Source organism: Pseudomonas aylmerensis, from assembly GCF_001702265.1.
Classification (GTDB): domain Bacteria; phylum Pseudomonadota; class Gammaproteobacteria; order Pseudomonadales; family Pseudomonadaceae; genus Aquipseudomonas; species Aquipseudomonas aylmerensis.
On record NZ_MAUE01000023.1, the window covers coordinates 1 to 115,343 of the forward strand.

The following is a 115,343-nucleotide window of genomic DNA, read 5'->3' on the forward strand; positions in this document are numbered from 1 at the left end:
TCATCAGCCGCAGAAATCCCAGGGGGCACAATGAGGTCATCAGCCGCAGACATCCCAGGGGGCACAATGAGTTCATCAGCCCCAGAAATTTCAGTGGTGACGATGAGTTCATCAGCCCCAGAAATCCCAGGGGACACAATGAGTTCATCAGCCCCAGAAATTCCAGGGGGCACAATGAGGTCGTCAGCCGCAGAAATGCCAGGGGCCACAATTAGTTCATCAGCCGCAGAAATGCCAGGGGCCACAATGAGTTCATCAGCCCCAGAAATCTCAGGGGCCACAATGAGTTCATCAGACCCAGAAATTCCAGGGTTCACAATGAGTTCATCAGCCCCGGAAATTCCAGAAGTCACAATGAGCCCAGCAGGCACATAAAGCTCTGTGGCCACGACAGACCAGCAACCCCTCCCTCCATCGCCATCACCGTCAAATCACATGCGCCCGTTGCAGCTCAGTCAGCGACTCGACCTTGAGCCGGGCCAGCAGTGGGTCGCGTCGGTCCCGTGGGTGCGGCAGCTCCACTGTCAGTTCCTGGCGGATGCTGCTCGGGCGGTTGTCCATCACCAGCACGCGGTCACTCAGGTACAGCGCCTCGTCCACATCATGGGTCACCAGCAGCAGTGCGATGGCATGGTGCGCGGCCAGTTGCAGCAGCAAGTCCTGCAGTTTCATGCGCGTGAATGCATCCACCGCACTGAACGGCTCATCCAGCAGCAACACCTGCGGACGTGAATACAGGCCGCGTGCGATGGCCACGCGTTGCGCCATGCCGCCGGACAGCGCCTTGGGCAGCGCCTGGGCGAACCCCTTGAGGCCGACTTCCTCGATCAACTGCGCGACCCAGGCCTTGTCGTAGTGGCTGTCGTCGCTGAAGCCGATGTTCTGTTCCACGGTGAGCCAGGGCATCAGCCGAGGTTCCTGGAACACGAACGCCACTTCGCCATCGGGGCTGCGCAGTTCGCCCTGGAAGTCCTTTTCCAACCCGGCCACGATGCGCAGCAAGGTGCTCTTGCCGCAACCGCTGGGGCCTAGCAGGCTCACGGCTTCCCTAGGTCGCAAGGCCAGGCGCACGTCTTTCAACACGGTGGTGCTGGCGAAGCTTTTACGCTCCACCCGAATCTCCAATAACGGCTGGCTCATGGTTGCGCTCCTTGGCCATTGAAAGTATCGCGCCAGGCCAGGCAGCGTTTTTCCAGCGCGGCGAGCAGGCCGTCGCTGACCTTGCCCAACAGTGCGAGCACGATGATTGCCGCCAGCACGATGTCCGGCCGCGAGGTTTCGCGCCCATCGCTGAGCAGGTAACCCAGGCCCTTGGTCGCCGCGATCAGCTCGGCCGCCACCAGAAACATCCACGCCAGGCTCAGGCCACTGCGCAAGCCAGTGAACAGGCCGGGCAGGGCGGCGGGCAGCAGGATGCGCCGCACCAGCCGGCGCCGACTGAAGCCGTACATTTGCCCGACCTCCACCAGCTTGCGGTCGATATCGCGGATCGCCGCCACCCCGTTGAGGTACACCGGGAAGAACGCACCAATCGCGATCAGCACGATTTTCGAGGTTTCATCGATGCCCAGCCACAGCAGCAACAGCGGCACCCAGGCCAGGCTCGGGATCGAGCGCAGGCCCGCGAAGGTCGGTTCCAGATAGGCCTCGGCCTCACGGCTGAGGCCGACCCAGGCGGCGAACACCAGGGCCAGGCTGGCGCCGATGGCAAAGCCCAGCAATACCCGGCCGAGGCTGGCGCTGATGTGCTTCCACAACGCGCCTTCGGCCAGGTCGGTGAGGGTCACGGCGATCTCGCTTGGCGCCGGCATCTGGTAGGAGGGCAGCCAGCCGACCCGCACGACCACTTCGAGGATCAACAGGATCGCCACCGGCAACACCAGCCCCTTGAGCCGGCGCGGCCAGGCGCTGCGCGGGTTGATCAGCGGCGCAGGCAGCGGCAGTGCTTGGGTTTTGCTGGTCATCACAGACCCCTTATGGCTTGGGCAGGGTTTGGCCGAACGAGGTATCGATCAACTGGTCGATCACCTGGTCGACATTCACGCCTTTGCGGACCAACTCTTCGGACACCAGGATCGGCGCAGCGGCCTTGGACGACTGCACATCCTTGCTGCTCAGCAGCGGGGTGCTGAGGTCGGTGCGCGACAGTTGCAGCTTGGCCACTTCCAACGGCAGGCCGGATTCGTCGGCGAGCAGCTTGGCGAATTCATCCGGGTGCTTCACTGCCCAGTCGCGGGCTTTTTCATAGGCGCCGAGTACTTTGGTGATGGTCTGTGGGTGCTCCTTGGCGAATTTTTCGGTGACGCTGACTACGCCGTAGCTGTTGAAGTCTTTGTTGCGGTAGAGCAGGCGCGAGCCGGCCTGGATTTCACTGGCGGCCATGTGCGGGTCGAGACCGGCCCAGGCATCGACGTCACCTTTTTCCAGCGCGGTGCGGCCATCCGGATGCTGCAGGTGGACCAACTCGACGTCGTCTTTTTTCAGCCCGGCCAATTGCAGGCTGCGCAGGGTGAACAGGTACGGGTCGGTGCCTTTGGTGGCCGCGATTTTCTTGCCTTTGAGGTCGGTCACGCTCTTGAACGGCGAGTCCTTGCGCACCACCAGGGCGGTCCACTCGGCGCGGCTGTAGACGTACACCGATTTGATCGGGCTGCCATTCGCGCGGCTCAACACTGCCGAGAGGCTGGCGGAGGAGGCGAAGTCCACGCCGCCGCTGTTGAGGTACTCCAGGGAACGGTTGCTGCCCTGGCTCAGGACCCAGCCGACTTTGCTCTTGGGCAGGGCCTGTTCCAGCCAACCGAAGTGTTTGAGCACCAGGCTGACGGGGGAGTAGTAGGCGTAGTCGAGGTTGACTTCGGCGGGGTCGGTCTCGGCGGCGAAGGCCGGCGATTGCAGGCACAGGGCGAGGGCACAGGCGCCGAGTAGACGGTGGGTCAAAGGTTTCATGGAACAGCTCCGGACAAGGCGTTGAGAGAAGGCTTTTCTTATATTCAGAAAACTGAGATGGCATGTTCCATCATGCTTTATAGGAATATGCAGTCTCTGTGCCATCTTGCGCGAGGCCGGATTTGCTGGGGTTTGGACAGGTCAGGCTGTTGGTGGGTGCAGCAGATTGTTGAACCACTGTTGGCAGGCGAACAGTTGGTATATTTCTAAAACATATAAATAAAGAGTTATTTATTCCTTTTAATGTTCGCCGTGATAGCGCATTTTGAGGGCCTGCGCATTCGTGCGGATTGACCCAACAGCCAAAAGGAAACCCGACATGACCATTAAAGCGATCAACGTGCGCAACCAGTTCAAGGGCGTGATCAAGGAGATCCTGCTGGGCGAAGTGGTGTCCGAAATCGACGTGCAAACCGCGTCGGGTATCGTCACTTCGGTGATCACCACCCGCTCGGTGCGCGATCTGGAATTGAAGGTCGGCAGTGAAGTGATTGCGTTTGTGAAGTCCACCGAAGTATCCATCGCCAAATTGTGAACCCCATACAAATGTGGGAGCGGGCTTGCTCGCGAAGGCAGTGTGTCAGTCAACCCATCGTTAACTGTCCCGGTGCATTCGCGAGCAAGCCCGCTCCCACATTTTTTTTGCGTACCGTCAACGTCGCGAATCAGCCCCGGCGGTGACGCAAGGCATGCTCCATGCGTTGCAGGCCTTCTTCGAGCATCGAGCGTGGGCAGCCGAAGTTCAGGCGCACGAACTGCTGGCTGTCGTCGCCGAATTCGATCCCTGCGCTCAGGCCGACCTTGGCGTGTTCGAGGAAGAACTGCTGCGGGTCGTCCAGGCCCAGGGCGCTGCAATCCAGCCAGGCCAGGTAGGTGCCCTGCGGGGCGTGCATGACGACGCCGGGCAGGCGCGTGTTGACCGCGTCGAGCAGGTAGTCGCGGTTGGCTTGCAGGTACCCGACCAGCGCCTCCAGCCAGTCGCCGCACTGGCTGTAGGCGGCGCGGGTGGCCTCCAGGCCCAGGGGGCTGACGCTGTCGACCATGCCGCAGCGCGCCTGGTTGAAGCGCTCGCGAATCTCGGCGTTCTGCACCACGGCAAAGCAGGTCTTCAGGCCGGCGACGTTATAGGCCTTGCTCGCCGACATCAGGGTGATGGTGCGCTGGGCGATCTCTGGGCTGAGGCTGGCGGTGGGGATGTGCCGGCGGCCGTCGAAGCACAGCTCGGCGTGAATCTCGTCGCTGATGATCAGCGCGCCGTGTTCCAGGCAGGCAGTGGCCACGGCCAGCAGTTCTTCGCGCGGGAAGACTTTGCCCATCGGGTTGTGCGGGTTGCTCAACAGCAGCGCGCCGGCCCCGTCGAGTGCCTGGCGCAGGGCTGGCAGCGGGGTCAGGTATTCACCGTTGATCAATTCGAACGGCACTTCGATACGCGGCAGGTTCCAGTGCCCCGGCGCCAAGCGGATCGGGCGATAGTTGGGGGTCTGCAGCACCACCGGCTGGCCGGGTTGCACGAAGGCGTGCAGCGCCATATTGAAGCCCGGTTCGACGCCGGGCAAAAACAGCAGTTCTTCCGGTTGCACGCGCCAGGCGTACTTGGCCCACAGGTCGGCGACAATGGCTTCGCGCACATCCGGACCGGCCACGCTGTAGCCGAGGATCTGCTGGTCGAGGCGCGCGCGCAGCGCCTGCAGCACCGCAGGTGGCGCGGCGATATCCATGTCGGCGATCCACATCGGCAAAACGTCGGACGGATAACGGTTCCACTTGGTGCTGCCGGTGCCGAGGCGGGGGTGGATCGTGTCGAAATCAAAGCTCATGGGAGGCTCGTGTCAGGGAGGCGGGCGCAAGAATGGCGCTGATTCTAGCGCCATTATTTTTATAGGCCAGAGCTGATTGCCTCGGACAGTTGCCGGTGGGCAAGTTCCAGCGCGCGGTTGACCGCTTCCGCGCCACGCACCATCGCGCCGAGGTAGATGAAATCCACCGTGTGGATACCCACCGTGGCGAGGATGGCGTGCATGTACGGCGTCAGGAAGTCCGGCTCATGGCCCTTGCGGGCATTGCCGGAACTGACCAGCACAAAGGTGCGGCGGTCCTTGAGCAAGCCGACTTTTTCGAACTGCGCATTCACCGTGAAGCTGCGCTGGATGCGCACCACATGGTCGATCCAGCTCTTGAGCGCCGCCGGCACGCTGAAATTATGCACGGGGGTGCAGATGACCAGCAGGTCGCAGGCCTCCAGCTCGACGATCAACTCCTCCGACCGCGCGGTGGCGCTGCCGCTCAAGCCGCCCGGGGTGGTGAGGGCGTTGGCGTATTCGCGGCTTAACGGTGGCAGGGCCTGGCCGCCATAGTCGCGCTCTGTCACTGCGGCGTCCGGTACCAGGTCGCGCAGCAGCGCACGGGCCAGCTTGAAGGTCTGGGCCGCCTTGCCATGCGGGCTGAAACTCAGCAACAGGGCGCGGGTCATTGGCTCAGGTCCTGGGAGAAATGCATGCCCAGCGGCAACAGACCCTGGCGGAAATAGAAACGCTGGGCCAGGGCCATGTGCATGCCGGTGTCCAGCACCAACCAGCGATAGCCACGGGCGCGGGTTTCTTCGCGGACCCGCTCGAGCAGTTGTTCGCCCAGGCGTCGACGCTGCAGGGCGGCGTCCACGACTAAATCATCGACGTAGATAAACCGGCCATACAGGGTGTTTTCCGTCAGCCGGTAGCCGGCCAGGCCAATCACCTTGCCGTGCTCGCGCGCGGCCAACAGGTGGTAGCCGTTTTGCCGTTGCCGTTGGACCTGCGCGGCGAAGGCGCTGGCGTCGGTCAGGTGAGGGCGCAGTTGCTGCATCAGCGCAAAACTGGCGATGCACTCGGCCTCGGTTTGCATCGCTACGAACTCGACAGACTCATGCATGGTTGAAGTGCTCCTGGCGCGCCTGGCTGGCGCAAGTGGCGGGGGCATTGTTGAGGCGAGAAGGCATGGGCAGTTCCTGGTGGCACGCAAGAGAGGCGCCATTTTCGCGGGTAGCCAGGCGAACCAACAGGGGCATGAATGGACAAGTGGCCTGGGACATGATCAGGCGTAGCGCCTGTGGGGCGGCGTTGAAGTGCAGTGCGCGGGGCGTGCGTGGCGGAGCCGGATCGCCGGTCGGGGAGGCCGGTCTTAGTCGTTTATCTGCACGATCCCTTCGCGTACCGCAAACATCACCAGGCTGGCGACATCATGGATGTGCAGGCGATGCATGATCTGCGAGCGATGTGCCTCGATCGTCTTGATGCTCAGCCGCAGGCCTTGGGCAATATTGCGCGTGGTTTCGCCGCGGGCGATCAACCGGAGTATCTCCAGTTGGCGCACGGTCAGTTTCGAGTGCGAGATGGGCTTGGTTTCTTCGCGAGTCTGCTTGACGGCCTGGCTGACCACCAACGACACAACCGGCACCGACAGGTACTGGCCGCCACTCTTGAGCGCCTCCAGCGCGAGTTCGAGCTCAAGCACGCTGGCACTTTTCAACAGATAGCCCTTGGTGCCGAGTTGCAGGCACTGCATCACGAAGCTGGAATCCTTGTGGGTCGAGATCATCAGGATGCGGCTGGCCGGCGCGCTGATCGACAGGCTCTTGAGCAGTTTCATGCAGGCAACCCGTTCGATATCCATGTCGAACACGATAATGTCCGGCTGCAGGCTCGAGGCGAGTTCGAGGGTGGTGCTTTCACTGTCGGCTTCCGCGATGACTTCGTAGGGCTCTTTTTGCTCCAGGAGTGCACGCAGGCCGGCACGTAACAGGGGATATATATTCGCTACAAGGATTCGACAACGCATAGGCTTCAGCCCAAATCGCAGAGACAAGAGGCAGCGTTGATCTCGCTGCTGTAATTTACTGTGTAGCGTCCGTGTCTACAGGGGTTAACGCGCAGGTCGCAGAGTGTGAAGACTTTTCAGCCGTGGCGCGCGTTATCGCCAAACTCCTGGATCAAGCGGGAGAATTTATTCAACGGTTCAACGGCTTGGGCCGAGCCCAGTTTGATCGCTTCCCTGGGCATGCCAAAGACCACGCAACTGGCTTCATCCTGGGCGATGGTCTGCGCGCCATTTTCACGCATTGCCAGCAGCCCGCGCGCGCCGTCGTCGCCCATGCCGGTCATGATCATGCCCAAGGCGCTGGGCGCGGCATGCCTGGCGATCGAACGAAACAGCACGTCTACCGAAGGTTTATGCCGGTTAACCGGCGGGCCGTCCACAACCTCGACCTGGTAGTGCGCACCGCTGCGCTTGAGTTGCATATGCAGGCCGCCGGGGGCCAACAATGCCAGGCCACTGTGCACCCGATCCAGATGCCTGGCCTCGCGCACTTCGATCTGGCAGAGCTTGTCCAGGCGCCGGGCAAAGTCGGCGGTGAATTTTTCCGGCATGTGTTGAACGATGACAATCCCCGGGCAGTCACGTGGCAATTGGCGCAAGACAAATTCGAGGGCTTGCGTGCCACCGGTGGAACAGCCGAGCGCGACGACTTTTTCGGTGGTGCGCAGCCGGTTGACCGGTGCAATCCGGCTGTCCTCGCCAGGCGCCGTCAACGTCGCGGGCAGGGCGCGTGGACGGGTCTTGGCGCCGTCCTCGATCTTGCGTATCAACTCGGCCGACAACGCTTCCAGGCTTTGCTTGAGCCCCAGCCGCGCCTTGGTGAATACGCCCACGGCGCCTGCCGACAGCGCCTCGACGGCGACGCTGTTGCCCTGCTCGGTCAGCGTCGAGCAGATGATGGTCGGCGTCGGACGTTCGCGCATGAGCTGGCGCAGGAAGGTCAGGCCGTCCATGCGCGGCATTTCGATGTCGAGGACCAGCACGTCCGGCCAGTCGCGGCGCATTTTCTCGATGGCGTAGAGCGGGTCGGCCGCCTGGCCGATGACCGTGATCCGTGGGTGGCTGGCCAGGCAACTGGTGAGCACCTGGCGCACCAGCGCCGAGTCGTCGACGATAAACACCTTGATCATCGCGGCAGGCTCCGTACCGGCGGCGACGGCAGGCCGTTGCGCAGGCACTCGATTGCCCCGCTGCGGCCGTTGACCTGCAGGCGCCGGTAATGGTCGCCGTTGAGGTCCCAGGCGTCGACCGACCAATTGCGCAGGCTGAACTGTTCCCGCGCAAAAGCGCTGTTGCCGGCGCCGACCCGGCGCCGTGGGTTGCCTTCGAAGCGCACCAGGCTGCCACCGCCGAAAATGCCTTTGCGGTACTCAGTAGGTTGCGTGCCGTGACGGGTCATGTCGGCGTGGATGCGCTTGAACACGGACTCGCCGTAACGGGTGTCCAGGCGTGTGCCTGCGCCCGGATCGTTGGGCAGCAGGAAGTGCGAGACCGCCAGCAGCCGTCGGTGTGGGTGCCACAGCACCACCGCGACGCAGCTGCCGAGCAAGGTGGTGACCACGCCGTCGTGGGTGCCGAAGAAGTAATCGCCGGGGTGCAGGAATATCGAAGGTTTCATAAAAGCTCGTAGACCGAAGGGCAGGTCAGGCGCATCGGCAGATCAAAGCCGTGGATGCTTTCCGCGTGCCCGATAAACAGCAGGCCGCCGACGCGCAGCTGGGTAATCAGGCGCCGGACAATCCGCTGTTTCTCTTCGTTGTTGAAATAGATCAGTACGTTGCGCAAAAAGATCACGTCGAAAGGCCCGAGTGCCTCTGGCAGCGGTTGCGTTAGGTTGATCTCACGCAGGGTGATGCGCTCGCGCAGCGCGGCCTGCACGCGAAATCGCCCGCTCATGTCGCCGACGCCGTTCAGGCAATAGCGCTTGAGCCAACCCTCGGGAAAATACTTGGCCTGGGCCATGTCATAGATGCCGTCGCGGGCCCGTGCGAGCATGCTTTGGCTCAGGTCGCTGGCGACGATGGACCAGTCCTGCGTGCGCGCGTTTTCGCTGGCAACCATTGCCAGGCTGTAAGGCTCTTCGCCGGAGGAACAGGCGGCACTCCAGATCTTCTGCGGTCCGCGCTGGCGGGCCAACCATTCGCCGAAGAAATCGAAGTGCGGATGCTCACGAAAAAAGTACGTTTCGTTGGTGGTGAGCAAATCCACCACCAGCCGCCGCTCCTTGATGAACAACGGGTTGTCGAGCAACTGCAAGTAATCGGCGTAGCTGCCCAGCCGATAGTGGCGCAGGCGCTTCATCAGGCGGCCGGCGACCAGCGGGCGTTTGTTGGGCGCCAACTGGATGCCCGACGCCTCGGCCATGAGTTTCTGCAAGCGGCGAAACTCGTGTTCGGCGAGTTTCGGCAGGGTTAAAAGTGCAGACATTCAAAGGCCGTTCGTGACGGCAAGGCTCAATTGCGCGATGTCATCCAGCGACAATACCTGGGCGATATCGAGAATGATCGTGAAACCTTGTTCATTGCGGGCCATGCCGGCGATGAAATCGGTGCGGATCCCGGCGCCGAACGGCGGCGGTTGGACCACCTGCTGCGGGTCGATGTCGAGCACCGCGTCGACGGCATCCACGACCAGGCCGATGGCCTGGGTGCTGTCGCTCAAGGCCAGTTCGATGATGACAATGCAGGTGCGGTTGCCCGCGCGGGTCAGCTCGAAGCCAAAGCGCGCAGCCAGGTCCAGCACCGGCACGACATTGCCGCGCAGGTTGATCACGCCATGGATAAACGCCGGCATCATCGGCACGGCCGTCACTTGTGCGTACTCGATGATCTCGCGCACCAGTTCGATTGGCAGCGCATAGTCCGCGTCACGCACGCGAAACGACAAGTGCTGGATGCTCAGGGGTTCGGCCAGTGAGTCGACGGTTTGAAAACGTTGGTTGGCAAGAGAAGTCATGGGCGCGGTGCTCAATTGAAACTGACGAACTGGCCTTCATCGACCGTCGTCCTGCCCTTGGACCAGCTTGGCGACGCGCTGGGGTAGTTGTCCTGGCTGCGCGGCAGGCCACGCTTGAGTGCGGGGCCGTCCTGTTCGAAGCGGAAGAAGCCGATCAGCTCCTGCAATTGTCCGGCCTGGGCGTTCATTTCTTCGGCGGTGGCGGCAAGCTCTTCCGAGGCGGCGGCGTTTTGCTGGGTGATTTGGTTCATCTGGCCCATGGCAATATTGATCTGCCCGGCGGCGCTGCTTTGTTCCTGCGAGGCGGCAGTGATTTCCTGCACCAGGTCCGAGGTTTTCTGGATGTTCGGGACGATTTCGTTCAACAGGCGGCCAGCCTGTTCGGCCAGGTGCACGCTGCTGGAGGCGACTTGACCGATCTCCTGGGCCGCCACCTGGCTGCGCTCGGCGAGCTTGCGCACTTCGGCGGCGACCACCGCGAAGCCTTTGCCGTGATCACCGGCGCGGGCCGCTTCGATGGCAGCGTTGAGCGCCAGCAGGTTGGTCTGGTAGGCGATGTCGTCAATGATGCTGATCTTGTCGGCAATCTGCTTCATCGCCAGCACCGTGTCGCTGACCGCGCCACCGCCTTGCACCGCGTCGTTGGCGGCTTTGCCGGCAATGCCGTCGGTGATTTTTGCGCTTTCAGTGTTCTGGGCGATCGACGCCGACATCTCCTCGACCGAGGCGCTGGTCTGCTCGACGCTGGCCGCCTGTTCGTTGGCGGCCTGGCTCAGTGACTGCGAGGTGGAGCTGACTTGTTCGGAGGCCGAGGAGAGTGAATCGGCGGAGCTGCGCACATCCCCGAGGATGCTGCGCAGGCGCTCGGTCATGTTTTGCATGGCAGCGAGCAACTGGCCGGTTTCATCGCGGCTGTCTGCCTGCAGGTCCTGGCTCAGGTCGCCGGCGGCCATGCGGTTGGCGGCGGCCACCGCACCGTTGAGCGGCTTGGTGATACTGCGCGTGACCAGCACGCCAATGACCACGCCAAACAGCGTGGCGGCGAGGACCAGCGCGATCATTTGCAGGCGCGAGCGGTCGGCGATATCGGAGATTTGCTGATTGGCCTCTTTGGCGCGCTCCTGTTTGTAGCGGCTGACTTCGCCGATCAGGCGGTCGATCTGCTCGCCGCTGACCACGGCCTTGGGCAGCAGGTCGGTGACGTCGCTGGTCTCCTGCAACTGGCTGGATTGCTGATGCAGGGTCAACACCTGGTGCACCAGGTTTTCGTAGTCCTTAAGCGGCGTTTCCAGCTGGTCGATCTGCGCCATGCCTTCCTTGGTGATAAAGCTGGCGCGTGCACTGTTGATCAGCGTGCGGGTTCTATCCAGCGCGGCCTTGGCCTGGTTCGCCGCCTGCTCACGCGCCGCGTGGTTGGTCGACAACAGGCTCTGGCGCATCGAGCGGCCGGCGACGATCAGCTGGATATTGGCTTCCTGCAGAGTGCTCAAGCCCGTGACGTCCAGCTCGTACATGCGGTCGGACAGGCCATTCACCTGTTCGAGGTTGCGGATGCCGATAAACCCGATGATCGCGGTCAACGCGACGACCACCAGGAAACCGGCGGTGAGTCGGATGCCTATCTTCATGTTGCGAACAAATTGCATGCGGTTTCTCCTGAAAAGGCTAGGCAAGGGGTTCTAAAAGGGATACGTCGAGGGCGGCAGGGGCCTGCAGCTGTCGGAACAGGCTGGGCACATCCAGGATCAGCGCCACTTGCCCGGAACCGAGGATGGTCGAGCCACTGATGCCGCGCAGGTGCTGGAACATCTGGCCGAGTGGCTTGATCACGGTTTGCAGCTCGCCCAACAGGTGGTCGACGATCAATCCGGCGTGCTGCCGGCCTTGGCTGACCACCACGATATTGCGGCGCCGGGCAGTGCTTGCGGGCAGCCCGAAGTGTTGATCCAGGGCTATGCACGGCAGCGGCGTGCCGCGCAGGTTGAGGTAGCCGTACTGGCTGGTGAGCGACGCGGCGCTGGCCTCCATGCATTCGGTGACCATGTCCAGCGGGATGACAAAACTGTCCTGGCCCACGCCCACGTGAAAGCCGTCAATGATCGCGAGGGTCAGCGGCAGGCGAATCCGGAAGGAGCAGCCCAGGCCTTGCTGCGACTCGATCTCGATGCTGCCGCGCAATTGCTCGATGGCGCTGCGCACCACGTCCATGCCAACGCCGCGCCCGGAGAGGTCGGACACCTGTTCGGCGGTGGAAAAGCCGGCTTCGAAAATCAGCCGGTGAATCGCGGCCTCGTTGAGCACCGCGTCGGCCTCGATCAGGCCTTTGCCGATGGCTTTTTCGCGAATCCGCGCGGTATTCAGGCCGCGCCCGTCGTCACTGATTTCCAGCACGATCATGCCGGAGTCATGGTAGGCGTTGAGCTGCAGGTTGCCCTCGGCAGGCTTGCCTGCTGCGAGGCGTTCGGCGGCCGACTCGATGCCATGGTCGATAGCATTGCGCACCAGGTGGGTGAGAGGGTCAGCGATCTTGTCGATCACGGTTTTGTCCAGCTCGGTGTCGCCGCCACGGATGCCCAGCTGGATGTGCTTGCCCAGTTGCTTGCTGACATCGCGGACCACGCGGTGGAAGCGATTGAAGGTTTCACCGACCTCGACCATGCGCAGTTTCAGCGCGCTCTCGCGGATCTGCTCGACGTGCTGGTGCACGGCCAAGGCGCTTTCAATACACGCATTGTCGCCAGTGCGTTTGGCCTGCATTTGCGCACCGGCGGTGCTGATGACCAGCTCGCCAACCAGGTTGATCAGTTCATCGAGCTTGTGCGCAGGGACCTTGACCATGCTGGTGTCTTGCGGACGGCGGTCGCGGGCCGGCGATTTTTTTTCGGCGGGCGCGGCCAGGGTGGGCGCAGGGTCAGTGCAGGGTTCGAGGGTGAGGGTGCAGAAGTCGACGATGAAGTCGAAGACGTCGGCGATCTCCTCGCGGCTCGCGGCGCTGCGCAGGGTCAAGGTAAAGCCCAGGTAACAGGCTTCGGGGTCGAAGCTGTCGAGGCCCGGCAGCCGATCGGTGCGGGTGTGCAGGGTGACGATTTCGCCCAGGCGGCTGAGGTAACGCAGGAAGGCTGCCGGGTCGAACCCGTTGCGCAACAGCGCCTCGCTGAAGTCGATCGACAGTTGCCAGAGTTGCGCATTGGCGCCGACAGTCGGCGCGGCCGGCACGCTGTCGACGACGGGCGTGTCGTCACTCAGGCCACGCGCCTGGGCGAGGGCGTCGAGCAACAGTGCCTGTTGGGCCAGGTCGGTGTGCATCTCGCCGGTGGCGGGGTCGACGGCTTCAAGCATCCCCCGCAGTTCGTCCATGCAGCGCAGCATCAACGAGGTGAGGTCTTCATTGAGCGTGCGCTGGCTGTCGCGCACTTGCATCAGCAGGCTTTCGAGGTGATGGGTGAGATTGACCAGCGGTGTCAGCGAGAAAATACCCGCCGAGCCCTTCAACGTGTGCACGGCGCGGAACAAGCCGTTGACCGCGTCACTGTCTTCGGGCGCGGTTTCCAGTTGAAGCAGGCTGTCTTCGGCATCCTTGAGCAAGTCCCGGCCTTCGCTCAGGAAGCCCTGGAGCAATTGGTTCCACTGTTCGCCAGTGAGCATGGTCAATCCTCGATCCGAGCGTTGGGAAACAGTGATTCCAGGCGCAGCAGTGCGAGGGTTTCGCGCACGGCTGGGGCGGCATCGACCACGGTGACCGGGCTGCCGCCCTGGCTGAGCGTGCGTTGGATCACCAGCAGCAATTGCAGGCCGGCGCTGTCGAAATCGCCGATACCGGCCAGGTCAAGCTGCCAGGCGTCGGCGTTGAGCGGCAACAGCGCGACAAAGGCATCACGCGCCTCGCTGACCTGATAAATGCTCAGGTCACCGTCGATACGAATGCGCGTCGGGCCGCCGAAAGCGGAAGGGGTCAGCGTGAACATGGGCTCAGCCCATCAACTTTTCGACGGCCGCCAACAGGGTCTGCGGCTGGAACGGCTTGACGATCCAGGCCCTCGCGCCGGCTGCCTGGCCTTCGGCTTTTTTCGACTGTTCGCTTTCGGTGGTGAGCATGATGATGGGCGTGAAGCGGTATTCGTTGCGCGCCTTGACCGCTTTCACCAGGCCGATGCCGTCGAGGTTCGGCATGTTCACGTCGCTGATGATCAGGTTGATCTTTTGCCCGGTCAGCTTGGTCAGTGCATCGCGCCCGTCGCAGGCCTCAAGGACCTGGTGGCCGGCGCCGGTGAGGGTCATCTTGACCAGTTGGCGCATGGACTGCGAGTCATCGACGATTAGTATGGTCTTGGCCATGTTCGGCTCCCTCGAAAGTGAAATTAACTGGAAAGTCGTCGCCTCAGAAAAATGTCACTTCGGCGCTGGAAGGGGTCTTGGGCTGGCCATGGCGTTCTTCATCAGTGGTAAAACGCTGACGTAGCCGGTCCAGCCAGGCAGGGGCGTCGTGCAGGCTCGGGTCGTTGGCGACGATGGCGTCGAGCAGGTCCTGCAGGTCACTCTGTACGTGTTCGAGCATCTGGTCGGTGCGGTCCTGGAACTGCAGGCTGACCATGATTGCCTGGATGTCGTGCTGGGTTTCGCGGGCATCGTGCTGCAGCGCGTGGGAGGCGTCGGACAACTGGTTGAGGTTGTCGCCCAGGCGACTCATCACGCCGCTCACCGACTGGCTGAGGAAATCCAGGTTGCTCTGTTCGCTGGTGCCCAGTTCGGCGGCCGCCTCGATGGTGGTCTGGATCGCGTGAGTGATCTCGCCGACCTTCTCATCCATGGCCAGGCCGGTCTCGGCCGACAGCGTGGAAAGCTTGCGCACCTCATCGGCGACCACCGAAAAACCGCGGCCGTACTCACCGGCCCGAGCCGCCTCGATAGCCGCATTCAGCGCCAGCAGGTTGGTTTGCTTGGCAATCTCCTGGACCCGTCGGGCCATGTGCTGCAACTGGCTGGCGTAGCTGTCCAGGTGGCTGATGGTGTCGAGCAGTGCATGCTGGCGCTGGCTGCTGGCGCGAAACGATTCGGTGACTTCGTGCAGGCGCTGGTTGGCATCGCGCAGGCTTTCGCCGACGCCGCCGTTGCCGAGCACGTCGTTGGAGTTGTCGAGGCTCTGTTCGAGGCGTTGGGCGATGTTGTGGAAACGCTGGAACAGCTCGCCGATATTGCTTTGCAGCAATGCCCGCGTTTGCCCCAGGCTGTCGCGCCAGCTCGGGGCGACGCCCTCGATCAGTTGCCAGTCGCCAGCGCTGGCGTGGGTCACAACCGAATCGACCGGCGTCTGGGAATGACTGGTAGCAGCGGCTCTGGCGGTTTTTCTCGGGCGCAGGGCGAGCAGGGCGAGGCTGCTAAGCAACAGTCCGGCGTGGGGTAACAGGTGGACGGGTACAACCAATCCGATGGTTGCCAATGCGAGGCCGAGCCAGGCCCCAAGGTAAATGCGCATCGCCAGCTTCCGTTGCAGGGTGTCAGATCGGCGGATGATAGCGATGGCGTAATGATGTCAGTATAAGGACAACCCTTAATCCGTAGGTTATGTCCTACAAAACCAAGCGGGCTTTGGGCGGGTAACAAGTCGACCGGTCGATCAGGTAAAAAGCGTTGCACCCAAGGGTTGCAAGAGCAGCGTCGATTGCGGGGTGCAGGCAGGGCAGGGAGTTTGGAGTAGGGTTTCGGCGTAAGGGTCGCTCACGCCGAGCCAGGCCTCCCTCACAGGCCTTGGCTGCCCCGGATCAGGTCATACGCTTTGCGCGCAATCGGGTTTGCCGTATTCGGCCGGATCCACAGGTAGTAGGTGACTTCCGGCAAGCGCGGCAATCCATCCGTTTCGCCGAGCACGCGCATGTCCGGCCCGAGCATCTCCATGCTCCGTGGCGTCACGCCCAGGCCCGCGCGAGTGGCGGCCTTGATGCCGATCAAGTTCGACGCCAGGTACGCCTGGCGCCAGGGGATGTTCGCCCCCTCCAGGGCCTCCAGCGCATAGCGCCGATAGATGCTCGGCTCATCGACAAGGATCAGCGGCAACGGCTCGCTCGGCGAATGAATGTACTGCGCTGAACAGATCCACCACACCGGCGAGGTGCGCAGGGCGAAGCCTTCCAGGTTGGGGTCGGAGCGGGTGGAAATCACCATGTCGACCTTGCCGCGGTGCAGGTCATCCATCAGGAACGGGCTGCGGCCCACATCGATTTCCAGGCGCAGACGCGGCGCGGAACGGGCGATATGGCTGAGGATCGGCGGCAGGATGGTGTCGGCGATATCGTGCGGCGAGCCAATGCGCAGCACGCCGCTCAGGCTGCTTTCGCGCAGCGAATTCAGCGCGTCGTCATTCAGCGACAGCATCTGCCGCGCATGCCGCAGCAGCTGCAGGCCCGGCTCGGTCAGCTGTTTCTGCCGGCCGCGCTTCTCGAACAGGCTGACCCCCACTTGCTGCTCCAGGCGCTGCATGTGCTGGGTCACGGACGATTGGGTGCGAGACAGGTGCGTGCCGGCTTCGGCGAAGCTGTGGTGGTCGACCACGGCGATAAAGGTGCGCAGGAGTTCAAGGTCGAGGGTCGACATGGCCGGTTCCAGGGGCGGTTTTACATCAAGGGTGTGAAGTTAAACATTACAGATATTTATGTATGCGTGAAGCAGATTTTTACCGCGCCCAGTAAAACATGGGTTATGCCGAAACTGCAGGTCGTGCTGATACGGCAAGTTATAACGATATGAGATATTTGCATTTCCGTTGCCCCTGCACACTCCCTAGCATGCCCCTCCATCAGGTCGGGGTACGCCGATCATTAGCCAGGGGGAAGTCCAATGATGTTGAAGAAATGGTTGCCGGTGGCCCTTGGGTCGATGATCGCCCTGGGCGGCAGTGTGGCGGCGCAGGCCGATGCGACCCTGGACAAGATCGAGCAGCGCCATGTGCTGGTGGTCGGCGTGCTGTTGTCCGGCGGACCGTTCGGCAGCATCGACCCGGCCACGCAACAGCCCAAGGGCTTGAACGTCGACCTGGCCAACGAGCTGGGGCGTCATCTCAAGGCCCAGGTGCAACTGGTGCCGGTGTTGCCGGCCAACCGCGTGCAGTTCCTGCAACAGGGCAAGGTCGACCTGCTGATCGCCAACATGGAGTGGACCGCCGAGCGCGGTGAAATCCTCGGGTTTGTCCCGACCCCGTTCTACCGTATCGGCGGCACCGCCGCAGTGCTCAAGGACAGCAAGATCACCCGTTGGGGAGACCTCAAGGACCAGCCCGTCTGCACCTCCCAGGGCAGCAGCTATGTGAAGCCGCTGACCGAGTTCGGCGCGCAGATCAAGGCGTTCAAGAGCTCCTCCGAATCGCTGCTGGCGCTGCGTGGCAACAACTGCGTGGCGGCGGTGCATGACTCCACGCTGATCAACCCGCTGATCAACGATAGCGCCGAATGGAAGGATTACCGCGCGATCAGCCCGGAACTCAACCCGGCACCGTCGGTGATCTGGACCCGTCGCGGCGAAAACGATACCCAGGCCAAGCTCGACCCGATCGTCAAGGAACTGCACCGCAGTGGCTGGCTGATCGACGCCCAGACCCGCAACCGCATCAGCCCGGCGTCGCCGGCCCTGGTGGAATTGCAAAACCAGTTCAAGGGCGCCTGAGCATGCAGATCAAAACCCTGGCCGCACTCGGCCTGGCCCTGTGCGCCGGCTTCGCACACGCCGACGCTACCCTCGACAAGATCCAGCAGCGCCACGCCATCAGCGTCGGTGTGATCCTCAGTGGGCCGCCGTTCGGCACCCTCGACCCGAAGACCGGCGAGCACCTGGGCTACAACGTCGAACTGGCCAAGGGCATTGGCCAGGCGCTGGGCGTCGAGACCCGGACAGTCTCGGTGCTGGCGCCCAACCGCGTGCAGTTCCTGCAGCAGGGCAAGGTCGACATCCTGATCGCCAATATGCAGTTCACCGAAGAGCGCGCCGAGATCCTCGACTACGTGCCGACGCCGTATGAAGAAGTCGGCGGCGCGGCCTTGATTCGCAAGGGCGCGGGCATCACCCAATGGGCCGACCTCAAGGACAAGCCGGTGTGCGTGTCCCAGGGCAGCAACTTCATCAAGCCACTGCAGGAGACCTACGGCGCCCAGATCAAGGCGTTCCGCAGCCAGTCCGAATCGCTGTTGTCGCTGCGCGGCAATGGCTGCGTGGCGGCGGTGCACGTCAGCCCGACCATGCACGCATTGCTCAGCGATGCCGAGTGGGCCGGTTATGAGATCCCGTTGCCGGGCGACGTGATCCCGTCCAAATCGGTGATCTGGATTCGCAAGGGCGAACACGACACCCAGGCCAAGCTCGATGCCATTGTGCGCGACTGGCACAAGAGCGGCTTCCTGATCGCCCTCGGCGAGCGTACCGGCATGGCGCCGTCCCAGGCCCTGCGCGACCTGCACGAGCACTACAGCCATGAGTGATGCGTTGTTCGCCACCTTGCAACAACTGCTCGGCGCGGCCCATGTACACAGCAGTGACGAGGCGGCGCAGTACCTCACCGACAAACAGGGGCGCTACACCGGGCAGGTGATTGCGGCGGTGCACCCGGCCAACACTGAAGAAGTGGCGGCGGTGGTGCGCGCCTGCGTGGCGTTGAAGGCGCCGATCGTAGTGCAGGGTGGCAACACCGGCCTGATGGCCGGTGCCACGCCGGATGCCAGCGGGCGTTCGGTGTTGCTGCTGCTCGACCGCATGAACCGCGTGCGCCAGGTCGATACCGACAATGACACCCTCACGGTGGAAGCTGGCTGCATCCTGCAACACGTGCAGGACGTGGCCCGCGCTGCCGGTCGCCTGTTCCCCCTGAGCCTCGGTGCCGAGGGCAGTTGCACGATTGGCGGCAACCTCGGCACGAATGCCGGCGGCACCGCCGTGCTGCGTTACGGCAACACCCGCGAGTTGACCCTGGGCCTGGAGGTGGTGACCGCCGAAGGCGAGATCTGGCACGGCCTGCGCGGTCTGCGCAAGGACAACACCGGCTACGACCTGCGCGATTTGTACATTGGCAGCGAGGGCACGCTCGGTATTATTACCGCGGCCACCCTGAAGCTGTTCCCGCAGCCCTTGGCCCAGGCCACCGCGTTGCTGGCCTTTGATCAACTGGCCCAGGCCGTGGCGTTCCTGTCCCACGCCCGCGCCGGTTTTGGCGCCAATCTCACGGCCTTCGAATTGCTCAGCGCCGATTGCCTGGCGTTGCTGCGCGAGCAGTTCCCGGACGGCCCGCAGCCGTTCAAGGGCGCGAGCCAGCCGTGGTTTGCCTTGATCGAACTCTCCGACAACCACGGCGAACAGCATGCCCGCGAAGCCTTTGAACGTGTGCTCGGTGAAGCCTTCGAGCAGGCCTTGATCGCAGACGCGCTGATTGCCGAAAGCCTGGCGCAAAGCGAAGCGCTGTGGCTGCTGCGCGAGAACATGAGCGAGGCGCAAAAGCGCGCCGGGCGCAATATGAAGCACGATATCTCGGTACCGATTTCCCAGGTGGTGGCTTTCGTCGCGCACACGGATGCCGTGCTCCAGCAGCATTTCCCCGGCGTGCGCAACTTCACCTTCGGCCACCTCGGCGACGGCAACCTGCATTACAACGTGGCGCATCCTCTCGATTCGACGGTGGAGGCGCACATGGCGCAGTACGCCGAGTTGAGCGCGATGGTGCACGACAGCGCCCACGCGCATGGCGGCTCGATCAGTGCCGAGCACGGCATCGGCCAGCGCAAGGTGGGCATGCTCGGTCGCTATAAAAGCGCGGTGGAACTGGACCTGATGCGCCGCATCAAGCAGGCGCTGGACCCGCACAACCTGCTCAATCCCGGCAAAGTCCTCGAGGTGCAGCCATGACCGTACGCCTGTCCCGGCGCGTGCAGCGAGTGTCGCTGTCCGCCAATGCCGCCGCCAAGTCCCGCGCCACCGAACTGCGGGAGGCCGGTCGTGACATCCTCGACCTCACCACCGGCGAGCCGGACTTCGACACCCCGGAGCACATCAAGCAGGCCGCCTATGCGGCCATCGCTGCGGGTGCCACCAAGTACACGCCGACGCCGGGCGTAAAGGCCTTGCGGGTGGCGGTGCAGCGCAAGCTGGCCGGAGAAAACCACCTGGATTATCCGCTGGCGTCGATTGTGATCGCCAACGGCGCCAAGCAGATCATCTTCAATGCTTTCGCCGCCACCCTGGATGACGGCGATGAAGTGCTGGTGCCGACGCCGTACTGGCCGTCATTTCCCGACAGCGTGCGCTTCAACGGGGGCGAGCCGGTCTTGATCGAGTGCGGCCTGGCGCAGGGCTGCAAGCTGCTGCCGGCCCAGTTGGAACAGCACATCAATACGCGCACGCGCTGGCTGATTCTCAACGGCCCGGGCAACCCCAGCGGCGCGGTGTACAGCACCACCGAGCTGCAGGCGTTGGCCGCGGTGCTGCGTCGCCATCCCCAGGTGCTGGTGCTGCTGGATGAACTGTATGAACACATCCGCTTCGACGGTCGCCCGGCCCAGAGCCTGTTGAACGTCGCACCGGACCTGCAGGACCGGTGCCTGCTGGTGGGCGGCGTGTCCAAGACCTACGCCATGACCGGCTGGCGCATCGGCTTTGGCGCGGGGCCGAAAACCCTCACCGACGCCATGGCGGTGGTGCAATCGCAATCGACCTCCGGTGCTTCTTCGGTTGGCCAGGCGGCGGCGTTGGCGGCGTACACCGGCGGGCTGGATTTTCTCGCCGAGCAGGTTGCGGCGTATCAATTGCGCCGGGACATCCTGGTCGCCGCGCTGGAAAACGTCGATGGTCTGCAAGTGCTGGAACCCCAGGGCGGCTTCTTCGTCTTCGTGCGTTGCGCCGGGCTGCTGGGGCGTTCTCGTCCCGATGGCCAGCGCATCGACAACGACGGCGACGTGGTCGCCTGGTTGCTGGAGGAGGGCGTGGCCGGGGTGGCAGGCAGCGCCTATGGGTTGTCGCCGTGGTTTCGCCTGTCGATTGCCACCGCGACCGAGAGTGTCGCCGAAGCAGGGCGGCGGATCGCGACCGCCTGCGGGAAGTTGCAATGATGGAGCTGTTCGTCCACTGGGCTGCCGGTATCGGCCTGAACTACAACTTTCTGCTGGATGCCTATCAGCGCGGCACGCTGGTGCAGGGCGCGCTGACCACGGGGCTGCTGTGCCTGTTCACCATTATCGGCAGCCTGCTCGCGGGTATCAGCCTGGCGGCGATGCTGACGTCCGGCAACCCGTGGCTGGCCAAGCCGGCGCGGGTGTTTATCGAGGTCACGCGCAACACGCCGACCCTGGTGCAGCTGTACTGCGCGTTCCTGGTGCTGAACATGCTGCTGACCCAGGCGGTCGGCGCGGCCAACCCGCTCACGCCGTTCGCCTGGGTGGTGATCGTCATCTCCCTGCACAAGGGCGCATTCCATGCCGAGGCCCTGCGCGCCGGCATCGAGGCGGTGCCCGCCGTGACCCTCGAAGCCGCCAGTTCGCTGGCCTTCAGCAGCCGTCAATTATTGTGGAATGTGCAGTTGCCGCTGGCCCTGCGTTTTGCCTTGCCGTCGCTGATCAACAACCTGATCGACCTGGTGAAGATGACCGCCGTGGCCTCGGCGATTGCGGTGGGTGACATCACCTACGCCGCGATCATGATCTGGACCCAGAGCGACAACGTGCTGGAACTGATGATCCTGATCCTGAGCTTCTTCGGCCTGCTGAGTTTAATCGTCAATTGTGTGGGGCGCTGGCTCGAAGCGCGCCTGAGGATGCCCGGCTATGGCCATTGATTCATTCCCGGTGCTGTCGGCCTTGCTGCAATGGTCGCCGGCGCTGGTTGCAGGCTTTGGCCAGAACATCCTTATCAGCCTGTTGGCGATTGGCATTGGTTCGGTGCTGGGCCTGTTGATCGGCGCGCTGGCGCTATCGCCATTGGCGGCTGTCGCGCGGCTGTGGGTGCAGGTATTTCGCAATGCGCCGTGGCTGGTACTGATCTATTTCACCACCTACGTGTTTCCGTTCGAGATTCATATCGGCAGCAGCTACGTGTCGTTTCCCGACTGGATCAAGGTCACGATAGGCCTGGCCCTGCCGGCCAGCGCCAACGTCGCGGAAATCTTTCGCGGCGCCATCGGCTCGATCCCCAGCACCCAGTGGGAAGCCGCGCGTTCGCTGGCGTTCACCCGTGGCCAGCTGTTCCGTTCGATCATCCTGCCGCAGTGCTTCAAGCGCATGTTGCCGCCGTGGATGAACCTCTACGCGGTGGTCACCATGGGCACCGCGCTGGCGTCGCTGGTGGGCGTGCATGACGTGATCGACACCGCGCAGATTGCCAGCAACACCGTGAACATGACCGGTTTTACCGTGGTGATCTACCTCAGCCTGCTGGTGCTGTTCTTCGCCTATTGCTACCCGATTTCCCGTCTCACCCAACACCTGGAGCGCCGCTATGCCTTCTATTGAACCCCTGGTGAGCCTGCGGGATGTCCACCTGTCGTTCGGCGCCAACCCCGTGCTCAAGGGTATTGACCTTGAGGTGCTGCGCGGCCAGGCGGTGTCGATCATCGGCCCGTCGGGCTCGGGCAAGTCCACGATCCTGCGCTGCATCACCGGGCTGTTGCAGCCCCAGCGCGGCAGCATCCGCGTGGGCCAGACCCAGGTCGACACGCTGGCCCAGGAGGCCCAGCGCATCGAGTTGCGCAAGCGCGTCGGTTTTGTGTTCCAGCAATACAACCTGTTCCCGCACTTGTCGGTGCTGGAGAACCTGGTGATCGCCCCGCGCAAGGTGCTCGGGCGCAATCGTGCCGATGCAGAAAAAGACGCGCGGGCGCTGTTGGCCAAGGTGCGCATGGAGCACAAGGCCGATGCCTATCCAGGCCAGCTCTCCGGCGGCCAGCAGCAGCGCGTGGCGATTGCCCGTGCCCTGGCGATGCGCCCGGAACTGATCCTGTTCGACGAAGTGACCTCGGCACTCGACCCGGAAACCGTCGGCGAAGTGCTGACGGTGATCCGCGAGCTGACCGAGGAGGGCATGACCTGCGTGTTGGTCACCCACGAAATGCGCTTCGCCGAAGAGATCAGCGACGTCGTGTACTTCACCGAAAACGGTGTGATTGTCGAGCATGGCAGCGCCGCGCAGATTTTCCAGAACCCGGCCAGCGAACGCACCCAGACGTTCCTGCGCCATGCCCTGGGCGACTCCGGGCGCCGTGGCCCGATCGCCCATGATCCGTACCTGTTGACCAATTTGAGCCGTTACAGCCTGTCAGTCTGATAAGAGGAAAACCGTCATGAGTAGCGAAAACCGTGCTGCTGTTATCGAAGCGTTCCTGCAGCAAATCCGCGTCATCAACCAGCGCGGCGTAGACCGCGCGGCCCTGGTGGAAATCGTCGGCCTGCTGGAAAACCTCGCCGAGCGGCGCGACCTGTTCAACTTCGATGAATTCCCCGCGCCGGTGCCGGGGCAGGGCAGTACCGCGTTCCGCTATCGCCTGAATGACGATGGCGACACCCCGACGCTGTACCTCAACTCGCTGTTGCCGGGCAAAAGCACAATCGCGCATAACCACGAGACGTGGGCAATCATCAGTGCGGTGGAAGGCCAGGAAATCAATTACGTCTACGCCCGCAGTGATGAAGGCCGTGAGCCGGGCTTCACTACCCTGACGCTTGAGAAAGAAGTGATCGTGCAACCGGGCACCTCGATTTCGTTCCTCGGTGAAGACCTGCACGGCATCAAGGTTGAAGGCGAGCAGGCGACGTTGCACTTCCACCTCTACGGCTTGCCGCTGGAGTCGCTGAACGGCCGGTATGGCGTGGAAGCGGACGGCCGCATCCTCAACTACAACGCCTCGCAGATGGCGCCTTCCATCAAGGCGTATTTGTAAGCACTCCTGAGGATCGTTCCCACGCTCTGCGTGGGAACGCAGGTTGTGACGCTCTGCGTCACGCCAGACACCGGGACGCAGAGCGTCCCAAACGACATTCCCACGCAGAGCGTGGGAATGATCAAAGGGCGGGGTTTTTATGATTGATCTGTACTACTGGCCCACCGGCAACGGCCTCAAGGTCGGGATCCTGCTCGAAGAGCTGGGCCTGGATTACCGCCTGGTGCCGGTGAATATCCGGGAAGGCCAGCAAAAGCACGCCGACTTCCAGCGCATCAGCGCCAACGGGCGTATCCCGGCGATTGTCGACCACCGTCCCGAGGTGCCGTTGAGCCTGTTCGAGTCCGGCGCGATCCTCAATTACCTGGCCGACAGCGCCGGGCAATTCCTGCCACCGGCCGGCACTGCCGAGCGGCAGAAGGTCCAGGAATGGCTGTTCTGGCAGGTCGGGCATATCACCCCGTATCTCAGCCAGTTGCAGCTGTTCAAGGAGAAGGCCCCCGAGCCGATTGCCTTCGCCCTCGACCTGTTGAACGCCGAAGCCACGCGCCTGTACCGGGTGCTAGAGCAGCGCCTGGCCGAAGTGCCGTATGTGGCCGGCGAGTACTCGGTGGCAGACATGGCGATTTTTCCGTGGATCCAGCCGTTGCGCCAGGGCCAGCAGTTGGCGGACTACCCGCATATCCAGGCCTGGCGCTTGCGCATCCAGGCGCGGCCGGCGGTGCAGCGTGCCTATGCCAAGGGGCGCGAAGTGGCACCGGGCGAACGTTCGTTGGCGTTGCAGTAACTCTTTTCTTACTTTGTTGGGACTTCCATGAGCCAGACCATCACCCCAAGTCAACTGCAGCAATGGCTGTTCGACGGGCAGGAAATCGCCGTATTCGACGTGCGCGAACACGGGCAATACGGCGAGGCCCACCTGTTCCATGGGGTGAACCTGCCCTATAGCCGCCTGGAGCTGGAGGTACGCCGCCTGGCGCCCAACCCGCAGGTGCGCCTGGTGATCTACGACCAGGATGGCGGTGAAGTCGCGGCACTGGCGGCGGCGCGGTTGCAGGCGCTGGGCTACCGCCGCGTGCATGTGCTTGAAGGTGGCGCCCAGGGTTGGCAGGCCGCCGGTTTGCAGCTGTTTGCCGGGGTGCATGTGCCGTCCAAGGCCTTTGGCGAGCTGGTCGAGGAGGCCAGCCACACGCCTCACGTCACCGCGCGGCAACTGGCCGAGTGGCAGGCGCGTGGCGAGCCGCTGGTGGTGCTCGACGGGCGGCCGTTCGAGGAGTACCGCAAGATGACCATTCCCGGTTCGATCTGCTGCCCCAACGGCGAACTCGGCTATCGCGTGCATGACCTGGTGCCGGATGACCGCACGCCGATCGTGGTCAACTGCGCCGGGCGTACGCGCAGCATTATCGGCGCGCAGACGCTGATCAACCTGGGCTTGAAAAACCCGATCTACGCCTTGGAAAACGGCACCCAGGGCTGGTACCTGGAAGACTTCCAGCTGGAGCATGGCAGCACCCGCCGCTACGCCGAGCAGGTCAACGGCGACCTGGCCTCCCAGCGCCAGGCTGCGAGGCAACTGGCTGAGCGGGCAGGGGTGACGGCGGTGTCGGCGGATCAGGTTCGCCAATGGGCCGATGACGCGCAACGCAGCCTGTTCCTGTGTGATGTGCGCACTGGCGAAGAGTTTGCCCTGGGCACGTTGCCCGGCGCGCAACACACGCCTGGCGGGCAGTTGATCCAGTCCACCGACCTGTACATCGGCGTGCGCCAGGCGCGCATTGTGCTGGTGGACAGCGATGGCGTGCGCGCACCGATTGTCGCCAGCTGGCTGCGGCAGTTGGGGCATGAGGCCTACGTGCTGAGCGGCGGTATCGACAGTGGCCTGGCCCTGCCGGTGTTGCAGCCGGTGGCGTATGAGCCGTTGCCGTTGATCAGCCCCGAGGCGCTGGCGGCGCAATTGAGTCAGGTAAACCTGGTCGATCTGCGCCCGAGCATGGTGTATCGCAAGGGGCATATTGCCGGTTCTACCTGGTCGATTCGTGCGCAGCTTAAAACCGATCAACGTCCGCTGGTGCTGGTGGCGGATGACCCTGCAGTGGCGGCCTTCGCAGCCCAAGGGCTGTCGGCTCGATTGCTCGACGGCGGCCTCACTGCCTGGGCAGCGGCTGGCCTGCCGGTCAACGAAGACCCGCAAAACCCGCCCGACGCGCAGTGCATCGACTTCCTGTTCTTCACCCACGATCGCCATAGCGGCAACAAGGACGCCGCCCGCCAGTACCTGGCCTGGGAAATCGGCCTGTTGGCGCAAATGAGTGAGGCGGAAATCGCCAGCCTCAAACCCTTGGCGCCGCCGTCACGCGTGCGCACGCGGTTGATCCACGCCGCACGTACCGAAAAGGGCCACGGCGGCCGCGCGGTCAATGTGCCGATCACGCGCCTGAGCACGGTGCTGTTCGACAACCTGGCGCAAATGCGCGACGCCCGTGCCCGCCGCGACAGCGAGCGCGTGCTGACCTACGGCGCGCGCGGCAACCCGACCTCCCACGCGCTGGAAGATCTGGTGAGCGAACTCGAAGGTGGCTACCGCACGCGTCTCTACGGCACGGGCCTGGCGGCAGCGGCCCAGGTGTTCCTGGCCTATCTGCGCCCCGGCGATCATGTGCTGATCACCGATGCGGTGTACTCGCCGGTGCGCAAACTGGCCTGCGAGTTTCTCCAGCCCTTCGGCATCGAGGTGAGTTACTTCTCGCCGGATGGCAAGGATTTGGAGGCGCAACTGCAAGCCAATACCCGGCTGGTCTACGCCGAAGTGCCGGGCTCGCTGCTGTATGAGCTGTGCGATTTGCCCGCGATTGCGGCGTTGTGCAAGCCGCGCAACATCCTGCTGGCCGTCGACAACACCTGGGGCTCAGGCTACCTATACCGGCCACTGGCATTGGGCGCGGACATTTCGATCATGGCCCTGACCAAATACCTCGGCGGGCACAGTGACGTGATGATGGGCAGCGTGTGCACCACCGAGGCCGCATGGCCGGCGCTGGGCAAGATGAGTGACACCTTCGGCAATTCGGTGAGTGCCGACGATGCCTACCTGATCCTGCGCGGTGCCCGTACCCTGGCGTCGCGCCTGGATGTGCATGAGCGCCAGGCCGTGGACATTGCCCTGTGGTTGCAGGCGCAGCCGCAGGTCAAGCGCGTGTTCCACCCGGCGCTGCCCGAGCATCCGGGGCATGCGCTGTGGCGTCGCGACTTCACCGGCAGCAATGGGTTGTTGTCGTTTGAGTTGGCCAGTGCCGATGCCGGCTACGTCGAACGCTTTATCGACGGCTTGCAGCTGTTTGGCCTGGGGGCTTCGTGGGGCGGCTATGAAAGCCTGGTCACCGTGGCCGACACCCAGGACCGCGACAGCGCAACCGACCGGGCGTTGAACCCGGTGGTGCGTTTGCATATTGGTCTGGAAGATGTGGCGGCGCTGATCGAGGACCTGCAGCGCGGGTTTGCGCTGGCAGGTTGAGGCCTGCGCGCTCCCACGCAAGGTGGGAGCGCGCAGCCGGTCAGTGCTTGACCGGCGTCGGCAGGGTCACGAGGTTGACGTAGCCGTCCCAGAATGTCTTCTGATCCACGCCGAACACCACCTTGGCCTTTTGCGTGCCTACCGGGGCGCCTTTCTTGTAGCCCAGTGCGCGGCCGTAGTCGGCGCCAAAGGTGGCGTCCACATCCACCCACAACTCGCGTGACTCGGTCACTATCTGCGGGTTGACCAGGTACAGCGCCGGGAGGCTGTCCCAGGTGAAGCTGTGGTAGCTGGGGTCCTTGTCGAACAACGGGCCGAACTCATGCTTGTACAGGTCGGCAATCGCGCCTTTCTGCGCAATCACGCGCTGGTACACCGACTTGTCGAAGGTGACCTTCTCGCACACGTCGTTGGGGAAAATCACGTGCTCGATGGGGGCGCGCAACACGATCTTCGCCGCCTCCGGGTCGAACCACCAGTTGAACTCCGCCGCCGGCGTGGTATTGCCCGGAATCTCCAGGGCACCGCCCATGTACACGATGCGCTTGATCAGCGGCACGATGTCCGGCGCCGAGCGGATCGCCAGGGCGACGTTGGTCAGCGGGCCGACCGCCAGGATCGTCACCTGATGCGGGTTGGCCCTTACGCTGTCGACGATGAATTGCGCGGCGGTTTCCTTGCGCAGCTGGGTGTGGGTCGCCAGGCCATCCGGTGGCGCGACCAGTTGGGAGGGCGAGGTCGGTCGCGGGTTCTTGAAGGCTCCCGGCCAACCCGAGCCGAACAGGGCTTTTTCCGCCTCGTAGGTGGCGTAGTCATGCAGCAGCGGGTAGGCGGCGCCGGTATACACGCCGACCTCTTTCTCCACTCCCATGCGCTCCACGGCCTTGAGGGCGTCGACCTGTTCCTGGTCGACCCAGGCGTTGCCGCTGACCAAGGTCATGCCCAACAGGTCGATGCGTTTTTGCGCATGCAATTGGGCGAGCATGATGAAGGCCTGGCCGTCATCGTTGAGCACATTGAAGTCAGTGTCGAAGATGACTTTTTCCGCTGCCTGTGCGGTGCCGGCACACAGGCCTACCGCGACAAGCAGGGCACAGCGTTTCAGAAAGCCTTGCATGGTGGTTCATCCGAAAGAGTGGGTGTGATCAACGGTTCACCAGTTTCGCCGGCAAGGCGATGACCAGGAAGCTGCTGAGAATCAGGCAGCCGGCGAAAAACCACAAGGCACCCGCGCTGCTGCCTGTGACGTCGATCGCCACCCCCATCAACGAGTTGCTCACCAGGCCGGCGATATTCGCCAGCGAGCAGGCCAGGGCGAAGCCGGTAGCCGCGGCGGTGCCTTTGAGAAAGGTCGCCGGCAGGCTGAAGAACACCGGCACCGCGCCGATGATCGCCGCCGAGGCAATCGCGAACAAGGCGACGGTGGCCGCGACGTTGTGGGTAAAGAACGTGCTGGTAGCCATCGCGGCGGCGCCGATGAAAAACGGCACGATGATGTGCCAGCGGCGTTCGCGGTGTTTGTCCGAACTGGCACCGATCAGCAACATGCCCAGCAGTGCAGCGACGCTTGGCAGCGCGGTGAGGATGCCGATATGGAAGGTGTCGGTGACCCCGGCGTTGCGGATGAAGGTCGGCATCCAGAAGCCCATGGCGTAGGCGCTGAGCAGGATCGAGAAGTCGATGCCGCCGAGCATCCACACTTTGAGGTTGAAGAAACCGTCACGGAAGCTGTACTTGCTGCCGTTGCTGTCGGCGTCGTCCTTGCGCAGCTCGGTTTCCAGCAGGGCCTTTTCTTCGTCCGACAGCCACTTGGCCTGTTGGTAGGTGTTGGGCAGTGCCCAGAACGTCAGTACGCCGAGCAGCACGCTGGGCACGGCTTCGATCAGGAACAGCCATTGCCAGCCGCGCAGGCCGGCCATGTGGTCGAAGTGGCCCATGATCCAGCCGGACAACGGCCCGCCGATCACGCTGGACAGCGGCAGGCCGATCATGAACAGCGCGATGATGCGCCCGCGCCGGTAGGTGGGGAACCAGGTGGTCAGGTAGTACAGCACGCCCGGCAGGAAGCCGGCTTCGGCGGCGCCGAGCAGAAAGCGCAGGATGTAGAACTGGGTGGTGGAGGTGACCAGCATGGTGCAGGCCGACAGCAGGCCCCAGGTGATCATGATGCGCGCGATCCAGATCTTCGCACCGACCCGTTCCAGCACCAGGTTGCTCGGGACTTCAAACAGGATATAGCCGACAAAGAACAGGCCGGCGCCAAGGCCGAACGCGGTTTCGCTGAACTGCAACTGGTCGAGCATCTGCAGTTTGGCGAAACCGATGTTGATCCGGTCGAGGTACGCGGCCAGATAACAGAAACACAGGAACGGGATCAGCTTCCAGGTGATCTTGTGGTAAAGCGTGTTGACCGGGTCGGCGACCGTGGTCGCGGGCGCTGCATTCGCAATGGGCATCGGGGTGTCTCCTGGCGGTGACTTATGGTTTTTATACAGCCGCTTTTCTTTCAGCACTTCGGAGTGCTGTAGAAGCGACTTCCAAAGGCAGTGTCAGAAGACTGAGGGAGCCTGGAGGCGATCACGTGTGGGAACCGGCTTGGGTGGGCGCAGACTTGCCTGCGATGACATCGACGCGGTGTAGCTGATACACCGCAGCGTCTGCATCGCGGGCAAGCCCGGCTCCCACAGGGATCGGTTCCCACAGGGGACTGCATTCCAAGGCCTGGGCCTCAGTTTTTCAAGACCGCGCTCTATGGCGCGGTTCTCGGTACCGTCTTATTGCTCCCTGAATTTGCTCATGGCCTCCTGTTTGCTCACCACGTCGCCGTACTTGCTGTCGATATCGAACAGGTTGGCTTCGTGGGGCGCGGGGTGTCGGTCGCCGACGCACTCGCGCACGACGATGGTGCGAAACCCGTGTTGCACCGCGTCCACCGCCGTTGCACGAATGCAGCCGCTGGTGGAGCAGCCGGCGAGGACCACCGTGTCGATACCCTGGGCGTGCAGCATCGGGGCCAGGCTGCTGCCGAAAAACGCACTGGCGTATTGTTTGGTGATCACCACTTCATCGGCCTGGGGCAGCACCTCGACGCAGAACGCCGCGAGCGGGTTGCCTTCGACCATGTCTTTCATCACCGGGGCCTTCTTGACCCAGATGCCGCCGTCGGCGAAATGGCCGGGATGGTAACGGATATTGGTGTGTACCACCGCAATCCCGTGCCGGCGTGCGGTGGCCAGCAGCTCGACGCTTTCCGCCACGGCGATCACCACTTCGGGGGCATAGAGCGGCGCGCCTTCGGTGGTGTAGCCCTGCATGAAGTCGATCATCAGCAGTGCGGCTTTTTTGCCGAAGCCGATACGGTTGCCCCAGACGCCTTGATAGTTGGCGTTGGCGGATTGTTCAGTCATGTTCGACCCTCATTGATGGGTGGTGCACAGGCTCTGTTTTTGTGGTGAGCGAGCTTTTTGTGGTGAGCAGGCTTGTTGTCGTGAGCGGGCTTTTTTTGTGGTGAGCGGGCTTGCCCCGCGTTGGGTGGCGAAGCCGCCCCAATAGAGCCCATGCGGTCTTTCAGGCAGTCCGCAGTGCCTGGTTTCAGGGCGGCTTCGCCCCCCAACGCGGGGCAAGCCCGCTCACCACAACAAGCCTGCTCACCACAACAAGCCCGCTCACCACAAAAAAACCAGTCACCACAACAAGCCGACAGTCCACAACCAGCCCGCTCACACCACGACAAGCGCGCCTACCAAAAAAGTCTCAGCCACTCCCTCGCTCCCTCAATAAGCACCAGACAGCAGGGCACCCGCGCCGGGGACGATGGGTTCCAGGTCCAGGGCCTTGAGCATGGCGTAAGTGGTGGCGATGGCGGCGGTAAGCACTGGTTTGCCGGTTTGCGCCTCGACCTTGGCCACCACTGGCAGCGACTGCATCTGCACGCAGGCCGATAGCACGATCACGTCGACGCCTTCCAGGTTCATCCCGGCGACGATGGCCGGCAGGTTGGCCGGGTCGTGGCGGGCCACTTCGAGGTTGTCGGGAATCTCCAGCGCGCGCCAGTCCACCACCTCGAAGCCTTCTTCACGGATGTAGTTCACCACCAGTTCGGTCAGCGGCTTCATGTACGGCGCGACAATCGCGATGCGCTTGGCGCCCATCACCTTGAGGCCTTCGATCAGCGCGCCGGCACTGGTGATGACCGGGGCATTGGCGTCGTTGTCAGCAGTGGCCTTGCGCAGGCGCTGTTCGGAATTGCGGTGGTAACCCAGGCCCATGGCCATGATCGCCACCAGGCACGCGTAGCCCAGCACGTCGACCTTGGCGTCGGACAGCTCGACGGCGCAACGGTCGGACTCGCCGTCCATGGCCGCCAGTTCTTCCTTGCGCACTTGCTTCATGCGCATGCGGCTGGAGTGAAAGGTAAAACGCTCGGGCCGGATCGCCTGGCGGGCGGTGAGCATCGCCGGGATCTCGGTTTCCATGGTGGTATTGGAACTCGGCACGATCTGGCCGATGCGGTAAGGCTTCTGCATGGTGGTCTCCATGGTTATTGTTCGAGGAAGTCGCCGAGGGCGTGGAAGAAACCGTCGAGGTCATCCCAGGGAATCATGTGTCCGGCATTCGGCACGCGGGCGACCTGGATGCCGGGTTGCAGGTCCTGGATTTCGGCAATGTCGTCATCGAGGATCACGCCGCCACGCCCGGCCACCATCAACAGGGCAGGGGCCTTCAGGTGGGGCAGGTGCTGGTGGAAATCCACGCTGTGGAAGTCATTGAAGGCACGCACGATGGCGGGCTCGTAGCAGGTGTGCAGCCATTCCGCGCGCAGCTGCAGCTGCTCGTCGGTCCAGGTGGCGCAGAAGGCGCGCATCGCCTCCGCATCCATGCCGACCTGCGATTGGCGGATCGAATCGACATACCACGGCAGCTTGCTCGGGTATTCGCGGCGACCCGGACCGGAGACGGGCGGGTCGATCAGCACCACGCGGTTGACGCCCTGGGGATGCAGCACGGCGCTGCGAACAGCAAAGCGCGCGCCCATCGAGTGGCCCATCAGGTGGTAGCTCTCGAGGCCGAGTGCATCGGCAAAGGCACCGATGTCCTCGGCGCAGGTGTCGGCGCTGTAGTCCAGTTCGGGCCCGGTCGACGACAAGCCGCGACCGCGTACGTCCAGCACGTAGGTGTCGAACTGCGCGCCAAGACGCTCGGCGACGAAGCCCCAGGTGATCGCCGGACTGGTGATGCCGGGGATCAGGATCAGCGCCGGGCCTTTGCCGCCGTAGCGCAGGTAGTGCTGGCGAATGCCGTTGGCCTGGACGTTGCCGCCGTAGAGGTAGGTGCTCACGCGGCCACCCCCGACTTCAGTTCCTGGGCATACAGGTCATAGCCGTAGACCCAGGCCGGGTCTTCCTGGGTACGCAGCCAGGTATTGGCGTTGGACACGGCCTGCACGCGGGAGGCGCGCTCCTTGCGGTTGGCTTCGTAGAGCTGGAACGCGGTGCGATAGTCGCTGATCCCGGTTTCCTGCAGGCAGCGGGTAAGCATCGCCGCGTCTTCGATGGCCATGCCGGCCCCCTGAGCCATGTGGGGTTTCATCGGGTGGCAGGCGTCGCCCAGCAGCACCAGGCGACCACGGCTCCACAGTGGCAACGGGTTGCGGTTGCGCAGCGGCCATTTGGTCACGCTTTCGGTGGACTCGATCAGCGCCTGCACGGTGGGGTGGTAGCCCTTGAACGCGTCGAACATCTCTTCGCGGCTACTGTCGACGAACGCGCCCTGGAAGTCCCATTCGGCATGCGGAACGCCGGTCACGTAGTAGTACTCGTCGCGCTTGCCGGTGGTGTAATACACCATCATGTGGCGGTCTTCGGTCCACCACTTGATGCAGTCTTCGAACTTGAGGTCGTACTTGGCCAGCTGGTCGCCACGGATCAGCGCGCGGTGCGCAACCCAGCCGCTGTACAGCGGTTTTTCCACGCCGAGCAGTTCTTCGCGGATCTTTGAATTGATGCCATCGGCGCCGATCACGATGTCGGCGTAGGTCACTTCGCCGTCGGCGAAGGTCAGGCGCACCTGGGTGTCGGTTTCTTCGAGGGTTTCCAGGCGCTTGTTGAAGTGCAGGGTGCCGGGCTTGAGGGTGGACATCTGCAGCGCGTGCAGGTCGCCACGGTGCACGGTGATGTAGGACGCGCCGTAGCCGGTGAGTGGAATGCGCGAGAGGTAGTCGCCACTTTCACCGCAGCGGCTGAACCAGTGCTCGGGGTGCGAGCCCATCAGGTCCAGCTGCTTTTCGATGCCCATGCGGCGGAAGATTTTCATGATGTTGGGGCCCATGTGGATCCCCGCGCCCAGTCGGGAAAATTCCGGCGCCTGCTCGTACACGTCCACATCGAAACCGGCTTGCTGCAACAGGGTGGCTGCAGCGGCGCCGCCCAGACCGGCACCGACGATGGCGATTTTTTGTGTGCTTCCCATGGGGCGTGATCCTCTCTCTTGTTGATTGTCGGCGGCGTCTGTCCGCAAGGTTTTTAAAGTGTATACGCTCATTTTTTGAAATGGGAAGCCCACCTTTAAAAATTTATTTTCCAGCCGTGATTTTCATCTGTAACGCTTTTTACCCTTTATCTGTTGGGTTTGTGTGGAAAGGTAACGTTTTGTTGTGGTGCTTGCAGTTCGCCTTCAATTCAGGTCTTATCGTTATTAAATGGCGTATACGCTATAAAAACGCACCAGAGTGAAGCGCAGTGCCTGAACGTGGTGCAGCCCCACAGGAGACAGGAAAATGCCGGTAAGCGATTGCGAACTGACCCAGATGTTTGAACACGTGCTGACGCTGTCGAAGGTCGACCCGACGCAGAGCGTCGCGGTGCTCAAGAGCCATTACTCCGACCCGCGCACCGTGCGCGCGGCGATGGATGCGGCGCAGCGCCTGGGGGCCAAGGTGTATGCGGTGGAGTTGCCATCGTTCAATCACCCACGGGCGATGGGCAATGACATGACTGCCTACTGCGGCGACACGGCGCTGACCGGCAATATCGCCGCGCAACGCGCGCTGGAAGCGGCCGACCTGATTGTCGACACGATGATGTTGCTGCATTCGCCGGAGCAGGAGCAGATCCTCAAGACCGGCACGCGTATCCTGCTGGCCGTGGAGCCGCCGGAAGTGCTAGCGCGGATGCTGCCTACCGAAGAAGACAAGGTGCGCGTGCTGGCTGCCGAGCAGCTGTTGAAGCAGGCGCGCTCGATTCATGTGAAGTCGCGTGCCGGCAGCGATTTTCGCGCTGCATTGGGGCAATACCCGTCGGTGACCGAGTACGGATTTGCCGACGAGCCTGGGCGCTGGGACCACTGGCCCAGCGGCTTCCTGTTCTCCTGGCCCAACGAAGAAACCGCCGAAGGCGTGCTGGTGCTGGACATCGGCGACATCCTGCTGCCGTTCAAGACCTACACCCGCGAGAAGATCACCCTGGAGATCGAGAAGGGCTTTATCACCGGTATCCATGGGGGATTCGAGGCCGAGTACCTGCGCGACTACATGAAGTACTTCAACGACCCCGAGGTGTACGGCATCTCCCACATCGGCTGGGGCCTGCAGCCTCGGGCGCAGTGGACCGCCATGGGCCTGCACGACAAGAACGACGGCATGTGCATGGACGCGCGGGCGTTCTACGGCAATTTCCTCTTCTCCACCGGGCCGAACACCGAAGTGGGCGGGACGCGCAAGACGCCGTGCCACATGGACATTCCGCTGCGCAATTGCGATGTGTACCTGGATGACCAGGCCGTCGTCATCGCCGGCGATGTGGTCGCACCGCCAGCCTCCCTGGAACGCTGAATACCCACTGTGGGAGCGGGCTTGCTCGCGAATGCGCTACGTCGGTCAACAATGCGCCACCTGGCACACCGCATTCGCGAGCAAGCCCGCTCCCACATTTCGACCGCGTTCCGGCAATGAGATCCTTGAGTCATTGCGACAACCTCGCCATCATGCTTCCCCATCGCTAGCCACCCACTGAGCTTCGCCGTGCCTGATTCCTACGTTTTTTCTGAGCAAGTTGGCCACCTGTTGCGCAAGGCTTACCAGCGTCACCTGGCGATTTTTCAGCAGAATGTCGGCGACTCCCAGCTCACCGCCGTGCAGTTCGTCACCCTGTGTGCGCTGCGCGATCACGGTGCAAGTTCGCTGACTGAACTGGTCAAGGCCACGGCAGTGGACCAGGCGACCATTCGCGGTATCGTCGAGCGGCTCAAGGCCAAGGAATTGATCACGCTTGAGCCCGACCCGCAGGACAAGCGCAAAGTCGTGGTCGACCTGTCCCCGGCCGGCGCCGAACTGGTCGCGCAAACCGCGCCGCGTGCTGCGCAGATCAGTGAATTGACCATGAGCAACCTCAACCCCGCCGAACGCGTGGCAGTGCTGTTTCTGTTGCGCAAGATGATCGAGGATCCGCAGGAGTAGGGCGGCAGGGTTGTGAGCGGGCTTGCTTATGTTGAGCAGGCTTGCTTGTGGTGAGCGGGCTTGCCCCGCGTTGGGGCGCGAAGCGGCCCCTTTCAAGCATGCTGAGTTATTGCTGAAGAATTGCGGTGTGTGGTTTTTGGGGCTGCTACGCAGCCCAACGCGGGGCAAGCCCGCTCGCCACAAAAGAAGGCTGCTCACTACAGGAAGTCTGTTCACCACAAGGAAGGCTGCTCACCACAGGCAGTCTGTTCACCACAAAGAAGGCTGCTCACTACAGGCAGTCTGTTCACCACAAGGAAGGCTGCTCACTACAGGCAGTCTGTTCACCACAAAGAAGGCTGCTCACTACAGGCAGTCTGTTCACCACAAAGAAGGCTGCTCACCACAGGCAGTCTGTTCACCACAAAGAAGGCTGCTCACCACAGGCAGTCTGTTCACCACAATAAGCCAGTTCACCACAGGTAGTCTGTTAACCACTTCCCCCATTGGCACCGTTTTTGCTCCAGGTTGATGTAGCAGCCACTTCATCAGTCAAGTGTGTCGTGAGACCCCAGGTCCGCGGCGCTTTTTTTTGACTGTTTAGTGTAGTGACTACTTCACCAACTGTTACGGGCGAAGCGAATGATCAGCCAGCACATCACGGTAACGCTTGAGGTCAACGGGCGGCAAAGCGACGTCAGCGCCATGGCGGATACACCGCTGTTGCTGGTGTTGCGCAATGACCTGCAGCTCAACGGTCCCAAGTACGGCTGCGGCCTGGGCGAGTGCGGTGCCTGCACGGTGATCATCGATGGCGTGGCGGCGCGTTCCTGTGTGTTCCCGCTGTCCGGCGCGGTGGGGCGCGAGATTGTCACCCTGGAAGGCCTCGGCACGCGCCAGGCGCCGCATCCGGTGCAGCAGGCCTTTATCGATGAGCAGGCCGCGCAATGCGGCTACTGCCTCAACGGCATGATCATGACCACCAAGGCCTTGCTCGACCGTAACCCCAACCCCAGCGAAGCCCAGGTGCGCAACGAGCTGTCGGGCAACCTCTGTCGCTGCGGCACCCATATCGAAATCCTCCGCGCGGTGCTGCGTGCCGCTCGCCTCATGACCGTGGATTGATGACCATGACCGACACTCCGCTTTCCCGTGACCAGTGGCTGGCCAAGGCCGGCGTCCTGTTGATCGTCGATGACGTGCTGCCGCCTTCGGGCCCGGTGGCCAAGGGCGGTACGCCGACCGTGAAGCCCAAGGAACTGGGGCTGTTTATCGCCGTCAACGACGACGGCCTGGTGTATGCATTCAACGGCCATGTGGATTTGGGCACCGGCATCCGCACTTCACTGGCGCAGATCGTCGCCGAAGAACTCGACCTGGGCATGGACCAGGTAAAGATGGTGCTTGGCGACACCGAGCGCGTGCCGAACCAGGGCGCGACGATTGCCAGCGCGACCTTGCAGATTTCCGCCGTGCCCTTGCGCAATGCGGCCGCCGAGGCGCGGCGCTTCTTGCTGGCGCGGGCGGCGGGGCGCTGGGGAGTAAGCACCGCCAGCCTCAAGGTCGACGCCGGTGTGATTCAAACGGCGGACGGGCGCACCACCACCTACGGCGAACTGGTCAGCGGCCAGCACGACCAGTTGCGCATCAGCGGCGACGCACCGCTCAAGGCCGTCGAGGATTACCGCCTGGTGGGCAAGGGTGCTGCGCGGGTGGATATTCCCGGCAAGGCCACCGGCGAACTGACCTATGTGCACGACATGCGCGTGCCCGACATGCTCCATGGGCGGGTGATCCGCCCGCCGTACGCCGGCCTGGATTGCGGCGAGTTTGTCGGCAACAGCCTGCTGCGCGTGGACGAGGCCTCCATCGCGCATATCCCCGGCATTGTCGCGGTCGTGGTGATCCGCGATTTTGTAGGCGTGGTGGCGCTGCGTGAGGAGCAGGCGATCAAGGCCGCCGAGGCGCTGCAGGTGCACTGGAAACCTTGGAACAATGGGTTGCCGGACATGAGCGATGTGGAACAAGCCATCCGTGACAATCCACGGGTGCGCCGCACTGTTCTCGACCAGGGCAATGTCGATGAAGCGCTGGCGGGTACCAGCCAGCGCTTGTCGCGCAGTTATTTGTGGCCTTACCAGATGCACGGTTCGATCGGCCCGTCCTGTGGCGTGGCGGACTACCAAGCCAGTGGCAGTCGCGTCTGGTCCGGCAGCCAGAACCCGCACCTGTTGCGCGCTGACCTCGCGTGGCTGCTCGAATGCGATGAGGCGCTGATCGACGTGATCCGCATGGAAGCCTCCGGCTGCTACGGGCGTAACTGCGCTGACGATGTCTGCGCCGACGCCTTGCTGCTGTCGCGCGCGGTGGGCAAGCCAGTGCGCGTGCAATTGACCCGCGAGCAGGAACACCTGTGGGAACCCAAGGGCACCGGGCAGTTGATGGACGTCGACGGTGGCCTCAACGCCGACGGCAGCATCGCCGCCTATGACTTCGAAACCAGCTACCCGTCCAACGGCGCGCCAACCCTGGCATTGCTGCTGACGAGGCGCGTGGAGCCGGTGGCGGCGATGTTCGAAATGGGCGACCGCACCTCGATCCCGCCGTACGACATCGACAACATGCGCGTGACCATCAACGACATGGCGCCCATCGTGCGTGCGTCGTGGATGCGCGGCGTGTCGGCGTTGCCCAATACCTTCGCGCATGAATCCTATATCGATGAACTGGCGTTTGCCGCTGGCGTCGACCCGGTGGAATACCGCCTGCGCTACCTCAAGGACGAGCGCGCCATCGACCTGGTGAAATCCACCGCCGAACGCGCCAACTGGTCGCCGCGCACTGCGCCGATGCAGACCGCCAATCCAGACCACCTGCTGCGTGGCCGTGGCTTTGCCTACGCGCGCTACATCCACAGCAAGTTTCCCGGCTTCGGCGCGGCATGGGCGGCCTGGGTCGCGGACGTGGCGATCGACAAGCAGACCGGCGATGTGTCGGTGACGCGGGTGGTGATCGGTCATGATTCGGGGATGATGATCAACCCGGCGGGGGTGCAGCATCAGATCCACGGCAATGTGATCCAGTCCACCAGCCGCGTGCTCAAGGAGCGCGTGACCTTTGAAGAGTCGACGGTGGCGAGCAAAGAGTGGGGCGGTTATCCGATCCTGACGTTTCCGCAGGTGCCGCAGATCGATGTGCTGATGATGCCGCGCCAGGACCAGCCACCGATGGGCGCCGGTGAGTCCGCCTCGGTGCCCAGCGCGGCGGCAATTGCCAACGCGATCTACGATGCCACCGGGATTCGCTTTCGCGAGTTGCCGATCACCCCGGAGCGCGTATTGGCGGCGCTGAACGCCGGCACCTTGGGTGAGCCGGCCAAGTCGCCGCAAAAACGCCGCAAATGGTGGTTCGGTGCACTGTTCGCGAGCTTGGGCGCGCTGCTGGCCACGGCCTGGCCGTTTCACCCCGAGATCGCGCCGATAGCGCCGCCCAGCGCCGGCACCTGGTCCAAGGCCACCCTGGAACGCGGGCGCCTGCTGGCGGCCGTCGGCGATTGCGCGGTGTGCCACACGGCGCCCGGTGGCGCGACCAATGCCGGTGGGCTGGCAATGCAAACGCCGTTCGGCACGCTGTACAGCAGCAACATCACCCCGGATGTCAAAACCGGCATCGGCGCCTGGTCGTACCCGGCGTTCGAGCGAGCGATGCGCGACGGCATTGGCCGTGATGGGCGCAACCTCTACCCGGCGTTTCCCTACACCGCGTTTCGCAATATCGACGATGCCGACATGCAGGCGCTGTATGCCTACCTGATGTCCCAGGCCCCGGTCAGCCAGGCGCCGACACCGAATGCCATGCGCTTTCCGTTCAATATCCGGCCGTTGATGGCGGGCTGGAATGCGCTGAACCTGCGGCGCGGTGAGATCACGCCACAGCCTGAGCGCGGTGAGCAGTGGAACCGTGGCAACTATCTGGTCAATGGCCTGGGGCACTGCGCCGCCTGCCATTCGCCGCGCAACCTGATGGGCGCGGAGAAGGGCGGCCAGTCGTTCCTGGCGGGGGGCATAGTGGATGGCTGGGAAGCGCCGGCATTGTCGGGGTTGTCCAAGGCGCCGACGCCGTGGACCGAAGAGCAGTTGTTCACCTATTTGAGCACTGGCTATTCCGAGGCGCACGGGGTGGCGGCCGGCCCGATGGGCCCGGTGGTGAGTGAGTTGGCGAAGTTGCCCAAGGCGGATATCCGCGCGATGGCGGTGTACCTGGCGTCGCTGAATGGCGAGGCGGCGGCCGAGGCCAAGGTCGCCGCCGCGGTGACGGTGCCGAATCCGAATGGCCGACGCGTGTTCGAGGGTTCTTGCAAGGCCTGCCATGCCGACGGCCTGGGGCCGAAGCTGTTTGGGGTCAGCCCCTCATTGGCGACCAATACCAATGTGCACAGCGATCAGCCGGATAATTTGATCAAGGTGATTTTGCAAGGCATCAGCAACCCTGCGACCAAGGACCTGGGGTACATGCCGGGTTTCAAGGACAGCCTGTCGAACACGCAGGTGGCGGAACTGGTTGGCTATCTGCGCGGGCAGTTTGCGCCGAACGCGCCGGCATGGAGTGGCCTGGAGCAGAAGGTCGCTCACTTGCGTGCGAACCCAGGTACGCACTAAATAGCCCGGGCGATAAGCCGATCAACTGTGGGCGCCGGGCAAGCCCGGTTTCCACAGTTGGAATGGGTTTCTACACGGAGACTGGGGTGACGCCCCGCACCACCAAGTCACTGATAAACCCCAGCCAATCCTGCTGCTGTTGCTTGTTCGACAAGTCTTCGCCGAGGAATGAGCTGAGGGTGTGGCGGTTGGAGTTATAGAAGTAGCAGAGCGAGGCGATCATCAGGTAAACGTGCTTGAGGTCGACATCCTCGCGGAACACGCCCTGGGCCTGGCCGGCCTCGATGATCGGGCGCAGCACGCCGACTGCTTCCCCGGACAATCGGCGCAATTCGCCGGACTGCTGCGCGTGTTTGCCCTGGTGCAGGTTCTCGATGCTCAGGATCGCCACGAACTCCGGGTGCTTGACGTAGTAGTTCCAGATAAACGCCACCAGTTCGCGTAGGGCCTGTACCGGCGTATCGAGGTCCAGCTTGAGCGTGCTTTCGGCCTTGTTGAACTGCTCGTAGGTGTGTTCCAGCACGCAGACGAACAGGTGCTCCTTGCTGCCGAAATAGTAATAAAGCATGCGGTCGTTGGAGTCCGCTTCCTTGGAAATGCTGTCGACACGCCCGCCGGAATAGCCGTCGCGGGTAAACACCTTGATCGCCGCCTGCAGGATGCGCGCGCGCGTCTGGTCCGCCTGTTGGGCTCGGATCCCGGTCTTCTTGATTGCCATGCCAGCGCGCCTTCGACGACAGTTTGGCGCGAAATATAGCATGGGCATTTTGCCGGCCGTTCTGTGACCGACAAGTTCTGTAATAAAAACGCCATTGCACTGGGGATTAAACCCGCGACGGGCTATTTTGGTGCGTCTCAATAACTAGAGTAGCCATGGATGAAATACCAACCCTTCAGCCGTACCTTGATTGCCACTGCACTGGTGTTGACGGTCAGTGGCGTTCACGCCGCGTCCCAGGCCCCGGTGGCCGGTGAAAACGGCATGGTGGTGACGGCCCAGCATTTGGCCACTCATGTCGGTGTGGATGTACTCAAGGCCGGCGGCAACGCGGTCGATGCGGCCGTGGCAGTCGGCTATGCGCTGGCCGTGGTGTACCCGGCGGCCGGCAACCTCGGTGGCGGCGGTTTCATGACCGTGCAGCTGGCCGACGGACGCAAGACCTTCCTCGACTTCCGCGAAAAAGCCCCGTTGGCGGCCACCGCCGACATGTACCTGGACAAGGCCGGCAATGTCGTCGAAGGCCTCAGTGCCAAAGGCCACCTGGCCGTCGGCGTGCCCGGCACCGTGTCTGGCATGGAACTGGCCCTGAGCAAATACGGCACCCTCAAGCGCGCCCAGGTGATTGCCCCGGCGATCAAGCTGGCGGAAAACGGTTTCGAGCTGGAGCAGGGTGATATCGACCTGCTGCACACCGCCACCGGCGAGTTCGAAAAAGACCAGGACATGCGAGGGATCTTCCTGCACAACGGCCAGCCGATGCAGGTCGGCCAGAAACTGGTGCAGAAAGACCTGGCCAAGACCCTCAAGGAAATCTCCGCCAAGGGCAGCGACGGCTTCTATAAAGGCTGGGTCGCCAAGGCGCTGGTGGATTCCAGCCAGGCCGGCAAGGGCATCATCACCCAGGCCGACCTCGACAAGTACAAGACCCGTGAACTGGCGCCCATCGAGTGCGACTACCGTGGCTACCACGTGGTCTCGGCACCGCCTCCGAGCTCCGGTGGCGTGGTGATCTGCCAGATCATGAACATCCTCGAAGGCTACCCGATGGCCGACCTCGGCTATCACTCGGCCCAGGGCCTGCACTACCAGATCGAAGCAATGCGCCACGCCTACGTGGACCGTAACAGCTACCTCGGTGACCCGGATTTCGTGAAGAATCCGATCGCCCATCTGCTGGACAAGGACTACGCCGCCAAGCTGCGCGCCGCCATCGAACCGCAGAAGGCCGGGGACTCCCAGGCGATCAAGCCGGGCGTGTCGCCGCATGAAGGCAACAACACCACTCACTATTCGATCGTCGACAAGTGGGGCAACGCGGTGTCGGTGACCTACACCCTCAACGACTGGTTCGGTGCGGGCGTGATGGCGAGCAAGACCGGGGTGATCCTCAACGATGAAATGGACGACTTCACCGTCAAGGTCGGCGTGCCGAACATGTACGGCCTGGTCCAGGGCGAAGCCAACGCCATCGCGCCAGGCAAGGCGCCGCTGTCGTCGATGAGCCCGACCATCGTGACCAAGGATGGCAAGGCCGTGATGGTGGTGGGCACGCCAGGTGGCAGCCGCATCATCACCGCGACGTTGCTGACCATCCTCAATGTCATCGACTACAAGATGAACATTCAGGAAGCCGTGGACGCGCCGCGTTTCCACCAGCAGTGGATGCCGGACACCACCAACCTCGAGACCTTCGCGGTCAGCCCGGACACCCAGAAGATCCTGGAAAGCTGGGGCCACAAGTTTGCCGGTCCTCAGGATGCCAACCACCTGGCCGCTATCCTGGTCGGTGCGCCATCCCTGGACGGCAAGCCGGTGGGCAACAACCGCTTCTACGGCGCCAACGATCCGCGTCGCAATACCGGTCTGTCCCTGGGCTACTGAGGCCTGAGGGGCTGATGCCGGTGAGCCAGGGACAGCGCAAGGCTGCCCTGGCTGTCGGTATCACGCGCTGGACCGACCTGGATTGAACATCTGCACGCCTTGCAGGCTCTACCCCAAGAGCCCTGCAAGGATCCGCTGCGATGAAAGCCCTGAAAATCGCCACGTTCAATATCAACGGTATTCGTGCCCGCCTGCCCAACCTGTTGCAATGGCTGGCGCGCGATCAGCCCGACATCGTCTGCCTGCAGGAACTCAAGGCGCCCGACAGCCTGTTCCCGTATGCCGACTTCGAAGCCGCCGGCTACGGGGCGATCTGCCTGGGCCAGGCGTCGTGGAATGGCGTGGCGATCCTGGCGCGCGATGCCCAGCCGCTGGAGAGCCGGCGCGGTTTGCCCGGTGACGAGCACGACACGCAAAGCCGCTATCTCGAAGCCGCCGTGCACGGTGTACTGGTCGGCTGCCTGTACCTGCCCAATGGCAACCCGCAGCCTGGGCCGAAATTCGAGTACAAGCTGGCCTGGTTCGAACGGCTGATTGCCTATGCCCAAGCGTTGCAGGCCAGTGAGCATCCGGTGCTGCTGGCTGGCGATTTCAACGTTGTGCCCACCGACCTGGACATCTACAACCCGCGCTCCTGGCTCAAGGATGCCTTGCTGCAACCGGAAAGCCGCGCCGCGTACCAGCGCCTGCTGGAGCAGGGCTGGACTGATTCCGTGCGCCATCTGTATCCCGAGGCACGGGTGTATACCTTCTGGGATTACTTTCGCCAGCACTGGCAGAAAAACGCCGGCCTGCGTATCGACCACCTGCTGCTCAACCCCGCGCTCACGCCGTACCTCAAGGATGCCGGCGTGGATGCCTGGGTGCGCAACGAGCCGCACGCCAGCGACCATGCGCCGACGTGGATTCAACTGGGCACGCGCAAAAAGCGTTAACGGCGGCGGATGATGTCCAGGGCTTCGGCTTTGCCCAGGGGCTGCTGCATGCGCTGTGAGAGGTCCGCCATGGCCTGCTGGTGTTCGCAGGCAATCACCGCTTCAACCTGGTCGTCATGGCAGAGCAGGGCGATGAAATCATGGTGGTGCAGGTCGCCTTCCAGGTGCAGGCGGTTCCAGTGGCGCGGGTGGCCGAGCAGCTCGAAGGTCTTGTCGAAGTGGTAGGTCCAGAAGAACGGCACATCGGCATACGTTTGGGCTTCACCGAGCATGTTGCGCGCCGCCAGCACCCCCAGTTGCTGGGCCACGCGCCAGTGCTCGATGCGCGTGGGATGCTGTTGCCAGGCAAAGGTCACGTTGTCGCCGGCGGCCCATAGGCCCGGGGCTGCCTGCAGGTGCGCATCGACCTGCAGTGAGTGGTCCTCGGCTTTTTGCACCCCGTCGATAAAGGCGGTGGCCGGTTGTACGCCGACGCCGATGAGCACCAGGTCGGCGGCCAGGCGATTGCCATTTTTCAACAGCACCGTACTGACGGCGCCATGCCCGTCCAGGCGTTCGGGCTCGGTATTGCTGTGGAAGATCACCCCGTGGTCTTCATGCAACTGGCGGATGGCGGCGCCAATGCGCGGCCCCAATTGCGCGGCCAGCGGGATGGCGTGACGGCTGACAACCTGCACCACGAGGCCACGCTGACGCAGCGCCGACGCTGCCTCCAGGCCGATAAAACTGTCACCGATGATCACCGCGCACGTCGCCGAGGCCGCCGCCGCGCTGATCCGTGCAGCATCGTCGCGGCTGCGCAGCACGAACACGTTATTCAGCACGGCGCCGGGGATGTCCAGGCGCTGGGCGTCGCCGCCGGTGGCCACGAGCGCGGCGTCGTAGTCGAAGTGTCGGCCGTCGACCAGTTCGATGCGTTTGGCCGCGGCGTCGAGGCGCTGCACCTCGCCGTGAATCACCACGGCCTCGTCCAGCAGGGCAGGCGTGTCATCGGCAGCCATCTGGCCGGCAATCACGAATTTGCTCAGGGCGGTGCGATCGTAGGCAGGGTTCGGTTCGCGGTCGATCCACAGCAAGCGCCCGGTAAACCCACGGCGTTTCAGGCTGGCCACGGCCGCTGCACCTGCCGCGCCGGCACCGATCACCGCAAAGCAGCGTGAATCGTGGGGCAGTGGCGTGGGCTCGGCGCACAGAGCGGTATCGCCGACGCTGACCACGCCATCATGCACTTGCACCGGGTATTGCTTGAGCCCGACCAGTGCCGGGGGTTCCCGCACCGCGCCACTGTCCATGGCAAAGGCCGCCTTGTGCCACGGGCACACAATATGCCCGTTGCAGATCACGCCTTGTTCGAGCGGCGCGCCAGCGTGCGGGCAGTCCGCCTCGAACGCCCGCACCTGGTCACCGACGCGCACCAGCAACACGGGGTGGGCGGCGGTTTCGACACGAACACCACGGTTTTCGGGCAGGTTGATCAGGCGGGCAACGATGCGCATGTTCATGGGCCAATCTCCTTTAGAAGATTGACTGGCGAGCAGGGCGATGGACTGCGTTGACCCGATGGTCGGTCGTTATTCCAGCACCTGCGCCACGGCGGCGAAGGCTTTGGCGCGGCGTTCCTGCCAATTGCCGCCGATCACCAGGGCGGGCTGCTGGTGCTGCTCGATCCAGTCGAGGCTGGCCTGGAAGAACGCCTGTCGATCGGCCAGTTGCGGTTGGCAGCGTTGCCCGTCCGCCGTCCACTCGACGTCGTCGGGAGACAGCAGCAGGTGCAGGTCGTAATGCCGCGCCAGCAACTCATCGTCGAGCCATGCCGGGTAGTCACCGAACAGCGTCTGGCTCCACAGTTTGTTGGTCAGCAGGTGCGTGTCGAGAATCAGCAGGCGCGGCTGCTGGGCGCGGGCGGCATCTTCCCAGGCCAGTTGGCCACGGGCGATGGCGGGGATGTCCGCGAGGGTGGTGTCACGTTGGTGATGGTCGATGAAATAGCGCACGTATTCGCCGACCATCAGCCCGCCGAAGTGCGCCTGCAACTCGGCCGCCAACCAGCTTTTGCCGCTGGACTCGGGGCCGGCGAGTACGACCACTTTCATGCGTGCAACGCCGGATCGGCGCGCCATTCACGCCAGCCCTGCACGGCGATCACGGTGAACAGCGCATACAGCGCGGCGGTGAGGTACAGGCCTTTGTAGAGAAACAGCCCGACGAAGATCACGTCCACGGCAATCCACAGCGGCCAGCACTGCACGCGTTTTTGCGCCATCCACATTTGCGCCACCAGGCTGAAGCCGGTGAGGGCGGCGTCCAGCCAGGGTTGGGCGGCGTCGGTCCAATGGGCCATGGCGGCGCCGAGCAACAGGCTGCCGACCGCGCCCACTGCGAGGCTGGCGATGATCGCCGGCACGCCCAGGCTGGTGACCTGGCGCCCCTGCTTGACCTCGCCGGCGCGGGTCCACTGCCACCAGCCGTAGACCTGCAGGGCCGCGTAGACGACTTGCAGGAGCATGTCGGAATACAGCTTCACATCGAAGAATACCCAGGTGTAGAGCAACACCATAATCAGCCCGATCGGCCAGCACCAAGGGTTCTGCTTGACCGTCAGCCACACGGCAATCACCCCCAGGGCAGCGGCGAACAGTTCAAGCGCGGACATGGTGGTTCCTTGGGCGAATGGCAGAGGGCGGGGATTGTAACCAAAGATCAACCATTGTTGGAGCTGGCTTGCCGGCGATGGCGCCCTTGAGTCTCGCATGGATCCCAAGGGCCTCATCGCCGGCCAGTCGGCACCTACAGTCAGACTTTGAATTGGCGCAGCAGGCCGTCGAGTTGTTCGCTCAAGCTGCGCAACTGCACGCTGGCGGCGCTCGACTGTTCCGCCGCCAGCGCCGTGCTGTGGGACAAGCCGGCCGCCTGGGTCACGTTCTGGTTGATGTCTTCGACTACGTGCGCCTGTTGCAGGGTGGCGCTGGCAATCGAGGCATTCAGGCCGTTGAGGTTGCGCAGGGCCTGGCCGATGGCATTGAGGCTGGCTCCGGCCTGGCCGGCCTGTTCGATGGTCAGTTGCGATGCGCTGTGGCTGTCGCTGATGACCTTGACCGCCGCTTCTGAATGCCCCTGCAAGCGCTCGATCATCAGTTGGATCTCGGCAGTCGACTTCTGCGTGCGCTGGGCCAGCAGGCGCACTTCGTCGGCTACCACCGCAAAGCCACGGCCTTGTTCACCGGCGCGCGCCGCTTCAATCGCGGCGTTCAGCGCGAGCAGGTTGGTCTGGTCGGCGATCGAGCGGATCACCTCCAGCACGCCGCCAATCTGCGTGCTTTCGCTGGACAGGGTGCGGATCACTTCGACGGCCTGGCGGATGGTGCCGGAGAGGTGGTCGATCTGCTGCAGGCTGCCGTCGATATTGACCTGGCCTTGCTGGGCCTGGACCTGGGCGTCGCGCATTTCGCTGGCGGCGTGTTCGGCGTTCTTGGCCACGTCCTGCACGCCATAGGTGACTTCATTGATCGCGGTGGCCACCAGTTCCATCTGCTGGGACTGCTGTTGGCTGCGAGCATGGGCCTGGGTGGCGTTGGTGCCCAGCTCCCTGGACGACTCGCCGAGCGCGTTGGCACACACCTGCAACTGGCTGACCACCTGGCGCAGCTTGGCGGTGAAGCTGTTGAAGTGCCGGGACAGTTGGGTGACTTCGTCGTCGCCGTGGGTGTCGAGGCTGCGCGTGAGGTCGCTTTCGCCGCTGGCGATGTTGCCCATGGCGTTCACCGCTGCCTGCAATGGCTGCACGATGCTGCGGGCGATCAGCGTGACCAGCAGCGCCATGACCAGCGCGATGCCCAGGCCGATCACCGAGGCTTTCCACACCTGGCCGCTGAACTCGGCCTGCACATCATCCACGTATACGCCGGAGCCGATGATCCAGCCCCACGGCTCGAACAGCTGGATATACGAGGTTTTCGCCACCGGCGCTTCGGCGCCGGGTTTCGGCCAGCGGTAGTTGACGATGCCGGCGCCCTTGGCCTTGGCCAGGATCACGAATTCGTTGAACACCGCAAACCCATCGGGGTCACGGATGGCCGAGAGGTTCTGCCCGTCCAGCTTGGGGTTGGCCGGGTGCATGATCATCACGGGGGTGAGGTCGTTGATCCAGAAGTAGTCGTCATGGTCGTAGCGCAAGCCGCGCACCGCGCTCAAGGCCTGCTTCTGCGCAGCGTCACGGGTCATCACGCCGGTGGTTTCGAGGCTGTGATAAAACGTCAGGATGCCGCTGGCGGTCTGGACCACGTGCTGGGTCTGCTGGCGCTTGGCCTGGTACAGGTCGTCATGAATCTGCCTGAGCATCAATAAACCCAGGGCAAACAGCATCAGCACGGCGACTATCAGGATCAGCCAGAGGCGCCGACTGATCGACATATTGCGCAAACTGTTCATCGTCCTGTCACTCCGTGCTTTTTATAATTGTGGGTGCTGCATCGACTTTTACGCCTTGTCTGATAGGCTTTCGGCCTGCAATCGCAAAACCTGAGTACTGCCTGATTTTTCACGGAATTTTTGCAGGCCGGCGTTGAGAATCAACGCCGGGCCTTGGGTGTGCCCGTCAGTGAACATTAAAAGATAAACCAGGCATGCGATTGAGCATGACCTTTGGGGGAAGTATGGATTTGTGGACCGCCGCACAGGCATTGATTCTCGGCGTGGTGGAGGGGCTGACGGAGTTCTTGCCGATCTCCAGCACCGGCCACCAGATTATCGTCGCCGACCTGCTCGACTTCGGCGGCGAACGCGCCATGGCGTTCAACATCATCATCCAGCTCGGCGCGATCCTCGCGGTGGTCTGGGAATTTCGCCGCAAGATCCTCGACGTGGTCACCGGCCTGCCGACCCAGCGCAACGCCCAGCGGTTCACGATCAACCTGTTGATCGCGTTTCTGCCGGCGGTGGTGCTCGGGGTGATCTTTGCCGACTTGATCCACCACTACCTGTTCAACCCGATCACCGTGGCCACGGCGCTGGTGGTGGGCGGCATCATCATGTTGTGGGCCGAACGGCGCCAGCATGAAGTGCACGCCGAAAGCGTGGACGAGATCACCTGGAAAGACGCGCTGAAGGTTGGGTGTGCGCAGTGCCTGGCGATGATTCCGGGCACCTCGCGCTCGGGCTCGACCATCATCGGTGGGTTGCTGTTCGGCCTGTCGCGCAAGACCGCCACCGAGTTCTCGTTCTTCCTGGCGATGCCGACCATGGTCGGTGCGGCGGTGTATTCGGGCTATAAGTACCGCGACCTGTTCCAGCCGGCTGACCTGCCGGTGTTTGCCATCGGCTTTGTCACCTCGTTCATCTTCGCGATGATCGCGGTCAAGGGCTTGCTCAAGTTCATCGCCAGCCACAGTTATGCGGCGTTTGCCTGGTACCGCATTGCGTTCGGCCTGCTGATCCTGGCGACCTGGCAGTTCGGCTGGATCGACTGGGCGGCCGCCAAGGCATGATGATCCAGCACCCGCGCCTGAAGGCGCTGATCTTCGTGCTGCTGTGCGCGGCGCCCGGGTTGGGCTCGGTACTGGTGTGGCTACGCGGTGAAACGCTGATCCCGCTGGTGGCGTATGGCGTGGTCAGCGTGATCGCGTTTTTCCTCTACTGGAGCGACAAGCGCAAGGCGCGTACCGACGGCTGGCGCACCCCGGAAAACATCCTGCACGCGGTGGAACTGGCGGGCGGCTGGCCGGGGGCGCTGATCGCGCAGCAGGTGTTTCGCCACAAGACCCGCAAGGTGTCGTACCAGGTGCTGTTCTGGGTGATCGTGTTGCTGCACCAGGTGTTCTGGCTCGACCAGTTGTTCCTCGGCGGCACGCTGGTTTCAGTCCTCTAGCAACAAACCGATCTGCGTGCGCTTGGGCAGCTTGCTCACCACCAACTGGTGGGAACGCTGCAACAAGCCGCGCAGTTCCTCGGCGCCCAGCGGGTAGGGCGTGTTCATGATGATCCACTGCGCCCGAGCCAGGTACGGCGCCGGGTGGATGCCCGGGCGGTCGACATGGCCGAGGAACAGCTCCTTGTCGACCTTGAACGCCAACGAGTCACCGCGCAGGTTCTGCAGGGCAAACATCTTGTTGCCGGCAATCGAGAACACCCGCACGCCACCCCATTTGTAGTCTTCCCGCGCGCCGGGCAGGCTCAGGCAGAAGTCTGCGACGTGGGCTTCGGTCATCTTCATAGCAGGCGATCTCCACAGCCTTTGAACCCTTCCTCGAGGTAATCGATCCAGGCGCGAATGGCCGGCAGCACGCCGCGTCGATGCGGGTACACGGCTTGCAGCCAGCCACCCGGCAGGGACCATTGCGGCAGCAGTTGCACCAGGCGGCCGCTGGCCAGTTCTTCTTCGCAGTACATCATCGGCAGCACGGTAAAGCCCAGGCCCATGATCGCGCTGGCTTTGCGCACAATGAAGTCGTCGATGCCCAGCCGGGCTTCCATCGCCAGCTCGTGCGGGTTGCCCTGGGGGTCGAGGATGCGCTGGTGTACCAGGCGATCCGCCTCCAGCGCGCCGAGTATCGGCAACTGCTTGAGGTCATCGAGGGTAGTGACCTGGCGCCCGAGCATCAGGGCGGGGCTGGCGACGAGCACGGTCTGGGCCTGGCGCAGGCGCTTGGTCACCAGCAGCGGGTCCTCGTCACCGAGTTCGCGCACGCGCAGGGCCACGTCGATGCCTTCGGCGACCAGGTCGACGCGGCGGTTGACCAGGGTCATTTCCAGCTGGACCAGCGGGTGGGCGGCCAGAAACCCGGCCACTAGTTCCGGCAGAATGTGCTGGGCCATGCCCACCGGGCAACTCACCCGCAAGCGCCCGCGCGGTTCGCTGGACATGCTGGCGACGGCTTCATCGGCCATCTCCGCTTCCAGCAGCATGGCCTGGCAATGGCGCAGGTAGCGCTCGCCGACGGCGGTCAGGGTCAATTGGCGGGTGGTGCGCTGCAGCAGGCGCGCGCCGAGGCGTTCTTCCAGCTCGGCAATGCGCCGGGACAGGCGCGACTTGGGAATCCCCAACAGCCGCCCGGCGGCCGCAAAGCCACCGGCTTCGACGACTTTGGCGAAATAGTAGAGGTCGTTGAGGTCTTGCATGGTCGGCCTGTTGTCCTGTCGATGGGACGAATCATCCGCGTCTGCGCGAGGCAAATCCACCCCGAAAAAAGCCAGCAGCAGTTGAACGCTGGTTTTTTTGCACGGATCCACTGTACTGATTGCCTATTCCTATCAGGGCGTAGCGTCAGCCGGTCTGGCGCGATACCGTGTGTTTTTGCACTGGAGCCAGCCAGCATGGGCCGCACCGAAACAATCATCGAGTTGATGGGCCGCCTGGCGCCTGTCGAAGGCTATAACCTGACCGCACTTGATGACGTGCGCTTCCTGCGTTCCAACCGCCCGTTGCACCGCGTGCCGGTGCTCTACGATCCGGGCATCGTGATCGTGTGCCAAGGGCGCAAGCGCGGTTACCTCGGCGAGGACATCTACGTGTACGACGCCCAGCACTACCTGGTGGTGTCGGTGCCGGTGCCGTTCACCATGGAAACCGAGGCCACTGAACAAGCGCCAATGCTCGCGGTATACCTGCGCCTGGATTTCACCCTGGCGGCGGAGTTGATGCTGGCGCTGGATGACTTCCCGGGGCTGGATGAAGCCAAGCCCAGGGGCATGTATTCCTCGCCGATGGATGAGCCGCTCAGCGCGTCGCTGCTGCGCTTTCTCGAGGCCATGAGTGTGCCGATGGAGGCGCATATCCTTGGGCCCGCGCTGGTGCGCGAGATCTATTACCGGATCCTCACGGGGGAGCAGGGCGGCTCGATGCGCGCCGCGCTGAATCGCCAGGGGCAGTTCGGCAAGGTCGCGCGGGCGATTCGCAAGATCCATGGGTGTTATCACCAGCACCTGGACGTGGAGGCGCTGGCCAGGGAAGCGATGATGAGCGTGCCGAGTTTTCACGCGCATTTTCGCACCGTCACCGACACTTCGCCGATGCAGTACCTCAAGTCCACGCGCTTGCACCAGGCGCGCCTGCTGATGCTGCGCAGCGATATCACCGCGGCCACGGCCAGCACCCAGGTCGGCTATGAAAGCGCCTCGCAGTTCAGTCGCGAGTTCAAGCGCTTCTTCGGCCGCACGCCGCAGGAGGAGATCCAGTGGATGAAGCAGACGTATGCGCTGCCCGCGCCTGCGTCGGGGTCGATCTACGTGTCGTCCCATTGAGTGTGAAGCGGGCTTGAGACAGTGCACTGTCCCGCTGACGAGACGAACAGTCGCATTTCAACCCTCTAATCGATCATTGGCTTCACCTGTAGGATCAACCTCACTTGATCGCCCTGTCGCGATCCTCACTTGGAGATCCCGCATGAAACTGTTGCATATCGATTCGAGCATCCTCGGCGACAACTCGGCTTCCCGTCAGCTCAGCGCTGGGGTGGTCAAGGCCTGGCAAGCGGCCGAGCCCGGTGTGGAAGTGACCTACCGCGACCTGGCCAGCGAAGGCATCAACCACTTCTCCGGCGCGACCCTGGGCGCCCTGGGCACCGCCGCCGAATTGCGCGACGCCGCGCAAAAGCACGAGGCCGAACTGAGCGCCTCGTCGCTGGCCGAGTTCCTCGCCGCCGACGCCGTGGTGATCGGTGCGCCGATGTACAACTTCACCATTCCAACCCAGTTGAAAGCCTGGATCGACCGTATCGCGGTCGCCGGCCAGACCTTCCGCTACACCGAAGCCGGCCCGGAAGGCCTGTGCGGCAACAAGAAAGTCATCATCGTGTCCACCGCCGGCGGCCTGCACGCTGGCCAAGCGTCGGGCGCCGCCCATGAAGGCTACCTGAAATTGCTGTTTGGCTTCCTTGGCATCACTGACATCGAAGTCGTACGCGCCGAAGGCCTGGCCTACGGTGACGAAGTGCGCAGCAAGTCCTTGAGCGACGCCAACGCACAGATCAACCAACAGTTGTTCGCCGCCGCGTAAGGCTTGTGTAAATTTCGCCTCTGCCCCGTTTCAATCTGAAGCGGGGCGCCTAAACTCTGTATTCTGGCCGCCTGAAAACGACCGGAGTACGGAGTTTTTTCGTTTGCCCGCTGTCTTTACTTTGGCCCAGGTTATGCACACATGGGTTTACCACCCGGTGCGAGTACCTTGAACCATGGACTTTTCAATCAGACATGCCGGTTTTAATGCAGCAAAGGTGGACATCCTCATGATGCGTCTTTGTGCTGTTATGGTTCTTTTCCTGCTGGGCGGCCTGATTTCAGTGCATGCCGCGCCTGCGCCGCACCCGCATTGGAGTGTGGGCTTCCACCGCATGACGTTTCTCGACCCGCTCGACCTGCAGCCGATGAAAGCCGTCGCCTTCTACCCCTCCACCGGGCTTGAGCACACCACGCAGTTGGGCGCCTACCATGTCGCGGCCACTGAAGATGCGAAGATCGCCATCGGGCGTTTCCCGATGCTGATGCTGTCCCATGGCAACACCGGCACGCCGCTGGCCCTGCATGACCTGGCCACCTCGCTGGCGCGCAAAGGCTTTGTAGTGGTGGCGGTGCTGCACCCGGGTGACAACTACAAGGACCACAGCCGCCTTGGCACCGTGAGCAACCTGTATGGCCGGCCGATCCAGATTTCCGAAGCCATCACCGCCACCCTGGGCGACCCGATGCTGTCGCCGTTCGTCAACGTCAATCAGGTCGGGGTCATCGGCTATTCGGCCGGGGGTGAAACCGCGTTGATCCTGGCGGGGGCCAAGCCGGATTTCGACCGCCTGCGCCGCTATTGCCAGGAGCGCCCGGAAGACCGCGACGCCTGCACCACCAAAGGTGAGCTGGTGGTTGACCGTGACGACCTGCAACCGCAATCCGACCCGCGTATCCATGCCTTGATGCTGATGGCGCCGCTGAGCTTGATGTTCGGCCGCCAGACGTTGGCTGATGTGCATGTGCCGGTGCTGCTCTACAGCGGCGACGGCGACAAGCTGGTAGCCGTGGACAAGAACGCCGCGGCCCTGGCGCGCAAGCTCCCGGAGCCGCCGGACTTCAAGCTGCTGGCCGGGGCCGGTCACTTTGTGTTCATGGCGCCGTGCGACAGCGATCAATTGGCGGCGATGCCGGCGATCTGCACCGATGCCGATGGCGTCGACCGCGAAGGCATTCACCGTGACCTGATCTCCGAGGCCGGGCGCTTTTTCGGCCACACTCTTGGTCAATCCACCCGCGCCGGGTTGCAGACTGCCGATCAGTAAGCGCGACGCTTGAGCGACATCGTCAAGCCCAGGGCGGTGACCGACAGCAGCGCTGCGCAGAAGAAAATCCAGCCGTAGCCGAGGTTCAGCGCCACGGCGCCCATCAGTGGCCCGGCAATCGCCAGGGCCAGGTCGAAAAACACCGCATAGGCACTCAACCCCGCGCCCCGGCTACTGTTGGGCACTTGCTTGATGGCTTCCACGCCGAGCGCCGGGTACACCAGCGACAAGCCGAAACCGGTCAGCCCGGCACCGATCAAGGCCACGCCAGTGGAGGGTGCCAGCCACAGCAGCGTGAGGCCCACGGTCTCGATGGTCATGCAGGCAATGGCCGCGCGAAAGCCGCCGAAGCGGCTGATCGCCGAGATAAACACCAGCCGCGACAGGATAAAGCACACGCCAAAGACCGTGAGGCAGTACGCCGCGCCGGCCCAACCGCGGTTGAGGTAATACAGGGTAATAAACGTGGTCAGCGTGCCGTAGCCGATCGACGCCAGGCACAGGCTCGCGCCAAACGGCGCGATGCGCCCGAACACGGCCCAGAACGGCAGGCGCTCGCCACGCACCACCGGCACCGAGGGCTTGTTGCGGATCAGCACCAGGCCCAATGCCGCCAGTACCGTCAGGGCGATGCCCAGGCTGCTGTAGCCATAGTCGGCGACCATCACCACCCCCAGCGGTGCGCCGATGGCGATGGCGCCGTAGGACGCAATACCGTTCCAGGAAATCGAACGCGCGGTGTGTTCTGCGCCCACCGCGCCCATGCACCAACTGATGGTGCCCACGCCGATCAGGCCCTGGGCCACGCCCAGCAGCAGCCGGGCGGCAATCAGAATGGCAAGGCTCAAGTTGGGCAGGCTTTCTGCCAGCGTGGCGAAAAACGTCAGCACACCACTGAGCAGAATGCCCGCCAGGCCCAGTACGATCGCGCGCTTGGTACCGACGTTGTCGGACATGCGCCCGGCCATGGGGCGGCTGAGCAGGGTGGCCAGGTACTGCGAGCCAATGGTCACGCCGGCCACTACTGCGCTGAACCCCAATTGCTCGTGCACATAGCCAGGAATGACCGCAATCGGCAGGCCGATGCAGATGAACGCGATGAAGGTGTAGAAGACGATGGAGACGATCTGCAGGGTGATCGACAGGGAACTGGGGGCGGCGTCAGACATGGTCACTCATTCGCGGGCGGGCGGTGAGGGCATGATGGCAAGGGGCAGGGGGAAAAGGAAGCAGGCTAACTACTTTGTTTGAAGTGGAGTGGGGCTTAGATTTTGGTGAGTCAGCTTATTTGTAGTGTGCAGGCCTATTTGTGGTGAGCAAGCTTATTTGAGGTGGCAGGCTTATTTGAGGTGAGCAAGTTTATTTGAGGTCAGCAAGCTTATTGTGGCGAGCAGGCTTGCCCTGCGTTGGGCTGCGAAGCAGCCCCTATAAAAAACACCGCGTTCTGCCAGACAGAGCGTGGTGTTTGAATTTAGGGCTGCTTCGCAGCCCAACGCAGGGCAAGCCTGCTCACCACAATAAGTCTGTCAGCCACAATGAGCTTGCCAGCCACAATAGGCCTGTCAGTCACAACAGGCTTGCAAGCCACAACAGGCCTGCTGATCACAGCAAGCCTGCTCACCACAGCCACAACGACGCGATTTAGAACACCACGCCTTGGCTGCGCAGGTAGTCGTCGTAGGTGCCGCTGAAGTCGATCACGCCGGTGGCGCTCAACTCGATGATGCGCGTGGCCAGGGACGATACGAACTCGCGGTCGTGGCTGACGAAGATCAGCGTGCCCGGGTAGTTCTCCAGCGCCAGGTTCAGCGCTTCGATGGATTCCATGTCCAAGTGGTTGGTCGGTTCGTCCATGATCAGCACGTTCGGCTTTTGCAGGATCAGCTTGCCGAACAGCATGCGGCCTTGCTCACCACCGGAAATCACCTTGACCGACTTCTGGATCTCGTCGTTGGAGAACAGCATGCGACCCAAGGTGCCACGGATCATCTGCTCGCCTTGCGTCCACTGGCCCATCCAGTCGAACAGGGTGACGTCGTCTTCGAAGTCATGCGCGTGGTCCTGGGCGTAGTAGCCCAGCTCCGCGGCGTCGGTCCACTTGATGCTACCGGCATCCGGGGTCAGTTCGTTGACCAGGGTGCGCAGCAGGGTGGTTTTGCCGATACCGTTCGGGCCGATGATCGCCACGCGCTCGCCGGCTTCAACCTGGAAGCTGAAGTCCTTGAACAGCGGCTTGCCGTCGAAACCCTTGGCCATGCGCTCGACGATGACCGCCTGGCGGTGCAGTTTTTTGTTCTGCTCGAAACGGATGAAAGGGCTCACGCGGCTCGAAGGCTTGACCTCGGCCAACTGGATCTTGTCGATCGCCTTGGCACGCGAGGTGGCCTGCTTGGCTTTCGAGGCGTTGGCCGAGAAGCGGCTGACGAACGATTGCAGTTCGGAGATCTGCGCTTTCTTCTTGGCGTTGTCCGACAGCAGCTGCTCGCGGGACTGGGTCGCCACGGTCATGTACTCGTCGTAGTTGCCCGGGAACAGGCGCAACTCGCCGTAGTCCAGGTCAGCCATGTGGGTGCACACGCTGTTCAGGAAGTGACGGTCGTGAGAGATGATGATCATCAGGCTGGAGCGCTGGGTCAGGATGTTTTCCAGCCAGCGGATGGTGTTGATGTCCAGGTGGTTGGTCGGTTCGTCGAGCAACAGCACTTCAGGATCGGAGAACAGCGCCTGGGCCAGCAGCACGCGCAGTTTCCAGCCGGGCGACACTTCGCTCATCGGGCCGAAATGCTGTTCCAGGGGAATGCCCAGGCCCAGCAGCAGTTCGCCGGCGCGGGACTCGGCGGTGTAGCCGTCCATCTCGGCGAACTCGGTTTCCAGCTCGGCGACGGCCATGCCGTCTTCTTCGCTCATTTCCGGCAGCGAGTAGATGCGGTCGCGCTCGGCCTTGACCTTCCACAGTTCCTCGTGGCCCATGATCACGGTGTCGAGTACGGTGAATTCTTCGTAGGCGAACTGGTCCTGGCGCAGTTTACCCAGGCGAACATTCGGCTCCAGCATGACCTGGCCGCCCGACGGATCGAGGTCGCCACCGAGGATTTTCATGAAGGTCGACTTGCCGCAACCGTTGGCACCGATCAGACCATACCGGTTGCCGGCGCCGAACTTGACCGAAACGTTCTCGAAGAGCGGCTTGGCGCCGAACTGCATGGTGATGTTAGCTGTGGAGATCAATTACTTTACCTATCAATGGGTTGCGAGCGTGGCGGCAGGAGCCTTCAGGCATGCATCAACAGCGACATCAAGGCGCGAAACCCGGTCGCTGAGCAAAAAATGGGGGATGTGTGTTGGAATTTGGCGCGCATTGTCGCATATGTCAGGCGACAGTTGTATGGCAGGCGAAAGATGCTTTCACCAAGGTCTCCGGCATCGCCAGCCAGACCAGCGCCAAGGCCACCGCAGCCACGCCCGCGAGGGTCAGGAACGCCGCGTTGTAGCCAGCCTGTTGCACCACCAGGCCGGCCAGGCTGCTGCTCAATGCCGCGCCCAGGCCAAAAACAGTCGACAGCGCGCCCAGGCTGACGTTGAAGCGTCCGGTACCCTGGGTCAGGTCCTTGACGATCACCGGGAACAGCGCGCCGAAGATTCCTGCGCCGATGCCATCGAGCATCTGCACTGCCACCAGCCAGTAGGGGTCGTTGGACAGCGTATAGAGCATTGCGCGCAAGGGCAGAATCAGGAAACCGGCGAGCAGCAGCGGCTTGCGTCCCCACACATCGGCCTTGAGGCCTACCAGCCAGGCCATCGGCACCATGACCAATTGCGCCGCGACGATGCAGGCCGACGTCAGTGGCGTGGCCATCTGCAGGTTGATTTGCGCCAGCTTCTGGCTGACCAACGGCAGCATGGCGGCATTCGCCAGGTGAAACAGCGCACAGCAAATGGCAAACACCAGCAGGGGGCGGTTGGCCAACAACACGCTAATGCCGGACGGCTGTTCGTGGTCATTGGAGTGGGCCGGGTCGAAACCACGGGCGACCTCGTGGTCGATCGCCTTCGCCGAGACGCAACTGACCGCAACGATACTGGCCGCCGCCATAAACCCCATCAGGTAAAACACCACCACCGGACCAAACAGATACGCCAGGCCCCCGGCCAGTAACGCGGCCACGGCATTGCCGGCATGATTGAAGGTCTCGTTGCGCCCGGTGCGGCGAGTAAAGGCGCGCGGCCCGGTGATTCCCAGAGAGATGGCAGAGATGGCGGGGGCGAAGACCGAGGCAGCAATGGCGCTGGCCGCCTGGGTAACGGCCACCAGGCTGAAAGAACTGACAAATGGCAGCAGCAGGCAACTGACCGTCACCAAAATCGCCGCCACTGCAATCACCGCACGCTTACTGCGCGTGCGATCAATCAGTGCGCCCGCCGGACCTTGAGTGATCAGCGCGGCAATCCCCGCCAGCGTCATGACCACGCCGATGCTGGCCGGGTCCCACTTGTGTACCGCCAGCAGATAAATCGCCAGGTACGGACCGAGGCCGTCGCGCACATCTGCCAGAAAGAAATTCAGGCCGTCCAGGGATAGGTTATTACGCAGATCGGAGGGCTTGGCCATGGCGCGGTCTTCGCAGAGGGTGTTCAACGGCTGAACACTGCATGGCGTAGTGACCTGCAAGGTTTGCGTTAAGTTTCGTACGTCTTCCGGGGTTTTAATCCGCAGGCGGTTGGCTTATTTTCAGTCCCTCGCTGTAACAATTATCTGGAGACGCAATGGACATGCCCTCAGCTCAGCAGGCGATCACCTCTAACAAGGATGCCTGGGACCAATCCGCCGGCCTGCACAAGACCACCGACACCTGGAACGCGCTGCTCAGCCGGGTCGGCGCTGCGGACTTTTCCTGCCTGGACCCCACCATCACCGGCTTGCTGCACGACATCGGCGTCGCGGGCAAGGACGTGGTGCAACTGTGCTGCAACAACGGTCGCGAAAGCCTGTCACTGTTCGGCCTCGGCGCGCGTTCGGTAGTGGGAGTCGACCAATCCCGGGCGTTTTTGCAGCAGGCCCATGAGTTGGCTGCGGTTTCTCCGCACAGCCCGGAATTTATCGAAAGCGATATTCACCAGTTGCCGCATCACCTGCACGGGCGATTTGATATTGCCCTGGTGACCATCGGTGTGCTGGGTTGGATGCCGGATGTGGCACTGTTCATGCGCCATGTCGCCGACACCTTGAAGCCCGGCGGCACGCTGGTGATGTATGAAACCCATCCGTTCCTGGAGGTGTTCGACCCCCGCGCGCAAAATCCGCTGCTGCCCGCCCATTCGTACTTCCAGCGTGAGCCGTTTGTGCTGCAGGAGTCGATTGTCTATGAAGGGCAGGGCGAAGTGGCCGGGCCGACCTCCTATTGGTATGTGCATACGCTGGGGGATGTGGTCAGTGCCGCGATTGATGCGCAGCTGCAGATCAACCACCTGCAGGAATACGGCCACTCCAATCGCGAAGAACTCTACGACCAGTACGAGCACCAGCCTGCGCAATTACCCCTGTGTTTTACCCTCGCCGCGACCAAGCGTGCGCCCTGATTCGGGGCTTTCCGACCGGCCAAAAAAAGCCCGCGAGGAGAGGCGGGCTAAGGGATTCACTGGAGTAGGTAGGCTTCACCCTATAGACCCGCAAGTGAACGCTTTGTGAAAATGCTGTCGCAAGTTCGGATGAACCGGGGTCAAGTACGGCGTACGAAAGTGCGCATGGTTTGACCTGGGCCAGTACTGAACGAGAGGGGCCTGGGCATACTTTCATCTGCGGCAATAAACACAAACTCATACCCTTCGAGGCGATAACTGGCGGGCAATTGTTTGCCGGCATCCTCTCCTATGGAGTCCACCCAGGTAATGCTCTTGGGAACCGTGGTGCTGTCCAGGGAAAACCGTCCAGCCAGCAACACCTCGCCACTGACGGTCTTCACTTCGAAGTGCTCGCCGGTAATCGTGGTGATTGCGCCTGGAGCGGTGTGGGCGTCGGGGGGATTGAGCACGCCGTTGTCTTCGAGTGAGGTCTGCTCCCAGGCACCTTGCAGGGCTAGAAAATCCGGGTCTGAAATGGATGACATACAAATTCCTTTTTGCTGAAGGACCAATCGCTGGTCGTTAGGGACAATGTGGCAGGTTTGCGTACCAGAAGCTTAACCGCGTGTAGGAATTGTCTTATTTTTCAGGTTTAAATGTAATTTTTCCTTTCCCGACAGGCAATTAGCGTTACTTTGCCTGGCCGCCGGGTAACGTCTCGTAACGGACCGTCTATGCTCCGGGTGTCTGCCAGTCATGACACCCGGGTAACTGATATGAAACGTCACGCCGTCAGGTGTGAAGGTTCAATCAATTGGGTGGTCCCTCTGCCGGCAGAGGGCCATGTGTATCGTGTGCCCGGACGTTGCCCCCTGTTTATTCAGTCGTTATCCAGGTTTGATTTTTTGGGCACTGGATTTCAACTCATCAGGGTGTATGAATCTTGAATAACACTCCCCAGCTTCATCAACATTTACCGTCGGACGAGATTGATCTATTTGAACTGTTTCACGCGATCTGGAAGCAAAAGAAACGGGTCATCGGTTGCACGATTCTGGCGGGCCTTCTGGGAGTAGGCTACGCGTTTCTGGCACCGAGGGTTTACCAGGTGAGCAGTGTGCTTCGGCCTGCAGCGATCAATGAATTGGATGCCCTGAATCGCTCTGACGTCTACCGGCTGCCGCCCGCCGAGGCATTGGCCAAGGTGGGCATGCAATTGGACTCTTACGAGGCCCGCCTGGGTTTTTTCCGGGCTAACCCGGCACTGTTCGAAGCGTTCCAGCGTCCAGGGCGAAGCCTGGAGCAGAGCTTTGAAGCGTTCAATCGCAATGCCATCAACCTGATGTTGCCGGATCCGAAAAAATCCGAACCCCTCAACAGTTCGATCCGGGTGGAGATGCAGTACCCCACGGGCATTGACGGCGTGGCGATTCTCAACGGATTCGTCGACTACGCGATTGCGCAGGAGCGCAGCCAGGTGGGCGCGGATTTCAAGGTCATCGTCAACAACCGTCTCAATGAGCTCAAGGGCAAAATTGACGCGGCGCGGAGCAATTACGAAACCGCCAAGGCGGCGAAAATCGCCAGGCTTTTGGAGGACGATAAGGTCAAGCGCGCGCGACTGCAGGACGAACTCAGCGCCTTGCACTTGCAACTGAAGATGGAGCGTACCAGCCACCTGGCGGAACTCGACGAGGCGATCTCGATTGCCAGGGCTGTCGGCATCCGGACTCCCACTGCGCCCTCGGCCATGGGCGCTGATGCTTCCGGTAGATCCAGCCAAGTCATGCGCACCGTGGTGACCAACCAGAAGCTGCCGCTGTATTTCATGGGTACGGAAGTCCTGGAAGCTGAGCGCAAGGCACTGCAACGGCGTACCAACGATGATTTCACCAACAGTCGTGTCGCCGAGATCAGCAAGGAACTGCGCATGCTTGATGTGAATCGTGAGGTCGAGGTGCTCAACGATCGCAAGAATGAGGACATATTCCTGCAGAACGTGGAGCCCTTGTGGGCAGAAGAGGCCCGGCTGCGCAGCCTCAACATCGACATGAGTACGTTGAAATTGGTGACGGTGGACCGCCAGGCCCAGGAACCGCTGAACCCGATAAAACCCAAGGGCGCGTTGATTATCGCCCTTAGCGTGGGGGCCGGGCTGCTGCTGGGTATATTGCTGGCATTGATTACCCACTTCGCGCAGGTGCGACGTGAAAACGGGCCTTTTTCGGTGACCGCCGATCGCCGTCTCCCGCTGCGCTAGCGCGGGCCAGACACCTCGCGGGCGGGCTGTAAAGCCTGCCCGCCGAGGTCGTCGCCCATCACATTCACAAGACAGCTTTTCACAATTCTTAGTTAACTTTTGGTTACAACTTGTGGCTAAATAACTGCCAATGGCCACGAACCAGGTTGTCAACCAGGCTTGGTGCCGATTGTGTGAATTGTGATTTCAGGTGCTGCTATCCATCCTCGGCCGTTGTGGGCGCGCAGGAGCAGCCTGTTCTCTTCTGACTTGTGACGAAATCCCTTGAAACTCATCATTGTTGTTCTCTACGTTGCCTCCATCGCGTATGTACACCTGCGCGGTCGAGTGCGGCACAAGCTGGGCCGTCAGCTCAGCGATCACTCGACCTTCCTTGCACCGATCAACTGCTTTCTCTACCTCTTCTCCAAGCTGCCCAGCCGACCGTACCTGTCGCCGAGTGATTTTCCCGACCTGAGCCCGTTGCAGGAGCACTGGGAGGAAATCCGCCAGGAAGGCCAGAACCTGATGCGGGCCGGCGAAATCAAGCGTTCCGACCAATACAACGACGTCGGCTTCAACTCGTTTTTCAAGTCTGGCTGGAAGCGTTTCTACCTGAAGTGGTATGGCGACAGCCACCCGTCGGCGATGAAGCTGTGCCCGCGCACCACCGAACTGGTGCAGAGCATCGGCTCGATCAAGGCGGCCATGTTCGCCGAGCTGCCACCAGGCTCGAAACTGGTGCGTCACCGTGATCCGTATGCCGGGTCGTACCGCTACCACCTGGGCCTGGAGACGCCGAACGATCCTGGCTGCTACATCAATGTGGATGGCGAGAATTACTACTGGCGCGATGGCGAGCCGGTGATGTTTGACGAGACCTACATTCACTACGCCGAAAACACCACGCAGCAGAACCGCATCATCCTGTTCTGCGACATCGAGCGGCCAATGAAATACCGCTGGGCCGCCGCCTTCAATCGCTGGTTCAGCCGTAACGTGATGGCCGCCGCCGGCTCGCCCAACGACGATGGGGACAAGACCGGCGGGCTGAACCGTGCGTTTACGCGCCTGTACAAGATCCGCCTGCGCGGCAAGGAACTGAAAAAGCGCAACCGTACGCGCTACTACCTGGAAAAGTGGGCGATCTTCGCTGCACTGGCGTTGATCTTCGTGCTGATCTGACACCGGGCAAGGGCACGACTCACTCCGGTGGTGTCGCGCCCAGCTTGTCCCACATCTTGCGGGTGATCTTCTGCCGATTGGCATAGCCCGCCCACGGGTCACTCTTCAGGCTATTCAAGCGTTCCTGCAGGTTGGCCACCGTCCATTGCTGAGCACCGCGCAACCCCTTCAACTCCTCGCGACTCACCGGTACCGATACCGGCAGGCCCGGGCGTGCCCGCACGGAATAGGCCGCCACCGTACTGGCGCCTCGCGCGTTGCGCAGGTAATCGATAAAGATTTTGCCGACACGATTCTTTGGCCCGGAGGTGGCGGTGAAACGCTCTGGCAGTTGAGCGGTCATGAACTGCGCGACAGCCTTGGCGAAGGCTTTCACCGTGTCCCAGCCATCGCGCCGCGCCAGCGGGACGATCAGGTGCAAGCCCTTGCCGCCGCTGGTCTTGACGAAGGCCTCCAGGCCCAGTTCGTCAAGCACCGACAGGGTCAGCTGCGCCGCTTCCAGCATGGTTTTCCACGGCAGTGCGGGGTCCGGGTCGAGGTCCAGCACAAACAGGTCCGGCGTCTCGATCTTGTCCGTGGTGGCGCCCCAGGTATGCAGCTCGATGGTGCCCATTTGCACGGCCCCGAGCAGCGCGCGAGGGCTGTCGATTTCCATCAGGCGGGCGTGGCCTGGGTCCAGTGACGGGTCAAGTTGCTTGATGTTGGGAATGGCCAGGCGCTCCGAGTGCTTCTGGAAGAACTGCTCGCCGTCGACGCCTTCGGGTGCCCTCAGCAATGAGACGGGCCGGTGGCGCAGGAAGGGCAGGACCCACTCGCTGATGCTCTGGTAAAACGCGGCCAGCTGCTGCTTTTGCGTGCCGCTTTGGGTGTCGATGATCCGCTCGGGGTGCGTAATGTTCACCCCGTCGCTGGTTTTTTTGGCACTTGAGGCCTTGGGGGCTTTCAGCGATTTCGCCGTGCGCGGCTGCTCATGGATGATCTGTGCGGCGGGCTTGTCGCTGCGCATCCCGACAAACGCAGCCTGGCGTACCACGCCTTCGCGGGTCCACTCGGCAAATTGCACCTCGCCGACCAGTGTGGGCTCCACCCAGTGCACGCCACGCGCCTGGGCACTGGTCAGGGGGTTTGCCAATGGGGAGGCCTTGCGTTCCAGGGGCGTGAGCTGGGCGTAGATGGTTTTCAACGCAGCCTGGTCAAAGCCGGTGCCGACCCGCCCGGCATAGACCAGGCCGCTGTCATCATTGACGGCCAGCAGCAGGGCGCCAAAGCCGCTGCGCGAACCCTGGGGCCGGGTGTAGCCGACGATCACGAACTCCTGGCGCAGCCGGCACTTGAGCTTGATCCAGTCGGCATTGCGGCTGGAGCTATAAGGGCTGCCCGCACGTTTGCCGATCACGCCCTCCAGGGCCAGGTCGCAGGCGCTCTCGAAAATATCGCGCTGGTTGGCGGCGAACGCTTCGGAGAAACGCAGCAGTTTGCTGCGGCTGCCGGACAACGCAGTCTTGAGGGCGGCCCGGCGCTGCTCCACCGGCGCCTCGCGCTGGTCCGCGCCGTTGAGGAATGGCGCATCGAACAGGTAGTAGACGATGTCCAGGCTGCGGCCGACATCAAAGGCGTTCTGCAACGCCTGGAAGTCCGGCAGGCCGTCGCCATTCAGGCTTACCATTTCGCCGTCGAGCCAGCTGTCCTTGAGCTTGAGTGCTTGCAAGGCCTTGGCCTGGCGCGGCAGGCGCTCGGTCCAGTCGTGGCCGTTGCGTGTGAACAAGCGCACCTCGCCATCGCGGATGCGCGCCAGCATGCGGTAGCCATCGAACTTGATTTCATACCGCCAGTCGCCTTCGGGGGCGCGGTCGACCAATGTCGCCAGCTGCGGGGAAAATTGCTCGGGGAGGGCGGTTGCAGCCTTCTTCGGCTTGGCTTTGGCCTTGAGTTTGGGTTTTGCGGTTGGCTTGGGCGCGCCTAGCGATGCGTCGCTGAGTACGCTGTCAGGCTCGGCCGCAACGATGTCGTACTCGGCGGCGGGGCGCGCCTGCGGGTCTTTTTCCTTGATCAGCAGCCATTGTTCTTTGTCGCCGCTGCCCTTGAGGCGTGTACGCACCAGCGTCCAGTCGCCCGAGAGTTTTTCACCGACCAGGGTGAATTTGAGCTTGCCGGCGGCGTAGGCCTTGCGCGGCTCGTCATGCGGTTGCCACACGCCGCGATCCCATACGATGACATCGCCGGCCCCATACTGGCCGGCGGGGATGCTGCCCTCGAAGCTGCCGTAGCCGAGCGGGTGATCTTCAACGTGCACCGCCAGGCGTTTCTGGCTCGGGTCCAGGCTCGGGCCCTTGGGGACCGCCCAACTCAGCAGCACACCGTCCAGTTCCAGGCGAAAGTCATAGTGCAGGTTGCGCGCGGCATGTTTCTGGATCACGAAGCTCAGCGCCGAGGCCTTGCGTTTGCCGGTCGGCGTGCTGCCTGACGGTTCAGCGGTGATTTCAAAATCGCGCTTGCGGTTGTATTCGCTCAAAGGCTTTGCCATGGCGTGCTCCAGCGTATGGCAGGCTCAAGAAGCCTTTTTGGTGGATTTTTTCGCGGCCGGCTTTTTCGCCGCCGGTTTGCCGGCCAGGCTGCGCTTGAGCAATTCCGTCAGGTCGATCACGTCGGCAGACTTGCGCTCCTCGCTGCCTTCCTGGGATTCCACATCTTCGATCTTGCCGGCCTTGGCCTTCTTCGCCACCAGTGCCATGATTTTTTCCTGGAAGCTGTCGCGGTATTCCTCGGGCTGCCAGTCGGCGCTCATGTCTTCCACCAGGCGCTTGGCCATGTCCAGCTCGCCCTTGGCCAGGTTGGGCTTGGTCACGTCGCTGCCGAGTTCGAGTTCATCCAGGCTGCGCACTTCGGCGGGCCAACGCAGCATCACCAGGACCAGCGCCGACTCCAGGGGCATCAGCGCGGCCAGGTGCTGCTTGGTGTGCAGCACCACATTGGCCAGGGCGACCTTGCGGGTTTTCTTCAGGGTTTCGCGCAGCAGGGCGTAGACCTTGCCGCCGCGTTTGTCCGGGGCCAGGAAGTAGGGCGTATCGATGTTCTGCAGGGGGATCTGGTCGCTGTCGACGAAGGCGATGATTTCGATGGTCTGGGTCGACTTGGGGTGGGCCGAGCGGATCTCGTCCTCACTGAGCACCACATAGCGGCCTTTCTCGAAGGCCACCCCTTTGACGATATTCTCCTTGGTGACTTCCTTGCCCGTGGTCTTGTTGATGCGCTTGTAGCCGACCGGGTCCATGCTGCGCTTGTCCAGCCAGTCGAAATCCACACCTTGGGAGGAAGTGGCCGAGACCAGTGACACCGGGATGTGTACCAAGCCGAAGCTGATGGCACCTTTCCAGATAGAGCGTGGCATACGTACGATTCCTTAAGCAGGGGCTGTGTTCTGGTGACTCGAAGGTCGCGGGAAAAGTTTCCCCCGCCAGATACGCGGACAGATCGTGTTACACCTGATGAGAAAGTATTTAGTGTCGAAAGCCGAACCCAAGGCGTAGCGTGTTATCGAAAGCACGTAACCCTCGCCCCAGAGAGGCTTTGTCATGAACAGCTGTGTGCGTCACCTTGCAGTGCTGGCGTTGGGCCTGGCACTGCTGCCGTTGGCCCAGGCGCAAAGCCTGCCCGGCTCAAGCGACTCCAATAACAGCCCGATTCACCGGGCCAACCCCAACAGCATGCAGGGCACCCAGCCCACTGCGCCGTTGACCCGGGGTATCCAGACCGGCCCGACCCAGCGCACCCCGACCCTGGAAAACGGTGGCATCGGCAATCGCTATCCCCAACGCAACGCCGCGCCGAGCCGTCCGGCCACCGAAACCAAAGCCCCCACCTATGATGCCAACGGCAATCGCCGGTAAGGACTCTGCTTATGTTTGTACGTAAAACCCTGTTAGCCGCGCTGTGCGCAACCACTTTGCTGCCACTGGCCGCCGTGTATGCGGCCGATGCCCAGCAGTTTCCCAGCGAACAAGGCAGCATCACCGCCACCCCTATCGCCAAGGGCCTCGACCATCCGTGGGCGGTGGCATTTCTGCCGGATAAGCAAGGCTTCCTGGTCACCGAACGGCCAGGCCACCTGCGCTTTGTCAGCCCGGACGGCAAGCTGTCGGCACCCTTGACGGGCGTGCCGCAGGTGTGGGCCAAGGGGCAGGGCGGCTTGCTCGATGTGGTGCTATCGCCGGACTTCAAGCAGGATCGACTGGTCTATCTTTCGTACGCTGAAGGCGGCGGCAAGGACGGTAAAGCCGGCACTGCTGTCGGCCGTGGCCGCCTGGCGCCAGACCTCAGCGGCTTGACCGATTTCAAAGTGATCCTGCGCCAGGAGCCGAAGCTCTCCACCGGCAACCATTTCGGTTCGCGCCTGGCGTTTGACCGCGATGGCTACCTGTTCGTGACCCTGGGTGAAAACAACGATCGACCGACCGCCCAGGACCTCGACAAACTGCAGGGCAAGGTCGTGCGCATCTACCCGGACGGCCGCGTGCCGGATGACAACCCCTTTGTCGGCCAAGCCGGGGTACGCCCTGAAATCTGGTCCTACGGCCAGCGCAACCCTCAGGGCCTGGCGCTCAACCCGTGGAGCGGCACGATCTGGGAAAACGAGCACGGGCCGCGCGGCGGGGATGAAATCAATATCATCGAGCGCGGCAAGAACTACGGCTGGCCGCTGGCAACCCACGGCATCAATTACTCGCTGACACCGATCCCCGAGGCCCAGGGCAAGGCCGTGGAAGGCACCGTGCCGCCGCATCACGTCTGGGAAAAATCACCGGGCATCAGCGGCATGGCGTTCTATGATGCCGATCGCTTCAAGCCATGGCAGCACAACGTGTTTATTGGCGCACTGGTCAGCCAGGAGTTGATCCGGCTGCAGTTCGATGGCGACAAGGTGATCCACGAAGAGCGTTTGCTCGGCGACTTGAAGGCGCGGATTCGTGACGTTCGGCAGGGGCCGGATGGCTACCTGTATGTGCTCACGGATGAAGATAACGGCGTGTTGTATCGGGTGGGTCTGAACCAGGACTGACGGGCACTGCAAATACCAATGTGGAAGCGGGTTTGCCCGCTCCCACAGGTGGGCAGCGTCGAGCCTACAACCCAAGTTCCGACAACCCCGGATACTCATCCGGGCGCCGGCCCAGCGGCCAGTGGAACTTGCGCTCGCTTGCCTTGATCGGCAGGTCGTTGATGCAGGCAAAACGGTTGGCCATCAGGCCGTTTTCGTCGAATTCCCAGTTCTCGTTGCCGTACGAACGGTACCAGTTGCCCGAGTCGTCATGCCATTCATAGGCATAGCGCACGGCGATGCGGTTATCAGTAAAGGCCCACAGTTCCTTGATCAGCCGATACTCCAGCTCCTTGGCCCATTTGCGCGTGAGAAAAGCCTGGGCTTCCTCGCGGTTGTGCACGAACTCGGCGCGGTTACGCCACTGGGTGTCCGGCGTGTAGGCCAGCGACACGCGTTGCGGGTCCCGGGAGTTCCAGCCGTCTTCAGCCAGGCGCACCTTTTCGATGGCCGAGGCATGGGTGAACGGTGGCAACGGTGGGCGTGATTCTGCGGCAGAAGACATGGTGGCAGCTCCTTGGACGGATTGATCGAAAGTGGCGGACCTGGGGGATTAAAGCCCGAGTAACGTTCGCGCCATGCAGCGCGCGTTATCGGCAGCCGTTGAATCGCCCATGACCAATGCCACGGTAATGGCGCCATCGATCAGGATCAGCAAGTGCGCGGCCTGCCGTTCGGGGTCGGGGGTGCCATGTGCTTCACACAGTTCAAGTACGTACTCGAACAGTTTCTGTTTGTGCGCTTTGGCCAGCAGGCGGACCGGATCTTGCGGGTCGCCGGTTTCGCCACTGGTATTGATAAAGGCGCAACCGCGAAAGTCCGCCGAGCCGAACCAGGTTTCAAGCGCGCTGAACACGGCCAGCAGGCGTTCGCCGCTGCCCTCGGTACGTTCCACTTCAGTGCGCAACCAGTGCATCCAACGCTCATCGCGGCGGTGCAGGGCGGCGATGACCAGTTCATCTTTATTGGCGAAGTAACGGTAAATACTCTTGCGCGAGACCCCGGCGGTTTTCACCAGCAAGTCCATGCCCGTGGCGGCGATGCCATGGCGATAGATCAACTTCTCGGTGACGTCGAGGATAATGTCGCGGGTATCATTGCGCAGTGAGTCGTTCATGTGACGGACAGTAGAACGATCGTTCTTCTTGGTCAATTAAATTTTTTCCATCGGCGACGACGAGACCTGAGCACCCCCATGGTGTAAGCTCGGGGCCTCTTCGGATTCGACCCATTGCGAGCCTTATGCCGTCGTTCTTCAAACGCTCCCTGTTGCCCAAACTGCGCGGTTTTCCTCTCTCTCCCGACGCTATCGACGTGCTGTCCGGCGCGGACGCCTTCCGCCGCTGCCTGCTGGAACAGATCCCCCGGGCCACCCGGCGTATCTACATCGTCGCGCTGTATTTGCAGCAGGACGAAGCGGGGCAGGAAATCTACGACGCCCTGCACGCCGCCAAGGCGGCGCGGCCGGAATTGGACATCGTGGTGGTGGTCGACTGGCTGCGCGCGCAGCGCGGGCTGATCGGCGCCGGCAAACAACCGGGCAACAGCGCCTGGTACCAGGCCATGACCCAAAGCCACAGCAGCGAAGTACCGGTGTACGGCGTGCCGGTGCAAACCCGCGAACTGTTCGGTGTGTTGCACCTCAAGGGCTTTGTGATCGACGACAGCGTGCTGTACAGCGGCGCCAGCCTCAACAACGTGTACCTGCACAAGTTCGACAAGTACCGCTTCGACCGTTACCACCTGATCCACAGCCAACCGCTGGCCGACTCCATGCAACATCTGGTGGAGCATGGCTTGGTGGCGTCCAAGGCCGTGCATCGCCTGGACCTGCCGAACCCGCCGACGACGCGCAGCCTGCGCAACGACATCGGCGACCTGCGCAGCCGTCTCAAACACGCGGCCTACGACACCACGGCGGGGCAATTGCCCAATGGCCACCTGTCTGTCAGCCCGCTGTTGGGGGTGGGCAAGAACAACCCACTGAACCGGGTGATTCTCGAGCTGATCGCCAGCGCCCAGCATCAACTGACCATCTGCACGCCTTACTTCAACCTGCCTTTGCCGGTCACCCGGGAAATCAACCGTGCGCTGGCGCGCGGGGTCAAGGTCGACATTATCGTGGGCGACAAGACCGCCAACGATTTCTACATTCCGCCGAGCGAGCCATTCAAGGTGATCTCGGCCCTGCCTTACCTGTATGAAATCAGCCTGCGCCGTTTCGCCAAGCGCCATCAGCCGATGATCGACAGCGGCCAATTGAACCTGCACCTGTGGCGAGACGGCGATAACACCTACCACCTCAAGGGCATGTGGATCGACCAGCGCTACACCTTGCTCACCGGCAACAACCTCAACCCACGGGCCTTCCGTCTCGACCTGGAAAACGCCTTGCTGCTCGACGACCCGCAAGGCCAGTGGCTCGGCCCACGGCGGACAGAGTTGGCGCAGATTTTCCAGCACACCTCGCGGATCGAGCGTTATCAAGATCTGCAGACACTGGTGGATTACCCGGAAGCGGTGGGCAAGTTTTTGCGTCGCGTCAGCCGCGTGCGGATCGAGCGGTTGTTGTACCGAATCCTGTAGGCCCGCGCTGAAATCATCAGCAATGCACGGGTAAAGGGCATCGGATAGCGCTTACAGTCAGCTAGCGCGTAACTTCCCTACAGTGGCTCTCACCGTTCACGGATGGGCGGACCTGGTCCTTATGGCCGTATCCGAGAGAGCCCTGTCCTATGCTGATGTCGCTGAGCAATCCTTTTCCCATTCCTCACGCTGCGCTGCCTCCGAGCGCAGTGACTGCTGCACCTGAGCCCGCCTGGGCTCAACCCTCCAGCCCTCGCCGGCGGCGCGCCGCTGTCGCGCAGCCGCCCGTACCCGATGACAAGTGGACGCGATTACCCGCCCAGGATCGCGGCCGTGCCGCCGCTGCCGACGCCCAGTTGGCTGAGCGCATCGCTGCCGCTGAAATCAGCGGCCACACCTTGGTCGAGGTGCCGCCGGACAGCCGCCCGGGCCCTGCGCTGCGCGTGTACCAGCAGTTGCTCAACCGCCCACTGTTGCAGCAGTGGATGGTCGAGCAGCGCCTTGAACCGGCAACCCTGACGTTCCACCGTGACCATGTCGAGGGTTATGCCGACCATGAGGGCGTGCGCAGCGCAGTCCGCTTCAGCCTGACCGACAACTCCGGTTGGAACGAGGTTTCGCGCACCTTGCGGCCGCTTCGCGAACTGCTCGACCCTACCGACCAGGGGCTGCCTTTTATCGGGCAAGACGACGCGCTATGGCTGCCGCACCCATTGGTCAGCCACGTCAACGCAGGTGCCCTTGAGCAGACATGGCAGGTGATCGGCGAACTGGAGGAGCGCGATGACCTGGCCGATCGCCTTGAAGCCGAGCTTGAGCATCTGCCGCCGGCAGCGCGCACGGACTGGTCGAGCCATGCCAGCGAAGTCGCACCGGCCTCGGCCTTGCCGCGGAACAGCGAGGCTGCCATGCAGCGCTTACAGCAGTTCGTCGCGCGCGCAGACATGACCCGCCTGCTTGAGCGCGAAGGTGTCGCCTGGCCGGACGCGCTGTTTCGAGTGTCTGAGGGCCGCCTGGAATGCCTGAGCCCGGTCGGCGGCTGGTTGGACTTGACCCACCACATCGATGCAGAGCGCGCATTGGGCGAGGAACTCAAGGCGCTGACCGCACTCAGCGTGCCGTTGGGTAATAGCGTGTATTCGACGCCCCGTCAGGATATTCGCCAACTGCTGGATCTGAAGGGGCTGGGCTCGCCGCGCAGCGTGGAAGAAACCCGCAATGTGATTGCCTGGCTACGCACTTCTTTGCCGACGCCGCCACCCCTGGGGGACTACGGCGCCTTGCTCACGCAGCCATGGACGCCCGGCGCCCTGACCGAGCAGGACCGACAAAATGTGAGTGCGATGGCCGGTTCCCGCCTGGGCGGCGCGCAGTTTCGTGCACTGTCGAATGTCACGCTGCAAGCGCTGCAGGCGGATCCGCAGGGCCACCTGGACAGGCTGCTCGACAGCCCGGACGCCTTGGCATTCGCCGAACAGCTGGCCAGCGCGCTGCAATGGCCGGTCGGCCCAGGCGGTGCCGTGGCGTTGCCCAAGGTGTTGCGCCAACAGTTGGTGATTGCCGCGATCAAGCTGCAGGTCGACCCCGTTATGCCCGGCAAGCCTGGCGAGGTCGGCGGTTATTCGATCTACCAGCCCTCGAACATGGGCCGCAGTTTCAGCGCCGTGCGCCGTGATATCGAGCTTCATCTGCAGCACAAAGGTCTGGACCCCAAGCTGGCGGTCGTGGCGACCCAGCTCTGCCTGGCCCAGGCAGCGCCGGAAATGCTGGTGCACGATGTGCCGGAATCGGTGCACCTCGGCACCCCGGCCTGGATGGAGTTGCGCCTGGGCTGCGCACTGGCCGATCACCACGCGCCGGGGACATCGAGAAGGATGAACGAGCAACAGGTCAGTGCCCTGACCACGCTCGCGCCCACCAGCGACGGGCAGGCCACGCTGATGCAACTCAATGCGCTGAAGATCCTCACGGACTGGGGGGTGTTGAACGGCAGCGTCAGGCAGCGCAGTGACGGTGAATACTCGCAGGCGGATATCGAGGACGCCGCGCGGGCATTTTTCAAACAGCGGGAAGAGGCCGCCAGCGCCTTCACGCGTGCGAGCGCGCCGCTGCCGACGCGTAGGGCCCTGGCCGTCAAGGAGCTGCTGCGTGTGTTTCCTGGCACCACCCCGGCCGAGCTGGAAAACATCAGTGTGCAACTGGCCAGCGCCGAGGACCGGCGCAACCTGCCGATCTCGGAGCCGCGCACCCGCTCGTTGGTCGAAACCTACATGACGGGCGACCTCACGCCGGGCAAATGGGTGCTCGGCGAAGACATGCCCGCATCGCCGCCTGCGACCAGGACACCTTACCAGCCCGCCAGCACACCGCAGATTCCCGAAGCGGCGCGCACCCGGCTCGACACGCTTATTCGTCGCCTGCCTGAACTCGACGGGGCGTTGAAGACTTCAATCGGCCAGCATCAGGATCAGCTTCAGCAGGCCTATGCCATCAAGCTCAAGCTGATGCTGGCCGAATTGCCGCTGGATGATCGAAGGTTGCTGGAACTGGGCAAGGTCGAGCTGTTCACCTTGCGTGCCGAAACCGGTGTGACCGAACACAGCGAAACCGCAGCGCTGAAACTCGCGCGCAGGGCGCGACAAGGCACCTTGATGCGTGTGGAGCATGGACCCGAGGTGGTGTATTTCGAGCTGTTCGCCCAGGGCAAGATCATCAAGCGCACGGATTTGCCCAAGACCATCGAGCTGGATGGCGTCATTCGTCATGAGCGCTATCCATCTCCGCGTGGCTTTGTGTATTTGCCGGTGGTGCGCGGTACGCGGATGCCTCTCGATCTCGAGGCCTATGCCGGCGGCGCTCCGACGGGACCCAATGTGAAGCCCTCGACGGTCATCGTGGAGCGGTTGGGACCTCAGTTTCCTGCGCGCGAATTGCCCGCCAACCATACGGCGCAATCCTACGTGCCGGACACTTATGCCTCACGAAAGACGCAAAGCATTGCCGACAGGATCGCCCAGGACAATTTTTACCAATCCACCGAGTCGATGTTGCAACGCGCAAGCGAGCCGCTGCCACTGGAGCGACGCCGTGAAGAGCGGGCCCGCGAGCATGCATTTCTGTTGGGGTTCGTACCCTTCGTGGGCGCGTATCAGGAGTTCAAGCAAGGCAATATCGGTGCCGGCCTGGCTAACCTCGCGCTGGATGTTGTCGGCGTGGCCATTGGTGCGGGCGGGCAAGCGCGTGGGCTGATCCGCTCGGCCAAGGCCCTGGTGCCGAGCCGGCTGGGCACGCGGTTCAAGCCTGCTGCTGTAACGTTGGCGCCGTTAAAGTCTGCAGCAAGCTTCAGCGACCGTGCGTTCGACTTCGTCCGGCAGTCCGCTTTGTTCAGCAGTGCGGCGCTGAATCCGTTGGATGGTTACCCGCAGTTGATCAATGCCGCGATCAAGGGGGTGGTGAAGTTGCCGGTATTGCTGGCCGGGGGCGCGTTGAAGTGGGGCAAGGTGATGCCGCATATGGTCACGGCCGAGGAGAAGCTGCGCGCCTATTTACTCATCGCTGCCGGGCAGGCGAGCAGTACTGAGGCATCTGGCGGCATGCCGACAGCGGGAAGGGCTGGGCGCTATGAAGCGGTGGACGTGCACGCGGCACCCTACAATGGTCGCTGGTATGCGATTGACCCGCGCAGTGGCAAACCTTTCGGCACACCACTGAACGGGTTCCAGCCGGCCCGTTGAGCCGCCGACCTCCCGCGCCCGGCGCGGGAGGTCAGGTGCGCCTGATCAGTTCAGGCCCAGCTTGCCGCGCAGGGTCGACAGGTCTTCGGCCAGGGTGTTGACCGGGCCAACCAGCGCCTTGCGATCGTTTTCCTTGACCTTGTCGTAGGTTTCAAAGCCGCCGTCCTTGGTCTTGTACTTGGCCAGGATCTTGTCCACGGTGGCGAAGTTCTTGTCGACCTTGGCCAGGAACGCCTTGTCCTGCTTCTCGATCTGGCCACGGAACAGGTCGACGATTTTCTTCGCGCCGTCGATGTTGCCCTGGAAGTCGTAGAGGTCGGTGTGGCTGTAGCGGTCTTCTTCGCCGGAGATCTTGGTCGCGGCGACTTCTTCCAGCAGCGCTGCGGCGCCGCCGACGACTTTTTCCGGTGGGAAGGTCAGGCCATCGACGCGGGTCTTGAGGTCATTGACGTCGGTGTTGAGCTTGGCGGTCAGCGTCTCCAGGCCCTTGGTGGTGTTCTGCGAGAACAGCACGTACTCGATGCGGTGGAAACCGGTGAAGTCTTCGGCCGTCACGCCTTTCTCGTGGTCGTCGACACGGGAGTCGATCGAGGCATCCAGGTCACTGAACAGCTCGGCGATCGGCTCGATGGACTCATAATGCACACGGGTCGGTGCGTAGAGCTTCTTGGCGGTGGCCAGGTCGCCCTTGTTGATGGCGTCGGTGAACGCCTGGGTCTGGGTCACCAGCTCGCCGATTTCTTCGGTGACGTAGATCTTGTAGTCCGAAACCGGACCTACCAGGTCCAACGGCGCCGTGGCGGCGAAGGCTGCCAGCGGCGAGAGGGGCATAAACAACGACAACGCGAGGGTCGACTTCTTCATGGGACGGTTTCCGCTCTGGGTTTGTTTTAGGTGTTGGCAGTGGTTTGAGGATGCGTTGCAGCGAGCAGCGTGCGCCCAATGAAATCCTTGGGCCCGGTGACGCCTGGCAAGGTGAAGAAATACCCGCCGCCGACCGGCTTGAGGTACTCCTCCAGGGGCTCGCCGTTGAGCCGGGTTTGCACACTGATAAAACCTTTCTCCAGATCAGCCTGGTAGCAGATGAACAGCAGCCCCATGTCCAGCTGACCGTTTTTATTCACGCCGTTGGAGTAGTTGAACGGCCGACGCAGGATCAGGTTGGCCTGAGTCTGCGGGGTGCGCGGGTTGGCCAGGCGGATGTGGGCATCGAGCTTGGTCAACTTGCCTTCGGGGTCCTTGCTGTAGTCCGGCACCTGGGTTTCCTGATGGCCGTCCATGGGCGCGCCCGTGGTCTTGACGCGGCCGATGATGCTTTCCTGCTCCTGCAGCGGCGTGCGGTCCCAGCGTTCGACGAAGTTGCGGATGATGCGCACGGCCTGGTAGCTGCCATTCACGGCCCAGGCGGGTTCGTCGCTGCCGGGCTGCACCCAGACGATCTGGTTCATCGCCGTGTCGTCGTTGGAGTTCGGGTTGGCCGAACCGTCACGGAAACCGAGGAAATTGCGCGCGCTCTGCGCCGGCTCTCCGGGTTTGCTCGGTGCCTGGGGCGGCGCGCTGCCTTCTTGCTTCCAGCGCACCAGCAGCAGGTCGGGCAGGTTCTTCACGATGTCGCGCAGGGCGTGGATATTGGTGTCCGGAGTGTTGGAGCTGAACTGCAGGCTCAGGTCGCCATGGCACTGCGCCGGTTCCAGCGCATCGTTGGGGAAACCGACCATGCGGCTCAGGCGCTTGGGTTTGGCGGCGGTGAGGCCAAAGCGCTCATCGAACAGCGATTCGCCAACGGACACGGTGATGGTCAGGTTGTCCGGGGTGACCACCGGGCCGAGAATCCCGGAATCGGTGGGCGGCAACTTCGGATCGACTTGCGGCACAGTGCCGCCGGTCATCAGGAAGCTGATGCGCTCGTTCAAGGTGCGGAACAGGCGCTCCAGGTCCTCGCGGTCGCTGGCCAATACATCGAATGCCACCAGCATCCCGCAGGCCGGGCGCGGGGTGACGATGCCGCTCTGGTGCTTGCCGAAATAATCGTGGTGGTCCTGGGTCTTGTCACTGCGCGGTGCGGTGGTGACTTGCTCGGCGGCGGCCGCCATGGCCGGGCAGGTCAGGGTACTGCCGGCAATCGCGGCGCCGGTCGCGGCCATGCCCAGCAGGACACGGCGGCGCTGTGCGGAAAATTGTTCTGAATCACTCATGGGTACGGTCGTCTTCACTGCAGGCCGGAGAGGCCAAGGGCTGGGTCAATTCCATCGAGTGCAGCGGCCAGAGCCTTGGCCTTGTCGGCGATCTGCTTGCGCTGATCGGCGGTGACGCTGTCATACGTCGCGTAGCTTTTGTCGACCTTGAAGCCTTGCAACTCGGCATCGAGGGCGGCGAGGGCGCTGTCGACTTTCGGCAGCAGGTCAGCGGCGGATTTGGTCAATAGCGGACGCATCAGCTCGACCACTTTGTGCGCGGCTTCGAGGTTGGCGGCAAAGCCATTCAAGTCGATATGGCTGTAGCGCTCTTCCTCACCGCTGAGGGCGCGCACGTCGGCGAGGCTGTTGAGGTTGCGCACCACGATGCCCACCAGTTGCTCCGGCGGCAGCGACTGGGCCAGCAACTGCTGCTTGAGGGTGGTGACGTCGGTCAGCAGGCGCTGCGCAACCGGGGCCAGGCCCTCGACGGTGCGTTGCTGGAACAGGCTGTATTCGAGGCGGTGGAAGCCGCTGAAGGCCGGGTCCTGTTCACGCTTTTCGAAGTAATCGGCACGCGCGTTGATGGCGTTGTCTAACTCGGCCAGGCGCTGTGACGCCGGCGCCAACCGTTGATAAGCCTCGCGGGCCGGCACATACAGGGCCTGCGCCTGGGCCAGGTCACCGGCGTCGATTGCCTGCTGCAGGGCGGTCACCGCCTTGACCAGCGCGCTGCCCTGGCTGCTCAGGTACACGCGAAACTCCGACAGCGGGCCGATAAACGCCACCATCGACGGCTTGGCCTTGGCCTGGGCATCGGACTCCGCCGTTGGCGTCACATGCAAGGTGCCGCGCGGGTTGCTCAGCAAGCCGCAGGTAATCGCGTAATCGCCGGGCAACAGGTTGGCGTTGATCACCTGGCTCAGGCCCGGCGCAATGTTTTCGCGCTCTTCGACCACCAGCACGCCGTCGAGTATTTCCCATTCCACCGCCCGGTCCGAGCGGTTGATGATGCGAAAGCTCGCACGGCCAGCCGGTACGGTCAGCTCGTTGGGCTCGCAGGCGTGGCCATGAATGGTCACGGCGATTTCATTGTGGTTGGCCTGGCGCTTGCTGGCGGCCAGCTGCGAGGCGTAATAGAACAGGCCGCCGGCGGCGATCATCACGACCACCGAGCCCGCCACGGCCCAGCGCAAGGCGCGGGGTGGCGAAGCCGGTTGAGGAGTTGGGTTGGACAAGAGACGGTCCTTAATGGCTGGAAACGGAAGAGGTGGTGGCGGCAGGCTTGGCCGGTGCCGCAGGCAGGAAGAACATCACCAGGGCCACCACCAGGTAAATCAGGTAGGCGCCCAGCGTGCTGATGGTCGGTGCTTCCTGATAGCCGAACATCCCGGCCAGCACCGAGCCCAGCGGGCTGTCCATCGGCAACACGGCGCTGAAATCGAACAAGACGGTCTGCCAGTGGTTCCACACGCCGGCTTCGTGCAGGGCCTGCACCGAGTTGGCCAGGATGCCGGCAGCCACTACCAGGATGAACAGGCCGGTCCAGCGGAAGAACGCGCCGAGGTTCAGGCGCATGCTGCCGGAGTAGATCAGGAAACCGACGACAATCGCCAGGATCAGGCCGAGCAGGGCGCCAATCGGAGCGTCCGGGCCTTCGCTCTGCTGGAACACCGCCAGCAGGAAAAACACGGTTTCCAGGCCTTCACGGGCCACGGCAAAAAACACCATCAGGATCAGCGCCGTGACCTGGTGCCTGGAGCCGGCCAGCGCGTGGTCGAGAGATTCATGCAGGGCGTGCTTGATCGAGCGCGCGACCTTGCGCATCCAGAACACCATGGAGCTGAGAATGCCCACGGCGACCAGGCCGACGATGCCTTCGAACAATTCCTGCTGTTTTTGCGGGAATTCGGCGCTGACCAGTTCCAGGCCGCCGCCCACCAGCAACGCGAGCGCGGCGGCGAGGAAGACGCCGATCCAGACGGCGGGCATCCACTGGCCGCGGCCGGTCTGTTGCAGGTAACTGGCGATGATGCCGACGATCAGCGCGGCTTCAATGCCTTCGCGCAGCATGATGAGAAAAGGAACAAGCATTCGGCACCGCATCATAACTAGATAGGAGGCTAAGTTGTAACATAATGATACTCATTACTAAACAAGGAATATTGACGTTTGCTGAACAGCGGCTAAACGGTGGTGGCGAAGCGCAACCGCCCTTATGATGCAGGCCATCTTGTGCGCGATCGGATTGCCCAACCCCCCATGTCGGAAAAAGACACCATTTCCATCCACCTCGTGCGCGAAGCCTTGTTGCAGAGCTGCGCGCCGGGTGCGGCCAGCGTTGAAGTGCTGAACAAAGTCGGCATCGACCCGGCACTGCTTGACCAGCCCGCTGCACGGGTGTCGGCCACCACCTACGCACGTTTGTGGCGCCTGCTCGCGCGTCGCCTGGACGATGAGTTCTTCGGCATGGACCCACGCAAGCTCAAATCCGGCAGCCTGGCGTTCCTGTGTCGCGCAGCCATGGCGCAAACGAGCCTCGACGCCAGCCTGGAAACCGGCCTGGGGTTTTTATCCTTGATGTTCGAGCAACTGCCCGCCCAGTTGGTGCGCCAGCAAAGCCTGGCCGAGATCGTGCTGTTGGAGCCTGAGGTCGAGCCCAAGCGGGCGTTTACCTACTTCACCTACTGGATGATCGTCCATGGCGTGGCCTGTTGGCTGGCGGGGCGACGGATACCGATTCTGGCGATTGAACTGCGCTGCCCCCGGCCGGTTTTTTGCGATGACTACCAGGTGATGTTTTCCGACAACCTACGGTTTGATCGGCCACGCACCCGCATGATTTTCTCCGCCGACTGCCTGGACCTGCCAATCAAGCGCAGCGCAGAGGAACTCAAACGCTTCCTGGCCCATGCGCCGGCCAACATCCTGGTCAAATACCGCGACCCCGACAGCCTGGCCAACCGCATCAAGCACGACCTGCGCCGAATGCCCCCCGACACCTGGCCGGAAACCGAGGGCCTCGCTACCAGCCTGTGTATCTCTGCATCAACCCTGCGCCGGCGCCTGGCGGAAGAGGGGCAGACCTACCAAGGCCTCAAGGACAGCGTGCGCAAAGAGCTGGCGATTGTCTGGCTGGCGGAACCGCAGATCAGCTTCGCGCAGATTGCCGAGCGGTTGGGGTTTGCCGATACCAGTTCGTTTTATAAGGCGTTTCGTAAATGGAGCGGATCGAATCCGGGGCATTATCGGAGTTTGATTTTGAATGAGGCTACGTAAGGCATCAGCTTTGCGCTGACGCTTGGAAGGGTGGAATTCGTGCGCCACGTTTCAACAGTCAGCCCAGGACGATTCAAACCTTCAACATTCCAGGACCCTCCAAACAAAAAAAGCCCCGTGACCGAATGGACCACGGGGCTAAAAATTGGCTGGATGCGACCAACCAAAGGAGCGCTTGAATTACTTGGCGGTTGCTACCACCGTATCCGGCTGCCAGCCACCACCCAACGCCTTGTAGATCGCCACGATGCCGCGATACAGGTCTACTTCGGCCTGGGCCTGGGAGTCTTCGGCGGCCAGGCGTTCACGTTGTGCGTCGAGCAGCACCAGGAAGTCCACGGTGCCTTCGCGGTAGCGGATTGCCGCGAGATCGGCGGCGGCGCGGCTGGATTCGCTTTGACGGATCAGCGAGACCAGGCGTTGCTGGCGTTTGCCGTAGTCGCTGAAGGCGTTTTCGGACTCTTCCAGTGCGAGCAGGACTTGCTGCTCGTAGGTCGCCAGCGCGCCATCGGCCTGTGCATCGGCACCGCGCAAACGTGCGCGCACGCTGCCCAGGTCAAATGCGGCCCAGGTGATGCTCGGGCCAAGGGCCCAGGCGTTGGCGGCCGATGAGCCGATCTGCGAACCCCGCCCGGCGGTAAAGCCGAGGAAGCCGCTGAGGCTGACCCGTGGGAACAGGTCGGCCTTGGCCACGCCGATACGCGCGGTGGCGGCGGCCAGTTTGCGTTCGGCGCTGAGGACGTCCGGGCGCCGTTGCAGCAGTTGCCCCGGGTCGCCGATCGGCAACGCCTTGGCAATCGCCGGCAGGTCTTTGGGGCTCAAGTCGACGGTCAGCTTGTCGGGGCGCTGGCCGAGGAGGGTGGCGATGCGGTTGCGCTCGCGCACTTGTTCGGCCTGCAGTTGCGGCACGCTGGCTTCCACCGCCGCGAGGCGTGCGTCGGCACGCTCGACGTCGAGTTGGTCGCCGACCCCGGCATCGCGCAGGCTCACGGTGATGGTGCGCGAATCCTGCTGGTTCTTCAGGTTGTCCAGGGCAATGCGTTCACGCAATTGTGCGCCGCGCAGTTGACCATAGGCGTCCACCAGTTCGGCAATCATGGTGACTTGCAGTTGGTACAGGTCGGCTTCGGCAGCCTGCTGGTCGGCGTCGGTGGCTTCCAGGTTGCGCTGGATGCGACCGAACAGGTCCAGTTCCCAGGCCATGTCCAGGCCCAGGTCGTAACGCTCGCTGTTGACGCGCTTGGTGGTCTGGCCAGGGATCTGCCCTTTGCCCAGGTCACTGCTGGCGCGGCTGGTAATTACCGGCATGGCGTCGTTGCTGGCGTCATCGCGAATCGCACGGGCAGCACGCAGGCGGGCAAAGGCGACGCGCAGGTCACGGTTACCTTGCAGCGACTGAGTCACCAACTGGTTGAGGGTCGGGTCTTCGAATTGCTGCCACCAGATGCCTTCGAACTTGGCGTGGTCGTAGTTCTTGGCGTCCACGGCGGCGGTGATATTGGCCGCCTCCGGGGTCTGGGTCTTGTAGTCCGGGCCCACGGCACAGGCGGCAAGCGCCAGTACCAGGAGGCTCGGCAGGAATATTTTCACGCTCATTGCTGTGTCTCCAGCTTCAAGGCCTTGGCCGCTTTGCGCGCGTCCTGGCGCTCCACATAACGTCGGATCAGTACGTAGAACACTGGCGTCAGCAACAGACCGAAGAAGGTCACCCCGATCATCCCGGAGAACACCGCCACACCCATGGCATGACGCATCTCGGCACCGGCACCGCTGGACAACACCAGGGGCACTACACCCATGATGAAGGCGAACGAGGTCATCAGGATCGGCCGCAGACGCAGACGGCACGCTTCGAGTACCGCCGCCAGTGGGTCGAGACCCTCGGCCTGTTTATCCTTGGCAAACTCGACGATCAGAATCGCGTTCTTACACGCCAGGCCCACCAGTACGATCAGGCCGATCTGGGTGAAGATGTTGTTGTCGCCGCCCGAGATAATCACCCCGGTGATGGCCGACAGCAGCGTCATCGGTACGATCAGGATCACCGCCAACGGCAGGCTCCAGCTTTCGTATTGGGCGGCCAGTACCAGGAACGCCAGCAGTACGCAGAGCGGGAACACGAACAGCGCGGTGTTGCCCGAGAGGATTTGCTGATACGTCAGGTCGGTCCACTCGTAGGTCATGCCGTTGGGCAGTTCATCCTTCAACAGTTTCTCAATCGCCGCCTGGGCCTGGCCGGAGCTGTAGCCCGGTGCGGCGTTGCCGTTGATTTCTGCGGTGATGAAGCCGTTGTAGTGCATCACGCGGTCCGGGCCCGAGGTGTCGCTGACCTTGATAAAGGTCGCCAGCGGGATCATCTCGCCTTTGTTGTTACGCACTTTCAGCTGGCCGATCTGGTCTTCATCCTGGCGGAACTGCTGCTCAGCCTGCACGTTGACCTGGTAAGTACGGCCGAAGCGGTTGAAGTCGTTGGCATACAACGAACCCAGGTAGATCTGCAGGGTGTCGAAGATGTCGCTGATCGCCACGCCGTGGGTCTTGGCCTTTTCACGGTCGATGGCAGCATCGACCTGCGGCACGTTGACCGTGTAGCTGGTGAACAGGCCGAACAAGTCAGGTACGCCACGGCTCTTGGTGATGATGTTCTGCACTTCTTTGTACAGCTCGTCATAACCCAGGTTGCCACGGTCTTCGACCTGCAGGCGGAAGCCGCCAATCGTCCCCAGGCCCTGTACCGGCGGCGGCGGGAAGATCGCCATGTAGGCTTCCTCGATACTGCTGTACTTGCCGTTCAGTGCACCGGCAATCGCACCTGCGGACAGGCTCGGGTCTTTACGCTCCTCGAATGGCTTCAAGGTCACGAACACGATGCCGTTATTCGGGCTGTTGGTGAAACCGTTGATCGACAGGCCGGGGAAGGCGATAGCGCTTTCCACGCCGGGCTGTTTCATGGCGATGTCAGACATGCGCTTGATCACGTCTTCGGTGCGGTCCAGGCTCGCGGCGTCCGGCAATTGCGCGAAGGCCACCAGGTATTGCTTGTCCTGGGCCGGGACGAAACCGGTCGGCGTGTGGGCGAAGCCCAACCAGGTCAGCACCATCAGGCCGGCGTACAGGAACAGCGCAATGCCGCTGCCGCGAATCACCCGGCGTACGGTGCCGACGTAACCATGGCTGGCTTTGTCGAAGAAGCGGTTGAACGGTTTGAACAACCAGCCGCCGAGCAACTTGTCGAGGAACTTGGAGAAGCGGTCCTTCGGTGCGTCGTGACCTTTAAGCAATACCGCTGCCAGCGCGGGCGACAGGGTCAGCGAGTTGAACGCCGAAATCACCGTCGAGATCGCAATGGTCAAGGCGAACTGCTTATAGAACTGTCCGGTCAAGCCGCTGATGAAGGCCGCTGGAACGAACACCGCACACAGTACCAACGCGGTGGCGATGATCGGGCCGGTCACTTCGCTCATGGCCTTTTCAGTGGCCGGGAATGGTTCGAGTCCCAATTCGATGTTCCGCTCGACGTTCTCCACCACCACGATGGCGTCGTCCACCACGATGCCGATGGCCAATACCAGGCCGAACAGTGACAGCGCGTTGAGTGAGAAGCCGAACAGGTGCATCACCGCAAACGTACCGATCAACGATACCGGCACCGCCACCAATGGAATGATCGAGGCGCGCCAGGTCTGCAGGAACAGGATCACCACCAGCACCACCAGGATCAGTGCTTCGAACAAGGTGTGGACCACTGCCTCGATGGAGCCGCGCACGAAGACGGTCGGGTCATAGGCGATGCGGTAATCCATGCCTTCCGGGAAGCTCTGCTTGAGCTCCGCCATCTTCGCCCGCACTTCATTGGAGATGTCGATGGCGTTGGAGCCAGGGCGCTGGAAGATCGGAATCGCCACGGCTGGCTGGTTATCGATCAACGAGCGCAGGGCGTATTGGCTGGAGCCTAACTCCACCCGCGCGATGTCTTTGAGGCGGGTGATTTCGCCGTTGGCACCGGCACGGATGACGATATTCTCGAACTCTTCCTCAGTGACCAGGCGGCCCTGGGTGTTGACCGAGAGTTGGAAGCTGGTGTCATTCGGTGCAGGCTGCGCGCCCAATGCACCGGCGGCCACCTGGCGGTTCTGTTCACGAATGGCCGTCACCACATCGGTGGCGGTCAGGTTGCGCGAGGCGGTCTTGTTCGGGTCCAGCCACACACGCAGGGAATAATCGCCCATGCCGAACAACTGCACATCGCCCACGCCGCCCAGGCGTGCCAACTCATCCTTGATATTGAGGATGGCGTAGTTGGACAGGTAGAGCATGTTGTAGCGTTGGTCCGGGGAGGTGATGTGCACCACCATGGTCAGGTCGGGAGAGGCCTTGTCCACGGTAATACCGATGCGCGTCACTTCCTCAGGCAGTTTCGGCTGGGTCCGCGTCACCCGGTTCTGTACCTGCACCTGCGCGTTGTCCAGGTCGGTGCCCAGGGCGAAGGTGATGGTCAGGGTCAGCTTGCCGTCGGCGGTCGACTGCGAGGACATGTACAGCATGTTCTCGACGCCGGTGATGGCTTGCTCGAGCGGAGCGGCCACGGTTTCACCGATGACTTTGGGGTTGGCGCCCGGGAAGTTGGCGCGCACCACCACGGTCGGCGGCACGACTTCGGGGTATTCGCTGATCGGCAATTGGAACAGCGAGATCGCGCCGGCGATCAGGATCAACAGCGAGAGCACCGCTGCGAAGATCGGCCGCGAAATGAAGAACTTGGAAAAATTCATCTTGAGTCGTATCCCTTAACCGCGTGGAGTCGCAACGGCTGCGAGCTTGGGCGCGGTTTTTTCCGGCGCCACTTGCTCCAGGTTGCTGGCTTCAAGCGCTTGTCGTTGTTGTGCCAAGGCCGCGAGGGTTTCCTTGCTGGCCATCGGGATGGTTTCCGGAGCGACCGGCGACCCAGGGCGCACGCGCTGCAGGCCCTTGACGATAATGGTGTCGTCCTTGTTCAGGCCGCTGCGTACGATGCGCAAACCTTCGATCTTCGGCCCCAGTTCCACCGAGCGATACGCCGGCTTGTCGCCGTCCATCACCAGCACGAACTTCTTGCCCAGGTCAGTGCCCACGGCCTCGTCGTTGATCAGCACGGCGGAGTAGGTGCCGCTGCCGACCAGTTTCAGGCGCGCATACAGGCCAGGGGTGTATTCGCCCTTGCTGTTGTCGAACACGGCGCGACCCCGGATGGTGCCGGTGGCCGGGTTGACCTGGTTGTCGACGAAGTTCATCTGGCCCAGGTGCGGGTTGCCGGTTTCGTTGGACAGGCCCAGGTAAACAGGGGTGGTAGCACCACGACGGCCTTGGCGAGCCAGCTCGGTGTACTTGAGGAATACGCGCTCATCGGCGTCGAAGTAGGCATAGACCTTGTCGGTGGAGACCACGCTGGTGAGCGCGGTGACGTCGGCGGTCACCAGGTTGCCGGCGGTGATTTCGGCACGGCTGACGCGGCCGCTGATCGGCGAGGTCACGCGGGTGAAGCTCAGGTTCAGCTTGGCCAGGTCCAACTGCGCCTGGATCCCGGCGACGGCGGCGCGCGATTCCTGGGCGGCGGTGGTGCGCGAGTCGGCCAGTTCGGCGGAGATCGCATTGCTCTGGCGCAGGCGTTCGCCGCGCTGGGCTTCATTGTCGCTGCGCGAGGCGGCGGCTTTGGTTTGTGCCAGCTGGGCTTCGAGGCGGCGCACTTCAGCCTGGAACGGGCGCGGGTCGATCTGGAACAGCAGGTCGCCTTTCTTCACCAGGGCGCCTTCGATGAAGGCCACCTGATCGATCTGGCCCGAGACGCGTGGACGAATCTGCACGGTTTCCGGTGCCTCCAGGCGACCGGTGAATTCGTCCCACTCGTTGACCGGTTGCTCCAGCACCTTCGCCACGCTGACTTTTGCAGCTGGCATGGCGGCCGCTTGTTCCGGGGTCTTGCCGCATGCGCTCATCACCACCACGGCCAAAATCGCCAGGGGAAAGCGCAAATGTTTGAGTGACTGTTCCATGAGGTGCATCCGCCAATGTATTTGAGATGGGCGGATCATGCGCGGCGCTGTGCTATGTCACGAATCGAATGAAGCAAAGGTAACTATCATTCGGAATGATATAAGCGCGAGATTAGCCCTCTAGCATGGGGGTTTCGTTAGGGGGCTATCAATGGGCTTGATGACAAAACACTATTGCGTGCGGTGCAACTCAGGATTTTCCGGGGGGTAGATTTCGGTGTTCCGTGCAGCGTGCGCATGGAAGCGCTAAAAATAAAGGCCCGTTCCTCGCGATGGTCTGCGCGGCCCTGGTGACAGTCGGCTGGGTGACGGTCGCTGATAGGCTCATGCAGTGTTATCTCGCGGTCTGGTTCAGGCAGAGTCACCCAGCGCGGGTTTTATCGACTGGGCTCGTAGCGTGAGTGAGTCACCGTGAGGTTTGATTCCAATTTTCCGACAGCGGAATGTTATCAATTGCTACCTGCCGGACTGTGCGAGGCGGTCATCCCCAGGCGCGCCTGTTGCCGCAATTAACTTGGGGGCGTCGTGCGTCATCGTGCGTCACCTGGGCGGTCAGTGCGAAATTGTGGACAGGGCCGTGCAGCCCGGAAAATCGACTCCAGTTGCCAGGTATCTGTCGAGCACGCCCGTGCTTCGAGGCTTGGCTGACGACGCGTACTTAAACTGGAGCAAGACATGATTCAATACCTCAAGACTGCCAAACCGGTGGCTGCACAGGCCGAGATCGCGAGCCAGGTTCGCGATGTGGTGGCTGACATCATTGCCAACGTCGGTCGCCAGGGGGACGCCGCGGTCCGTGAGTATTCCCGGCAGTTCGATCAGTGGGACCCGCTCAGCTTTCGTCTGACCGATGAGGAAATTGCTGCCTGCGTCGCCAGCCTCTCGGCGCAAGAGATCGGCGATATCACCTTTGCCCAGGAGCAGGTGCGCCGCTTTGCGCAGGTGCAAAAGGCTGCGCTGGTGGATGTCGAGGTCGAGACCCTGCCGGGCGTGATCCTGGGGCACAAGAACATTCCTGTGAACTCGGTGGGCTGCTATATCCCCGGCGGCAAATACCCGCTGTTGGCGTCGGCGCATATGAGCGTGTTGACCGCCAAGGTCGCCGGCGTCAAGCGCGTGGTGGCCGTGGCGCCGCCGTTCGATGGCCGCCCGCATCCGGCCATCGTCACGGCGATGCACCTGGCGGGCGCTGACGAGATCTACTGCCTCGGCGGGGTGCAGGCCATTGCCGCGCTTGCCTTGGGCACCGACACGTTTGCGCCGGTCGACATGGTCGTCGGCCCCGGTAACGCGTATGTGGCAGAAGCCAAGCGCCAGTTGTACGGCAAGATCGGTATCGACCTGATTGCCGGCCCCACCGAAACCCTGGTTATCGCTGACGAAACCTCGGATGCAGAACTGGTGGTCGCCGACCTGCTGGGGCAAGCAGAGCATGGGGTGAACTCTCCGGCGGTGTTCCTGACCAACTGCCGTGCGCTCGCCGAGGCGATTCCAGCCGAAATCGAGCGCCAACTGGCGGTCCTGCCGACGGCCGGGGTGGCTGCCATCGCCTGGCGTGACTACGGTGAAATCATCCTCTGTGACAGTGTTGAGGAACTGGTGGAGGAGGCCGATCGCATCGCCTCCGAGCATGTCCAGGTCATGACCCGTGATCCGTTGTATTTCCTCGAGCACATGACCAATTACGGCGCGCTGTTCCTCGGGGAGCGCACCAACGTCTCGTATGGCGATAAAGTCATCGGCACCAACCACACCCTGCCGACCACCAAAGCCGCGCGGTACACCGGCGGGTTGTGGGTGGGCAAGTTCATCAAGACCTGTACGTACCAGCGCGTGCTGACGGATGAGGCCTCGGTGCTGGTGGGCGAGTACTGCTCTCGACTCTGCGCGATGGAAGGGTTTGCCGGCCACAAGGAGCAGGCGGATATCCGCATCCGTCGCTACAAGACCACCGCTTGAGTCACGCCCTGCTGCCCGCAATGGGCAGCAGGGCGGCGTTGCTTCTAGTCCTGCCCACCCCAGACAATCGCCGCATTGTCTCCCGTCATGTACTCGCGCACCTCCACCGGCAGTGACAGGTCGGCGGGCAGCAGCACTGTTGCCGCGCGCAGGTGCCGTTTGCGAATCAGGCCTTTTTCCACATAGTTCAACGTCAGCCGGGTGGAGAAGGGCTGGCGATAGGACGATGACGCCACCCCGGTGACCAGCCCATGCAGAAAGCGTATGGGCCGCCGGTGCTGCGGCGTGAGGATCGAGAAAGTGATTTCGTTGCGCTGCTTGCCCTCGAAATCCACCATGAACAACCGGTCGCCCAGCAACAGGCAGAAACCGTGATAGGTGAACGAGTAGCCGGTCTTGCCGCTGCCATCCTGCAATGGGAAGCGCTCGACGGTCACGTACTGCACCATCGTGTCCGCGCGGTAGAGGCACGTCACCGAGCGCAGGATCCGGCCTTTATAGATCGACGAGTTGTGGTAGCGGTAATACACGCCCAGGTAGTCGTCCAGCGCGTGCGCCGAAGCCTTGGCCAGTGGCAGGAAATGATTGAACTGCGCGGAGGCACGCAGCCCGATCGGCAGCTCGTTTTCAAACCCTTCGTAGAACTGCTTGAAGTCGGCCGGGGGACGAAACAGGTCCTCGGCTTCCATCATGAAATACCGCGCGATTTTCTGCAGGATCTTCTGCGACGGCACATGCTGGCCGGCCAGGTACTTGTTGAACTGCTGGCGGTTCACATCGATCTTGCGGCACATGTCAGCGACTGACCGGCACGACTCCACCAGCGTGGCGAGGTTTCTCTGCACGTTGCCTTGCAGGTCATTGCGCACTTGATGGCGCTCTCCATGGGAGGGGGCGATTACAACTGACATGGGGGCGTGGATCTCCTCGCAAGCGGCTTTTTTAGTTTTTTTTTCGGGCAGCGGATCAGGCGTGAGCTGCATGCCGAGCATGCTAGATAGTCTGCAACCGAGCGTCCAGCACGCACTTGCCGGACTGTCGCTGCTGCACATGTGCGTCGGTCTGCGTCACACCACAGCCATCTGCGAAATTGAGCCGCGCGCACGATCTCTCGATACTCGAAACGTCCACGTGGCCTGCTCGCCGGCAGTCCATGAGCGCGTGCATGTCAGCCATCAAGAGCGACCTTCCACGTGGGGCACCTTGCAACATCACTGTCTAAATACTGATGGCCAGCGGCCATTAATTCCAATAACGAAGGGGCCTCAGCCCCTCGACAGGTGATCCATGTTATCGAGCAAACGCGACAACTCCCTGGTTACGCCCAGAATCAAGAAAGCGCGAATGGCCACGTTCGCGGGCTTCATGATCATGGGGGCGCTGTTTTACACCTGGTCGGTCGGGGTGAGCGCGTTTCGAAACCATTTAGGCATGGAGGGAAGCCTCGGCGACCTGAACTTCGGCATGGTCGCCCTGGGGATTGCCATCGGCGGCACCTTCGGTGCATTCATCGTCGGGTATTTCGTCGACCGTTTCGGCCCACGGACCGTGATCCGCACCACCTTGCTGGCCTATCCACTCTCGCTCATCGCCCTGGGGTTCGCCTCGCAATACACCTTCGCGCTGATGTTCGGATGCCTGTTGGGCGCCTTGCGCGGGTCGGTCGATACGGCCCTGAATGCGCACGGTGTGCAGGTCGAACGGTTCTATCAACGCTCCATCATGTCGGCGTTTCATGCGTATTTTTCGTTGGGCGGCTTTCTGTTTGGAATCCTGGCCAGCTACCTCGCCGGCTTTTCTTCCGACAGCGCGATTATTCCCTTCACGGTGGCCGGCGTTTCGCTGGCGCTGCTGAGCCTGCTGACCAGCCAGTTCATGCTCGGCAAGGACGAGCTGCTGCCGGTCAACCACAAACCGCCCCACAGCGCCGCCGCGCCCACCGCGCGTAACTGGAAAGTGCTGATGCTGATGGTGGCTTTCGGCGCGCTGCTGATTGCCGGGATGATCAGTGAAAGCTCGGTCAGCGACTGGGGCCAGGAGTTTCTGGTGCGCGAGACCGGCATGACCATCTCGACCGCCGGCCTGGCCATCAGCTTCTTTACCGGCGCCGGGTTTATCGCGCGCATGACCGGTGACTGGCTGGCCGAGCGTATCGGTGCGGCGGCGATGGTGTTCTGCTGCGGCGCCATCTCGATTGTCGGCATCTTCCTGGCAACCCTGAGCCACGCCCGGGTGATGGGCATGGCCGGCTTTGCCCTGCTGGGGCTCGGGCTCGCCTGTATCGCGCCGCTCATGCTGTCGGCGGCGGGGCGCAAGGACCCGGCCAATTCGGGCCGCAACGTCGGCATCGTCAACGGCATCGGGTTTGGCGGCATGCTCGGTGGCCCGGCGGTCTATTCGTACCTGGTGAGCACCTACGGCATCGGCGCGCTGTTCTACATGCCGCTGGTGCTCATGAGCCTGATCGCGATCTTCGGCCCGCTGTTGATGCGGGTCAAACCCGGCGCCTCGGTGGGCCATCCGGCTGCATCCGCAGCCGCCAACAACAGCGAGGCGAAGATTTAAATGCAAGCCACTCCTGAAGTCATCGTGATCGGCAGCGGTGTCGGCGGCGCCATGACCGCCCGCCGCCTGGCCGAACACGGGGTGAACGTGCTGATGCTCGAGCGTGGCGACTGGGTGCCGAAGGAAGCGGACAACTGGCGTGTGGCCTCGGTGTTCTTCGACAAGAAATACACCGCCCACGACACCTGGCTGGATGCCCAAGGCAAGCCGTTTCGCCCGAGCATCTACTACAACGTCGGCGGCTGTACCAAGTTCTATGGCGGCTCGATGATCCGCTACCGCGAGCGGGATTTCGAGGTGCTGCAGCACGAGGAGGGCGTGTCGCCGGCGTGGCCGGTCAGTTACGCCGAGTTCGAACCGTATTACACCCAGGCCGAGCAGATTTTCAAAGTGCACGGTGACGACCGCGACGATCCGTCGGCGCCGTGGCGCAGCAAGCCGTATCCGTACCCTGCGGTGGCGTCGGCGCCTATCGTCGAGCACATGTGCAAGGGCATGCGGGCGGCGGGAGCGCGCACCTCGGCGATGCCGCTGGCGGTCGATTATTCGGCTGACGGCCACTGCACCCTATGCAAGACCTGCGACGGCTTTCCTTGCCGGATTTCGGCAAAAATGGAGGCAGAGACCGCACTGGTGCAGCCTGCGCTGGCATCGGGCAATGTGACCCTGCGCACCAACACCTTGGTCAAGCGGTTGCTGCTCAGCCAGGACGGCAAGCAGGTGACCGGGGTCGTGGTGGAAAGTGACGGCCAGACTGAAGTACTGACCGCCCGGGTCATCGTGGTCTCCTGTGGCGCCGTCAACAGTGCGGCCTTGCTGCTGCGGTCGGCGTGCGAAGCCGCGCCGAATGGCGTCGCGAACAGCTCGGACGTGGTTGGCCGTTACTACATGGCACACAACCAGACCGCATTGATGGGGTTGTCACCGCGCCCCAACGACACGGTGTTCCAGAAAACCGTGTCGATGAACGAGTTCTACTTCGGCGCGCCGGATTATCCCTTCCCACTGGGCCATGCGCAGATGCTCGGCAAACTCCAGGGCGGGATGCTCTCGGCCAATGTGCCGTTCATGCCCAAAGTGGTCGGCGCCACCATGGCCAAGCACAGCATGGACTGGATTGCCTTCTCCGAAGACCTGCCGGACCCCGACAGTCGCATCCTGATCAAGGACGGCCAGATCCAGATGGCGATCCGCCGCAACAACCTGCGCCCCCACCGTCGGTTCATCAAGAAGATGGTGGCGCTGCTGCGTGCCAGCGGTTACCCGATCGTATTGACCAAGCCGTTGCTCAAGCACTCCACCTCTCACCAGTGCGGCACCGTGCGATTTGGTCGCGACCCGACGACCTCGGCCCTGGACATCTATTGCCGCAGCCATGACCACGCGAACCTGTTCGTGATCGATGCGTCATTCATGCCGTCGTCCGCCGCGGTCAACCCGGCCTTGACCATCGCCGCCCAGGCGCTGCGGGCTGCGGAACATATTCTCGCAACGGAATTCGGCATCACCTCTATCCGGCGGCCTGATGAACAACAGGCCGCGACACTCTCTCTTTACGCCATAGCAGGAGCGCAGCATGACTGATACGAAAACAAAAAAAATGACCGGTGGGCAAATCGTGGTCGAGTACCTTATCCGCGAGAAAGTGCCCTATGTCTTCGGGATCCCGGGGCATGGCAATACCGCGCTGCTGGACGCCTTTGTCGACCGCAAGGATGAGATCACCCTGGTGCCGGCCATGCACGAGCAAGGTGCGTCACACATGGCTGACGGCTTCTACCGCTCCAGCGGGCAAATCGCGGCCGTCTGCGCCTCCATCGGGCCGGGGGCGACCAATACCCTGACGGGGATCGCCACCGCGTTCGCCGACTCGCTGCCGCAACTGGTGATCAGCGGCGGTGTGCACACCTACATGCTGGGCAAAGGCGTGCTGCAGGAACTCGACCGTCCCCACGGCGATAACTTCCCGCGCATGGCGGAACCCGTGGTGAAGCGCTGGTGGCAACCGGGCACGGTGGCGCAGTTGCCCGGGGTCATGACCCAAGCATTCAACGTGATGCTCGAAGGGCGCCGTGGTCCTACCTTGATCAACCTGCCGCAGGACTTGCAGGCCGAATGTGCGGAAATCGAGTTGCCAGCGCCGCAGACGCACCGTGGCCACGGCCGCCTGCACGGTGACCCGGCCGACATCGCGCGTGCCGTGTACCTGCTGATGTCGGCGGAACGTCCGGTGATCATGGCAGGTGGCGGCGTGATCGCCGCGAACGCCAGTGACGACCTGGTCGCCATCGCCGAACACCTGGGCGCCGCGGTGACCACCTCGTTCATGGGCAAAGGCTCGATTCCCGAGGACCATCCGCTGTATGCCTGGCCGTGCGGCGACCTCGGCTCGATCCCCGGCAATGCGATGACCCGCGAGGCCGATGTGATCCTCGCCGTCGGTTGCCGCTTCAGTGATCGAATCACGTCCTCCTACCGGCCCGGCGTGACCTTCGATATTCCGAACAAGACCCAACTGATCCAGATCGATATCGATGGCTTCGAGCTGGGCAAGAACTACCCGGTGGAAGTAGGCATCGTCGGCGACGCCGGGCCGATCCTGCAGGCGCTGCTGGCCGCATTGCGTGACAGCGGGTCGGCGCGTGACTACAGCACCTCGCCGATGTTCCAGCGCCTGCAGCACCTGAAGGCCAAGTGGGAGGAACACCTGGCGCCGCTGCGTACCTGCAATCAGTCGCCGATGACGGTGTCCCAGGTGCTGTTCGAAGCGCGCAAGATCCTGCCGCGCAACACCATTGTCGTGACCGACTCCAGCAACCCGCAGAACCAGGTGTTCAACGAGTTTCCGGTGTATGGTCCCAAGCAGCACATCACGCCGGGTGGTTTCTCCGGAATCGGGTTTGCGCTGCCAGCCGCCATTGGCGCGAAGATGGGCGCGCCGAATCAGCCGGTGGTTGCCATTTGCGGGGACGGCGCGTTCCTGCAGACCGGCCAGGAGCTGGCAACGGCGGTGATGATGGGCGTTCCGGCGATTTTCCTGATCATCAACAACGGTGGCTGGGGTGCGATCCGCAACCTGCAACTGAACATGTTCGGCGAGGACCGCGAAATCATCACCGACTTCCGCACCCCGGACGGCGCGTCCTGGTCGGCCAACATTGCCGATTTCGCCAAGTCGCTGGGCGCCGCCGCCGAGCGGGTGACCGACCCGCTGCAGATCGGCGCCGCAGTGGACCGCGCACTCGCGTCCAATCAGCCCTACGTGATCGAGGCGATCTGCTCGATCGAGCGCCCCTGGAGCAACATGCACCCCACCGGCTGGTGGGACATCACCGTGCCCGACTACCTGGGCGAGTACCGCGACGAGTATGTGAAGAACCGCGGTTTCTGATGCGCTGATGCCAACTCCCTGCGCTCATGGACGAGCGCGGGGCTTTATTCCAGAACCGATAGGGCCTGCGAAGTGACACCATTCAATCAACAGCGAGCGCTGCAATTCAGTGACCAGTTCGTCGAGTGTTACCTGGTCGAGAACGTAAAAGACTTTACCGTCGAGGCGGGCGTGGTGGTCAACCTCGATCACCGCCCCATGAGCATCGGCGGCCCGGTATCGAGTGTGGTGCCTGCGTGGAAATCCACCATGCTGTTCAACGCCGTGGTCGCCGAGGCCGCACGCATGGCGGTGTTCCGCGTGCGCAGCGAGGTCGACCTGGGCGGCATCGTGCTGGGGGAGTGGGACTGGTTTGGCAATCGCTTTGCCAAGTTTCCGCGCACCACGCCGTTGTACATCTCGCGCTACGACGAGATTGGTGCCGTGCGCCTGGACCCGTTTGCCTTCGCCAACCAGCGCGAGGCGGTGGTGGATGCACGCGAGTACACGATTCGCCTCAACCTGTGGTGGGCGCCGACCAACACCGACTGTTACTTGCACAATGAACACCCGTTTGTGGAAATTCATACCCAGATCCACGGGGCAGGGCGCATCCAGTTATTCCGCGAGCGCGACGCAAGCACGCTGTACCGGCAGATCAGCATGGCACCGGGCTACACGCACGACCCCTTCACCCTTGTGGATAGCGAGGGCAGTCCTACCTATCCGTGGCATCGCTACTGGTCGGATTCGGATGCGATCTGGCTGGCAATCGAGTTTCATCCAAAAGGCTGAGGGGATGTCTATGAAACTGGCTGTAGTGACCTGGACACTCGGGCTCAGCGAGCCGCAAGCGTTGCTGGCCAAGGCGCTCGCGCTGGGGCTGGACGGCATCCAGTACTCAGGTGATCACCGCGACGCCTGCCCGGTAGACCTGCGTGAGCAGGCACGCCGGGCGGGCATCACGATTCTCGCGGTCGACCCGATCAATGCCGGGCCGCAGCACCGCGCCGACGCCACGCAGGACCTGGCCGTGGATTACTACCGGAAGGTCATCGATTTCGCAGCCGAGCTGGGCAACGTGCCCGTGACCTTGCAAGGCCTGTCGCTGTGGACACGTAATTGCCCGGATGCTGCCTCGGCGTACGCGCAACTGCTGGCGTGCTGCAAAGTGATCGACGCCTATGCCCAACGCCGCGGCGTGCCCACCTTGTACGAGCCGTGCAACCATTTTGAATTGCCGTTGATCAATACGGCGCAGCAATGCCGGGAGCTGATCCGCGCGGTCGGCAGTGACAACCTGCGCATGGTGCTGGACAGCTTCCACATGAACATCAATGAGCCCGATCCGGTGCAGACGCTGCGTGACTGCGCGCCCCTCACCGCGATCTATCACATATCGGATTCCGGACGAGGCGCTATCGGCACCGGACACATCGACTTCGCCGCCCAGTACCAGGCATTGGTGGCCAACGGTTTCAGCGGCGATGTGTCCATCGAGCTGGTACTGCCGCATCTGCTTCCAGGGCAGCCGCCGGGCAGCGAGTCCGACTGCCAGGCGCTGGATGCGCAGATACGTGCGAGTGCCCGCCAGTGGCGCGCTTACCGACCGGCAGCCGCTCAAGCCGTTACGGCTGGCGGGTGAGGCCACCGGCAATATCGGCATGCTGGCTGCGTCAGCCTATCAACGGTTGGCGCGGGTAAAACCGCGCGTGTTTGGGACTTGAAGGTTTCGGCTGCCGACGGCCCACGGCAAGGAGGCCAGGTCGAGACTGTTTGCGGTGCAGCGCTTTGTGGATTAAAACAGCCCCCCCGGGATGGTTTACTTCAAGGAGATCTGATGTCCGCAGCGACCGCTTCAACGTTCCAGGTATTTTTTCGCAGAGGGTTCAAGCACCTGCTTGAGCACTGGACACCGTTTACGGTGACGGTGATTTTTCTGGGCACGGGCTTCGGCATGCTCAGCCTTTACATCTACACCAAGGCGATTGGCCGCGCGGATATTTTCATGTCCACGCTGGATGCCAAGTCGGCCCTGCTGGTGTGGGTGCTCGTCGTGATGTTCATGATGACCCTGCAGTTGGCGGTGCTGATGGTGTCGGCGTGGTTGTATGGCATGTCGGTTTCATTGCTTTATAGCCGCCGTGACAGCACCCGATGCATTGCGTTGTGCCTGTTGGTGCCGTTGGTGGTCGGGTTCTCCACCTTCATGGCGTTGGCGTTTTACTGGAACGAAGACGTCGGCGCCGGGCAGGCCCTGCTGATTGTTTCGGGCATGACCTTGCTGGCGCTGTTCGGCCTGAATCGGATCAGGCGGGTGCGGGTGCTGATCGCGCAAGGGGCGCCTCGAGGTCATCGGAAGTGGGTGTACGTGCCCCTTGCCATCATGCTGCTGTTTACCGTGGTCTCCGGGACATTGCCGACACTGTTGATCCTGGACAGCTATGTCGGCCAGGACGATGCCGCGGCGGTCAGGTTTGTCGCGCTGTTCTCGATTGGTTCCTTTGTGTTCAGCCTGATCCCGGCGCTGTTGTTTTTCGTGGTCAAGGGCAGCCTGTTGCGCCGGGTATCCACAGTGGCCGCATCGGTGGTGATGTTCTTCGTCCTGTTCCTGCTGTCCGCGCGCGGGCCGATGTCGAGCATTACTTACATCGTCGCGGGCACGTTGGAAATCCGCCAGAACCATGCCGCCCGTTTCATCCTGGAGGACCAGGTCAAACTGGGCGATCTGGATTCACTCCAATGGCACACACACCTGCGCGACGACGCACGCGTGCAGGTGGACGCGTACCAGCTGTTTGCATTCGGCGACCTGTTGCTGATTTGCCCGGTGGCTGTGCACGCGGCCAAACTTCATGAACTGCCGCGCTACACCAGACTCTGCTGGTTCACCCGCGCCAGCCGGATCCATCGCATGCCGCCGCAGATGAGCCTGCATGCGCCGCCGACGGCAAGGTCGATCTGGGCCGGCAAGGCGGCTCAATTCGTCGACTGGCAGCGGGTGCGGATCAACCTCACACCCAGGGTCAGTTTGCTGCGTGAGCGGTCAGGCGGCTGATCACGCCGCCGTCGCCGTGACCTGCCGCCCTGGGATGGCGGCAATCAATTCACGCGTGTAGTCACTGGCCGGCGTGTTGAAAATCTGCTCCACCGAGCCTTGTTCAATCACCCGGCCATTGCGCAACACCAGCACCTGATGGGCAAAGTTGGCCACCACCGACAGGTCATGGGACACCAGCACGTAGGCAATGCCCATCTCCCGTTGCAGCTCTTCGAGCAGGTCGAGGATATGTGCCTGCACCGACACATCCAGCGCGCTGACCGGCTCATCCAGCAGCAACAGGTCGGGTTTCAGCGCCAGCGACCGCGCAATGGCCACCCGCTGGCACTGGCCGCCGGATAGCTCGCGGGGCAGGCGGTCCAGGTAACTGACCGGCAGGTGCACACGGCTGATCAACTCGCGCGCCGCCTGTTCCAGGGCGGGCCCCTTGAGCAGACCGAACGACACCAGCGGCTCGACGATGCTGTCGAACACGGTGAAGCGCGGGTCCAGCGCGGCGAACGGGTTTTGTTGCACCAGCTGCAGGCGCTGGCGCAGCGGGCGGAAATCGCGCCAGCTGAGGTCGGTCACGTCCTTTTGCTCGAACCAGACCCGGCCACGGCTGGGCTTCTCCAGCCCCAGGGCGATGCGCAGCGCGGTGCTCTTGCCTGAGCCCGACTCACCGACGATGGCCAGGGTTTGTCCGGGGTAGACCTGCAGGCTCAGGTCCTCCAGCGCTACAAACGCTGGGTCTTCACCCTTGACCTTGGGCAGCACGAACGTCTTGCCGACGTTTTGCAGGCGCAGGATCGGCTGCCGGGTGGGATCAATATGGATAGGCGGCTCACGGCGCCTGGCGAACGCCGGCGCTGCGGCGATCAGTGCGCGGGTGTAGTCGTGCTGGGGGGCGACGAGGATCTGCCGGGGTGGGCCTTGCTCGACCACTTCGCCTTGTTGCATCACCAGGATGCGGTCGGCGCGGTCAAGCGCCACGCCCAGGTCATGGGTGATGATCAGCAGCGAAATCCCGCGCTCACTGACCAGGCGCTGCAAGTGGTCGAGGATTTTGCGCTGCACGGTGACGTCGAGGGCACTGGTCGGCTCGTCGGCGATGATCAGCCGCGGGTTGCCGGCCAGGGCGATGGCGATCAGCACGCGCTGGCGCATGCCGCCGGAAAGCTCATGAGGATACTGGCGTGCGCGCAGCACCGACTTATCGATACCGACCTGTTGCAGCAACTCGACGATGTCGGCGTCAATCCCGGGGTAGCGCTTGCCCTTGGCCAACACCAGCGCTTCGCCGATCTGCTGGCCGACGCGCAGGGTCGGGTTGAGGCTGACCATCGGGTCCTGGGGCACCAGGCCGATGGTACGCCCGCGCAGCTGGCGTTTCTGGCGCTCGTTGGCGTGGGTGAGGTCGGTGCCGTCGATCCACAGTTCGCCGGCGCTGATCTGCGCGTTGTCCGGCAACAGGCCGAGGATTGCATTGGCCAGGGTGGTCTTGCCCGAGCCGGACTCGCCGACAATCGCCAGTGTCTCGCCCTGGGCGAGGCTCAGCGACAGGCGATTGACCGCCGTCTGGCCGTGTCGGTAGCTGACACTCAGTTGGCGCACATCGACTAACGGGGGAAGGGCGCTCATCGCTGGATCTCCTCGAAGGTGCGGGCGATATGGTTAAGGCTGAACACCACCGCGACCAGGAACAGGCCGGGCAGCAGCGAGACCCACGGTGCGGTGATCAGGAAGTGCCGGCCGTTGGCGATCAGCGTGCCCCATTCCGCCGCAGGTGGTGCGGCGCCGAAACCGAGAAAGCTCAAGCCGGCGGTGGCCAGGATGGCCGCGCCGAAATCCAGGGTGGCCAACACTGCCACCGGGCCCCAGGCGTTGGGCAGGATGTGCCGCAGCAAGGTCCGTCGCCAACTGGCGCCGCCCAGGCGTGCGGCTTCGACGTAGGGCAGGGTCTTGACCCGCAGCACCTCGGCGCGGGTCGTACGGGCGAAGCCGGGGATAATCCCCACGCCCACCGCGATGGCCACCGGCACCGTGCCGAAGCCGATCGCGGTGACGATCGCCAACGCCAGCAACAGCCCCGGCAGGGCCAGCAGCACGTCGACAAAGCGCATGATCACTGCGTCGATGCGACCACCGGCAAAGCCGGAGACAATCCCCAGGCCCAGCCCGCCCAGCAACGCGATCCCTACCGCGAGGAAGGCCGCCAGCACCGACAGGCTGGAGCCGTAGACCACGCGGGTATACAGGTCACGCCCCAGCTCATCGGTGCCGAACCAGTGCGTCGGGTTCGGCGCGCTGAGCTTGACCGCCGGCGCGGTGGCGTAAGGGTCGAAGTGGGTCAGCCAGTGCGGCGCGACGGCCGCGACCAGGGCGAACAGCACGATCAGCACCGCCAGGCTGAAACCCGGCCGGCGCAACAACGGCAACACGCTGGCTTGTGCACGCTGCAGGCGGCTGCGACGACGCCATACGGGGCTGGCCGCGAGGGTTTTGCGGCCAAGATTCTGCTCGAGGATGGTCATGGTCTACGACACCTTTGGCGTGTGGGAGATTCGCGGGTCAAGCCAGGGGTAGAGCAGGTCGACCAACAGGTTGACCAGTACAAACGCCGCCGCCGAGACGGCGACAATCGCCAGCACCACCGGAATGTCCTGGCGCAGCACGGCTTCCTGGGCCAGGCGGCCGATGCCTGAGCGCGCGAAGATGGTTTCCACCAGCACCGCACCGGACACCGTGTTGCCCACCTGCAGGCCGATCAGGGTGAGGATCGGCAGCGCGGCGTTCTTGAATCCGTGCCGTGCCTGCACCTGGCCACGGGTGAGGCCCTTGGCGTAGGCGGTGACGATGTACGACTGTTGCCACACCCCTTGGAAACTGCGCTGCAGCACCTGGGCGTACACCGCCGCACTCGGAATCGCCAGGGTGATCGCCGGCAGCACCAGGCTTTCAACGCCCCGGCTGCCGGTGGCGGGGAACCAGCCCAGGCCGAACGCGAACACCTGGATCAGCAGCAGGCCCATCCAGAACACCGGCACCGAGAAACCCAGGGACGGCAGGCGCGCCAGGGCTTTTTTCAACGGCGCCCACCGGATGTAGGCGGTCAGGTAGGCCAGGCCCACCCCGCCGATCAGCGACAGCACAATCGCCAGGCCGGCCAGGGACAGCGTCTGCGGCAGGCGCTCGGCAAGCAACTCGGCTACCGGGCGGTTAAGCGAAAGGGATTGGCCGAAATCGCCGCGCAGCGCGCCCAGCAGCAGGTCGAAATATTGCTCGAACACGCCCTTGTCGAGCCCGTAGTAGGCGCGCGCCTTGGCCAGGTCCGCCACCGACAGCGAATCGGCTTCCATGCCCGAGGCACTGAGCATGATCGACAGAGTGTCACCCGGCAGCAGGTACAAAATGAAATAGGTGATGCTGTAGGCCCCCCACAGCACCAGCAGGGCCTGGCCGACGCGGCCGATCAGGTAGCGGCTCATGGCGTGCCGACCTCGATATCACCCAGCAGCGCAAAGCCCTCGGCGGTCCAGCGGAAGTTCTTCACCTTGGCCGAGGTCGCCGCTTGCCACACGCGTTCATACACCGGGAACGCCGAGCTTTGATCAATCAGCAAGTCCTGCAGGTCACCGTAGGCCGCGGCGCGCTGGGGGCCTTGGGTCGCGGTGATGCCGGCATCGAACAGGCCCTTGGCCTTTTCCAGGACTGCCGGTTCATAGGTGTTGGTGGCCACGGTCGAGCTGTTGGCGCTGCGCGGGTCGAGGATGGTTTGCAGGATGATCGGGTCGGCGCGGGTCATGTAGTTGATCGTCAGGTCATAGTTGCCTGCGGAGTTGTTGGCGACCCATTCGGCGCGGGTGACCACGCTGAGTTTCAACTCGATGCCGACCTTGCGCAGTTGATCCTGGATCAGCACGTCACCGGCGGTTTCGGCCGGGCTGATGTTGTAGCTCAGGGTCAGGCGCTTGCCGTTTTTCTGCCGGTAGCCATCGGCGCCTTTGGCCCAGCCGGCCTGGTCCAGCAGTTGCTCGGCGCCTTGCGGGTCGTAGGCCAGCTTGTTGCCCTGGCTTTTGAAGTAGGGCGTGGTCACATCGAAGATGCCGTCGACCACCGGGAATTCGGCGTTGTAGACCGTGCTCGCGTAGCTCTTGCGGTCCAGGGACTTCTGCACGGCCAGGCGCACATGCTGGTCCGCCAGAATGCGTTCGCCACGGGTATTGGGATACAGGTTCAGCGCCGGGCCCGGCAGCGAACGGCTCTGGATGGTCGCGCCCTTGGACTGGAACAGCTTCAGGTCGACTTCCGAGAACGGATTGCGCGGCCACAGGATGTCGGCCTTGCCCTGCAGGAACAGGCCGTTGCGCACGCTCTCTTCGGGGATGTAGCTGATGTCCACGCTCTCCAGGTGCGCCTCGCCGGGGTTTTTCATATTGGCCGACGGCCACGCGTAGCCCTTGCGCTTGGTCAGGTGCGCGCCGACTTCCGGCGTGTAGCTGGCGAGCACGAACGGCCCGGTGCCGATGATTTTGCCCAGGGAGCGCTCCTTGGCCGTCAGCGCGTAGGAGGCGGGCGCGAGGATCGCCAGGTTAGTGGTGGACGTCGCTTGCAGGAACCCTGCGTTGGGCTTGGCGAGCACCAGCTTGACGGTGAACTCGTCGACCACTTCGGCGTGATCGAACCCGGCGAGGTAGGTGGCGCCGAAGGTGGCCGGCAGCTCGGTGGCCAGCGCCTTGTCGCTGTCGAATGCGGTTTTCACCGCCTTGGCATCGAAGCGCTCGCCGTTGCTGAAGGTCACGTCATTGCGCAGGTGGAAGGTGTAGGTCAGCGCGTCGTCACTGATCTCCCAGCTTTTGGCCAGCCAGGGGATGATCTTGCCGGTTTCCGGATCCTGGTCGGTGAGGGACTCGGCGACATTGCGCAGCAGCACGCGGTGTTCCAGCCAGTAGACCTGGAATGGATCGACGCTGACCAGGGTGGTGTTATCGCCGAAGAACGCGATGTTCAGGGTTTTGCCCGCCTGGGTGTCATTCCCGGGCGAGCAAGCGGCGAGGCTCAGCGCCAGGGCGCACGGGGCCAGCAGACGGCTCATCAAGTTGGAGGTATTCAATGGGTTGCCCTCATGTGGCGATGCGTGTGCATGCAAGGTGTGGATCAGAAGTCGTAGGCGAGCTTGGTGTACCAGTAGCCGCCGCCGGGGTAGAACGGCGGGTTGCCGTAGGGCGCCAGGCCCAGGTTGCTGTAGACGGCATGCTTGTCCGGGCGCACGTCGAAGATATTGGTGCCGCCGATGCTGACGGTGATGCTGTCGACGAAGGTGTAGCTGACGTCGAGGTCAGTGATCCATTTGGCGCCGAAGCTGCGGTCGCCGGTGGGGTTGACTGCCAGGGTCTTGACCGCGCCATAGCGGGCGGTTTGCAGGTTGACCGCGAGGTCATCGACCTTCCAGTTGGCGCCCAGGATCCACTTGGTCTTGGGCGTGGCATCGGTGAGGTCGCCCTGGCGATCACGGCCGACCAGGGTCACGCCGGAATTGGCCAGCGCCGCCGGCGTGTCCGGGGTGCCTTCGATGGTGGTCTTGTTCCAGTTGAAGCCCAGGCTCCAGCGCACGTCGCCCCAGGCATCCAGCGGTGTGGTGTGGTCAGCCACCACATCCAGGCCTTTCGTGCGGGTGTCGAACGCGTTGGTGTAATAGTTGACCCAGGTGCCGGTGGGCACACCCTGTGCGGCGAGGATCGCATTGATCGCGCCGTTGCCACGGTCGTAGATGTTGCTAGTCAGTGCGATGCGGTCATCGATGTCGATCAGGTAGGCGTCGGCGGTAATGCTGGTGCGCGGCGCCGGTTGCCAGGTCAGGCCGAGGCCGAGGTTGCGCGATTTTTCCGGCTTGAGATCATCGCCCCCCAGCGCCTTGGCCAGGTTGCTGCCGGACGGCGTCAGGCGCGTCACGGCGGGCACCACGTTGCCGTTCACATCGGTCGCCACGCGGTTGTCGGCCACGGTATAGCCGATCTGCGTCAGCGACGGCGCGCGGAAACCGGTGCCAACCGTGCCGCGTACCGCCACGGTGTCGGTCAGTTCGTAGCGTGAGTTGACCTTCAGGCCGAAGGTGTTGCCCGAGTCATCGTCGTAGTGTTCGACCCGACCGGCGAGGTCGAGGAACCAGCGCTCGGTCAGGTCAAAACCCAGGTCCAGGTAGCCGGCGTAGTTGTTGCGGATCAGGCTGACTTCATCTTCAGGACGGATCGTCACCGCCGCCTGCGCGCCAGAGGCCGCCGGGTAAGTCCCGGTGATGTAGGCTTCGCGGTCGCCGGCAAAGGTACTGAAATGCTCCCAGCGGTGTTCCAGGCCGGCCGAGACTTGCACCGGCGACGTCAGGTTGAACAGGCTGTCATAGCGGCGCGTGAAGTCGAGGTTGTTGACCCATTGCTCGAAGCGGAAGGTGGCAAGGTTGTCGAATTTGGTCGGCGAGGCGGTGCCCAGCGACGGGTTGATATTGAGGTCGCTGGAATGGTGGACGTTGTTGCGCCCGTAGGTGGTGCTCAGGTCCCAGTTCCAGTCGGCCACCTGGCCCTTGCCGCCGAACAGCAGCTGGTAGTCACGGTCCTTGATGTTGTTGAGTGGGAAATAACCGTCGGGGAACACCTCAGGTACGGCGGCCGTGCCGGTTGGCAGGCGGAAATAGTTGGCAGCCTCGGCATCGCGCTCGCCGTAGGTGGAGAACGAATACAGGGTCAGGTCTTCGAGTGGCAACTCGGCGTTGTAGGCGAGGTTGAAGGCCTTGAGATCGGGGTCGCCGTTCTTGATCGCCACGCGATCCCACGCCGCTTCTTTTGCCGGGTCGGCAAATGCGCGCACGCTGTTGTCGGCCTTGTCGTTCCATGAGGCTTCACCGCGTTTGCGCGCATCTGCCGAGAAGTGGAAAAACCCGCCATCACCGAGCTTGAAGCCCTGGTCGCCGGCGACCTTGATAGTTTCGCCCTGGCCCGAATACAGCTGCCCGTAACTGGTTTCCAGGTGCCCACCGTTGTTGGTGGACTTGAGGATGATATTGATCACGCCAGCTACCGCGTCCGAGCCGTACTGCGCGGCAGCGCTGTCTTTGAGGACCTCGATATGGTCCACCGCGCTGACCGGGATCAGGTCGATGTCCACCGCATTCGCGCCGCTGTTGTCGATCGAGCCGCGCTGGCCGGTGGCACCGTTGTGCCGGCGTTTGCCGTTGACCAGCACCAGCGTGTAGGCCGGGCCGAGGCTGCGGTTGCTCAGGGGGCGCGTCACCGAGTTGTAGCCGGCGATATTGGTGCCGAAGTTGAACGACGGCAGCAGCTTGGCGATGGCCTCGGACAACTCGGCGCGACCGGTCTTGAGCAACTGGTCGCTGTTGATCACATCAATCGGCGCCGGGCTGTCGGCCACGGTGCGCTCCTGGCCGCGCAGGCCGGTGGAGATCACCGTGACGGTGCCGAGCTTGGCATCCTCCTTGGTGGTGTCGGCGAAGGAGGGCGCGGTGGCCAGCAGCAGGGAGCTGGTCACCAATGACCAATGGAGTTTTTTCAGCGGTTTAGGGAATTGAATATCTGGCATATCGAGAAGGATCCATTCAGCCTGCGGGAGGCTCCTGGTGGTCGGGGTACGTCCTCCGCCAGGCATGGGGTCGGTCTGTGATACGAAGATATTCCTATAAAAAACCTGAGTGAAAGTCTTTTTTGGAATAAGCTAATTATTAGACATTGTTATCTTATGAATTAATAAGATCATCTATTTTTATTATGTCGTGTGCGTCAACCTTGCCCCCGGGCGGCGAAGACCTCCTTGAGCACCGGCACCGCCGACATCGCCTTCGGCCAGCCCACGTAGAACGCCAGGTGCGTCACCCCTTCGGCGGCCTGGGCCTTGCTCAGGCCGTTGTCCAGCGCGCGGTTGAGGTGGAAGGGCAGTTGCGCCGCCTGGCCCTGGGCGATCAACGCGGCGACGGTGACCAGGCTGCGGTCGCGGGCGCTGAGGGCGTTTTGGCGCCACAGGTCCGCGAACAACACTTCATTGGTGTAGCGCGCGAGTTGCGGGGCCACGCCGCCGACACCGGCGTCGACAGCGGCACGGCGCTTGGCTTCACTGTCGGGGTCCAGCGTCAGCGCGGCGCCTGCCGGTGTCGAGATCTGCTCGTCCGGGATGTTTCGTTCGATGAACACCTGCTTGGCGACTGCGGCAGCGGACATCGCGTTCGGCCAGCCTGAATAGAACGCCAGGTGGGTGATCAGCGCGCTGATCTCGCTGGGCGTGAGGCCATTGTCGAGGCCCAGCTTGAGGTGGTCCGCGAGTGCCGACACCTGTCCGTTGGCGATCAGCGCCGACACGGTGATCAGGCTGCGATCACGCGGGGCCAGCTCGGTACGTTTCCACACCTCACCGAATAACAGCTCGGTGGTGTAGGCATACAGTTGCGGCGTGACTTCCAGCACCGCAGAGGAGGGCTTTGGGTCCGGACGCGGCTGGGCTTGATCGGCATCTACGACAGCCGCGTAGAGCAAGGTGGCGCAGGTGGTGACGGTCAACAGTTTCATCGGGCGCTCCTTAAGCAGGTGAGCCCCATGGTAGGCAGCTGGCTTGCATTGATTAAGCCGCATAACCGGCATGCGCTTATGAGTCCGGCTCATCAATTCATCGCGCGGTCGGATTGATCTGCGATACGCTGCACCGTCATCACCCTATGAATGAGGTTCATCAATGGCACGCGAAGGCTACGGCGACCTGTTGGCTTTTGTGGCGGTCGCGCGTGAACGCAGCTTCACCCGTGCGGCCGCTCAGCTGGGCGTTTCGCAATCAGCCCTGAGTCATACCGTGCGGGCGCTCGAAGCCCGACTGGGCGTGCGCCTGCTGACGCGAACGACCCGCAGCGTGGCGCCGACCGAGGCCGGCGAGCAGCTGTACAACAAGTTGGCGCCACGCTTTGACGAGATCGAGTCGGACCTGGCCGAAGTCCTCGAACTGCGCGATTCGCCGCGCGGCACGGTGCGTATCTCGGCCACCGACTACGCCGCGAATGCGCTGCTGTGGCCGCGCCTGTCAGCGTTCATGCCGCGCTATCCCGACATCAAGGTCGAAATCATCACCGACTATGGCCTGACCGATATCGTCGCCGAGCGCTATGACATTGGCGTGCGCCTGGGCAACCAGGTGGCCCAGAACATGATCGCCGTGCGCATCGGCCCCGACCTGCGCATGGCCATGGTCGCGTCGCCGGCCTACCTGCAAGCCCACCCGGCGCCGCAGACCCCGGACGAACTGGCCGCGCACAACTGCATCAACCTGCGCCTGCCGACCCACGGCGGCTGCTATGCATGGGAGTTGGCCAACGGCGACCGCGAAGTGCAGGTGCGGGTGCAGGGCCAACTGACGTTCAACGGCACCTACCCGATGCTGGCGGCGGCGCTGGACGGCTGCGGCGTGGCGTACCTGCCCGAAGACCTGGCCAAAGAGCATGTGGCGGCGGGTCGCCTGTGCTGGGTGCTTGAAGAATGGTTTCCGACTTTTCCCGGCCTGCACATCTACTACCCGAGTCGACGCCAATCTTCGCGGGCGTTGAGCCTGGTGGTGGAGGCGCTGCGCTACAGCACTTGATCACTCATGAGACAGGCTCATGGCCGTATCCTTCCTCAGCGCCTTAATCATCAATGCGCATTGGCCTAGGATCCGTCTACGTTTCCAACGCCGTTGAGGGTGAGCCATGAATTACCGTTACCTGGGCCGCAGTGCCTTGAAAGTGTCGCCCCTATGCCTGGGGGCCATGATGTTCGGCGGCGAGGCCGATGAAGCCAGCGCCAAACGCATCATCGACAAAGCCGGCGCCGCTGGCGTCAACTTTATCGATACCGCCGATGCCTATCACGCCGGGCGCTCCGAAGCCGTGGTCGGCCGCGCCATTGCCGCCCAGCGTGACCAATGGGTGGTGGCAACCAAGTTCGGTTATCCGGCGTCGGCCGAGGCCGGCCCGAACCAGCAGGGCCAGTCGCGCAAGTGGATCATGCAGGCGGTCGACGCCAGCCTAAAACGCCTGGGCAGCGACTACATCGACATCGTGTATTTCCACCGCACCTTGAGCGATGCGCCGCTGGAAGAGGGCCTGCGCGCCATCGACGACCTGATTCGCCAAGGCAAGATCCGCTATTACGGGGTGTCGAATTTTCACGGCTGGAAAATCGCCGAGATGGTGCGCATCGCCGACGCGCTGGGCATCCAGCGCCCGACCGTCAGCCAGCCGCTGTACAACATCGTCAACCGTGTCGCCGAGGTCGAGCAGTTGCCGGTGGCGGGCCACTACGGCATTGGCGTCGTGCCCTACAGCCCGCTGGCCCGTGGCGTGCTCAGCGGTAAATACGCGGTGGACGCGCCGCCACCGGCGGACACCCGCGCCGGGCGCGGTGACAAACGGATCCAGCAGACCGAATGGCGCCCCGAGTCGTTGAAGATCGCCAAGGCCATTGCCGAGCATGCGGCGGCGCGTGGTACCACTTCGGTGGCCTTCGCAATTGCCTGGGTCTTGAAGAACCGCTTGATCAGCGCGGCGATCGCCGGCCCGCGCACCGAAGCGCAGTGGGACAGCTACCTGGAGGCGCTGGGCCTGGAACTGGGGCCTGAGGACGAAGCGCTGGTCGACAGCCTGGTAGTGCCCGGCCATGCCTCGACCCATGGTTTTACTGATCCGGGTTACCCGGTGGAAGGGCGCAAGGTCAGCTAGACCACGCGGTATCACTGGTCATCGCCGTACCAGTAGTGCGCGGTGACACCGCCGTCCATGAGGAAGTCGCTGCCCGTGATGAAGGTGCCTTCCGGGCCCATCAACAAGGCCGCGACGGCCGCGACTTCATCGGGTGTTCCGCCGCGCTTGGCGGCGCTGGATTCGATCATGCGACGGTAACCATCCCCGCGTGGGCCGTTTAGCTCATCGCGGGCAAGCGGCGTGAAGATAATGCCCGGGCTGATCGTGTTCACACGCGCACCGCGCTTACCCCAGCGCACGGCCTGCGCTGCGACGCGCAACGCGTTGCCACGCTTGGACAGCTGGTAGGCGTGCAGCGAGTCGGTCACTTGCGCAGGCTGCAACATCGGCAGGGCCAGCAACGCTTCCGTCGCGGTCAGCGCCAACGCCTTGTTCTGCTCGGCACTCAGCGCGGGCAGACGGTGCCCGGACTGCGAGGCGATGACGATGGCCGAACCGCCCTTGGCAATCACTTCGCCAAACAGCTCCAGCACCAGCGCCGTGCCGTACAGGTCGACCCGCAGGATGGTCGCCGGCGATGCCTGGGACGGTGACACACCGGCGGCATGGATCACCTTGGTGATCTCGCCAAGGCCGGCAGCCAGTGCGACGAGCGCTACGACCGACTCTCGCGACGCGACATCCACCTGGGCGGTGGTCACCTCGAAACCGGCATCACTCAAGACTTTTGCTGCCGCCTCGGCGGTGTCCTGGCGCAGGTCGGCAAGCACGACGTGCTGGCCGGCACTGACGCGCCGCGCGATGGCCTGGCCGATCGAGCCGGCGCCTATGACTACGGTGACTTCGTTCATGGGATTTCCTCAAAGCGGGGGTGCCCACTTTAGAGGCAGCAGCACCTGATGATTAGTCGTGCAAAACCGCGAGGTCTCATGAGCTGATCTCATGAGTCGGCCAATAGGTATCAAGACGTTTCGCCGCCCGTGCGCCGGTGCGCGGGCTTATGCGTATTATCCGTCGACCATACCTGCAGGGTATTCATTCAGACCTTATCCATATTGGACGGTCGCAACACCAGGCGTCAGCCTGAGGCCAATAACTATAAAAGAGGCGCAACCATGACCGTGCTATTGAGTGAGCGCAGCCAGATTTTCCAGGGTGCCGACGCCTATGCGGTGTCGGACTACGTCAACCAGCATGTCGGCAGCCACTGCATTCGCCTGCCCCCCAAGGGCCGGCCGCAGGCGAGCATCAGCCACCGCACTTTTTCCAGCCTGGACCTGTGCCGCATCAGTTACGGCGCGCCGGTGCGGGTCACGTCGGTGGCGCTGGAAACCATCTACCACTTGCAGATCCTGCTGAGCGGGCATTGCCGCTCGCATTCGCGAGGCGTGGAGCATGTGTTCGGACCTGGCGAGATCCTGCTGATCAACCCGGATGATCCGGTGGACCTGACGTATTCCGCCGACTGCGAAAAATTCATCATCAAATTACCCGTACGCCTGCTCGAAAACGCTTGCCTGGAGCAGCAATGGGCGCTGCCGCAGCCGGGTATCCGCTTTGCGACCGCGCGCCATGCACTCAGCGAAATGGGCGGGTTCCTGCCGTTGCTGGGGCTGATCTGCCACGAGGCGGAAAACGCTGCCGAACCGCATATGCAGAGCCTGTACGAGCGCATCGTGGCGACCAAGTTGCTGGCCCTGCTGGGCAGCAATGTACTGCGAGTGATCCCCCAGCCTGCACAGGGTGGCGGCTTCGAGGCGGTGCGTGAGTTTGTCGAGCAGCACCTCACCGACGACATCAGCCTCGAACAACTGATGGCAGTGGCCAAGGTCAGTGAGCGCTCGCTGTACAGCCTGTTCGAGCGCCAGGTCGGCCTGTCCCCGCGTGACTACGTACGGCGGCGCAAGCTTGAACGGGTGCATGCCCGCCTGCAGCTGAGCAGCGCGCGCAGCGTGACCGAGGTGGCGCTGGACCACGGTTTTACGCACCTGGGACGGTTCTCCGAGGCCTATCGCCAACGCTTTGGCGAGTTGCCCTCGCAGACCTGGAAGCGCCACCGCTGAGCTTCGTGCGCTCGGCGGATAGTGATCTGCAGAAAAGGGATATTGGACAACATGTCGGACACGTACGGTGAGGGCGCCTGATACAAGAACAACGGAGGGCTTGCCCCATGACCAGTACACTCGACCGACTCGCCCGACAACTGCGCGAGTCCGTGCAGGAAGATCCCGCCAACGGCGTGTTCCGCTGCCGCCGCGACATTTTTACCGACCCTGACCTGTTCGCCCTGGAGATGAAGCACATCTTCGAAGGCGGTTGGCTCTACCTGGCCCATGAGAGCCAGGTGCCCGAGATCAACGACTACTTTACCACCTGGATCGGGCGCCAGCCGGTGGTCATCACCCGTGACAAGCACGGCAGCCTGCATGGCCTGGTCAACGCCTGTGCGCATCGTGGCGCCATGTTGTGCCGGCGCAAGCAAGGCAACAAGGGCTCGTTCACGTGCCCGTTCCACGGCTGGACATTCAGCAATGCAGGCAAGCTGCTCAAGGTCAAGGACGCCAAGACCGGGGCCTACCCCGACAGTTTTGACTGTGATGGCTCGCATGACCTCAAGCGCCTGGCGCGGTTTGAAAACTACCGCGGCTTTCTGTTCGGCAGCCTCGGCGAGGACGTGCCTGAACTGAGTGACTACCTCGGCGAAACCCGCGTGATCATCGACCAGATGGTCGACCAGGCGCCCTTGGGCCTGGAGGTGCTGCGCGGCAGCTCGACGTATGTCTACGACGGCAACTGGAAGCTGCAGATCGAGAACGGCGCCGACGGTTACCACGTCAGCTCGGTGCACTGGAATTACTCGGCGACCATGGGCCGGCGCAACTACGAGGCCGAGGGCACACGCACCGTCGACGCCAATGGCTGGTCGAAAAGCCTCGGCGGCGTCTACGCCTTCGATCACGGGCATATCCTGCTGTGGACACGCCTGCTCAACCCGGACGTGCGCCCGGTGCATGCCCATCGCGAGGCGCTGGCCGAACGCCTCGGCCAGGCGCGTGCCGACTTTATCGTCGACCAGACCCGCAACCTGTGCCTCTACCCGAATGTGTACCTGATGGACCAGTTCTCGACGCAGATCCGGGTGGTGCGGCCGCTCGCGGTGGACAAGACCGAAGTGACGATTTATTGCATGGCGCCCATCGGCGAAAGTGCCCAGGAGCGCGCCACGCGTATCCGCCAGTACGAAGATTTCTTCAACGTCAGCGGCATGGGCACACCGGACGACCTGGAGGAATTCCGCGCCTGCCAGACCGGCTACCAGGGCGCGAGCACCTTGTGGAACGACCTCAGCCGTGGCGCCAAGCAATGGGTCGAAGGCGCCGATGAAAACGCCAGGGCCATGGGCATGCACCCGCAACTCAGCGGGGTCAAAACCGAAGACGAAGGGTTGTTCGTGCGACAGCACGCGCATTGGGCCGCGAGCCTGCAGCGCGCGATCGAACGTGAGCAGCAAGGCCTGATTGCCAGCGACCGGGAGGCGGTGTGATGAGCCTGTCCCGTGACCGCCTGCTCGACTTTCTCTACCGCGAAGCGCGCTTGCTCGATGACCGTCAGTGGGATGAATGGCTGGCGTGCTATTCACCCAAGGCGGAGTTCTGGATGCCGGCCTGGGACGACCACGACACCCTCGTCGAAGACCCGCAACGCGAGATCTCGCTGATCTACTACCCCAGCCGTGACGGCCTCGAAGACCGCATCTTCCGGATCAAGACCGAGCGCTCCAGCGCCAGTACACCGGAACCGCGCACCGTGCACCTGCTCAGCAACCTCGAAGTGCTGGCCGACGACGGCGCGCAGGTCGAACTGCGCTTCAACTGGCACACCCTCAGCCATCGCTACAAGACCACCGACAGTTACTTCGGCACCTCGTTCTACCACCTCGATACCCGCGCCGAGCAGCCGTTGATCACACGCAAAAAAGTCGTGCTGAAAAACGATTACATCCACCAGGTCATCGACATCTACCACATCTGAGGACACCGCCATGACGTATGCCATTGCCCTGAACTTCGAAGATGGGGTCACGCGTTTCATCGACTGCAAGGCGGGTGAGAAGGTGCTCGATGCTGCCTTCCGCCAACGCATCAACCTGCCCATGGACTGCTCGGACGGCGTGTGCGGCACCTGTAAATGCCACTGCGAAACCGGCGCCTATGACTTGGGCGACGACTACATCGACGACGCCCTGAGCGAAGACGAGGCGCAGCAGCGCCAGGTGCTGACCTGCCAGATGGTGCCGCAGTCCGATTGCGTGATTGCCGTGCCGCTGCCGTCCAGCGCCTGCAAGACCGGCACCACCGCATTTGCCGCGACGCTGACCGGCATTACCCGCCACGCCGATGCGGCGCTGGAGGTGCGTTTCGAACTGGATCAGGCCCCGGTGTTCCTGCCCGGCCAGTACGTGAACATCGGCGTGCCCGACAGCGGCCAGACGCGTGCGTATTCGTTCAGCAGCCGCCCCGGTGAGACCGGTGCGAGTTTTCTGATCAAGCACGTGCCGGGCGGTTTGATGAGCGGCTGGCTGCAGCGCGCGCAACCGGGCGACAGCGTGACCATGACCGGCCCGCTGGGCAGTTTCTACCTGCGCGAAGTGGCGCGGCCGTTGCTGTTGCTGGCCGGCGGCACCGGCCTGGCGCCGTTGCTGTCGATGCTCGAAGTGCTTGCGCAGCGCCAGGAAACCCGCCCGATCACGCTGGTCTACGGGGTCACACGCGACCAGGATCTCGTCATGGTCGAGGCACTGCAGGCGTTTGCCGCACGGCTGCCGAGCTTCAACTTCATCACCTGCGTGGCCGACCCGCAGACCGCACATCCATGCCAGGGTTATGTCACCCAGCACATGGCCAGCGAAGTACTCAACGACGGTGATGTCGACGTGTACCTGTGCGGGCCGCCGCCGATGGTTGATGCCGTGCGCCAGCACTTCAAGACGCAGGGCGTGAGCCCTGCGAGCTTCCACTACGAAAAATTCACCCCCAACGTCAGCGCCAGCTGCGATGCCGCCTGAGGACATACGCATGACTTCACGTTTCACAGACAAGGTCGCGCTGGTCACCGGCGCGGCCCAGGGCATTGGCCGCCGTGTTGCCGAGCGTTTGCTGGAGGAGGGCGCCTGGCTGGTGGCGGTGGATCGCTCGGAACTCGTGCATGAGTTGCAGCATGAGCGCGCGCTGCTGCTCACCGCCGACCTCGAACAGCACGCCGAATGCGCGCGGGTGATGGCCGCCGCCAAGGCGCGGTTCGGGCGCCTCGACATTCTGGTCAACAACGTCGGCGGGACCATCTGGGCCAAGCCGTTCGAGCACTACGCCGAGAGCGAAATCGAAGCCGAAGTGCGCCGTTCATTGTTCCCGACGTTGTGGTGCTGCCATTGCGTGCTGCCCTACATGTTGGCGCAGGGCAGCGGCGCCATCGTCAATGTGTCTTCGGTGGCCACCCGTGGGCTCAATCGCGTGCCGTACGGCGCGGCCAAGGGCGGGGTGAATGCACTGACTGCCTGCCTGGCCCTGGAAACCGCCGGCAGCGGCATCCGCGTCAATGCTACCGCGCCCGGCGGCACCGAGGCGCCGCCACGGCGTATCCCGCGCAACAGCCAGCCACAGAGCGAGCAGGAGCGCCTGTGGTATCAGCAGATCGTCGACCAGACTCTCGACAGCAGCCCGATGAAGCGCTACGGCAGCATCGACGAACAGGCTGGCGCGATTCTGTTCCTGGCCTCCGACGAGGCGTCCTACATCACCGGCGTAACCCTGCCGGTAGGGGGTGGCGACCTCGGCTGACCGCCCGCTTTCACCTGCGTGTTCCACCTGCAGACATTGACTCACAACAACAATAAAGAGAGCACTGCCATGCGTACCCATGATGTCCATTCGATAATTGATAATGCCCCGTTCAACCGCTTTCACTGGCTGATCGTGAGCCTGTGTGCGGTGCTGTTGATCTTTGACGGCTATGACTTGTTTATCTACGGTGTGGTCCTGCCGTCGATCATGCGTGAGTGGGGGCTCACCCCCTTGCAGGCCGGCGCCCTGGGCAGCTATGCGCTGTTCGGCATGATGTTCGGTGCGTTGATCTTCGGCACCCTGGCGGACCGCTTCGGCCGCAAGAAAGGCATCGTGTTCTGCTTTGCGTTGTTCAGCATCGCCACCGTGATCAACGGCTTCGCCAGCAGCCCGACCGAGTTCGGGATCTGCCGGTTTATCGCCGGGCTCGGTTGTGGCGGGCTGATGCCCAATGCCGCCGCGCTGATCAACGAATATGCACCGAAAAAAGTTCGCAGTACCTTGATGGCCTTCATGTTCAGCGGCTACTCCCTGGGCGGCATGCTCGCGGCGAGCGTGGGGATTTTCATGCTGCCGGCCTATGGCTGGTCGTCGATGTTTTTTGTCGCCGTCATCCCGCTGCTGTTGCTGCCGTTGGTGGTGTACTGGCTGCCGGAATCGATTGGTTTCCTGATCCGCCAGGGCCGCACGGACCAGGCACGGGCACTGCTCGCGCGGCTGTCGCCGGGCACGCCGATCAATGCCGACGACGAGTTGGTCATCGCGGACATCAAGGGCAAGGGCGCCTCGGTGGTGGAGTTGTTCCGCCACGGCCTGGCGGTGCGCACGGCAATGATCTGGACCGCGTTTTTCTGCTGCCTGCTGATGGTCTATGCGCTGAGTTCATGGCTGCCCAAACTGATGGCCGGCGCCGGCTACAGCCTCGGGTCGAGCCTGTCGTTCCTGGTGGCGCTGAACCTGGGCGGCATGGCGGGCGCGTTGATCGGCGGGCGCCTGGGTGATCGTCTCAACCTGGTGACCGTGACCATCGGCTTCTTTATCGCCGGGGTGTTCTCGATCAGCCTGCTGGGCATCAACAGCCCGATGCCGGTGCTCTACCTGCTGATCTTCATCGCGGGCGCGACCACCATCGGCACGCAAATCCTGCTGTATGCCGGGGCGGCGCAATTGTATGGCTTGTCTATCCGCGCGACCGGCCTGGGCTGGGCGTCCGGCATCGGTCGCAACGGTGCCATCGTCGGCCCGCTGCTGGGCGGTGCGCTGATGGCGATTGAACTGCCGCTGCAGCTGAACTTCATGGCCTTTGCGATTCCCGGTGCCATCGCCGCATTGGCGATGACCGTGTTTGCCCTGAATGAGCGGCGCACCCGTGTCGTCTTGCCGACCGCCCAGGCGCTGTGACCTGCCGAACCGTCGATAACAACAATAACGAAGAGCAACGACATGCACACACAACGTATCTGGCTCGCCCTGTTGGGCGTGCCCCTTGCGGCGACGGCTGACGAGGGTGGTTTTTTCAAGGACTCGACGGCCACCCTGCAGGCCCGCAACTATTACTTCAGCCGCGACTTCTCCGACATCGTCGGGGCCAATCGGCAATCGCGGGCCGAGGAGTGGGGCCAGGGCTTCATCCTCACTTACAAGTCCGGCTACACCCCAGGCCCCGTGGGCTTCGGCCTGGATGCGCTGGGCACCCTGGGCCTCAAGCTCGACAGCAGCCCGGACCGGGTCAATACCGGCTTGCTGCCGGTCAAGGACGATGGCCGCGCCGCCGACGAGTACAGCCGCCTGGGGCTGACCTTCAAGGCGCGGCTGTCCAACACCGAATTGAAGGTCGGCGAGCTGCAGCCCAACCTGCCAGTGCTGGCCTTCAGCGACATCCGCCTGCTGCCCCCGAGTTACCAGGGCGTGGGCATCAGCTCC

99 protein-coding genes and 1 pseudogene (1 of these 100 running past the window's edge) are annotated in these 115,343 nt (G+C 62.9%); 46 read left to right on the forward strand and 54 right to left on the reverse strand.

Translation table 11 applies throughout. The features are described from left to right. From BBG20_RS33035 to BBG20_RS15715, 4 genes and pseudogenes are all read right to left on the reverse strand, one after another. Window positions 1–389, reverse strand: a pseudogene (locus BBG20_RS33035) (hypothetical protein); the annotation flags it as partial. 37 nt (window positions 390–426) lie between these two features. Further along, a complete protein-coding gene (locus tag BBG20_RS15705) occupies window positions 427–1,140 on the reverse strand; it encodes an ABC transporter ATP-binding protein (RefSeq protein WP_065904912.1) in 714 nt (237 codons plus the stop codon). Continuing rightward, the gene (locus tag BBG20_RS15710; RefSeq protein WP_065904914.1) at window positions 1,137–1,964 is read right to left on the reverse strand and encodes an ABC transporter permease; all 828 of its coding nucleotides are present in this window, start codon (window positions 1,962–1,964) and stop codon (window positions 1,137–1,139) included. Before BBG20_RS15710 ends, BBG20_RS15705 begins: the two co-directional genes overlap by 4 nt. 10 nt (window positions 1,965–1,974) lie before the next feature. Then, window positions 1,975–2,946: an aliphatic sulfonate ABC transporter substrate-binding protein gene (locus tag BBG20_RS15715; RefSeq protein ID WP_065904916.1), complete on the reverse strand. Its 972-nt coding sequence runs from the start codon at window positions 2,944–2,946 to the stop codon at window positions 1,975–1,977. A 319-nt stretch (window positions 2,947–3,265) separates the two neighbouring features. Here BBG20_RS15715 and BBG20_RS15720 point away from each other — a divergent pair, with 319 nt between their 5' ends. After that, entirely contained in the window at window positions 3,266–3,481 is a 216-nt protein-coding gene (locus tag BBG20_RS15720; protein ID WP_003173733.1) for a TOBE domain-containing protein, read from the forward strand. Between the two features lie 130 nt (window positions 3,482–3,611). On the opposite strand, the gene BBG20_RS15725 is transcribed toward BBG20_RS15720, so the two are convergent. From BBG20_RS15725 to BBG20_RS15790, 14 genes are all read right to left on the reverse strand, one after another. Continuing rightward, window positions 3,612–4,763 carry a MalY/PatB family protein gene (locus BBG20_RS15725; protein WP_065904918.1) on the reverse strand — a complete coding sequence of 384 codons (1,152 nt, stop codon included), beginning with the start codon at window positions 4,761–4,763 and terminating at the stop codon, window positions 3,612–3,614. 59 nt (window positions 4,764–4,822) lie between these two features. After that, entirely contained in the window at window positions 4,823–5,416 is a 594-nt protein-coding gene (locus BBG20_RS15730; RefSeq protein ID WP_065904919.1) for an FMN-dependent NADH-azoreductase, read from the reverse strand. Next, the gene (locus BBG20_RS15735; protein ID WP_065904920.1) at window positions 5,413–5,853 is read right to left on the reverse strand and encodes a GNAT family N-acetyltransferase; all 441 of its coding nucleotides are present in this window, start codon (window positions 5,851–5,853) and stop codon (window positions 5,413–5,415) included. The genes BBG20_RS15730 and BBG20_RS15735 overlap by 4 nt, the downstream gene beginning before the upstream one ends. 249 nt (window positions 5,854–6,102) lie before the next feature. Further along, the gene (locus tag BBG20_RS15740; protein ID WP_065904921.1) at window positions 6,103–6,759 is read right to left on the reverse strand and encodes a response regulator; all 657 of its coding nucleotides are present in this window, start codon (window positions 6,757–6,759) and stop codon (window positions 6,103–6,105) included. A gap of 116 nt (window positions 6,760–6,875) precedes the next feature. Then, a complete protein-coding gene (locus BBG20_RS15745; RefSeq protein WP_065904923.1) occupies window positions 6,876–7,928 on the reverse strand; it encodes a protein-glutamate methylesterase/protein-glutamine glutaminase in 1,053 nt (350 codons plus the stop codon). Further along, a complete protein-coding gene (locus BBG20_RS15750) occupies window positions 7,925–8,416 on the reverse strand; it encodes a chemotaxis protein CheD (protein ID WP_065904925.1) in 492 nt (163 codons plus the stop codon). Before BBG20_RS15750 ends, BBG20_RS15745 begins: the two co-directional genes overlap by 4 nt. Continuing rightward, a complete protein-coding gene (locus tag BBG20_RS15755; protein WP_065904927.1) occupies window positions 8,413–9,225 on the reverse strand; it encodes a CheR family methyltransferase in 813 nt (270 codons plus the stop codon). The genes BBG20_RS15750 and BBG20_RS15755 overlap by 4 nt, the downstream gene beginning before the upstream one ends. Next, window positions 9,226–9,753: a chemotaxis protein CheW gene (locus BBG20_RS15760; protein ID WP_065904929.1), complete on the reverse strand. Its 528-nt coding sequence runs from the start codon at window positions 9,751–9,753 to the stop codon at window positions 9,226–9,228. An 11-nt stretch (window positions 9,754–9,764) separates the two neighbouring features. Next, window positions 9,765–11,399 carry a methyl-accepting chemotaxis protein gene (locus BBG20_RS15765; RefSeq protein WP_065904931.1) on the reverse strand — a complete coding sequence of 545 codons (1,635 nt, stop codon included), beginning with the start codon at window positions 11,397–11,399 and terminating at the stop codon, window positions 9,765–9,767. Window positions 11,400–11,418: 19 nt separating this feature from the next. Then, entirely contained in the window at window positions 11,419–13,398 is a 1,980-nt protein-coding gene (locus BBG20_RS15770; RefSeq protein WP_065904933.1) for a chemotaxis protein CheA, read from the reverse strand. A 2-nt stretch (window positions 13,399–13,400) separates the two neighbouring features. Beyond that, a complete protein-coding gene (locus BBG20_RS15775) occupies window positions 13,401–13,718 on the reverse strand; it encodes an STAS domain-containing protein (protein ID WP_065904935.1) in 318 nt (105 codons plus the stop codon). 4 nt (window positions 13,719–13,722) lie between these two features. Beyond that, window positions 13,723–14,088, reverse strand: a complete 366-nt coding sequence (locus BBG20_RS15780; protein WP_065904936.1) for a response regulator — start codon at window positions 14,086–14,088, stop codon at window positions 13,723–13,725. Window positions 14,089–14,131: 43 nt separating this feature from the next. Further along, a complete protein-coding gene (locus tag BBG20_RS15785; protein WP_065904937.1) occupies window positions 14,132–15,226 on the reverse strand; it encodes a methyl-accepting chemotaxis protein in 1,095 nt (364 codons plus the stop codon). A gap of 263 nt (window positions 15,227–15,489) precedes the next feature. Then, entirely contained in the window at window positions 15,490–16,341 is an 852-nt protein-coding gene (locus tag BBG20_RS15790) for a LysR substrate-binding domain-containing protein (protein ID WP_065904938.1), read from the reverse strand. Between the two features lie 243 nt (window positions 16,342–16,584). Here BBG20_RS15790 and BBG20_RS15795 point away from each other — a divergent pair, with 243 nt between their 5' ends. The 10 genes from BBG20_RS15795 (at window position 16,585) to metC (ending at window position 27,161) form a co-directional block, all read left to right on the forward strand. After that, window positions 16,585–17,406, forward strand: a complete 822-nt coding sequence (locus BBG20_RS15795; protein ID WP_065904939.1) for a transporter substrate-binding domain-containing protein — start codon at window positions 16,585–16,587, stop codon at window positions 17,404–17,406. A 2-nt stretch (window positions 17,407–17,408) separates the two neighbouring features. Continuing rightward, window positions 17,409–18,215, forward strand: a complete 807-nt coding sequence (locus tag BBG20_RS15800; protein WP_065904940.1) for a transporter substrate-binding domain-containing protein — start codon at window positions 17,409–17,411, stop codon at window positions 18,213–18,215. Further along, window positions 18,208–19,629: an FAD-binding oxidoreductase gene (locus BBG20_RS15805; RefSeq protein ID WP_065904942.1), complete on the forward strand. Its 1,422-nt coding sequence runs from the start codon at window positions 18,208–18,210 to the stop codon at window positions 19,627–19,629. The genes BBG20_RS15800 and BBG20_RS15805 overlap by 8 nt, the downstream gene beginning before the upstream one ends. Then, the gene (locus BBG20_RS15810; protein WP_065904944.1) at window positions 19,626–20,828 is read left to right on the forward strand and encodes an aminotransferase class I/II-fold pyridoxal phosphate-dependent enzyme; all 1,203 of its coding nucleotides are present in this window, start codon (window positions 19,626–19,628) and stop codon (window positions 20,826–20,828) included. Before BBG20_RS15805 ends, BBG20_RS15810 begins: the two co-directional genes overlap by 4 nt. After that, on the forward strand, window positions 20,825–21,550 hold the full coding sequence (locus BBG20_RS15815) for an amino acid ABC transporter permease (RefSeq protein WP_065904946.1): 726 nt from the start codon (window positions 20,825–20,827) through the stop codon (window positions 21,548–21,550). The genes BBG20_RS15810 and BBG20_RS15815 overlap by 4 nt, the downstream gene beginning before the upstream one ends. After that, window positions 21,540–22,223, forward strand: coding sequence for an amino acid ABC transporter permease (locus tag BBG20_RS15820; RefSeq protein WP_065904948.1), 684 nt, complete (start codon window positions 21,540–21,542; stop codon window positions 22,221–22,223). The genes BBG20_RS15815 and BBG20_RS15820 overlap by 11 nt, the downstream gene beginning before the upstream one ends. After that, window positions 22,210–23,034, forward strand: coding sequence for an amino acid ABC transporter ATP-binding protein (locus BBG20_RS15825; RefSeq protein WP_065904950.1), 825 nt, complete (start codon window positions 22,210–22,212; stop codon window positions 23,032–23,034). The genes BBG20_RS15820 and BBG20_RS15825 overlap by 14 nt, the downstream gene beginning before the upstream one ends. Before the next feature lie 16 nt (window positions 23,035–23,050). After that, on the forward strand, window positions 23,051–23,647 hold the full coding sequence (locus BBG20_RS15830) for a cysteine dioxygenase family protein (protein WP_065904952.1): 597 nt from the start codon (window positions 23,051–23,053) through the stop codon (window positions 23,645–23,647). 139 nt (window positions 23,648–23,786) lie between these two features. Continuing rightward, entirely contained in the window at window positions 23,787–24,434 is a 648-nt protein-coding gene (locus BBG20_RS15835) for a glutathione S-transferase family protein (RefSeq protein ID WP_065904955.1), read from the forward strand. Window positions 24,435–24,461: 27 nt separating this feature from the next. Next, window positions 24,462–27,161 (forward strand): cystathionine beta-lyase, encoded by a 2,700-nt coding sequence (gene metC, locus BBG20_RS15840; RefSeq protein ID WP_065904956.1) that lies wholly within the window; start codon window positions 24,462–24,464, stop codon window positions 27,159–27,161. Between the two features lie 40 nt (window positions 27,162–27,201). On the opposite strand, the gene BBG20_RS15845 is transcribed toward metC, so the two are convergent. The 6 genes from BBG20_RS15845 to BBG20_RS15870 all read right to left on the reverse strand — a co-directional run bounded on the left by BBG20_RS15845 (window position 27,202) and on the right by BBG20_RS15870 (window position 33,629). Beyond that, on the reverse strand, window positions 27,202–28,278 hold the full coding sequence (locus BBG20_RS15845; protein ID WP_065904957.1) for a nucleoside hydrolase: 1,077 nt from the start codon (window positions 28,276–28,278) through the stop codon (window positions 27,202–27,204). A gap of 28 nt (window positions 28,279–28,306) precedes the next feature. Beyond that, the gene (locus BBG20_RS15850) at window positions 28,307–29,617 is read right to left on the reverse strand and encodes an MFS transporter (protein ID WP_065904958.1); all 1,311 of its coding nucleotides are present in this window, start codon (window positions 29,615–29,617) and stop codon (window positions 28,307–28,309) included. 318 nt (window positions 29,618–29,935) lie between these two features. Next, window positions 29,936–30,568, reverse strand: coding sequence for an N-carbamoylsarcosine amidohydrolase (locus tag BBG20_RS15855; protein ID WP_065904959.1), 633 nt, complete (start codon window positions 30,566–30,568; stop codon window positions 29,936–29,938). Window positions 30,569–30,934: 366 nt separating this feature from the next. Then, entirely contained in the window at window positions 30,935–31,687 is a 753-nt protein-coding gene (locus BBG20_RS15860) for a maleate cis-trans isomerase family protein (RefSeq protein ID WP_010210656.1), read from the reverse strand. Window positions 31,688–31,701: 14 nt separating this feature from the next. Then, window positions 31,702–32,499 carry an alpha/beta fold hydrolase gene (locus BBG20_RS15865; protein ID WP_065904960.1) on the reverse strand — a complete coding sequence of 266 codons (798 nt, stop codon included), beginning with the start codon at window positions 32,497–32,499 and terminating at the stop codon, window positions 31,702–31,704. After that, window positions 32,496–33,629, reverse strand: coding sequence for an FAD-dependent monooxygenase (locus BBG20_RS15870; RefSeq protein ID WP_065904961.1), 1,134 nt, complete (start codon window positions 33,627–33,629; stop codon window positions 32,496–32,498). The genes BBG20_RS15865 and BBG20_RS15870 overlap by 4 nt, the downstream gene beginning before the upstream one ends. A 307-nt stretch (window positions 33,630–33,936) precedes the next feature. Between BBG20_RS15870 and BBG20_RS15875 the strand changes: the two genes are divergently transcribed. The 4 genes from BBG20_RS15875 (at window position 33,937) to BBG20_RS15890 (ending at window position 40,250) form a co-directional block, all read left to right on the forward strand. Next, the gene (locus BBG20_RS15875; RefSeq protein WP_065904967.1) at window positions 33,937–34,989 is read left to right on the forward strand and encodes a 2,5-dihydroxypyridine 5,6-dioxygenase; all 1,053 of its coding nucleotides are present in this window, start codon (window positions 33,937–33,939) and stop codon (window positions 34,987–34,989) included. Between the two features lie 189 nt (window positions 34,990–35,178). Next, complete coding sequence (locus BBG20_RS15880) at window positions 35,179–35,613, forward strand: MarR family winged helix-turn-helix transcriptional regulator (RefSeq protein ID WP_065904969.1); 435 nt, start codon at window positions 35,179–35,181, stop codon at window positions 35,611–35,613. Between the two features lie 621 nt (window positions 35,614–36,234). Then, complete coding sequence (locus BBG20_RS15885; protein ID WP_065904971.1) at window positions 36,235–36,717, forward strand: (2Fe-2S)-binding protein; 483 nt, start codon at window positions 36,235–36,237, stop codon at window positions 36,715–36,717. Between the two features lie 5 nt (window positions 36,718–36,722). Then, on the forward strand, window positions 36,723–40,250 hold the full coding sequence (locus BBG20_RS15890) for a molybdopterin cofactor-binding domain-containing protein (protein WP_065905140.1): 3,528 nt from the start codon (window positions 36,723–36,725) through the stop codon (window positions 40,248–40,250). A 70-nt stretch (window positions 40,251–40,320) separates the two neighbouring features. On the opposite strand, the gene BBG20_RS15895 is transcribed toward BBG20_RS15890, so the two are convergent. Further along, window positions 40,321–40,968: a TetR/AcrR family transcriptional regulator gene (locus BBG20_RS15895; protein WP_065904973.1), complete on the reverse strand. Its 648-nt coding sequence runs from the start codon at window positions 40,966–40,968 to the stop codon at window positions 40,321–40,323. A 159-nt stretch (window positions 40,969–41,127) separates the two neighbouring features. On the opposite strand from BBG20_RS15895, the gene ggt reads away from it, so the two are divergent. Continuing rightward, window positions 41,128–42,852 (forward strand): gamma-glutamyltransferase, encoded by a 1,725-nt coding sequence (ggt, locus tag BBG20_RS15900; RefSeq protein WP_065904974.1) that lies wholly within the window; start codon window positions 41,128–41,130, stop codon window positions 42,850–42,852. Between the two features lie 140 nt (window positions 42,853–42,992). Continuing rightward, window positions 42,993–43,787, forward strand: a complete 795-nt coding sequence (locus BBG20_RS15905) for an exodeoxyribonuclease III (RefSeq protein WP_065904976.1) — start codon at window positions 42,993–42,995, stop codon at window positions 43,785–43,787. On the opposite strand, the gene BBG20_RS15910 is transcribed toward BBG20_RS15905, so the two are convergent. From BBG20_RS15910 to BBG20_RS15925, 4 genes are all read right to left on the reverse strand, one after another. Continuing rightward, the gene (locus BBG20_RS15910) at window positions 43,784–45,289 is read right to left on the reverse strand and encodes an FAD-dependent oxidoreductase (protein ID WP_065904978.1); all 1,506 of its coding nucleotides are present in this window, start codon (window positions 45,287–45,289) and stop codon (window positions 43,784–43,786) included. The genes BBG20_RS15905 and BBG20_RS15910 overlap by 4 nt on opposite strands. Before the next feature lie 69 nt (window positions 45,290–45,358). Further along, entirely contained in the window at window positions 45,359–45,880 is a 522-nt protein-coding gene (locus BBG20_RS15915; RefSeq protein ID WP_065904980.1) for an AAA family ATPase, read from the reverse strand. Then, window positions 45,877–46,440: a nicotinamide riboside transporter PnuC gene (gene pnuC, locus BBG20_RS15920; protein WP_065904985.1), complete on the reverse strand. Its 564-nt coding sequence runs from the start codon at window positions 46,438–46,440 to the stop codon at window positions 45,877–45,879. Before pnuC ends, BBG20_RS15915 begins: the two co-directional genes overlap by 4 nt. 140 nt (window positions 46,441–46,580) lie before the next feature. Next, complete coding sequence (locus tag BBG20_RS15925; RefSeq protein WP_065904987.1) at window positions 46,581–48,215, reverse strand: methyl-accepting chemotaxis protein; 1,635 nt, start codon at window positions 48,213–48,215, stop codon at window positions 46,581–46,583. Window positions 48,216–48,439: 224 nt separating this feature from the next. Between BBG20_RS15925 and BBG20_RS15930 the strand changes: the two genes are divergently transcribed. Both BBG20_RS15930 and BBG20_RS15935 read left to right on the forward strand, forming a co-directional pair. After that, a complete protein-coding gene (locus tag BBG20_RS15930; RefSeq protein WP_065904989.1) occupies window positions 48,440–49,270 on the forward strand; it encodes an undecaprenyl-diphosphate phosphatase in 831 nt (276 codons plus the stop codon). Next, a complete protein-coding gene (locus BBG20_RS15935; RefSeq protein ID WP_065904990.1) occupies window positions 49,267–49,650 on the forward strand; it encodes a DUF1294 domain-containing protein in 384 nt (127 codons plus the stop codon). Before BBG20_RS15930 ends, BBG20_RS15935 begins: the two co-directional genes overlap by 4 nt. On the opposite strand, the gene BBG20_RS15940 is transcribed toward BBG20_RS15935, so the two are convergent. After that, window positions 49,639–49,995 (reverse strand): MmcQ/YjbR family DNA-binding protein, encoded by a 357-nt coding sequence (locus tag BBG20_RS15940; protein WP_065904991.1) that lies wholly within the window; start codon window positions 49,993–49,995, stop codon window positions 49,639–49,641. The genes BBG20_RS15935 and BBG20_RS15940 overlap by 12 nt on opposite strands. Next, window positions 49,992–50,900 carry a LysR substrate-binding domain-containing protein gene (locus BBG20_RS15945; protein WP_065905142.1) on the reverse strand — a complete coding sequence of 303 codons (909 nt, stop codon included), beginning with the start codon at window positions 50,898–50,900 and terminating at the stop codon, window positions 49,992–49,994. The genes BBG20_RS15940 and BBG20_RS15945 overlap by 4 nt, the downstream gene beginning before the upstream one ends. A gap of 195 nt (window positions 50,901–51,095) precedes the next feature. Between BBG20_RS15945 and BBG20_RS15950 the strand changes: the two genes are divergently transcribed. From BBG20_RS15950 to BBG20_RS15960, 3 genes are all read left to right on the forward strand, one after another. Then, entirely contained in the window at window positions 51,096–52,022 is a 927-nt protein-coding gene (locus BBG20_RS15950) for an AraC family transcriptional regulator (RefSeq protein ID WP_065904992.1), read from the forward strand. Window positions 52,023–52,164: 142 nt separating this feature from the next. Further along, a complete protein-coding gene (locus tag BBG20_RS15955) occupies window positions 52,165–52,776 on the forward strand; it encodes an FMN-dependent NADH-azoreductase (protein ID WP_065904993.1) in 612 nt (203 codons plus the stop codon). A gap of 229 nt (window positions 52,777–53,005) precedes the next feature. Further along, window positions 53,006–54,043 carry an alpha/beta hydrolase family protein gene (locus tag BBG20_RS15960; RefSeq protein WP_065904995.1) on the forward strand — a complete coding sequence of 346 codons (1,038 nt, stop codon included), beginning with the start codon at window positions 53,006–53,008 and terminating at the stop codon, window positions 54,041–54,043. Here the strand turns inward: BBG20_RS15960 and BBG20_RS15965 are convergent. The 3 genes from BBG20_RS15965 to BBG20_RS15975 all read right to left on the reverse strand — a co-directional run bounded on the left by BBG20_RS15965 (window position 54,037) and on the right by BBG20_RS15975 (window position 58,652). Then, a complete protein-coding gene (locus BBG20_RS15965; RefSeq protein WP_065904997.1) occupies window positions 54,037–55,212 on the reverse strand; it encodes an MFS transporter in 1,176 nt (391 codons plus the stop codon). The genes BBG20_RS15960 and BBG20_RS15965 overlap by 7 nt on opposite strands. A 472-nt stretch (window positions 55,213–55,684) precedes the next feature. Continuing rightward, a complete protein-coding gene (locus BBG20_RS15970; RefSeq protein WP_010210624.1) occupies window positions 55,685–57,271 on the reverse strand; it encodes an ABC-F family ATPase in 1,587 nt (528 codons plus the stop codon). Between the two features lie 142 nt (window positions 57,272–57,413). Continuing rightward, complete coding sequence (locus tag BBG20_RS15975; RefSeq protein ID WP_065905143.1) at window positions 57,414–58,652, reverse strand: MFS transporter; 1,239 nt, start codon at window positions 58,650–58,652, stop codon at window positions 57,414–57,416. Window positions 58,653–58,807: 155 nt separating this feature from the next. Between BBG20_RS15975 and BBG20_RS15980 the strand changes: the two genes are divergently transcribed. Then, window positions 58,808–59,620: a class I SAM-dependent methyltransferase gene (locus BBG20_RS15980; RefSeq protein WP_065904999.1), complete on the forward strand. Its 813-nt coding sequence runs from the start codon at window positions 58,808–58,810 to the stop codon at window positions 59,618–59,620. 140 nt (window positions 59,621–59,760) lie between these two features. On the opposite strand, the gene BBG20_RS15985 is transcribed toward BBG20_RS15980, so the two are convergent. After that, window positions 59,761–60,147, reverse strand: coding sequence for a TIGR03067 domain-containing protein (locus BBG20_RS15985; RefSeq protein WP_065905001.1), 387 nt, complete (start codon window positions 60,145–60,147; stop codon window positions 59,761–59,763). A gap of 398 nt (window positions 60,148–60,545) precedes the next feature. Here BBG20_RS15985 and BBG20_RS15990 point away from each other — a divergent pair, with 398 nt between their 5' ends. Both BBG20_RS15990 and lpxO read left to right on the forward strand, forming a co-directional pair. Beyond that, on the forward strand, window positions 60,546–61,862 hold the full coding sequence (locus BBG20_RS15990; RefSeq protein WP_083221406.1) for a Wzz/FepE/Etk N-terminal domain-containing protein: 1,317 nt from the start codon (window positions 60,546–60,548) through the stop codon (window positions 61,860–61,862). A gap of 264 nt (window positions 61,863–62,126) precedes the next feature. After that, complete coding sequence (gene lpxO, locus BBG20_RS15995) at window positions 62,127–63,026, forward strand: lipid A hydroxylase LpxO (RefSeq protein ID WP_065905003.1); 900 nt, start codon at window positions 62,127–62,129, stop codon at window positions 63,024–63,026. A gap of 19 nt (window positions 63,027–63,045) precedes the next feature. Here the strand turns inward: lpxO and ligD are convergent, their stop codons facing one another. Together ligD and ku are read right to left on the reverse strand one after the other, a co-directional pair. Then, window positions 63,046–65,550, reverse strand: a complete 2,505-nt coding sequence (gene ligD, locus BBG20_RS16000) for a DNA ligase D (protein WP_065905005.1) — start codon at window positions 65,548–65,550, stop codon at window positions 63,046–63,048. Between the two features lie 24 nt (window positions 65,551–65,574). After that, window positions 65,575–66,414, reverse strand: coding sequence for a non-homologous end joining protein Ku (gene ku, locus BBG20_RS16005; protein ID WP_065905007.1), 840 nt, complete (start codon window positions 66,412–66,414; stop codon window positions 65,575–65,577). 184 nt (window positions 66,415–66,598) lie between these two features. On the opposite strand from ku, the gene BBG20_RS16010 reads away from it, so the two are divergent. Next, window positions 66,599–66,913 (forward strand): hypothetical protein, encoded by a 315-nt coding sequence (locus BBG20_RS16010; RefSeq protein ID WP_065905009.1) that lies wholly within the window; start codon window positions 66,599–66,601, stop codon window positions 66,911–66,913. 11 nt (window positions 66,914–66,924) lie between these two features. Continuing rightward, the gene (locus tag BBG20_RS16015) at window positions 66,925–68,082 is read left to right on the forward strand and encodes a PQQ-dependent sugar dehydrogenase (protein WP_065905011.1); all 1,158 of its coding nucleotides are present in this window, start codon (window positions 66,925–66,927) and stop codon (window positions 68,080–68,082) included. 64 nt (window positions 68,083–68,146) lie between these two features. On the opposite strand, the gene BBG20_RS16020 is transcribed toward BBG20_RS16015, so the two are convergent. Both BBG20_RS16020 and BBG20_RS16025 read right to left on the reverse strand, forming a co-directional pair. Continuing rightward, window positions 68,147–68,626: a nuclear transport factor 2 family protein gene (locus tag BBG20_RS16020; protein WP_065905013.1), complete on the reverse strand. Its 480-nt coding sequence runs from the start codon at window positions 68,624–68,626 to the stop codon at window positions 68,147–68,149. Window positions 68,627–68,674: 48 nt separating this feature from the next. Then, entirely contained in the window at window positions 68,675–69,238 is a 564-nt protein-coding gene (locus tag BBG20_RS16025; RefSeq protein ID WP_065905015.1) for a TetR/AcrR family transcriptional regulator, read from the reverse strand. Window positions 69,239–69,363: 125 nt separating this feature from the next. On the opposite strand from BBG20_RS16025, the gene pssA reads away from it, so the two are divergent. Together pssA and BBG20_RS16035 are read left to right on the forward strand one after the other, a co-directional pair. Continuing rightward, complete coding sequence (pssA, locus tag BBG20_RS16030) at window positions 69,364–70,707, forward strand: CDP-diacylglycerol--serine O-phosphatidyltransferase (RefSeq protein WP_065905017.1); 1,344 nt, start codon at window positions 69,364–69,366, stop codon at window positions 70,705–70,707. 209 nt (window positions 70,708–70,916) lie between these two features. Then, window positions 70,917–74,441, forward strand: coding sequence for a hypothetical protein (locus tag BBG20_RS16035; RefSeq protein WP_141697291.1), 3,525 nt, complete (start codon window positions 70,917–70,919; stop codon window positions 74,439–74,441). Between the two features lie 45 nt (window positions 74,442–74,486). Here BBG20_RS16035 and efeO (BBG20_RS16040) read toward each other — a convergent pair whose 3' ends face one another. The 4 genes from efeO (BBG20_RS16040) to efeU are packed head-to-tail and all read right to left on the reverse strand — an operon-like array spanning window position 74,487 to window position 78,709. After that, window positions 74,487–75,305 (reverse strand): iron uptake system protein EfeO, encoded by an 819-nt coding sequence (gene efeO / locus BBG20_RS16040; RefSeq protein ID WP_065905021.1) that lies wholly within the window; start codon window positions 75,303–75,305, stop codon window positions 74,487–74,489. 26 nt (window positions 75,306–75,331) lie between these two features. Then, window positions 75,332–76,636: an iron uptake transporter deferrochelatase/peroxidase subunit gene (gene efeB / locus BBG20_RS16045; protein ID WP_065905147.1), complete on the reverse strand. Its 1,305-nt coding sequence runs from the start codon at window positions 76,634–76,636 to the stop codon at window positions 75,332–75,334. A gap of 14 nt (window positions 76,637–76,650) precedes the next feature. Then, window positions 76,651–77,853: an iron uptake system protein EfeO gene (gene efeO / locus BBG20_RS16050; RefSeq protein WP_065905023.1), complete on the reverse strand. Its 1,203-nt coding sequence runs from the start codon at window positions 77,851–77,853 to the stop codon at window positions 76,651–76,653. 10 nt (window positions 77,854–77,863) lie between these two features. Beyond that, complete coding sequence (gene efeU, locus BBG20_RS16055; RefSeq protein ID WP_065905025.1) at window positions 77,864–78,709, reverse strand: iron uptake transporter permease EfeU; 846 nt, start codon at window positions 78,707–78,709, stop codon at window positions 77,864–77,866. Window positions 78,710–78,877: 168 nt separating this feature from the next. On the opposite strand from efeU, the gene BBG20_RS16060 reads away from it, so the two are divergent. Further along, window positions 78,878–79,894, forward strand: coding sequence for an AraC family transcriptional regulator (locus tag BBG20_RS16060; protein WP_065905151.1), 1,017 nt, complete (start codon window positions 78,878–78,880; stop codon window positions 79,892–79,894). 180 nt (window positions 79,895–80,074) lie between these two features. On the opposite strand, the gene BBG20_RS16065 is transcribed toward BBG20_RS16060, so the two are convergent. From BBG20_RS16065 to mexE, 3 genes are read right to left on the reverse strand one after another with little or no spacing between them, the layout of a single operon-like run. Beyond that, window positions 80,075–81,490 carry an efflux transporter outer membrane subunit gene (locus tag BBG20_RS16065; protein WP_065905026.1) on the reverse strand — a complete coding sequence of 472 codons (1,416 nt, stop codon included), beginning with the start codon at window positions 81,488–81,490 and terminating at the stop codon, window positions 80,075–80,077. After that, the gene (locus BBG20_RS16070; protein ID WP_065905030.1) at window positions 81,487–84,666 is read right to left on the reverse strand and encodes an efflux RND transporter permease subunit; all 3,180 of its coding nucleotides are present in this window, start codon (window positions 84,664–84,666) and stop codon (window positions 81,487–81,489) included. Before BBG20_RS16070 ends, BBG20_RS16065 begins: the two co-directional genes overlap by 4 nt. Before the next feature lie 15 nt (window positions 84,667–84,681). Continuing rightward, entirely contained in the window at window positions 84,682–85,923 is a 1,242-nt protein-coding gene (gene mexE / locus BBG20_RS16075) for a multidrug efflux RND transporter periplasmic adaptor subunit MexE (protein WP_065905152.1), read from the reverse strand. Window positions 85,924–86,598: 675 nt separating this feature from the next. Here mexE and hisD point away from each other — a divergent pair. Beyond that, window positions 86,599–87,882, forward strand: a complete 1,284-nt coding sequence (gene hisD / locus BBG20_RS16080) for a histidinol dehydrogenase (RefSeq protein WP_065905032.1) — start codon at window positions 86,599–86,601, stop codon at window positions 87,880–87,882. A 44-nt stretch (window positions 87,883–87,926) separates the two neighbouring features. On the opposite strand, the gene BBG20_RS16085 is transcribed toward hisD, so the two are convergent. Further along, window positions 87,927–88,793 carry a helix-turn-helix transcriptional regulator gene (locus BBG20_RS16085; RefSeq protein ID WP_065905153.1) on the reverse strand — a complete coding sequence of 289 codons (867 nt, stop codon included), beginning with the start codon at window positions 88,791–88,793 and terminating at the stop codon, window positions 87,927–87,929. Window positions 88,794–89,226: 433 nt separating this feature from the next. Between BBG20_RS16085 and BBG20_RS16095 the strand changes: the two genes are divergently transcribed. The 6 genes from BBG20_RS16095 (at window position 89,227) to BBG20_RS16120 (ending at window position 96,875) form a co-directional block, all read left to right on the forward strand. Continuing rightward, window positions 89,227–90,447 carry an MFS transporter gene (locus BBG20_RS16095; RefSeq protein ID WP_226939993.1) on the forward strand — a complete coding sequence of 407 codons (1,221 nt, stop codon included), beginning with the start codon at window positions 89,227–89,229 and terminating at the stop codon, window positions 90,445–90,447. Next, window positions 90,448–92,031, forward strand: a complete 1,584-nt coding sequence (locus tag BBG20_RS16100) for a GMC family oxidoreductase (protein ID WP_065905038.1) — start codon at window positions 90,448–90,450, stop codon at window positions 92,029–92,031. After that, complete coding sequence (locus tag BBG20_RS16105; RefSeq protein ID WP_065905040.1) at window positions 92,024–93,838, forward strand: thiamine pyrophosphate-binding protein; 1,815 nt, start codon at window positions 92,024–92,026, stop codon at window positions 93,836–93,838. The genes BBG20_RS16100 and BBG20_RS16105 overlap by 8 nt, the downstream gene beginning before the upstream one ends. A 72-nt stretch (window positions 93,839–93,910) precedes the next feature. Continuing rightward, complete coding sequence (locus BBG20_RS16110; protein WP_065905042.1) at window positions 93,911–94,612, forward strand: hypothetical protein; 702 nt, start codon at window positions 93,911–93,913, stop codon at window positions 94,610–94,612. 10 nt (window positions 94,613–94,622) lie between these two features. Beyond that, window positions 94,623–95,462 carry a sugar phosphate isomerase/epimerase family protein gene (locus BBG20_RS16115; RefSeq protein WP_065905044.1) on the forward strand — a complete coding sequence of 280 codons (840 nt, stop codon included), beginning with the start codon at window positions 94,623–94,625 and terminating at the stop codon, window positions 95,460–95,462. A 195-nt stretch (window positions 95,463–95,657) separates the two neighbouring features. Then, the gene (locus BBG20_RS16120; RefSeq protein ID WP_065905046.1) at window positions 95,658–96,875 is read left to right on the forward strand and encodes a hypothetical protein; all 1,218 of its coding nucleotides are present in this window, start codon (window positions 95,658–95,660) and stop codon (window positions 96,873–96,875) included. On the opposite strand, the gene BBG20_RS16125 is transcribed toward BBG20_RS16120, so the two are convergent. From BBG20_RS16125 to BBG20_RS16150, 6 genes are all read right to left on the reverse strand, one after another. Beyond that, window positions 96,876–98,498: a dipeptide ABC transporter ATP-binding protein gene (locus BBG20_RS16125; RefSeq protein WP_065905048.1), complete on the reverse strand. Its 1,623-nt coding sequence runs from the start codon at window positions 98,496–98,498 to the stop codon at window positions 96,876–96,878. Next, complete coding sequence (locus BBG20_RS16130; protein ID WP_065905050.1) at window positions 98,495–99,391, reverse strand: ABC transporter permease; 897 nt, start codon at window positions 99,389–99,391, stop codon at window positions 98,495–98,497. Before BBG20_RS16130 ends, BBG20_RS16125 begins: the two co-directional genes overlap by 4 nt. Window positions 99,392–99,394: 3 nt before the next feature. Continuing rightward, window positions 99,395–100,345 (reverse strand): ABC transporter permease, encoded by a 951-nt coding sequence (locus BBG20_RS16135; RefSeq protein ID WP_065905052.1) that lies wholly within the window; start codon window positions 100,343–100,345, stop codon window positions 99,395–99,397. Continuing rightward, a complete protein-coding gene (locus BBG20_RS16140) occupies window positions 100,342–101,952 on the reverse strand; it encodes an ABC transporter substrate-binding protein (protein WP_065905155.1) in 1,611 nt (536 codons plus the stop codon). Before BBG20_RS16140 ends, BBG20_RS16135 begins: the two co-directional genes overlap by 4 nt. A 62-nt stretch (window positions 101,953–102,014) precedes the next feature. Beyond that, window positions 102,015–104,447 (reverse strand): TonB-dependent receptor plug domain-containing protein, encoded by a 2,433-nt coding sequence (locus BBG20_RS16145; RefSeq protein ID WP_065905054.1) that lies wholly within the window; start codon window positions 104,445–104,447, stop codon window positions 102,015–102,017. A 197-nt stretch (window positions 104,448–104,644) separates the two neighbouring features. Continuing rightward, window positions 104,645–105,424: a carboxymuconolactone decarboxylase family protein gene (locus BBG20_RS16150; protein WP_065905056.1), complete on the reverse strand. Its 780-nt coding sequence runs from the start codon at window positions 105,422–105,424 to the stop codon at window positions 104,645–104,647. 163 nt (window positions 105,425–105,587) lie between these two features. On the opposite strand from BBG20_RS16150, the gene BBG20_RS16155 reads away from it, so the two are divergent. Together BBG20_RS16155 and BBG20_RS16160 are read left to right on the forward strand one after the other, a co-directional pair. Then, window positions 105,588–106,481: a LysR family transcriptional regulator gene (locus BBG20_RS16155; protein ID WP_065905058.1), complete on the forward strand. Its 894-nt coding sequence runs from the start codon at window positions 105,588–105,590 to the stop codon at window positions 106,479–106,481. 106 nt (window positions 106,482–106,587) lie between these two features. Beyond that, complete coding sequence (locus BBG20_RS16160) at window positions 106,588–107,598, forward strand: aldo/keto reductase (RefSeq protein ID WP_065905060.1); 1,011 nt, start codon at window positions 106,588–106,590, stop codon at window positions 107,596–107,598. Between the two features lie 11 nt (window positions 107,599–107,609). Here the strand turns inward: BBG20_RS16160 and BBG20_RS16165 are convergent, their stop codons facing one another. Further along, complete coding sequence (locus BBG20_RS16165; protein WP_065905062.1) at window positions 107,610–108,431, reverse strand: SDR family oxidoreductase; 822 nt, start codon at window positions 108,429–108,431, stop codon at window positions 107,610–107,612. A gap of 264 nt (window positions 108,432–108,695) precedes the next feature. Here BBG20_RS16165 and BBG20_RS16170 point away from each other — a divergent pair, with 264 nt between their 5' ends. The 7 genes from BBG20_RS16170 to BBG20_RS16200 all read left to right on the forward strand — a co-directional run. Beyond that, on the forward strand, window positions 108,696–109,643 hold the full coding sequence (locus BBG20_RS16170; RefSeq protein WP_065905064.1) for an AraC family transcriptional regulator: 948 nt from the start codon (window positions 108,696–108,698) through the stop codon (window positions 109,641–109,643). Window positions 109,644–109,750: 107 nt separating this feature from the next. Next, the gene (locus BBG20_RS16175; RefSeq protein WP_065905065.1) at window positions 109,751–111,124 is read left to right on the forward strand and encodes a Rieske 2Fe-2S domain-containing protein; all 1,374 of its coding nucleotides are present in this window, start codon (window positions 109,751–109,753) and stop codon (window positions 111,122–111,124) included. Continuing rightward, a complete protein-coding gene (gene benB / locus BBG20_RS16180) occupies window positions 111,124–111,612 on the forward strand; it encodes a benzoate 1,2-dioxygenase small subunit (protein WP_065905066.1) in 489 nt (162 codons plus the stop codon). The genes BBG20_RS16175 and benB overlap by 1 nt, the downstream gene beginning before the upstream one ends. A 10-nt stretch (window positions 111,613–111,622) precedes the next feature. Then, on the forward strand, window positions 111,623–112,645 hold the full coding sequence (gene benC, locus BBG20_RS16185; protein WP_065905067.1) for a benzoate 1,2-dioxygenase electron transfer component BenC: 1,023 nt from the start codon (window positions 111,623–111,625) through the stop codon (window positions 112,643–112,645). Window positions 112,646–112,655: 10 nt separating this feature from the next. Continuing rightward, window positions 112,656–113,417 carry a 1,6-dihydroxycyclohexa-2,4-diene-1-carboxylate dehydrogenase gene (locus tag BBG20_RS16190; RefSeq protein WP_065905068.1) on the forward strand — a complete coding sequence of 254 codons (762 nt, stop codon included), beginning with the start codon at window positions 112,656–112,658 and terminating at the stop codon, window positions 113,415–113,417. Window positions 113,418–113,486: 69 nt separating this feature from the next. Then, a complete protein-coding gene (locus tag BBG20_RS16195) occupies window positions 113,487–114,821 on the forward strand; it encodes an MFS transporter (RefSeq protein WP_065905069.1) in 1,335 nt (444 codons plus the stop codon). A 42-nt stretch (window positions 114,822–114,863) separates the two neighbouring features. Next, a protein-coding gene (locus BBG20_RS16200; protein WP_065905071.1) for an OprD family porin crosses the window boundary here: on the forward strand, window positions 114,864–115,343 show its 5' portion. It continues 768 nt past the right edge of the window; 480 of the gene's 1,248 nt are visible here — the first part of the coding sequence; it begins with the start codon at window positions 114,864–114,866; its stop codon lies beyond the right edge, outside the window.

Coding starts and splice junctions, on each gene's coding strand:
- mexE (WP_065905152.1), bottom strand. CDS start 85,923: ATGGAACAGTCACTCAAACATTTGCGCTTTCCCCTGGCGATTTTGGCC.
- BBG20_RS16085 (WP_065905153.1), bottom strand. CDS start 88,793: ATGTCAGTTGTAATCGCCCCCTCCCATGGAGAGCGCCATCAAGTGCGC.
- BBG20_RS15815 (WP_065904946.1), top strand. CDS start 20,825: ATGATGGAGCTGTTCGTCCACTGGGCTGCCGGTATCGGCCTGAACTAC.
- BBG20_RS15835 (WP_065904955.1), top strand. CDS start 23,787: ATGATTGATCTGTACTACTGGCCCACCGGCAACGGCCTCAAGGTCGGG.
- BBG20_RS15820 (WP_065904948.1), top strand. CDS start 21,540: ATGGCCATTGATTCATTCCCGGTGCTGTCGGCCTTGCTGCAATGGTCG.
- BBG20_RS15800 (WP_065904940.1), top strand. CDS start 17,409: ATGCAGATCAAAACCCTGGCCGCACTCGGCCTGGCCCTGTGCGCCGGC.
- BBG20_RS15780 (WP_065904936.1), bottom strand. CDS start 14,088: ATGGCCAAGACCATACTAATCGTCGATGACTCGCAGTCCATGCGCCAA.
- BBG20_RS16120 (WP_065905046.1), top strand. CDS start 95,658: ATGTCCGCAGCGACCGCTTCAACGTTCCAGGTATTTTTTCGCAGAGGG.
- efeU (WP_065905025.1), bottom strand. CDS start 78,709: ATGCTTGTTCCTTTTCTCATCATGCTGCGCGAAGGCATTGAAGCCGCG.
- BBG20_RS15985 (WP_065905001.1), bottom strand. CDS start 60,147: ATGTCATCCATTTCAGACCCGGATTTTCTAGCCCTGCAAGGTGCCTGG.
- ku (WP_065905007.1), bottom strand. CDS start 66,414: ATGCCACGCTCTATCTGGAAAGGTGCCATCAGCTTCGGCTTGGTACAC.
- BBG20_RS15735 (WP_065904920.1), bottom strand. CDS start 5,853: ATGCATGAGTCTGTCGAGTTCGTAGCGATGCAAACCGAGGCCGAGTGC.
- BBG20_RS15945 (WP_065905142.1), bottom strand. CDS start 50,900: ATGCAAGACCTCAACGACCTCTACTATTTCGCCAAAGTCGTCGAAGCC.
- BBG20_RS16025 (WP_065905015.1), bottom strand. CDS start 69,238: ATGAACGACTCACTGCGCAATGATACCCGCGACATTATCCTCGACGTC.
- BBG20_RS15875 (WP_065904967.1), top strand. CDS start 33,937: ATGCCGGTAAGCGATTGCGAACTGACCCAGATGTTTGAACACGTGCTG.
- BBG20_RS15740 (WP_065904921.1), bottom strand. CDS start 6,759: ATGCGTTGTCGAATCCTTGTAGCGAATATATATCCCCTGTTACGTGCC.
- BBG20_RS15930 (WP_065904989.1), top strand. CDS start 48,440: ATGGATTTGTGGACCGCCGCACAGGCATTGATTCTCGGCGTGGTGGAG.
- BBG20_RS15960 (WP_065904995.1), top strand. CDS start 53,006: ATGATGCGTCTTTGTGCTGTTATGGTTCTTTTCCTGCTGGGCGGCCTG.
- BBG20_RS15785 (WP_065904937.1), bottom strand. CDS start 15,226: ATGCGCATTTACCTTGGGGCCTGGCTCGGCCTCGCATTGGCAACCATC.
- BBG20_RS15810 (WP_065904944.1), top strand. CDS start 19,626: ATGACCGTACGCCTGTCCCGGCGCGTGCAGCGAGTGTCGCTGTCCGCC.
- BBG20_RS15860 (WP_010210656.1), bottom strand. CDS start 31,687: ATGCAGAAGCCTTACCGCATCGGCCAGATCGTGCCGAGTTCCAATACC.
- BBG20_RS16115 (WP_065905044.1), top strand. CDS start 94,623: ATGAAACTGGCTGTAGTGACCTGGACACTCGGGCTCAGCGAGCCGCAA.
- BBG20_RS15750 (WP_065904925.1), bottom strand. CDS start 8,416: ATGAAACCTTCGATATTCCTGCACCCCGGCGATTACTTCTTCGGCACC.
- hisD (WP_065905032.1), top strand. CDS start 86,599: ATGATTCAATACCTCAAGACTGCCAAACCGGTGGCTGCACAGGCCGAG.
- BBG20_RS15790 (WP_065904938.1), bottom strand. CDS start 16,341: ATGTCGACCCTCGACCTTGAACTCCTGCGCACCTTTATCGCCGTGGTC.
- BBG20_RS16105 (WP_065905040.1), top strand. CDS start 92,024: ATGACTGATACGAAAACAAAAAAAATGACCGGTGGGCAAATCGTGGTC.
- BBG20_RS15760 (WP_065904929.1), bottom strand. CDS start 9,753: ATGACTTCTCTTGCCAACCAACGTTTTCAAACCGTCGACTCACTGGCC.
- BBG20_RS16150 (WP_065905056.1), bottom strand. CDS start 105,424: ATGAAACTGTTGACCGTCACCACCTGCGCCACCTTGCTCTACGCGGCT.
- BBG20_RS15715 (WP_065904916.1), bottom strand. CDS start 2,946: ATGAAACCTTTGACCCACCGTCTACTCGGCGCCTGTGCCCTCGCCCTG.
- BBG20_RS15925 (WP_065904987.1), bottom strand. CDS start 48,215: ATGAACAGTTTGCGCAATATGTCGATCAGTCGGCGCCTCTGGCTGATC.
- BBG20_RS16155 (WP_065905058.1), top strand. CDS start 105,588: ATGGCACGCGAAGGCTACGGCGACCTGTTGGCTTTTGTGGCGGTCGCG.
- BBG20_RS15915 (WP_065904980.1), bottom strand. CDS start 45,880: ATGAAAGTGGTCGTACTCGCCGGCCCCGAGTCCAGCGGCAAAAGCTGG.
- ggt (WP_065904974.1), top strand. CDS start 41,128: ATGAAATACCAACCCTTCAGCCGTACCTTGATTGCCACTGCACTGGTG.
- BBG20_RS15950 (WP_065904992.1), top strand. CDS start 51,096: ATGGGCCGCACCGAAACAATCATCGAGTTGATGGGCCGCCTGGCGCCT.
- BBG20_RS15905 (WP_065904976.1), top strand. CDS start 42,993: ATGAAAGCCCTGAAAATCGCCACGTTCAATATCAACGGTATTCGTGCC.
- BBG20_RS16190 (WP_065905068.1), top strand. CDS start 112,656: ATGACTTCACGTTTCACAGACAAGGTCGCGCTGGTCACCGGCGCGGCC.
- pnuC (WP_065904985.1), bottom strand. CDS start 46,440: ATGTCCGCGCTTGAACTGTTCGCCGCTGCCCTGGGGGTGATTGCCGTG.
- BBG20_RS15805 (WP_065904942.1), top strand. CDS start 18,208: ATGAGTGATGCGTTGTTCGCCACCTTGCAACAACTGCTCGGCGCGGCC.
- efeB (WP_065905147.1), bottom strand. CDS start 76,636: ATGAGTGATTCAGAACAATTTTCCGCACAGCGCCGCCGTGTCCTGCTG.
- BBG20_RS15940 (WP_065904991.1), bottom strand. CDS start 49,995: ATGAAGATGACCGAAGCCCACGTCGCAGACTTCTGCCTGAGCCTGCCC.
- BBG20_RS16060 (WP_065905151.1), top strand. CDS start 78,878: ATGTCGGAAAAAGACACCATTTCCATCCACCTCGTGCGCGAAGCCTTG.
- BBG20_RS15710 (WP_065904914.1), bottom strand. CDS start 1,964: ATGACCAGCAAAACCCAAGCACTGCCGCTGCCTGCGCCGCTGATCAAC.
- BBG20_RS16165 (WP_065905062.1), bottom strand. CDS start 108,431: ATGAACGAAGTCACCGTAGTCATAGGCGCCGGCTCGATCGGCCAGGCC.
- BBG20_RS15965 (WP_065904997.1), bottom strand. CDS start 55,212: ATGTCTGACGCCGCCCCCAGTTCCCTGTCGATCACCCTGCAGATCGTC.
- BBG20_RS15720 (WP_003173733.1), top strand. CDS start 3,266: ATGACCATTAAAGCGATCAACGTGCGCAACCAGTTCAAGGGCGTGATC.
- BBG20_RS16160 (WP_065905060.1), top strand. CDS start 106,588: ATGAATTACCGTTACCTGGGCCGCAGTGCCTTGAAAGTGTCGCCCCTA.
- BBG20_RS15725 (WP_065904918.1), bottom strand. CDS start 4,763: ATGAGCTTTGATTTCGACACGATCCACCCCCGCCTCGGCACCGGCAGC.
- BBG20_RS15830 (WP_065904952.1), top strand. CDS start 23,051: ATGAGTAGCGAAAACCGTGCTGCTGTTATCGAAGCGTTCCTGCAGCAA.
- BBG20_RS15755 (WP_065904927.1), bottom strand. CDS start 9,225: ATGTCTGCACTTTTAACCCTGCCGAAACTCGCCGAACACGAGTTTCGC.
- BBG20_RS15855 (WP_065904959.1), bottom strand. CDS start 30,568: ATGACTGAACAATCCGCCAACGCCAACTATCAAGGCGTCTGGGGCAAC.
- BBG20_RS16145 (WP_065905054.1), bottom strand. CDS start 104,447: ATGCCAGATATTCAATTCCCTAAACCGCTGAAAAAACTCCATTGGTCA.
- BBG20_RS15770 (WP_065904933.1), bottom strand. CDS start 13,398: ATGCTCACTGGCGAACAGTGGAACCAATTGCTCCAGGGCTTCCTGAGC.
- BBG20_RS15890 (WP_065905140.1), top strand. CDS start 36,723: ATGACCGACACTCCGCTTTCCCGTGACCAGTGGCTGGCCAAGGCCGGC.
- BBG20_RS16195 (WP_065905069.1), top strand. CDS start 113,487: ATGCGTACCCATGATGTCCATTCGATAATTGATAATGCCCCGTTCAAC.
- BBG20_RS16070 (WP_065905030.1), bottom strand. CDS start 84,666: ATGAATTTTTCCAAGTTCTTCATTTCGCGGCCGATCTTCGCAGCGGTG.
- BBG20_RS16125 (WP_065905048.1), bottom strand. CDS start 98,498: ATGAGCGCCCTTCCCCCGTTAGTCGATGTGCGCCAACTGAGTGTCAGC.
- BBG20_RS15850 (WP_065904958.1), bottom strand. CDS start 29,617: ATGCCCATTGCGAATGCAGCGCCCGCGACCACGGTCGCCGACCCGGTC.
- BBG20_RS16175 (WP_065905065.1), top strand. CDS start 109,751: ATGACCAGTACACTCGACCGACTCGCCCGACAACTGCGCGAGTCCGTG.
- BBG20_RS16130 (WP_065905050.1), bottom strand. CDS start 99,391: ATGACCATCCTCGAGCAGAATCTTGGCCGCAAAACCCTCGCGGCCAGC.
- BBG20_RS16170 (WP_065905064.1), top strand. CDS start 108,696: ATGACCGTGCTATTGAGTGAGCGCAGCCAGATTTTCCAGGGTGCCGAC.
- BBG20_RS16100 (WP_065905038.1), top strand. CDS start 90,448: ATGCAAGCCACTCCTGAAGTCATCGTGATCGGCAGCGGTGTCGGCGGC.
- BBG20_RS16020 (WP_065905013.1), bottom strand. CDS start 68,626: ATGTCTTCTGCCGCAGAATCACGCCCACCGTTGCCACCGTTCACCCAT.
- BBG20_RS15910 (WP_065904978.1), bottom strand. CDS start 45,289: ATGAACATGCGCATCGTTGCCCGCCTGATCAACCTGCCCGAAAACCGT.
- BBG20_RS16140 (WP_065905155.1), bottom strand. CDS start 101,952: ATGAGCCGTCTGCTGGCCCCGTGCGCCCTGGCGCTGAGCCTCGCCGCT.
- benC (WP_065905067.1), top strand. CDS start 111,623: ATGACGTATGCCATTGCCCTGAACTTCGAAGATGGGGTCACGCGTTTC.
- BBG20_RS15775 (WP_065904935.1), bottom strand. CDS start 13,718: ATGTTCACGCTGACCCCTTCCGCTTTCGGCGGCCCGACGCGCATTCGT.
- BBG20_RS16135 (WP_065905052.1), bottom strand. CDS start 100,345: ATGAGCCGCTACCTGATCGGCCGCGTCGGCCAGGCCCTGCTGGTGCTG.
- BBG20_RS15730 (WP_065904919.1), bottom strand. CDS start 5,416: ATGACCCGCGCCCTGTTGCTGAGTTTCAGCCCGCATGGCAAGGCGGCC.
- BBG20_RS16095 (WP_226939993.1), top strand. CDS start 89,227: ATGGCCACGTTCGCGGGCTTCATGATCATGGGGGCGCTGTTTTACACC.
- BBG20_RS15705 (WP_065904912.1), bottom strand. CDS start 1,140: ATGAGCCAGCCGTTATTGGAGATTCGGGTGGAGCGTAAAAGCTTCGCC.
- BBG20_RS15870 (WP_065904961.1), bottom strand. CDS start 33,629: ATGGGAAGCACACAAAAAATCGCCATCGTCGGTGCCGGTCTGGGCGGC.
- BBG20_RS15825 (WP_065904950.1), top strand. CDS start 22,210: ATGCCTTCTATTGAACCCCTGGTGAGCCTGCGGGATGTCCACCTGTCG.
- pssA (WP_065905017.1), top strand. CDS start 69,364: ATGCCGTCGTTCTTCAAACGCTCCCTGTTGCCCAAACTGCGCGGTTTT.
- ligD (WP_065905005.1), bottom strand. CDS start 65,550: ATGGCAAAGCCTTTGAGCGAATACAACCGCAAGCGCGATTTTGAAATC.
- BBG20_RS15745 (WP_065904923.1), bottom strand. CDS start 7,928: ATGATCAAGGTGTTTATCGTCGACGACTCGGCGCTGGTGCGCCAGGTG.
- BBG20_RS16065 (WP_065905026.1), bottom strand. CDS start 81,490: ATGAGCGTGAAAATATTCCTGCCGAGCCTCCTGGTACTGGCGCTTGCC.
- BBG20_RS15885 (WP_065904971.1), top strand. CDS start 36,235: ATGATCAGCCAGCACATCACGGTAACGCTTGAGGTCAACGGGCGGCAA.
- benB (WP_065905066.1), top strand. CDS start 111,124: ATGAGCCTGTCCCGTGACCGCCTGCTCGACTTTCTCTACCGCGAAGCG.
- BBG20_RS15845 (WP_065904957.1), bottom strand. CDS start 28,278: ATGCAAGGCTTTCTGAAACGCTGTGCCCTGCTTGTCGCGGTAGGCCTG.
- BBG20_RS15980 (WP_065904999.1), top strand. CDS start 58,808: ATGGACATGCCCTCAGCTCAGCAGGCGATCACCTCTAACAAGGATGCC.
- BBG20_RS15975 (WP_065905143.1), bottom strand. CDS start 58,652: ATGGCCAAGCCCTCCGATCTGCGTAATAACCTATCCCTGGACGGCCTG.
- BBG20_RS15935 (WP_065904990.1), top strand. CDS start 49,267: ATGATGATCCAGCACCCGCGCCTGAAGGCGCTGATCTTCGTGCTGCTG.
- BBG20_RS15955 (WP_065904993.1), top strand. CDS start 52,165: ATGAAACTGTTGCATATCGATTCGAGCATCCTCGGCGACAACTCGGCT.
- metC (WP_065904956.1), top strand. CDS start 24,462: ATGAGCCAGACCATCACCCCAAGTCAACTGCAGCAATGGCTGTTCGAC.
- efeO (WP_065905021.1), bottom strand. CDS start 75,305: ATGAAGAAGTCGACCCTCGCGTTGTCGTTGTTTATGCCCCTCTCGCCG.
- BBG20_RS15765 (WP_065904931.1), bottom strand. CDS start 11,399: ATGCAATTTGTTCGCAACATGAAGATAGGCATCCGACTCACCGCCGGT.
- BBG20_RS16015 (WP_065905011.1), top strand. CDS start 66,925: ATGTTTGTACGTAAAACCCTGTTAGCCGCGCTGTGCGCAACCACTTTG.
- BBG20_RS15795 (WP_065904939.1), top strand. CDS start 16,585: ATGATGTTGAAGAAATGGTTGCCGGTGGCCCTTGGGTCGATGATCGCC.
- BBG20_RS16010 (WP_065905009.1), top strand. CDS start 66,599: ATGAACAGCTGTGTGCGTCACCTTGCAGTGCTGGCGTTGGGCCTGGCA.
- BBG20_RS15895 (WP_065904973.1), bottom strand. CDS start 40,968: ATGGCAATCAAGAAGACCGGGATCCGAGCCCAACAGGCGGACCAGACG.